A 115,343-nucleotide genomic window follows, 5' to 3' on the forward strand; every position below is an offset into this window, starting at 1 on the left:
TCAATCTGTATCCGGGCGTCGGCGGCGAGAGCACCCACATCGATCTGCAGGGCAACGGGAACCTGTACAGCACCGATGAATTGGCGGCACACCATGCCCGCTTCTTGATGTTCCTGCACGCGTTCCTGGCCGCCGGACCGGATGCGCCGCTGTGTACCGTCCAGGTCGTCTCCCCGCAGGAGCAGGATCGGCTGGTGCCCGCGCGTGGACCCGAGGCGGTCGCACCGCGCACCCTCCCCGAAATCATCGCGGCCGGTGCCGCACTAGACCCGGAGGCGGTAGCGCTGCGGAGCGGCGATACCAGCATGACCTACCGTCAGGTCGACGAGTACACCAACCGCCTCGCCCGCGTGCTGATCGCGGCGGGCGCCGGACCCGAACGCACCGTTGCGATTTCGATTCCGCGTTCGGTCGAATCCGTCCTCGCCACGCTCGCGGTGGCGAAATCCGGTGCGGCATTCGTCCCGATCGACCCGACCTATCCCGCCGACCGGATCGAGCATATGGTCGGCGACAGCGGGGTCGTCGCGGGCTTGACCGTGCACCCGGCGCGAAAGTCCTTGCCGGACCGCGTGAATTGGCTGCTGCTCGACGATGACGCGACCGCCGAAACGGTGGACGTGCAAGATTCTGCGGCGATCACCGATGTCGAACGCCGCGGGCCGGTACACCTGGATCAGATCGCCTATATCATCTACACCTCCGGATCGACGGGACTGCCCAAGGGTGTGCTGGTGTCGCATCGCGGCCTGGCGAATCTGGTCACCGGTTCCGGCGCCGGATTCGGTGTCAACGCCGATTCCGTAGTGGCACATGCGGTTTCGCCGAGTTTCGATATTTCCGTCGAGGAGATCCTGGTCACCCTCGCGGCAGGGGCGACGCTCGCCGTCGTGCCGCCATCGGCCTATGCGGGCGAGGAGATGGCCGAAGTTCTGCGCGCGCACCGGGTCACCCATCTCAATGTCACCCCGACGGTGGTGGGCTCACTGGACCCGGCGACGCTGCCGGATCTGCAGACGATCGTCGTCGGTGGTGACGCGTGTCCGCCGGAGCTGGTGACCACCTGGTCCGGGCGGACGCTGTTGAACGGCTACGGGCCCACCGAAACCACCGTCACCGTAACCTTGAGCGGGCCATTGCGCCCCGGCGGGCCGGTAACCATCGGCAGCATCGTTCGCGGCGTCACCGCTGTCGTGCTCGACCCGTGGTTGCGGCCGGTGGCCCGCGGCGTGGTCGGTGAGTTGTATCTGGCCGGCGCGGGCGTTGCGCGCGGCTACCACCAGCGCAACGGGCTGACCGCCAGCCGTTTCGTCGCCAACCCGTACGCGCCGGGTGAGCGGATGTACCGCACCGGCGATCTCGTACGGTGGACCGCGGACGACGAACTGGAGTACCAGGGCCGCAGCGACTTCCAGGTCAAGGTGCGCGGGTTCCGCATCGAACTCGGCGAGATCGATGCGGCGCTGCAACGACAGCCCGATGTCGACTTCGCACTCACCATCGGCGCCGAGACCCCCGCCGGAGCGACCGCACTGGTGTCCTACGTGCTCGGCAAGCCCGGCACCGAGATTCACCCCGAGGCGCTGAAAGCCGCTGCCGGTGAGACACTTCCGGCCTATATGATCCCCTCGGTCATCATGGTGCTCGACAGCATTCCGCTGACACCGCTCGGCAAGGTGGACCGCAGGGCCCTGCCCGCACCGGATTTCAGGGTCCGAGAACTTGTGAGCCGGGCGCCGTCGACGCCGCGCGAAGCGGCACTGGCCGACTTGTTCGCCGATGCCCTCGGACTCGAAACGGTCGGTGTCGACGACAGCTTCTTCGCACTCGGCGGTGACAGTATCGTCTCCATCCAGCTGGTCTCGCGTGCGAAGGCCGCCGGGATCGGCTTCAGTGCAAGAGATGTGTTCGAGCGCAAGACCGTTGCCGCGCTGGCCGCGATCGCGACCGACGTGCGCGCGCAGACGGTCACCGAACTGCCCGGTGGCGGGGTCGGCACCATCGAGCTCACGCCGATCGTGCACGCCATGGTGGAGCAGGGACCGACCTGGAACCGCTTCGGTCAGGCCGTCTTGATCGGTCTCCCGGAGGCCTTCGACCGCGACCAGCTCCGCGCCGCGGTCCAAGCGCTCATCGACCATCACGATGTGCTTCGCTCTACACTTCGGCACACCGAGCGAGGCTGGGAATGGATTGTCGCCGAGCCTGATTCGATAACTGCCGATGATTTGATCGAGGTAGTCGCGGCCGACGCGGACTCCGACGACAGCTACGAGCGCGAATTACAACAGGCGGCGGATCTGCTCGATCCCGAGGCGGGTGTCGTCACGCGCTTCGTGCTGATCGAGCGCGCGGGGGCCGATCCACTGTGCTGGCTGGTACTGCACCATCTGGTGACCGACGGCGTCTCCTGGCGAATCCTGTTGCCGGACCTAGCGATCGCGGCGGCGGGCGGCGCACTCGTGCCCGTCGGCACCTCCTTCCGGCGATGGGCATACGGTCAAGCCGAACAGGCGCCCGAGCGGGTGGCCGAACTGCCACTGTGGCAACAGATGCTGGCCACCCCGGATCCGGTCATCGGCTCGGCGGCACTGGATCCCACGGTCGACGTCGTCGCCACGATGGGCCAGTACCAGACCACCGTCGACCGGGATATCGCCAACACCGTACTGGCCACTCTGCCCGACCAATTCCATTGTGGCGCAGACGATGTGCTGCTCACCGGACTCGCTCTCGCGGTGAGCCGCTGGCGCGATCGCAATACCGCGCTGCTCACCCTGGAAGGCCACGGCCGCTCCGAGACGCTGCTGCCCGGCGCCGATATCGCCCGCACAGTCGGCTGGTTCACCAGCATCTACCCGCTGGCTATAGATGTGAGCGGCATCGATCTCGACGACGCGTTCGCCGGTGGCGGCGCGGCGGGCACCGCGATCAAGAAGGTCAAGGAACAGCTGCGCGCGGTGCCGGATAAGGGCATCGGCTACGGCATGCTGCGCTATCAGCATCCGGAGTCCGCCGGCGCCCTCGCGGACGCGCCGATCCCGCAGCTCAGCTTCAACTATCTCGGCCGTGCGCTCACCGGCGGGCAAGCGGGAGCGTGGCTACCACAGCGTTTCGCGGCGACGCACAACGAGTCGGCGCCGCTCGCCGCGGTCGTCGATATCAATGCCGTGCTCACCGATGTCGGCTTGGAGGTCACCTGGGCCTACGCCTCGCGGCTGCTCGACCAGGCGGATGTCGGTCAACTCGCCGAGCTGTGGTCGCAGGCGCTGCACGCGCTCGCGGTGCACGCCGGCTCGCCGGGCGCGGGCGGACGCACCCCGTCCGACTTCGAACTCGTCGCTGTGCCACAACAGCAGATCGAGAGCTGGGAACGCACCTACCCGAGCCTCGTCGATGTCTGGCCGCTTTCACCGCTGCAGTACGGTCTGCTTTTCCATGCGCTCTACGACACCGATACCGCCGACGACTACACCGTCCAATCACTGCTCACCCTGGCGGGCACCGTCGATGCCGCCCGCCTGCGCAGTGCGGCGCAGGTCTTGGTGGAGCGGCACGAGAACCTGCGCGTCGCCTTCGCCGAAACCGACGACGGTCCGCGCCAACTCGTTCTCGCCGATGGCGAAATCCGCTGGCACGATATCGATCTCACCGATATCGCCGACGCCGACGAACGCGACCGCGAACTCGACCGTCTCATCGCCCTCGATGCCCGTACCCGATTCGAACTCGACCGCCCACCGCTGATCCGCTTCACCCTCATCCGCACCGGGGCCGATATCTATCGGCTGGTCATGACCAATCACCATCTGGTGCTGGATGGCTGGTCGACGCCGCTGCTGGTGCGCGAGCTGCTAACGCTCTACGTCGCGAGGGGCGACACAGCCGTACTGCCGCCCGCGCACTCGTATCGAGAGTTCCTGGCGTGGCTCGATGAGCAGGACAACGAGGCCTCGATCGCAGCCTGGACGCAATCGCTGGCCGGCGTGGATACGCCGACGCGCGCGGTCCCGACGCTGGCCGGGATCGAATCGACCGAGGCCGGAATGATCACTCACGACCTGACCCGCGCCACGGTCGAGCGGCTGGAGGCCATCGCACGCGAATCCGGCGCGACGGTGAATACGATGGTGCAGGCCGCATGGGCAATGCTGCTCGCCATGTCGACCGGGCGCACGGATGTGGTGTTCGGCGGCACCGTATCCGGTAGGCCACCGGAGCTGCCCGGTGTCGAAGAGATGGTCGGATTGTTCATCAATACGCTCCCGGTACGGGTCCAGCTCGATCCCGCGGAGAAGGTCGCCGACCTACTGACCCGCCTCCAGGCCGAGCAGGCGCGCCTGCTGGACCACCAGCATGTGGGGCTGGCCGCCATCCACCGGGCCGTCGGCCTCGCCGAACTCTTCGACACGCTCACAGTATTCGAGTCGTATCCGATCGACCGGGAGGCGCTGTCGCAGGCGCTCGATATCGCGGGTATGCGGGTGCTCGATGTCGAAGGCACCGACGCGACGCCCTACCCGTTGGGCATCATGGTCATTCCGGTGCACGGCGAAGACGGGCACGACACGCTGCGCATCAACCTGAAATTCATGGCCGACCAGCTCGATCTCACGGCGGCACAACCACTGCTGGATCGCTTCGTCCGGCTGCTGACCCAAATCGCCGACAGCCCGAATGCCCTCGTCTCCCAACTGCAATACTGCGACGACGCCGAACTGGCCACACTGCTGCCGGTACGAGGCGCGGAATCGGTTCCGCCACAAACACTTCCGGACATCCTGTCGGCAGGCGCGCGCATCGATCCCGATGCCATCGCGATCACCGCGGGCGATCTCAGCATGAGCTATGGCGAGCTCGACGCCTGGTCCAACCGCTTCGCCCGGGTACTGCTCGGCCGCGGTGTCGGTCGGGAGATCTTCGTCATACTCGCACTCACCCGATCACTGGAATCCGTGGTGGCAGTCTGGGCGCTCGCCAAGTCCGGAGCGGCCTTCCTACCGCTGGATCCGAGCTATCCGGTGGAGCGGATCGAGCACATGCTCACCGATTCGAAGGCGCCGATCGGGGTGACCGTCACGGCGACTGGTGAAACATTGCCCGGCACCATCGACTGGCTGCTGCTCGACGACCTGAACACGATTCGACGGGTCATGCTCGTCTCGGACGCACCCATCACCGACGAAGAGCGCGGCGGCCCCATCAATATCGACCAGACCGCCTACCTGATCTACACCTCGGGCTCCACCGGTAAGCCCAAGGCGGTCCTGGTCAGCCATCGTGGCCTGACGAATATGGCGACCGCACAACAAGAGGCCCTCGAACTCGGTCCCTCTACCAGTTCGCTACAGGTCGCTTCGCCGAGTTTCGACGCATCGGTCATGGAGCTGCTGATGGCGCATTCGACGGGTGGCCGCTTGGTGGTAGCGCCACCGGATGTCTACGGCGGCAGCGATCTCGAACATCTGCTGCGCACCGAACGGGTCACCCATGCCGCGATCACGCCGTCGGCGCTGGCCACCATGGAACCGACCGATCTGCCCGACCTGCGGGTGCTCGGGATCGGGGGCGAGGCCGGCGCACCCGAACTGATCGACCGTTGGGCGGTCGGGCGGCGGATGGTGAATCTATACGGCCCCACCGAATTCAGCGTATGTGCGACCAATCCCGCCGAACTGCTGCCGGGGAAACTGGTCACCATCGGCGGCCCGATCCGCGGCGCGTCCAATCTGGTGCTCGATACCTGGCTGCGCCCGGTCCCAGTGGGCATCGCGGGTGAGCTGTACCTGGCCGGTCCGGCGCTGGCACGTGGTTACTTCAACCGGTTCGCGATGACCGCGGCGCGCTTCATCGCGAATCCGTATGGCGCGGCCGGGGAAAGGATGTATCGAACCGGCGATATGGTCCGATGGGTCACCGGCGCCGATGGCGAACTCGTGCTCGAGTATCTGGGCCGCAGCGACTTCCAGGTCAAGATCCGTGGTCTGCGGATCGAACTCGGCGAAATCGATGCCGTGCTCTCACGCGACGAACAGGTCGAATACGCGGTGACCATCGGCCTCACCGGACCGGCGGGCGCGACCGTGCTGGTCTCGTATGTCCTGCCGACCCCGGGCGCCGAACTCGATCCCGAGCGCCTACGGGAACAGGTGGCGGCCGAACTGCCCAGCTATATGGTGCCCGGATACCTGGTCGTGCTCGATAAGATTCCGCTGACCCCGGTCGGCAAACTGGATCGCAAAGCCCTTCCGGTGCCGGACTTCTCGGCCACCGACCGGCCGTATCTCGCGCCACGGACGCCGGTCGAACAGGCGGTCGCCGCGGTATTCGGCGAGGTGCTCGGCAACGAGCAGGTGAGCGTCGACCAGTCGTTCTTCGAACTCGGCGGCAATTCGCTCAGCGCGACCAAGGTTGTCGCCCGAATCAATTCGTCCCTCGGCTCCACCATCGCGCTGCGCGATCTGTTCGACGCGCCGACCGTTGCCCAACTGTCCGCACGGGTCATCCCGGCCACCGACGGCAAGCCTGGCCGGTTCGCGCTGGCACCGCGGATCCGTCCGGACCGAATTCCGTTGTCCCCGGCGCAGCAACGCATGTGGGTACTCAATCGGATGGATCCCACCTCGCCCGCCTACAACATCGCGATCGCCTTGCGACTCACCGGAAACCTCGATGTGGCGGCGATGCAATATGCGCTGGCCGATGTGGTCGAGCGGCACGAGAGTCTGCGCACCATCTACCCCGCCGACGCCGAGGGACCCCGGCAGGTGGTGATCAGCACCGCGGCGGCCGCGCCGGAGTTGACGGTGATCGCTGCCGAAGACACTGCCGCCCTGCGTCATCGGATCACCGCCTTGGCGGGCACCGGATTCGATATCACCAAGGAACCGCCGCTGCGGGTCGGCATCTTCCGCATCGCCGAGGGCACCGGTGCGGACGGCAAGGGTTTGGTGCCGGTGTCCTCCAGCCCCACCGTGGGCGTTTCGCCGGTGGCTTCGCATGCGTCGATGGACGTTTCGCCGGTGTCGTCGAGTCCGGTCCTGGCCCCGGCTCCAGTGGTGACCGAAGTGCCCTCGGTGCATGTCGTGGTCCTCGTGGTGCATCACATCAGCGCCGACGGCGCATCGATGGCGCCGTTGGCAGCCGATTTGGTCGCGGCGTACTCCGAACGGACCAGCGGGGCCGACACCTCCCGCGTGCCACTCACCGTGCAGTACGCCGACTTCGCACTGTGGCATCGAGAGTTGCTCGGTAACGAGGCGGATCCGGAATCGCTTGCGGCCCGGCAGACCCGGTATTGGACCGATGCCCTCACCGGTGCGCCGGATGTGTTGGAGCTGCCCGCCGATCGCCCGCGCCCCGCAGTGCAGTCGATGCGCAGCGCCGATGCCGATTTCACGCTGGACGCGCAATTGCACAGCGCCATAGTTGAATTCGCCGCCACCAACAATGTCAGCGTATTCATGGTCGTGCACGCCGCGCTCGCGGTGCTGCTGGCACGGCTCAGCGGTACCGACGATGTCGTGATCGGCACGCCCGTCGCGGGGCGTGGCGAGCAGGCCCTCGACGACCTCGTCGGCATGTTCGTCAATACGCTGGCCCTGCGCACGCCGGTCGATCAGGGGACTGGATTCCGGCAGTTCCTCGCGAGCGTGCGGTCCGCGGATCTGGATGCCTTCGGCAATACCGATGTGCCGTTCGAACGGCTCGTCCAGGTGCTCAATCCGACCAGATCGACCGCACACCATCCGATATTCCAGGTATCGCTGTCACTGCAGAATTTCGTGGAACCGGTCCTGGAACTGCCCGGATTGCGGTTCGAGGTGGAAGATTTCGATCGTGGTGCCTCACAATTCGATCTGACGCTCGATCTGCGTGAACGTTTCACCGCCGACGGCCCGGACGGCGTCGAGGGTGTATTGACATACGCGACGGACCTTTTCGACGAAGCCACCGTGGCGACCTTTGCCGATCGATGGCGTCGTGTGCTCGCCGCGATCGTCTCGGATATCGATATCCGCCTGGCCGATATCGATATCCTCGCCGAATCCGAACGCACCGAACTGGTTCCGGTACGCGGCACCGAAACCGCGGGGACCACGACGCTCACCCAGGCGCTCGCCGCATCCACCACGTCCTACCCGGACCGCCCAGCCCTGGTCGCCGACGGGCGGACAACGACCTACCGTGAGCTAGACGCCCAGTCGAACCGGTTGGCCCGGCTCCTGCTCGAGGTTGGCAGCGGCGCGGAAACCGTCGTGGCGCTGGGTCTGCCCCGCTCCGCCGAACTGCTGATCGGCATGTGGGCGGCCGCCAAGGCCGGTGCCGCCTTCCTGCCGGTCGATCCGAAACATCCGGTGGACCGGATCGATCACATGCTCACCGATTCGAGTGCCCGGGTCGGTCTCACCCTCACCGCCTACCGGCCGCTGCTGCCCGACAGCACCGAGTGGCTCGTGCTCGACGATGCCGAATCCATTGCGCGCCAACAGGCGACAAGTGACGCCGCTTTGTCATTGGGGTCGATCCGTCCGGACAACCCTGCTTGGATGATCTACACATCGGGTTCGACCGGAACACCCAAGGGCGTCTCCGTCTCCCATCGGGGTATCGCCGACCTCATTGCGGCACAACGAGAATCGCTCGGCGTAGACGAGAACTCGCGGGTACTGCAGGTCGCCTCACCGAGTTTCGACGCATCAGTTTTCGAGGCGCTGATGGCATTCGGCTCCGGCGGCGCATCGGTGGTCGCACCGCCGGAAGTCTTCGGTGGTAGCGCACTCGCCGAATTGATTGCCGCCGAACAGGTCACGCATATGGTTATCACTCCATCGGCGCTGGCCACCGTCGATCCCGCCGAGGTGTCGAGTGTGCGGGTGCTCGCGGTGGCGGGCGAGGCGGTCGGCGCCGAATTGGTCGAACGCTGGTGTGACGGCCGGACCATGCTGAATCTGTACGGTCCGACCGAATTCACCATCTGGGCAACGGGTTCCGCGCCGCTGGTCGCGAACGCACCGGTCACCATCGGTGCGCCCATTCGCGGTGCGGCCGCACTGGTCCTCGACGATCGGCTGCGTCCGGTGCCAGTCGGTGTCGCGGGTGAGCTATACCTCGCGGGCTCCGCACTGGCCCGCTGCTATCACGCCCGGCCGAGTCTGACCGCCGCGCGCTTCATCGCGAACCCCTACGGCGGTCCCGGCGAACTCATGTACCGCACCGGTGACCTGGTGCGCTGGATCCGGGCGACGGGACTGGAGCTGGAGTACATCGGCCGCACCGACTTCCAGGTCAAGGTGCGCGGTCAGCGCATCGAGTTGGGTGAGATCGACGCCGTTCTCGGCCGCGCGGACGGGGTCGACTTCGCCGTCACCCTCGGCGTTCCCGGGCCGACCGGAGCCACAGCGCTTGCGGCGTATCTCGTGCGCAAGTCCGGTGTCGAACTCGATACCGCCCGGGTGCGCGCGCTCGCCGCCGATACCCTGCCCGCGTATATGGTGCCCGCCGCCTTCGTGGTCATGGATGCCATCCCGCTCAATGCCGTGGGCAAACTCGACCGACGAGCATTGCCGGAACCGGAATTCGTCGTGGAGGAGACCGAATATCGCGCTGCGACGACTCCGACCGAGGAGATCCTGGCGCAGATCTACGCCGAGCTGCTCCATCGCGACAAGGTCGGCGTCGACGATTCGTTCTTCGCGCTCGGCGGTGACAGCATCATGGCGATCAAACTGGTCTCCCGCGCGAAAATGCACGGAATCCAGTGCACGCCGCTGCAGGTCTTCGAACATCGCACGGTGGCCGCATTGGCCGCTGTGGTGGCGGGGCCGGTCGCGCGGCTCGACGAACTGCCCGGTGGCGGTATCGGCGAGGTGCCGCTCACCCCGAACATGCGCGATCTGGTCGAGCGCGGGGGCGATATCGACCGCTGCGCGCAGTCCGTGGTGCTGCAACTTCCGGTCGGAATCGAGCGTGCACAGCTCGTCGCGACACTCGCCGCCGTGGTCGATCGGCACGACATACTGCGCTCGCGACTCTGGCCCGCGGAAGACGGCTGGAATTGGCAGATCGACGCGCCCGGCTCGGTCGACGTCGACGCACTGGTGCACCGCATCGAATTCGATGCCGCCGCCGACTCGCTCGATCTGCGTGAATACGCCGTCGCCGAGCTGAGTTCAGCGACAGACCGACTGTCTCCGGCGAGTGGCATTGTGCTGCAAGCTGTCTGGCTGGATCCGGTCGGTGATGCCGGGGCGAGAACGCGATCGGGCCGCCTGATCGTGGTGGTGCACCGCCTCGCCGTAGACAGTGCGTCGTGGCGAATTCTGGCGGCGGACTTGATCGCCGCGTGGGCGCAGGTATCGGTCGGGAACACACCCGTGCTCGCCGACGTCGGTACGTCGATGCGGCGGTGGGCGCATGCCCTCGTCGAGCAAGCGCGGACCGAGCGCCGCAGCGCCGAACTCGACTACTGGCGGGGCATGATCGACGGTCCCGATTCGCTGATCGGCGCTCGCGAGCTCGATCCGGCGATCGATCAGGCGCACACAACGCGCACGGTCGAATTCGAGGTATCCGAGGAGGTCACCACCGCACTGGTCACCACACTGCCGAAACTGTTCCAGGGCATGGTTACCGACGCCCTGCTTGCCACGCTGGTATTGGCGCTGGCGCGGTGGCGTGCAGGCGAACCGACGACCCTGCTGCGTTTGACGGGCAATGGCAGGCACGACGTGATCCCGGGTGCGGACCCGAGCCGCACACTCGGCTGGTTCACGAATAGCTACCCGGCGCGGCTGGATCTGTCCGCGATCGATATCGATGATGCCTGCGCGGGCGGTGCTGCGATGGGCGCGGCGATCCGCGCGATCAAACATCAACTACTCGCGATACCGGACCAGGGCATTGGATACGGGATGCTGCGTTACCTCAATCCAACCGCGGCAGAACAGCTTCCGTCTCGATCTCCAGGACGTGTCAGCTTCGAATACCTCGGTCGGCACTCGGAGGTCGATATTCCCGCCGGACTCGAAGGGCTCGGCTGGTCCCCCACCGATGAATTCGGCGATCTGCACGCCGATGCGGATCCCGAACTCCCGGTCGCGTCCGCACTCGAGATCAGCGCAGTCGTCATCGATGATCGGTTGCACGCGAGTCTCCGCTTCCCCGAAACACTTGTGGACCGCGCCGAGATCTTCGCGTTGGCTCGCCTCTGGCGCAAAATACTCTCTGCTACAGCCCATTTCGTGCACACCCCGGCAGCGCAGCGCGCCGCAGACGACGAATCGGCGACCATCGCCGCACAGGTGGCCGCACGCGAAACCGCCGCCGCACCAGGCGGACTCGGTCTGGACGTGCTGCTGCCGATCCGACTCGGCGGCACCGAGCCCGCACTGTTCTGCATCCACTCCTCGTCCGGAATGTCTTGGAGTTACCTCGGATTCGCGGAACGACTGCGGCCCGGCCGCCCGATCTATGGTCTACAGGCCCCGGAACTCAGCGGCCGCGAACCGGCGGCGCGTTCCATCGACGAATCCGCCGACCGGTACATCCGCGAAATCCGCGCCGTCCAGCCGACCGGACCGTACCATCTGCTCGGCTGGTCCTTCGGTGGCCTCATCGCGCACGCCATGGCGGCGAAGCTGCAGGCCGAGGGCGAAACCGTCGGTGTCGTGGCCCTTCTGGACACCGACCATGCCGACATCGACAGCGATACCATCGAACAGCTGTCCGCGGGCGCATTCGTCAATAGCTTCGGCGCGATCTTCGGCATCGACGACGTGCCCGCCGAGGCGAGTGCCAAGGAAGCCGCCGAACTCATCGAGGCCCGGCTCGGTGTGGAACTGATCGACGCCGAGATCATCGAGCGAATGGCGGCTTCCTACAACGCGTCCACCCGCACCCGCACCGGCTACCACCGCCCCGTCTACCAGGGCGACCTGCTCTATTTCAGCGCCACCGTGGATAGCTCCGATATCGTCGGGCCGGACGGTTGGCGGCCGTACGCCTCCGGCCGGGTGATCAACCACGATATCGAGCTCGCCCACAACGATCTGACCTCACCGCACGCACTCTCGATCATCGCGCCGGTACTCGATGAGCATCTCGCGGCAGCCCCATCGCCGCAACCGCGCACATGACCCGAATCGTTGTTCCCATCAGCGCAGGGCGCGGGTAGCGGTGGCATACCACCCGCTCGTAGGCTCTCGCTCACAGCTCGCTCCCAGCCCAGGCCCACATACCGCCTAGCCTGCGTCCATAGCGTCACGTCGACGGCAATCGATACGACGGAAGGACAACGCAGTGAGCGCACAGCCCGCGCACCACCGCGACGGCGACGTACACGAGCACGATCTCGGACTCGCCCACGATATGAAGGTGATGTCGCGTCGCCGCGCCCTGGTCTTCTTCGGCGCCGCTGGTGCGGCGACCGTGGCGGCGGGCTGCGCATCGGCGACGACCACCAGCACCGGCACGGTCGCTGCGGCACCGCAGGAGACCGCGGGCCCGTACCCGGGCGACGGCTCCAACGGGCCCAATGTGCTGATTCAATCCGGTGTGGTCCGATCCGACATCACCACCAGCTTCGGCTCGTATTCCGGTGTCGCACAAGGTGTTCCGATGACGCTGCGATTGAAGCTGCAGGACCTGACCAAGAACGGCGCGGCGGGCGCGGGTATGGCCGTCTACGTGTGGCATTGCGACCGCTCCGGCGAATACTCGCTCTACGGCAAGAGCATTACCGACCAGAACTACCTGCGCGGCGTGCAGGTCGCGGATGCCAATGGCGAAGTGAGCTTCACCTCGATCTTCCCCGCCTGCTACTCCGGTCGATGGCCGCATATCCACTTCGAGGTCTACGATTCGCTCAGCACCGCCGTCGCGGGCGATAACGCCCACCTCACCTCACAGATCGCACTGCCTCAGGACGTGTGCAGCACCGTCTTCGCCGCCGACTCCGGATACGCACAGAGCATCAGCAACCTTTCCCAGATCTCACTCGCCTCGGACAATGTCTTCGGTGACGGCTGGGATGCCGAACTGGCCACGGTCACCGGCACGCCGAGTTCGGGGATGACCGTTTCGATCACCATCGGAGTCGCAGAGAAATCGCAGAACACCCAGGCCGAGGGCACGCCGCCCGGACAGGGCGGTCCCGGCGGACAAGGCGGACCGGGCGGACCGCCGCCGCGCACCCGCTAGGCAACAACTCGGCCCCCGACCCGTACTCGACGGATCGGGGGCCGATTACGCGAAACCTATCGGACGACTGTGCTCTGCGCGCCGATCTGCCGCGCCAGCGCCCAGATCACCAGCACATCGAGCGCGATCATTACTAATGACCAGAACGGGTACATGGGCGCGAACAGGAAGTTGTCCAGGAGGCTGATCGAGGCCATCACGATACCCGCGAGATAACCCCAGGTCTGTCCGGTGACAATGCCGATGCCCGCGATAATGATCAGCACCGCGATCACCAGGTGGACCCAGCCCCAGGCCGAGACATTCACCTGGAAAACCTGATCCTCGGTCAAAACAAAGAAGTCACGCTTGGCGATGGCCGCTACGGCGGTGAGCAGATGCAGCGCGCCGGTGATCAGAATCAGTACGCCCGCGAAGATCGTCATGTCATTGAGCACGGGTCCGGTTTTGGTCGGGCCGGGACTGGTCATAACACACCCTCCTTGGCGAAACGCGTGGTAACCGACGGCCACAACGTAACCTTCGACGCGCCCGAAACGCCGCAGCGCGGCGGGTCACCTACTGAGACTGATCTCCGGCTCGGGTTCGGCCGCCACACGCGGCCGGGCCAGCGCACTCGGCCACCAGATCCGATCGCCGATATCCAGCGTCAGGGCGGTGACCAGGATCGAACGCACGATCACGGTGTCGAGCAGCACGCCGACGGCGATGACAATGCCCATTTCGGCGAAGGTCACCACCGGCATGGTCGCGAATACCGCGAATGTGCCTGCCAGGACCAGTCCGGCCGAGGTGATCACCCCGCCCGTTGCGGCCAAACCGATGAGTGCGCCCGCCTTGGTGCGATGCTTTACCGCCTCCTCGTGCACCCGCGACATCAGGAAGATGTTGTAGTCGATTCCGAGTGCCACCAGGAAGACGAATGTCAGCAGCGGCAGTCCGGCATCGGCGCCCTTGAAACCAGCCAGATCGAAGATCCAGCGGCTCAGCCCGAGCGCGGCAAAATAGGACAGCACCACCGTCGCCGTGAGCAGAATCGGCGCGAACACCGCGCGAAGCAGCACCATCAGGATCACCATCACGATGGCGAGCACCACCGGCACGATGACCCGATTGTCATGTGCCACAGCGCGTTTGATGTCCAGCACGACGGCCGTCTGCCCGCCGACCCTGGCCTGCGGATCCACCGCGTGCACAGCCGCACGCACCCGGTCGATGGTGGCCTCGGCGGCCCGGCTGTCCGGCGGATCCGTGAGCGTGCCCTCCAGATAGGCCAGATCGTCCTTGACGATCGGTCGCGACGGCGCCGTAATTCCGGGTGTCGATCCCAAGGCGCTGCCGACCGCACTGATGCGTGCGGACGAGGCGACGACCATCACCGGCTGACCTGTGCCCGCCTCGAAATGCCGTTCCAGCACTTCGGTTCCGGTGACTGCGGCGGATGAGCCGACGAAGGCATCCTTATTCGCGACGCCCTCGGCCTCCAACCCACTGACACCGAGTGCGAGTGCACCGAGTGCCAGTGCGGTGCCAATCCAGACGGTGCGCGGCCGCCGGGCAATGGCGAATCCGACACGCGCCCAAATACCGGATTCGGTCTCGTTGACGGTGCCGAAATTCGGATGCCGCGGCCAGAAGATCCACCGGCCGACGATCACCAGCAGCGCGGGCAGCAGGGTCAACATTGCCAGCAGCGCCACCGCGATCCCGATGGCACAGACTGGCCCGACGCCCTTGGTGGAGTTCATTTCCGCTACCAGCAGCGCCAGCATCGAGACGATCACGGTGCAACCGCTGGCCAGCACCGCCGGTCCGGCGCGGTGCAGCGCGACCGCCATCGCCTCATGTTTATCGGGATGGCGGCGCAGTTCCTCGCGATAGCGCGCAACCAGTAGCAGCGCATAGTCGGTGCCCGCGCCGAAGACCAGGACGGTGAGGATGGCCTGGCTCTGCGCGTTGACGGTCAGCCCCACCTTGGTCGCGCCGAATACGGCGGCCTGCGATATCACCAGCGCGAAACCGACCGTGAGCAGCGGAAACAGCCACAGCATCGGACCGTAGGTGATCAGCAGAATGATGATGACAACCGCGGCGGCCGAATACAGCAGCAAACCGTCGATCCCCTTGAACACCTCGCCGAATTCGGCCGCGTACCCGGCCGGTCCGGTGGCGTAGAAGGACAATCCGTCGGGTCGCTCCCCTGCCGCATCATTGATCGCAGCGACGACATTCGTCAGTCGGTTGAAGCCCTCGGATCCCATCGAGATCGGCACCAGAATCTCCAGCGCCTGACCATCGCCGGACTGGATCGGGCCGAGCACCTCATCGGACACCACATGCTCGACCTGCCGAAACCGCTTGGCATCGGCGCCGACCACAAGTCGATCGGCCTCGGCGATCCCGTCCCTGCGCTCGTACACCAGTACTACCGGAACCTGATCGCTATTGCCGAATTTCTCGGCCAGCTTGAATGCCTGGGTGGATTCGGCGCTGTCCGGCAGCCAGGTGACATTGTCGTTCTTCTGCGCGCCGGTGAGCTTTCCAGCGAAGGTGCCCAGTGCGAGCAGGGCGATGATCCAAACGCCGAGCACCACCCATTTGCTCCGGCGGCCACTCGGCACACGCGAGAGTCGGCCGAGCAGATCGGACATATCCGGATCGGTCGGTGCGGACATCTGGCCCTCTCGGTCGCCGCCACAGTCGGACCGATGCTACTGCCGGGCTCCGACACCCGCGAGCGAAAATGTGACACTGCGCCCACTTCGGTGCGGCCGAGGCTGCCAGGCGCACCAGCGGTTGTCACCGAGCAATTGCAGCAATCTCGGCGCCGACACCACAACCACGCATCCCCGGTGCACCGGGCCCGCGACGGGCCGGATGGCAAACGGCAGGCGACCACGATGACAGCGCCGGTATCGATGCACGGATTTCACATCGCGTGCCGCACAATGGGTGCCGCACGCGGTGGTCACCGGCGCATCTGCGCCATCGCGAAAGACGCCGCTGCGACACAAGGTGTTGTGCTGCACGGACTTGTCACCCCCAAGGAGTAGTGTTCAGGGCGTAGCAATTCCGTGACGGCAGCGTGCTCGGGAAGGGTGTGGAGGCAGGATGAAACTGATCGACCGGGTGTCGGCCATCAACTGGAATCGGGTGCCCGACGAGAAGGATGCCGAGGTCTGGGATCGCCTGACCGGCAACTTCTGGCTGCCCGAGAAGGTGCCGGTGTCCAATGACATTCCGTCCTGGAACACCCTCACCGCCGACGAGAAGCAACTGACCATGCGGGTCTTCACCGGCCTAACGCTGCTGGACACCATCCAGGGCACGGTCGGTGCGGTGAGCCTCATCCCGGACGCCGTGACACCGCATGAGGAGGCGGTGCTCACCAATATCGCGTTCATGGAGTCGGTGCATGCCAAGAGCTACAGCTCCATCTTCTCCACACTGTGCTCCACCCGCGAGATCGATGACGCGTTCCGCTGGTCGGAGGAGAACCGAAACCTGCAGCGCAAGGCCGAGATCGTGCTGGAGTACTACCGCGGCGACGATCCGCTCAAGCGCAAGGTGGCCTCCACCCTGCTGGAGAGCTTCCTGTTCTACTCCGGCTTCTACCTGCCGATGTACTGGTCCTCGCGGGCCAAGCTCACCAACACCGCCGACCTGATCCGCCTGATCATCCGCGACGAGGCGGTGCACGGCTACTACATCGGCTACAAGTACCAGAAGGGTCTGGAACTGCTCAGCCAGGCCGAGCGCGAAGACCTCAAGAACTACACCTTCGAGCTGCTCTTCGAGCTCTACGACAACGAGGTCGAATACACCCAGGACCTCTACGACGAGGTCGGCCTCACCGAGGACGTCAAGAAGTTCCTGCGCTACAACGCCAACAAGGCGCTGATGAACCTCGGCTACGAGGGCCTGTTCCCCAAGGACGAAACCGAAGTCAACCCGGCCATCCTCTCGGCCCTGTCCCCCAATGCCGACGAGAACCACGACTTCTTCTCCGGCTCCGGCTCCAGCTACGTCATCGGTAAGGCCGTCAATACCGAAGACGAAGACTGGGAGTTCTGAGCTACCGCAACGAAATCTGGCTCGGCCCCAGAGGAGCCGAGCCAGATTTCTTGGCATGAAACTACTTGTCGTCGTTGGGTTTCCGCAAAATCTGCAGAATCTGAGCAACGTCCGACTTGAGTGTGCCGACATCCGACTTCAGCGTGCCGACATCCGACTTGAGTGCGCCCACATCCGACTTCAGCGTGCCCACATCCGACTTGAGTGCGCCCACATCCGACTTCAGCGTGCCCACATCCGACTTGAGTACGCCGACATCCGACTTCAGCGTGCCCACATCCGACTTGAGTGTGCCGACATCCGACTTGAGTGTGCCGACATCCGACTTGAGTGTGCCCACATCCGACTCTATCGATGCCAGTCGTACATCCATCACGTCTTGACGCGAAGCCATATTTCCCATGTCGACATTCATCGAAATCAAGCGCGACGCGACCGAACGGCCATCCAGATCACCGATGCTGGTGCGGATGTCGCCCATGCTGGCGTGGATAGCAGCTAACTGCTCGTGGATTTGCGTCACCGTCACAGTATCCTGGGTGATCTGGTGATCGCGCCACAGTTCTAGTTCGCATACCCGTTGTTCAAGAGACTTCCCGCTGGTACTCATGGTCGAACCCTCCCCTTGGCCACTCGACATCGAAAGCATGTTCGACAATAGCGTTCGGCTCTGACAACTGCCAAGCTTCGGTCGGAATGCTTTTCCGACACACGGGAGACACGCGGACACGCACGTTCGAGAGACGGCAAGCCTTGTGCGTCAGGGCGATTCGCCTCAGATGCCGAGGACCAGTTTGGCGGTGGTGAAGTAGATGATCAGGCCGGTGGCGTCGACCAGGGTGGTGACCATCGGGGCCGAGACCACCGCCGGATCGATGCGGAATCGCTTGGCGAGCAATGGCATCGTGCCGCCGATGGTCGCGGCCCAGCCGCAGATGATGACCAACGTGATGCCGACGACCAGGGCGGTGCCCGGATCGACGAACAGCGCGCCGATGGCGATGCCCGCCGTGGCCAGCATGGTGCCGAGGACCAGGCCGACGCGGCATTCGCGCCAGATCACCTTGAACAGGTCGGAGCCGCGTACCTCACCCACGGCCAGCGCGCGCACACATGCGGTCGCCGCCTGGGCCCCCGCATTCCCGCCCGCGCCGATGAGCAGCGGTATGAACAATGCGAGGTGCGCCGCCTGCTGCAGGGTGCCCTCGAAGAAGTCGGTGACACTGACCGTCAGGGTGGCCGCGAACAGCAACAGCAGCAACCAGAGTGCGCGGTAGCGGGCCAGCTGGAACACTTTGGCCGCCATGTAGTGGCCCTCCCAGGGTGCGGAACCCGCCTGCTTGGCGACATCCTCACTGTCGGCGGCCTCGATGACCTCGACGGCGTCATCGATGGTGAGAAGTCCGACCAGCCGGTCCTCGCTGTCGACGACCGGCAGGTTGATGACATTGGTTTCGCGCATCAGCCGCGCCGCCTTCTCGGCGGAGTCGGTCGCGCGCACGAATGTCGGCTCGGTGACGACCAGATCCGACACCATGGCGTCGGGACGACTCAGTACCAGCTCGCGCAATTCGACAATGCCGGTGAGTCGGCGACCGGCGTCGACGACAGGCAGCGTGTACACCGTTTCGGCATTGATGCCCTTTATCCGCACGGTCTGCAAAGCATCCGGCACACTCAAATTCCGCGGCAGCGCAACGACTTCCGGCGTCATGTACAGCCCGACCGAACCCTCCGGATAGCCGAGCAATGAAGCGGTCATCCGGCGTTCACGCGCACTCAGTCCGGCCAGCACCTTCTTGGCGACCTTCGCCGGCGCCTCACGCAGCATCCTGGCGCGGTCGTCAGGATCCATGGCCTCGACCAGATCGCGGAAGCTCTGATCACGCAGACCCTCCAGGATCTGTTGCTGGTCAACGGGTTCGAGTTCCTCGAACACGGCGAGCGCCAGATCCTTGTCGAGCAGACGGAAGGCGATGCCCGCCTGGACGGCGTCCATGCGCGCGAGCTCGTCCGCTATGACATGCGGCTGCTGGTTGTCGAGCCAGTCGAGCGCGGCGGCGACACGATGGGTGTCCACGATGTCCTGCAGGGATGCGGACAGCGTCGGACGTGCTTCGATGAGATCGGTCTGCGACATGGGAGGTCCTCAGCACGCGGGCGAGTAAGCGAGTGAATCGAAAACGAAGTCACACCGCGGGCACCAACCCCTGGACCGACTACTGCAGGACGGTTTTACGAAGGGGCGGCGCCGCGCGGCCTTCGACTGGGAGGTTCGCTGCGCATCGCAACCCCACCTCCTCAATGCCGCCACAGGGCCGTCACCACTGCGGATTACTCGAAGGCGCCGCCCGGATCGGGCCGACCGCACAGCTTCCGGTTGAAGGATACATGCGCTGAGGCGGGTGTTCACACTCGAATCGCGTAAAGATCGACGATATCCCGCTCGGATATGACCGGACCCACATCCGGTGTCAGGCTGTCAGCGTGGCACCGACGGCGATCTCGACATCGGGCCAGGTGAGGGTGTGCTCGACCCAGTCCGGTATCGGCCCATCCTGTACGCCGAACAGATACAGATGCGGCACCAGATCGCGCAGGGCCTCATGCACCTGCATGCGGTCGTCGATCATGTGTGTGATCCCCAATTGCGCGCAGTGTTTCGCCTTATCCGACCGGGCCCGACAGAACCGCACATTGTCCTTCGGCACGCCCGTGCGGTCGTAGAACCCGTGGTGGTCCAGCCACTGCAGGGTGCGTTCTTGAACCCGTGGCCCGCATTTCGAGATGACCCAGGCCTGACCGTCGAACCGACGCACCAACCGGGCCAATACCTCGAACGCGTCTGCACTCGGCGGTGATGCCAGCGCCTGCTCGATACCCCCGGACAGAAATACGGTGTCCGCGGCGCCCGCCGCGAAGGCCGCGCCCTGGATGACCCGGCCGAAGTCGATGCCGAGTCGCTGTTGTCTTTCGTTGTTCATCGACCTTCAGCATTACCCGTACCGCGCCTGCCCCGCCAGCGATTTCCCGGTCGGGAGGTGATTCGACGCAGGCCGAGTCGAACTCTGCGCCAATCTTGGGAGGCCCGCGAGGATCGTTGCGGCTAGTTTTTGTGTAAACACACGAAGGAGAGATCTGTGCGCTTCGGCATCTTCATTCCACAGGGGTGGCGGCTGGATTTGGTCGATATCGACCCGGCGGCGCAGTGGGGGGTGATGCGCGATCTCGCCCAGCGGGCGGATGCCGGAGATACCTGGGAATCGCTATGGGTGTACGACCACTTCCACACGGTGCCGGTGCCGACCGAGGAGGCCACGCACGAGGCGTGGACGCTGATGGCGGCGTTCGCGGCCACCACATCACGCATTCGGCTGGGGCAGATGTGTACCGCGATCAGCTACCGCAATCCGGCATATCTGGCCAAGGTCGCCGCGACCACGGATCTGATCTCCGGCGGCCGGGTGGAGATGGGCATCGGCGGCGGCTGGTACGAACACGAGTGGCGCGCTTACGGTTACGGATTCCCGTCGGCGGGTGAGCGACTCGGGCGGCTCGACGAAGGCGTGCAGATCTTCCGCCAAGCCTGGACCGAGGGCAAGGCCACGCTGGACGGTAAGTACTACCAGGTCGACGGTGCGATAGTGCGGCCACTTCCGTTGCAGGAGGGCGGTATTCCGATCTGGGTCGCGGGTGGCGGTGAGAAGAAGACGCTGCGAATCGCGGCGAAGTACGCCCAGTACACCAACTTCAGCGGCGCACCCGAGGAATTCACGCACAAGTCCGAAATTCTGCGCGCGCACTGCGCCGAGGTCGGCACCGATTTCGATGCCATCGTGCGCTCCTCGAACTTCAACGCGGTCATCGGGTCAACGGAAGCCGAAGTCGAGCAACGCCTTTCGACCCTGCAAGCCCGCTTGGCCACGGTGATCAGCGACGACCGGGCCAAATCCTTCGTCGACGGTATGCTCCGCACCTCCCCCGCCGTCGGCACCCCGGAACAGATCACCGAGCGCCTGTCCGTCGTCCGCGAACTCGGCCTCGGCTACGCCATCTTCAACTTCCCCGAAGCCGCCTACGACACCAGCGGAATCGACCTCTTCGAACGCGAAATAGCCCCCGCCCTGCGGTAACCCGCTCGAGGTCCGCAGGCCGCTGCGCCTGCGGACCTCCCACCACTGGGACCGCTGACACAATGGTCGGCGATCAGCTCACGACACGATGACTCGGGAGATATCTGTGGTACATGGCAATCCGGGCCGCTACGCGGACGCGCCGATGCCGCCTCCGGCTGTGCAGTCGCGGTTCGAACACGACCCGAACGGGTCACTGCGCTCTGTCGAACCGGTACGCAAACCCCAAGCGACAAAATACGATTCGATGTCGTTGAACGCCGGTCGGCCGCGCCCCGACGGCACCATCGAAGAGCCGAGATGGTCGATGCTGATCGCCTTCGCCATCGATCTGCTGCTGCACGCAGCAATCGGCGGCGCCGTCTGGCTCACGATCACCGAATATTCCCCAGACCCCAAGCAGGCCATACCCTTGGCCGTAACCGCCGCCGTCGCAACATCTTTCGTACACCGCACATTCATCCAGCGCATAACCGGCACAACCCTCGGCAAAGCCTTCTTCGACCTGCGCCTGCGCTACCCCGATGGCACCTTCCCCACCCTCTGGCAATTGATCAAGCTCTGGTGTGTAGGCACCTTCACCGTCGTAGTAACTCCCCTCCAACTCTTCGGCTGAGCCTTACGATGACCGGGCGCAGGCCTGCGGCAACGGAATCCGTTGCCGCAGAGCCGCAAATCACAGCATGCAGGAGACGCAGCCCTCTACTTCGGTTCCCTCCAAAGCCATTTGGCGCAGGCGGATGTAGTAGAGGGTTTTGATGCCCTTGCGCCAGGCGTAGATCTGGGCGCGGTTGAGGTCGCGGGTGGTGGCGGTGTCTTTGAAGAAAAGGGTCAGCGACAGGCCCTGGTCCACGTGTTGGGTGGCGGCGGCGTAGGTGTCGACGATCTTCTCGTAGCCGATTTCGTAGGCGTCCTCGTAGTACTCGAGGTTGTCGTTGGTGAGGTAGGGGGCCGGGTAGTAGACGCGGCCGATCTTGCCTTCCTTGCGGATCTCGATCTTCGACGCCACCGGGTGAATCGAGCTGGTGGAATGGTTGATGTAGGAGATCGAGCCGGTCGGCGGGACGGCTTGCAGGTTCTGGTTGTAGATGCCGTGCTGCATGACCGAGGCCTTCAGCTCACGCCAATCGTCCTGGGTCGGAATGTGCACGCCCGCATCGGCGAACAGCTGCGCGATCCGTTCGGTCTTCGGCTCCCACACCTGATCGGTGTACTTGTCGAAGTACTCACCGGAGGCGTACTTGGATTCGGGGAAGCCGCCGAAGTAGGCACCGCGCTCCTTCGCGATCAGGTTCGAGGCCCGAATCGCGTGGTACACCACGGTATAGAAGTAGATGTTGGTGAAGTCGATCCCCTCTTCGGACCCGTAGCGCACCCGCTCGCGAGCCAGATACCCGTGCAGATTCATCTGACCGAGGCCGATCGCGTGGGATTCGTTGTTGCCCTGTTCGATCGAGGGCACCGAGTAGATGTGTGTCTGGTCCGATACCGCGGTCAGCGCCCGGATCGCCACCTCGATGGTCCGCGCGAAGTCGGGTGAATCCATCGTCTTGGCGATATTCAACGAGCCGAGGTTGCAGGAAATGTCCTTACCCACCTTGGCATAGGACAGGTCGTCGTTGAACAGCGACGGCGTCGATACCTGCAGGATCTCCGAGCACAGATTCGAGTGGGTGATCTTGCCCGCGATCGGATTGGCCCGGTTCACCGTGTCCTCGAACATGATGTACGGGTAACCGGATTCGAACTGCAGCTCGGCAATGGTCTGGAAGAACTCGCGCGCCTTGATCTTCGACTTGCGGATGCGCTTGTCGTCGACCATCTCGTAGTACTTCTCGGTGACATTGATATCGGCGAACGGCACGCCGTAGATGCGCTCCACGTCGTAGGGCGAGAAGAGGTACATATCCTCGTTCTTCTTCGCCAGCTCGAAGGTGATGTCCGGGATCACCACACCCAGCGACAGTGTCTTGATGCGGATCTTCTCGTCCGCGTTCTCCCGCTTGGTATCCAAGAACCGGTAGATGTCGGGGTGGTGCGCGTGCAAGTACACCGCGCCCGCACCCTGGCGAGCGCCCAGCTGGTTGGCGTAGGAGAACGAATCCTCGAGCAGCTTCATGATCGGGATGACACCCGAGCTCTGGTTCTCGATCTTCTTGATCGGCGCACCGTGCTCACGAATATTGGTGAGCAGCAGGGCAACTCCGCCGCCGCGCTTGGACAGCTGCAGCGCCGAGTTGATGGAGCGGCCGATCGACTCCATATTGTCCTCGATGCGCAGCAGGAAGCAGGACACCGGCTCACCGCGCTGCTTCTTACCCGAGTTGAGGAAGGTCGGGGTGGCCGGCTGAAAGCGCCCGTCGATGATCTCGTCGACCAGCTTGCTCGCGAGCACCTCGTCACCGGCCGCCAGCGTCAGCGCCACCATGCAAACCCGGTCCTCGAACCGCTCCAGGTAGCGCTTACCGTCGAAGGTCTTGAGCGTGTAGGAGGTGTAGTACTTGAACGCGCCGAGGAAGGTCGGGAACCGGAACTTCTTGGCGTAGGCCTGTTGGAACAGCGACTTGATGAACGCGCGGCTGTACTGGTCGAGAACCTCTGCCTCGTAATAGTTCTCGTCGACCAGGTAGTCCAGCTTCTCGTCCAGATTGTGGAAGAAGACGGTGTTCTGGTTGACGTGCTGCAGGAAGTACTGGTGCGCGGCCTCGCGGTCCTTGTCGAACTGGATCTTTCCGTCGGGGCCGTACAGGTTCAGCATCGCGTTGAGGGCGTGGTAGTCCATGACCTCGCCCGTCTCGGCGGTACGGACCGGAGGCTGCTCTAAGCGAGCTGTCTTGCCGGTCGGTGCTGTCGTTGCTGTTGCCAAAACAATCCCAATCCCTCGCGGACGCGCTCGACGTCCTCAGCGGTTCCCATGAGTTCGAAGCGATACAGGTAGGGCACCCCGCACTTGCGCGAGATCACCTCGCCCGCATAGCAATAGGTATCGCCGAAGTTCGTGTTGCCCGCCGCGACGACGCCGCGCAGCAGCGCACGGTTGTGCGGATCGTTGAGGAACTTGGCGACCTGCCGCGGCACGAAATCCCTATCGGATCTATTTCCCCCCAGTACGTGCCGACCGCCCCCGTAGGTGGGGACGATCAGCACGTATGGTTCGTCTACGCGCAGTGAGTCAGCGGTGTGCAGTGGTATGCGAGTCGCCGGGAGTCCCAGCTTCTCGACGAAGCGGTGCGTATTCTCCGAGGCACTGGAGAAGTAGACCAGCGCTGTCCCTGTAGACATGGCTACCTCCTCCCCCTTCCATCGGATACACCAGAAAGCTGGATGCGATCAGGCAGCCACGGTCGCGAGCGACTTGATGCGGTCGGGGCGGAAGCCGGACCAGTGGTCCTCACCGGCGACGACGACCGGCGCCTGCAGGTACCCCAGCGCCATGACGTAATCACGCGCATCGTCGTTCTCGGAGATGTCGATGACTTCGTAGTCCACCCCAGCCTTGTCGAGCGCCTTGTAGGTGGCATTGCACTGGACGCAAGCGGGCTTGGTGTACACGGTGATGGTCATTGATGTCCCTCTCTCCTATGCCTGATCCACAGCCTGTGATCCGTATGCTGACCGTTGCGAGCGACCTGCAAGAGTCGCTAGCGGCGCTTTGATCCGACTACGCTGCGCAAACTCCTGGATCCGTACCTGAAATCCCTGCTCAGCCGCTCGCGGCCGAAGCTGATCTCATCCCGTCTTCCAGTATCGAAGACACTACACCTAGTGGCCGACAGATTCATACAACACGACATGTTGCGAGTCACAAAGATGAAATTCCCAAGCGGTAAGTACCTGGACGCTCGATTCGCAACCCGACACAACAGTGGCGCAGATCACAATTTCGTACCGTAGCGCCCTTCCAGCAAACCTCTTTCGACGAACGAAAAGGGTCGCCCCCGTACTCCACGGATGGAGTCGGGGGCGACCCTGCCGGCGGGACCTCGACGCTTAGGCGGACACCAGTTCGCCGGTCGCCTGAACCAGTTCGTGCACGGTCGCGCCGAGCTGCGTCAGCGCCTCGGCATCCTCGCGCGGATGCGATGCGGCGAACCGCTCGCCGAATCCGGCGAAGTGCAGGTGGGCGGTCTCGACAACCCGGGCGCCCGCGACGCCGAGCGCCTTGACCACATCGCCGTGCGCCCACTTGGCCGCATTCGGGCTGATCGAACCACTGACCACGGCGACCGGCTGATCCTTGATCGCTCCGGCGCCGTACGGGCGCGAGGCCCAGTCGATGGCGTTCTTGAGCACGGCGGGAATGCTGCCGTTGTACTCGGGCGTCACCAGGAGCAGGCCATCGGATGCGGCGACCGCGTCGCGCAGCGCCTGTGCGGCGGCGGGTACGTAGCCGGGTACGTCGAGATCCTCGTTGTAGAAGGGGATATCACCGAGGCCGTCGTAGATGGAGATCTCGACGCCATCGGGCGCGGTCTGAGCCGCGGCCTCGGCGAGCCTGCGGTTGATCGAGGCGGCGCGAAGGCTGCCGACAAGGGTAAGGATCCGGGTCCGGGTCCCGGCTTCGCCGTCCGCCAAGGGCGCTGTGTTGTTGATTCGCTCGCTCATGGATGACTCCTGGTGTACTGAATGTGGTGTCCGGTCTTTTGCCTACACTAACCGGACCATGGTCCGATTCCATTCCCGGGAGAACCGCGAGAGGCCTGTGAGCTACAGCACATCCATGCCGGACGGAATGATGCCCGAGCGCCCGTTGCTCGGCATCGGTGCGCCCCTGCCCGGAAATCACGAACGCGCTGATGCCGCGCGCAACCGCCAGCTACTGCTGGACGCGGCGCAGGAGATCGTGCGCGAACAAGGTGTGGACAGCCTGACCATGGACGCACTCGCCAAGCGGGCGGGCGTCGGCAAGGGCACCGTCTTCCGACGGTTCGGCAGCAGGTCGGGGCTGTTGCGCGCGCTCCTGGACCACGCCGAGCGAAAGTTCCAGGAAGAGTTCATGTTCGGGCCACCACCGCTGGGACCGGGCGCCGCACCGGTGGAGCGATTGGTCGCCTTCGGCCGGGCCCGGCTACTCGATATAGAGGTCGCGGGCGAACTGCATCGCGCCGCGGAAATCGGCGAGGCGGGCGACCGTTTTACCGGCCCGCCCTACGGACTGCTGCGTGCGCACGTGACGATGCTGTTGCGGCAAGCGCGGATCGACGACGATGTGGTGTTGGTCGCCGATGGTCTGCTCGGCCTGCTCGGCGCCGCATTGGTGATGCATCAAATGCATGTCCTGGGTTACGACCGCTGTCGGATCGGCGATAACTGGGAGGCGTTCGTTCGACGGGTTGTCATCTCGGCGCGGCCAGTAGAGTGATGCGTCATGGGGAACCTGCGTGAACAGATCATCGCCGAGTTGGGCGTCCAATCGAATATCGAACCGAAGCTCGAGGTACGCCGTCGGGTCGATTTTCTCAAGGACTATCTGAACGCAAGTCCCGCACGAGGTTTCGTACTCGGCATCAGCGGTGGTCAGGACAGCGCGCTGGCCGGACGACTGTGCCAGCTCGCCGTCGAGGAACTGCGTGCGGACGGCGCGGATGCCGCCTTTATCGCGGTGCGACTGCCCTACGGCGTGCAGGCCGATGAGGCCGATGCGCGGATCGCGCTGCGGTTCATCCAGCCCGACCGCTCTGTGGTGGTGAATATCCGCCCCGGCGCCAATGCCGTTGCCGCCGAGGTGGCCTCGGCGCTGAGTTCATCCATCCCGTCTACTGCGCCGACTGCCGTCGCCCAGAAGGTGGACAAACTGCGCGATTTCGTGCGCGGCAATATCAAGGCCCGCGAACGCATGGTCATCCAGTACGCCATCGCCGGCCAGGAGAATATGCTCGTCGTCGGCACCGATCACGCAGCCGAGGCGGTCACCGGTTTCTTCACCAAATTCGGCGACGGCGGCGTCGACATCACGCCGCTCACCGGCCTCACCAAGCGCCAGGGCGCGGCGCTGCTGCAGGAACTCGGCGCACCATCGAGCATCTGGTCCAAGGTGCCGACCGCCGATCTCGAGGACGACCGCCCCGCCCTGCCGGACGAGGAGGCACTCGGCCTGCGCTACAGCGAGATCGATGACTACCTGGAGGGCAAGGACGTCACCGCCGAGGTCGCCGAGAAGCTCGAAACGATCTTCGTGAATACCCGGCACAAGCGCACCGTCCCGGTCACCCCGCTCGACACGTGGTGGCGCTGACTACTTCGGATTCGGAGTCTCCAGCAGCCTGCGGTGCAGTTCCTTGGTCATCTCATGAATGGCCCTGGTCAGCTCGGTATTGGTCTTGAGCTCCAACTCCTGCTCGTTGAAGTCGTGATCGGCCTTCATCTGTTGGAACTGGGCCTGCCGATTCTGGCCGATCATCACGAAGGTGGACAGGAATATCGCCTCCAGGGAGACGACCAGGGTCAGCGTCGGCCATGGACTCTGTTCGGCCCAAATCATCCAGATCGCGAAACCTATGGCGTGGATATAGACGAACCGCATAGACCCGGCGAACTTCGTGATCCAGTCCGCCACCCGCAGTTGCAGACTCTCGCCCCGCACCTGGTGGAACCGCACCACCACCGGGTGCTGCGCAAGTACCTGATTCGGGGGCTGGGGCATATCGACTCCTGATCCGGTCCGGCGCACTGCATTGGCGCAGATGCTAACCCGGTCGAGGAGCACCTAGTTGCCCACACACACCGTCAGCCACCGGCGAAGGGGGGTAGGACGTCGACTCGCGGAGTCAGCGCGACCGACGGGTCACGGGTGAGTTCGTCGCCGACGAGGTAGGCGCAGACGGCGAGCATCTTGTCGAGGTCGGGACCGTAGGACTCGGCGAGGGTGGTGCGCAGGTCGGCGATGGTGGCGTCGGCCGGAAAGTCCAGGGTTTCCCGGTCCTTGCCGACGGCGTCGGCGATCGCGGCGAAGTAGCGGATCTCAACCACCGATGGCTCCCATCGTGCGTTCCGGCGGGACGAAATCCTCGGCATCGATCCCGTGTCCCGCCCATTTGTTCCACATGGCGCCGCGCCAGATCGTCGCGATCTCATCGTCGTCCGCGCCCATCCGCAGCGCTTGGCGCACATCGAATTCCTGATCGCTGAACAGGCACGACCGCAGCATGCCGTCGGCGGTGAGCCGGGTCCGGTCGCAGGTGTCGCAGAATTTGCGGGTCACCGTCGCGATGATGCCGACCGCCGCCGGACCGCCGTCTACGAGCCACTTCTCCGCGGGGGCGGCGGGATCCGACCGTCCGACCTCGGTCAGGGTGAACCGAGTACCGAGCACCGCGAGCAATTCGGCCGCGGTCACCATATTGGCGCGGGCCCATTCGTGATCGGCGTCCAGCGGCATCTCCTCGATGAACCGCAGTTCACAGCCCTCGTCCAGACACCAGCGCAGCAAATCCGGCGCCCCGGCGAGGGTGTCGCGCATCAGTACGGCATTGATCTTCATGGGCGCCAATCCGGCATCTCTGGCCGCTCGGATGCCCGCGAAGACCGATTCGAGCCGATCGCGGCGGGTCAGGCGGGCGAAGCCGAGCCGATCCACGGTATCCAGCGAAACATTCACCCGGCTCAGCCCGGCGGCCGCGAGAGCGCGGGCCCGATGGGCGAGCCCGACGCCATTGGTCGTCATGGACAGCGGGACCTCGGGCACTCGCTCATGACAGCCCGCGATGATCCGCTCCAGATCGCGGCGCAGCAGCGGCTCACCGCCGGTGAACCTGACCTCGCGCACCCCCAACTCCCGCACCGCGAGCGTGACGAGTCGCACAATCTCCTCGACCGTGAGCAGTTCGTCCTGCGGAATCGCGGGCAGGCCCTCCTCGGGCATGCAGTAGGTACATCGCAGCGAACACTTCTCGGTGATCGATACGCGCAGATCGCGTGCGGTGCGCCCGAATCGATCAACCAGATACGGCGTATCGGGCCGTCCGTCGAGTGAGGGCAGCCTGGGCCGCACGGTAGGAATCCCCATCTCGACCAACGTCACCAGTCCATTATGACCGGTCCGGACGCTGTGCCCATGGGCGGACCGCACCATCTCGAGCTCACAGACTCCGAGTTCAACGGGTGAGCGTTCGTGCGATACGACAAGAGAACTCGCTACCGCTCGGCGATTAGGCTGACCATATGACCTCGCGTGCCGACACCTCCGGTGGCCACCGGCCCAGCCCGCCCGCCACCGCTCGGTCCGTCGACGCATACCGAGACACCATCGAGGCGCTGCTGCGCCCGCTGGCCGCCCGTGCGGTCGAATCCGTCCCGGTGCCCGCGGCGCTGGGCCGACAACTGGCCGACGATATCCACGCACCGGTCGACCTGCCGGTGTTCCGCAACTCGGCGATGGACGGATATGCGGTGCGTGCCGAATCGGTGGTGGTCACTCCGGTGACGCTGCCGCTGGTCGGTGTGGTCGCGGCGGGCGCTGCCGGACAGACGCCATTGCCGCACGGCACCGCGATGAAGGTGATGACCGGTGCGCCGATTCCGCCTGGCGCCGACTGTGTGGTGCCGGTAGAAGATGCGCACAGTGACGACGCGACGGTGACGGTCGAACAAGGCCGCACGGCGGGTGAGTTCGTGCGCGAACCGGGCACCGATGTGCGCACCGGCGAGCTGCTGGCCCGCGCGGGCACCACGCTGGCCCCCCGCCATATTGCCGCACTGGCAGCGGTCGGACTGCCGAATGTGCCGGTTTTCCAACCGATTCGGGCGGCGGTCATCACCACCGGTGACGAATTGGTCGCCGCCGGAACACCATTGCGTCCCGGTCAGATCTACAACTCCAACGGCATCGCCCTCGCGGCCGCGCTGCGCGCCAATGGCGTCAACGTCGTCTCGGTGGAGCACAGTACCGACAATCCGGCAAAGTTCCGCGCATTGCTCTCCGCCGCAACGAAATCCGCCGATATCGTCTTCACCTCCGGTGGGGTGTCCAAAGGCGATTTCGAGGTGGTCAAGGACGTATTGCAACCGCTGGGCGGCGAATTCGGCTCGGTCGCGGTGCAACCCGGTGGACCACAAGGGCTTACCGTCGTCAACGGCGTACCGGTGCTGAGTTTTCCCGGGAATCCGGTGAGCACCATGGTGTCGTTCGAGGTGTTCGCGCGGCCGATACTGCGTCACATCGCTGGCTTGCCCGAGGTGGAGATCTACGAGGTGCCGCTGCGCAATGCGGTGCGCTCCCCCGAGGGACGACGCCAATTCCTGCGCGGTCAACTGGTGCGCGAGGACGCCGCGGCGCCCGGATTACATCGCAGGCCGACTGCCGTCGAGGTCGCCTCCGGCCCGGGTTCGCATCTAATCGCGGGCATGGCCTGGGCGGATGTCCTGATCGATGTGCCCGCCGAGGTCACCTCGCTGCCGGTCGGCGCACCTGTGCGAGTGTGGTCATTATGAGCGAGTTGTCCCATGTCGATCAGGAAGGTCGCGCCCGCATGGTCGATGTGAGCGCGAAATCCGACACCACTCGGATCGCGGTCGCGGCCGGTGAGCTGCAAACCACCGCCGAGGTGGTCGCACTGGTCCGGGCCGACGATATGCCGAAGGCCGATGTGCTCCCGACCGCGCGGATCGCCGGTATCGCGGGTGCGAAGAAGACCTCCGAACTCATTCCGCTGTGCCATCAGTTGGCCTTGTCCTCGGTGAAGGTCGAATTCGGCTTCACCGAGGACAGCATCACGATCGAGGCGAGCGCGAAGACCAAGGGCCCCACCGGTGTCGAGATGGAAGCACTGACCGCCGTGGCGGTGGCCGGACTCACCCTGCACGACATGGTCAAGGCGGTCGACCCGGCCGCGACGCTCAATGGCGTCCGACTGCTCACCAAAGAGGGTGGCAAGCACGGACATTGGGAGCGGCCCGCGGAGCGGGAGTTCGTGGACATTCCCGCGCTTTCCGACGAACCAGAGCCCGACACGGAAGACGTTGCGCCGGAGGAGATCTCGGATTTCGATCAGCGCTCCGCCGTCGTCCTGGTCGCCTCCACCGGCGCCGCGTGCGGCACCCGGGTGGACACCACCGGTCCCGTTCTCGCGGAATGGCTTGGCGAACTCGGCTTCTCGGTGCGCGGCCCGCTGATCTACGCCGACGCCGAAATCGATATCGGCTTGGCCGATGCCCTGCGGTTCGGACCGTCGCTGGTGATCAGCACCGGCGGCACCGGCGCCTCGCCCACCGATGCGACACCCGAGGCGACGCTGGCCGTCCTGGATCGCGAATTGCCCGGTGTCGCCGAGGCGATTCGGCAACGCGGCACCGCGAAATTCCCACTTGCCGCGCTCAGTCGCGGGGTGGCCGGACTGGCGGGCCGATCGGTGGTGGTGAATCTGCCCGGCTCTCCCGGTGGGGTCAAAGACGGTATGGCGGTGCTCGAGCCGCTGCTGGATCATCTGCTCGCGCAAGTAGCCGGAGGCGGCAACCATGACAACAAGTGAATTCGCGACCGTACGCCTGGCCGGTATCAGCGATCAGCCACTCGATCCGGCGGCTGTCGAGGCGGCGGTGACCGGACCGGAACACGGCGCCGTTGTGGTTTTCACCGGCAAAGTGCGCAATCACGATGGCGGACAAGCGGTTTCCGCTTTGGAATATTCGGCGCATCCGGAAGCTGAACGGTTCCTGCGAAATTGCTGTTCGGAACTCGCCGAGCGCTCCGGACTCCCGGTCGCGGCCGTCCACCGAATCGGTCAGTTGACCATCGGCGATCTCGCGATCGTCGTCGCCGTCGCGGCCCCACACCGCGCCGAAGCCTTCACCACCTGTGCGGAATTGGTGGATCGGATCAAACACGAGGTGCCGATCTGGAAGCGCCAGCTCTTCGCCGACGGACTCTCGGAATGGGTGAACGCCTGCGGGTAAAGGCCCATTGCCTGTGCATAACCGGGACGTGAGCGCCTGCTGTTGTTACCCGAAACAACACTGTGACGCGAATTCAGTGACGATTCAATAGGCGCGGGATAGCGTTCTCCCCGGACAAGATACGTCGGTCCGCGGTAGAGGGGGCGCATTGGGAACCGATCAGGTACTGCTGCACAGATTCGTCATCTCGCAACTCACGGACGCCGGGCTGGATCGGGATCGGCTGATCCGCGAGACCGGCCTACCCGAATGGACCATGGTCGGCGAGGACGTCCACCTGCCGAGTCACACCTTCTCGCGACTGTGGGAACTGGGCGAACACGGGCTCGGTGATCCGAATGTCGCATTGCATGTGGCCAGCCGCTACAAACTCAACAGTCTCGGCCTCTACGACTATCTGTTCTCCACCGCGCCGACGCTCGGTGCGGGCCTGGCCACCTGTGGTCCCTACGTGGCCGCAGTGACCACCAATCATCGCTTCGACCTGGTCACCGAGAACGAGCACGAGGTCACGCTTTATCTGGACATGATCAATGGCGAGGGCCGCGGCCGCGACCTGACCCAGCTGTGGGGACTGACCGCGGTGCTCAGCCGCGCGCGACGCGTGGTCCGCGATCCGCTCATTCCGCTGCGGGTGATGCTGCGGCAGCAGGCACCGGACAAAATCGACACCTACGTCGAGGTGTTCGGCACGACCGCCATCGAATTCGACGCACCGGTCGATACCATGACCTTCCGCGCCGCCGATATGGAACTGCCGCTGACCACCAGCGATCCGGTACTGGCGACCGTACTGCGGCCGCTCGCCAACGCCCTGCCGCCACCGCCGCCCTTGGCGACCGCATGGCCGGATCGAGTGGCGGCCGCACTGGCCGAGACATTGGCCGAGGGTGCGGTATCGCTGGATCGGGTAGCACACCGGCTCGCCACCAGTCCGCGGACGCTGCAGCGTCGGCTGACGGAGGCGGGTACCACATGGCGGACGGAATTGGAGCGGGCTCGTGATGCCCGCCTCGCGCAGTCGAGCGCGAATGGCATCACGCTGAGCCGATCGCGCCAAGCCGAATTGCTCGGATATTCGGATGTGGGTTCGATGCGGCGGGCAGCCCGCCGTCGATCCATGACCCAGCTCATACACCGATCGGAACTACCGGCCTGATACGCCGCATCCCGTACCGTCACCCGTGCTCGGTCAGACCTTCAGGAAGGTCGCCGCGATCCGCCAGAAGGTCGAATCCTCGATGGCACGAAAATCCCAGCCATCGGCGATATCTCGGGTGGCGGCGACGATGGCGGGCACATCGAAATCATCGCGAGTCGCGGTGCCCTTGGCCTCCAACGCCGCGACCACGTACGCGGTGGCACTCTCCCAGGTCTCTGACACGGAACTCTCCAATCGGTCGTAGAGACAAATACGGTCGATCACGGTTCGTGGGTCGAACCGACACCGCACGCGCCACGTTCGCTCCGTTGCGCACATGCCGCGCGCGGCGGGGCAATACGTCAGTTCTATGTCCGTGCGATCGCCGCGCCAAGTACCGAACGCGCCAGCTTCTAGCGGAACGCGCCAACCTTTCGGGCATCAGTGCGGGGTATAGCGCCAGACGCCGAGCATGGCTTGCTGGTCCAGCGGTTCGGCGGCGGTGTGCACGGTATCGTGCAGCCGCGCCAAAGCCGCGTCGGCGGGCAGCCCCGCACCGATCAGCACCAATCGGGTCGTGCGCGATTCGCCGCGCGACCAGGAGTCCGGTTCGAAGACGATATGGCGACCGACCATGTGTAGCACGAACTTCCGACGCTCGGCGGCGACCCCGAAGGCGGCGAATCCCTTGGCGCGGAACAGTCCGGGCGGCGGATCCTCGAGGAATTCGACCAGGCGGCGCGGATCCAATTCCCGGTCGCTGGTGAAGGACACGCTGGTGTAGTCGTCGTGCAGATGCCGGTGCGGCCCGTAGCGACTGCTTGCAGGCCGCTCGACAAGATCGTCATGGTCGTGGTCGTGAAGCAGTTCGTCGAAACTCAATTGTTCGGCGACCCGCGGGATTTCACGCAGCGGCTCGTCGAACAACAGGCCCGGGTCGATGCGGCCATGGGTGGTCGCGTAAACCGGCGCCTGCCCGATCAGTTCGGCGATCTCCTGCCGCAACCCGTCCAGCCGCTCCGGCGACACTCGATCGGCTTTGTTGAGTACAACCAGATCCGCCAAGCGCAGATGGGTGGCGAGTTCCGGATGACGCTCGCGACTGTCCGGGAACTGCTCGACATCGACCACCTCGACCAAACCGCCGTAGCGGATGCGCGGGTTCTCGCTACCGACCACCATCCGAATCAGATTGCGCGGTTCAGCAAGTCCGCTGGCCTCGACCACGATCACGTCGATCTTGGCGCGCGGCTGCGCGAGCCTGGTGAACAAATCGTCGAGTTCGCCGACATCCACCGCGCAGCAGACGCATCCGTTGCCGAGTGACACCATCGCATCGACCTGGCCTGCCACCAGCATGGAATCGATATTGATGGCTCCGAAGTCGTTGACCACCACCCCGATCCGCGTACCCCGGTTGTTGCGCAGCAGATGGTTGAGCAGCGTCGTCTTCCCGGATCCGAGAAACCCGGCGACTATGAGAACAGGAATCCGCTGAGCCACCCGGCTGAGTCTATTGGCAGCGCCTTCGGCGCTGCGTGTTCGCGGCCCGTCTCGCGTCCGAACCTTCGAGCGACCTGCGAGCAGTCGCTGACGAAGTGTTCGATGGCCGCGCCTTCGGCGCGGATGCGAGACGGGCGGCGAACGTCGCTCGTAGGACTCGCTTCCGTGGTAGTTACGAATGCGGGCCACTCGCGACTTGTCCACAGTCCGGCGGCCGTGTTACTTCGTTGGACCGAGCAGGGTGCTGGCCAAGGTGTAGGCCAGGTTGATCAGCTCCGAGGTAATCACGGTGTTGTCCATGCCGAGGGACTTCGCCAACGGCAGCATCATTTGCATGATCGTGCCGACGAGGGCTGGCAGGGTGCCGGTCGTGCTCGGCGCGGTCTGGCCCGGCGAGACCTGGGAACCGGGTGTTTGACCCAAACCGGGTGACTGCGGGGTGTTGGGCGAGAGCCCGAACCCCTGCGACTGCGGGCTGTTGGGCGAGACCCCGAACCCCTGCGACTGCGGGCTGTTGGGCGAGACCCCGAACCCCTGCGACTGTGGTGTGCCTGCTTGCGGAGCACTGGGGGACTGCGCCGACCCCGGTGTCTGCGTGCCCGGCGAGTTCGGCAGCTCTGCGTAGCCCGGTGCCTGTGCATACCCTTGCGGCGGATTCAACGATGCGGGGGCGGTCGGCACCGTCCCCGCGGCATTCGGCACCGTTGCGGGTTCGGGGACGGCCGCAGCCTGTGCTCCACCAGGAACTGCGGCGGAATCCTGCGGAACCGACTGTTCCTGCGGTGTATTCGACAGCGGAGCCGAGGCCGGCCGATCGGTCGACCCGGTCTGCGCCGGAATCGTGCCGAGTGCCGTCGTCGCCTGCTGCTGCGCGCCGAGCAGGAAGCCGACCAGGCCGGTCGTTATGGCCAGGGCGTGCTTGACCTGCCCCTCCGGAGTCTCCAGCAGTGCGGCGTCTTCGACATTGGCGCCATTGCCCATCTCGATGAATACATCTGGCACGGTGGTCATTGCCGGACCTGCTACATCCGCACGGGTCTGCAGACCGTCCTGTGCGCCCGCATAATTCGCGGCCGGGAATCCGGCCTCCATATACGCGTCGCGCACCGCCTTGCTCGCCGCGAGACCGAGTCCGGACTGGACCTGATCGACCTTCGGATCCGGGATCGGCAGCTGCGGCACGATCAGATGGAAGCCGCGGTCCTGCGCCGGTGCGCCATCGGCGTGGATGCTCACCGCGACATCGGCGCCGGAGACATTGGCGGCCTGAGCGCGTTCGTCGACGCAGCCGCCCCATCCGGAGTCGTCCTGACGGCTGAGCACCACCTTGGCGCCCAGATCCTGTAGGGCGGCCCGAACCAGCTCGGCCACCTTCCAGTTGACGGTGTGCTCGGGCACGCCGTTGACGGTGGTCATGCCGGTGGTCTGGCAGTCCTTGGTGCCGCCGCGACCGTCGCCGACTTGCTTCGCCAAGTTCTCGGCGTGGTTGGGACCCTGATGACCCGGGTCGAGGAATATTGTCTTGCCTGCGAGTTTCACGGACATGTCCGGCGATGTCGGATCGGCGATCGCGGCGGGGGTCAGCCCCGAGAGCGTCACCACCACGGCGGCCGTGACGGCGCCGCATATACCGGTACTGATGATGCTTGGCTTCATGTGCGGTGTCGGTGCCCCGGGACGGAGCACCCCTCCCTTCCCACTAGTAACACCAAACCCAGTGGTTCACTCTGGCAACGCCAGCATCATCAAAGCAAGCTCCGTTATCAAAATGTTATCAGCGCATTCGAGCGTATTAGCGCTGATCAGACGACCAAAACTCGGGTCACACCGCCGTTAGACGGGGTTTGCCAACCGGATGCGGGCTCAAGCGCCTATCGGCAAGCGGCGCAAAGACCGCAGAGCGTAGTGCACCCGGGTCTTGACCGTGCCGACCGGAACTCCGAAGTCGTCGGCCACCTCTTGATAGGCCCGGTCCCGCAGGATCACCTCCACCACCGCCGCGCGCTGCGATTCGGGCAGCCGGGCGAGTAGATCGGCGACGAGCAGGCCGTCGACGAGACGCTCGGCGAAGTCCGGCTTCGCGAAGCGGACATCGCTGAGTTCGGTGATCTCATCCCAGCCGGTATCCGCGGGCCGGGCGGCGCGGGCGCGGGCGATATCGATCACGACGTTGCGTTCGATCGCGAGCAGCCAGGTGCGCACCGTGCCCTTGCGTTCATCGAACACTGAGCATGAGCGCCAGGCTCGCAGCAGCGTCTCCTGCACCGCGTGCTCGGCGAGGCCCGAATCGCCGAGTCCACGCATGGCGCGCCAATGTAGGAGCGCCCGGTCCGCGGCTAGCACGGCGGCGAGTCCATCGTCGGTACAGAGCCCAGCACATGCCATCCCGCAAGTCGACCGCCTGCCCACGACATCGACCACCGGACAAATACCACTCATACAACAGATATCGCGGGAATCCGGCCAAGTGGAATCACGCCCGACCGAAATCTGACGATTCCCCCGAAATCGACCACTGAGTCTGGTAGACCTTGGCCCCGGAGATACGGGGATCTCCGCAGGTCAGCCGCCAGTGGCGGCCAGAGCAATTCGAGGAGACAGCAGTATGCGTGCAAGCACGCTCGTGATCGCGGGGGCGATGGCGTCCACCGTGACACTGCTGGGCACCGGCACCGCGGCCGCCCAGCCCCGCAACACCATCACCGAGGACGGTGTCTATCTGGTCGGCGTCGATATCTTCCCCGGCGTCTGGGAGGGCCAAGGCACTCCCGACCCGGCCGTCGGCTGTGACTGGCGGCGGCTGCGCAAGGTCGAGGGCGATAACACCGATCAGCACTACATCATCAATAACGAGTTCACCAGGAACAGTCCGGTCCGCGCCGAGATCGCGCCGACCGATGTCGCCTTCAAGACCGTGAACTGCGGCGCTTGGCACATGCTGCCACCGAGCACCGGCTCATTCGGCGGCTGAGTCGAACCCCACGGGATATTGACTCGCGTTCAGTAACCGCTATGGTTCGCAACCATGACGCGGAGCAAGATCCTGATCACCGGCGCGAGCGCCGGACTCGGTGCGGCCATGGCGCGGGATTTCGCCGCAAAGAGCCGGAACTTGGCCCTGTGCGCCCGACGCCTGGATGCGCTCGAAGCCCTGCGCGACGAACTCACCGCCGCGCACCCGGGCATTACCGTCGCGGTCCGCGCGCTCGACGTCGATGACCATGCGGCCGTCCAACGGGTTTTCGCGGAACTGCGCGATGAACTCGGCGGACTGGATCGGGTGATCGTCAATGCGGGTATCGGCAAGGGCGCGCGGCTCGGTACCGGTCGCTCGGATGCCAATATCGCCACGGCTACCACAAATTTCGTGAGCGCCCTCGCCCAGACCGAGGCGGCACTGGAGATCTTTCGCGCTCAGAAGTCGGGTCACCTGGTGCTGGTGTCCTCGATGAGCGCGGTGCGCGGCCTGCCGGGCAAGAAGGCGGCCTACTCCGCGAGCAAGGCCGGACTTGCCGCCCTCGGCGAGGCACTCACGGTCGAATTCGCGACTTCACCGATCGCGGTGACCACGCTGCTGCCGGGTTTCATCGCCACCGATATGGCGGCGCAGGCCGGTGACGCGCGCATGGTCGCGCCACTGGCGAAGGGCGTGGCGTCGATGGTGCGGGCGATCGAGCGGGAGCGGATTCGCGCCTGCGTGCCGGGGTGGCCGTGGCGACTCATCGATGTGGTGCTGCCACATCTGCCGCGCGCGGTCGTTGCCCGCATGAGCTGAAGCCAGTCGACGCGACAGCGATCGGCTCCGTCGACTTCCTGACGGACGCCGGGCACCGCACTCGCGCCGAATAGTTGGCACCACAGCGGCATTCGCGGCTGGAACCCGCCAGAACTCGGCGCGCGGGATTGCTGGACTGGAGCACATGTCCACAGTCCTTGCGCCCTCCCCCACCGTCGCCCGGCCGCCGCTGATCCGGTGGCTCGCCGTCGTCGCGGTCATGCTCGGCATCTTCTCGATCGTGACCACCGAGATTCTGCCGATCGGCCTGCTGACCTCGATTGGAGCCGATTTCACGATCTCCGATGGCATGGCTGGGCTGATGATGACCCTGCCCGGACTGCTGGCCGCGATCGCCGCGCCCATGGTGACCGTCGCGGCCGCCCGGATCGATCGCCGATTGCTGCTGTGCGGCTGCACGCTATTGCTGGTGATCGCCAATGCGGTGGCCGCAAGCGCACCTGAGTTCTGGGTGGTGCTGGCTTCGCGCGTACTGATCGGGATCACCATCGGCGGCTACTGGTCGATCGCGGCCGGACTGGCCGGACGATTGGTGCCGGCGGAGTCGGTGCACCGGGCGACGGCGGTGATTTTCTCCTCCGTCCCACTCGGCTCGGTGCTCGGCGTGCCCGTGGGCACCTTCGTCGGGAATATCGCGGGCTGGCGGGCCGCGTTCGTGGTTTTGGGCGTGCTGTCCGGGGTGGTGCTGGTGATGCTCGCGGTCGCATTGCCCGCGCTGCCCGCCGAGCAGGTTCTTCGCCTGACCACACTGCGCGTCGGTCTAGGCCGCGCGGAAGTCCGAACCGCTTTGCTCGCAACGTTTTTCGTGGTGATCGCGCAGTTCGGCAGCTACACCTACGTCACGCCGTTCCTGGAGCAGGTCACCGACGTGAGCGCTGCCACGATCACGGTGCTGCTGCTGATCTACGGTGTGGCGGGCATTGCCGGGAACTTCCTCGGCGGCACTCTGCTCGGTCGTCCCCGCCTCGCGCTCGGCTTCGCGGCGAGTGCGATGGCGGCCGCGATGCTACTGCTGCCGACGCTTGGTCGCTGGGAGTTCGGTGCGGTGGCACTGCTCATCGTCTGGGGTATCGGATACGGCGGTGTGCCGGTGGTACTGCAGACCTGGTTCGCCGTAGCGCAGCCCGATGCCCCCGAGGTGGCGTCGGTGCTGTTCACCGCCTCGTTCCAGGCGACCTTCTGTGTCGGTGCGCTGGTCGGCGGGGTGATCGTGGATCGGACCTCACCCGGGACGGTGCTGGTCTGCGGCGGCGCGACGGTGCTGCTCGTACTGCTCATTACCTCTGGAGTAATCGACGCACGGCGGGTGGATCGGGCAAGCTGACTCCATGATCGATGAAGTGGGCACCAAGCTCTTTCACCAGTCCATGCCGTTCACCGAGCGCCTCGGGGTCGAGGTGCTCGAACACGGTGTCGCATTGGTGCGCAGTCGGATCGCGTGGGACGAGTCGCTGTGCACGCTGGGCGGGGTAATGCACGGTGGGGTGCTGATGTCGCTTGCCGATGGGACCGCCGCGGTGTGTGCGTTCCTGAATCTGCCGGAGGGCAAGCAGGGGACCACGACGGTGGAGTCCAAGACGAATTTCCTGCGGGCCGTGCGTTCCGGCTATGCGACCGCGACGGCACGACCGCTACACGCGGGCCGGTCTTTCATCGTGGTGGAAACCGAAATCCACGATGACGCAGACAAACTCGTCGCCAAGGTCACACAGACCCAGGCCGTACTCTGACGCCGAGCCCGAGGCTCACTTCACCGCCGGAGCCTCGAGGCTCACTTCACCATTGTGAACTGCATGACATCGAGGTGCCCGCTGCGGAAGTACTGGGCACATCCGGTGAGGTACTCGAGGTATCTGGCATAGACCTCCTCCGAGGCGATCCGCACCGCCTCATCGTGATGGTCCACCAGCGCGTCGGCCCACTGATCCAGCGTGCGCGCGTAATGCAGGCGCAGCGGCTGGATCTGTTCGGTGCCGAGTCCGGCCTGCCCGGCCAAGCGAGTGACCTCGGCGGGCTGGGGCAGCTGTCCGCCGGGGAAGATCTCGCGCTTCATGAAGATGTGGAAAAGCGCGGCCTCCCGGGTCACCGGAATATTCATGCGACGCAGGTCGTTGAGGGTATGGCCGATGATCGTATGCAGCAGCATCCGGCCGTCGGGCGGGAGCATGCGGCTGCAGCACTCGAAGAACGCCGGATACCGCTCGCGGCGGAAATGTTCGAACGCACCGATGCTCACAATCCGGTCCGCTCCCCCGTCGAACTCCTCCCAGCCCTGCAGCCGAATCTCGACGCCTGCCACACCGCGCCGATCGATCTGCGAGCGGACGTGCTCGTACTGATTGCGGCTCAAGGTGAGACCGACGACCTTCACCCCGTAGCGCTCGACCGCACGGAACATCGTCGCACCCCAACCGCATCCGATATCGAGCAGGGTCATCCCGGGCCGCAGATCCAATTTGCCGAGCGCGAGATCGATCTTGGCGAGTTGGGCCTGCTCGAGGGTCATATCGTCGCGCTCGAAGTAGGCGCAACTGTAGGTCATCGACGGGTCGAGGAATAGCCGGTAGAAGTCGTCGGAGACGTCGTAGTGCGATTGGACTTGCCGGTAGAACGGTTCGAACTCGGCCATTGCAGCTCCTACCTTCCGTCGGTCTGGCCGGATATGGATTGATACGAGACACGCCGCCGAGCCGTTCGCATGGTCGGCTACCGATACGAAAATGTGGCCTGTTCCGGTTGCCATAGTCGGGCTGTAACCGTTGCGCAACAGCCGTTCGACGATGTACCCTCGGCCTTGTCCTTGTGGATGTTGGTATCCCGGCCGATCAGCGCCGGACCCCCACAAGATCTCTCAATTCCCCGATCACGATGGTAGTCCACCTCGTTCCCGGAGCCTAGAGGGCATTTCACCGCAGCGACCCCGATCGCCGCTGCCTCATACGGCCGCTCGCCGTACCCACGCAAAGGAAAACCATGAAAGACAACGCATTTCCCGTACCACAAGACGGGGATACGGCGGCCGAGACCGCTGCGCACCCCCTCCGATCCGTCAGTGGCATCCTCGATATCACCGACAACCGCGCCGCCACCCTCCGGGTCGACGGCTACCTCCCCAGCCCGCATGACGTGCACGTGCCACCTCGGCTCATTCGCGAATTCGGTTTGCGCCGTGGCGATTTCATCGTCGGCATCGCCGAACCCGCGCACAGCGGCAAACTCGACCCGTTGACCCGCATCGAATCGGTCAACGGACAGGACCCCAAGCGGGCCCCGGCCAGGCCCAATTTCGAGAATCTCGTTCCCATCTATCCCAATGAGCGGTTGCGGCTGGAAACCGAACCGCATGCCATGACCACCCGGGTCACCGACTTGGTCATGCCCATCGGCAAAGGTCAGCGCGCACTCGTCGTCGCACCGCCGAAGGCGGGCAAAACCTCTGTGCTGCAAGCGATCGCGCACGGAATCGCGAAGAACCACCCGGAGTGCGAACTAATGCTCGTACTGGTCGGTGAGCGCCCCGAGGAGGTTACGGATCTGGCCAGGTCGGTTCCCGCCGATGTCGCAGCCGCCACCTTCGATCAAACCCCGCGTGAGCAGATCGCATTGGCCGAACTCGCCATCGAACATGCCAAGCGCCTGGCCGAAATGGGCCGAGATGTCGTCGTGCTGCTCGACTCGCTGACTCGCCTCGCCCGCGCCTACAACAACGCTGCCCCGTCCTCCGGACGTGTACTCTCCGGCGGCGTCGATGCAGCCGCACTCGCGCCGCCGAAGAAATTTCTCGGCGCCGCACGCAATTTCGAGAACGGCGGCTCGCTCACCATTATCGCCACCGCGCTGGTGGAGACCGGTTCGCTGGCCGACACCGTGATCTTCGAGGAGTACAAGGGCACCGGCAATGCCGAGGTGAAACTGGATCGCGCGACCGCGAGCCGCCGGGTCTTCCCGGCCATCGATATCGCACGCTCCAGCACCCGCAAGGACGAATTGCTGCTCACCCCGGATGAATTGGCGGCGACGCACCTGTTGCGGCGCACCCTCGCCGCAGTGGACGGTCAGCAGAGCATCGACCTGCTGCTGGAGGGTCTGCGTCAGGCTCCGACCAATGCCGAGTTCCTGGCCCAACTCGGTGCCAAGCGGCACTGATCCGCCTGACACGTCTCCATTAAGGCTCCTTTAAGGCCCTGTCAAGTTCTCCGAGGAATATTCATTACAGCCCGATCGGGCCTGTCTTCGGAGGGGGAGACAGGGCCGGTCGGGCTCTCGTCGTATTCGATTCGGTCTCAGGCCAATTCGGTGGCGAACAGTTCGGCGGTCCGCTGCCACGAATCCTGAGCGGCGGCTTCGTCGTACGGTTCCCGGCCAGGGAAGAAGAAGGCGTGCTTCGCACCCGGGAAGACCACCGATTCGTGCCGCACACCGGCCTGATTCAAGGCCGCCTCGACTTGTTCGCGCTGTTCGGCATCGATGACGTGATCGAGTTCGGCGAAGAAGAGCAGCATCCGCACATCCCCCTTGGCGATGTTCTCGGTCGCGGCCAGCAACGGCTCCGGCCTGCTCAGGGCGGTGCCCGCGGTGGTCAGCCAGCCCGGGTAGAAGATCGCTGCGGCATCCAGTTCCAGTCGGGTGGCCGCGAAGTAAGCAAGGTGGCCGCCGAGGCTGAAGCCGAGCACACCGGTCTTATCGGTGGCGCCACCGTGCTCGCGGGCGTAGGCGATGGCGGCCCGGAAGTCGGCCTCGACACCGTCGCGGGTCAGCTCGCCGAGCAGGCCGAAGGCACGCGTCCGGTTCTCATCGGTCTCGGCCAGTCCCGCGGCCGTTTCCGGACCCGAGCGGTGATAGACGTTCACCACGAAGGCCACGTAGCCGAGTTCAGCGACCCGATCGACGATCCGGCGCGCGTCCTCGGTGAGTCCCCACAGCTCGGCGCCGACCAGCACGGCGGGAAAAGTGCCGTCACCTTCCGGACGGGCCAGATAGCCGGTCAGCGGTGAGCCGTCCACATCGAGGTCGAACTGCCGAGAAACGATCTTGTAGGTCATGGATACAGCCTATGGCCGTGCGTGGTGTGCGGCACCTGATGCAAACTTCAACGCACCGCCGTCTTCGGCCAGACGCGGGCCAGGCCGAGCAGATGCCGGAGTTCGGCGTCGAAATCGTGTGCGGTTATGGCCAGCCGGGAGCTGGATCCGACGGTGGCGGGGAGTTCGCCTGCCTTTCTGGCGCGTACGGCGTGTGCCAAGCGGTGAGCGTAATCGGTTATCTCCCAGTCCGATTCGACCTGATGCTGCGGTTTCGCGGTCTCGGCGGGAAGGTATGAGCCGAGGTGCAGCAGTGCATCGCGGATTTCAACGGTCATGCGGAACAGTCGGGTGACCGAATCCGCCCCGTGTCGTGCGTCGGCGGGCAGCACGATCTCCGGGACCGCCGCGGTGAGGTCGCGCCACAGCGGCCGCAGTCGGCGACAGATTCGAGCGTCGCGATCCCAACCGGCCAGCGAGAGTAGCGCGCTGAGCAAAGGGATGGCGAGCAGGGTCACGTTGAGGGTCACGCAGAGCACGAAATCGAGTTCTCCACGCGGCAAATGCGGACCGAGGGCGGGTCGCCCCGTCAGCAACTGCGCGGTGGAAAGTGCCTGACTACTCAAGACGAAGCCGCCGCTGATGCCCAGAATCCAGCAGACCACCTGCATCTTGGCGCTGAGGTCGCCCAAGCGCAGCTCGTGGATGCCCGAGAGCAGGAAAACGACCATACTGACCGCAAGCGGTGCGGCATAGGCGATCCCGAAGATCGCCGCGGGCCCGTGTGCGCTCAGATCGACCGGTCGTCCGTTGTCCTGTGCCATCATTCCGGCGAGCAACATGACGACAGTGGCCGCCGCGGCGACGAAACCGCACCGACGCAGCCGCCGCCACACCACTGTCGAATCGGTCTCGGCGAGAATATATCGGGCTATGACAAACAGGTGCATGGTTGTCATTACCACGCATCCCAGCGCGAGGACGTAGACCGGACTGGTGACACTCGCCTGGGCGCATCGGTAGCACAGCAGGGCGGCGATGCTCCAGAGCAGGTTGCTATTGATGAGCTGATCGATGATCGTGTCCCGCAACAACATCAGCCGACCCAGCGTGATGATGCCGACGTAGCCGAGGACCAGCCAGCCGAGTGTCGCGGGAATCAGTGATGCCATCGATACCCTCCTCGGCCGCGGAACTCGTGCCTGTCGGAGGATACAGCTGCGAACTCCCACGCCATCGCGCTGCGGACCGCTGGCCTCGGCACGAGTCAGGCCGAGCAACTGTCGCAGGTCGGTATCCAAATCTAGGGATGTCGCTATCAAGGGATGTCGCAGTGCTGCCGATCAAGCCGCAACACACGATGCGTATCACTACACCAGCAGCCCGTGCGGCTCCGACACAAAGAAGCGTCGACACACCGGAATCCGATGTGCCGACGGTGGTTTAGAGGTCAGCCGAGCAGGACGAGCGCGCCTGCCCCGAGGAAGATGAACTGCACGATGGTGCGTAGCGGCAGCGGCATGGTCTTGATGCCGATATCCGCCCGTGCCGCACGGATATTCGCCGGGAACATCACGATCAGCAGCAGGATCAGGCCCGCGGCCGCCAGTTTGGCGATGGGCGGAATCAAAAGGCCGATCGCGCCGCCGATTTCGAGCAGGCCGGTGAAGCTCACCCAGGCCGCCGGATTGGGCAACCGCGGCGGAACCATGGCGATCAGTGCGCCGCGCTTCGGCTCGACGAAGTGCGCGCTCGAGGTGAGGGCGAACATCGCGGCCAGTCCGAGTGCGGCGGCGTGTGGCCAGGAGTCGAGCCAACCGAGGTTGCCGAGCCAGCCGATGAACCGCGCGAGTCCGGCGATGACGATGAGTACAACCAGCGGTGCCATCAGAGTCTCCTGTGGGTCGAACACCTAATCTTGACAGTGACTAGATTAGGGTTTCGGCCGGGAACTTGTCAATGACTAGATTTTCGGCGACCATCGAGACATGGCGAAGAGCGGCTACCACCACGGCGATCTGCGGGCCACCATCCTGGCCGCGGCCGCCGACCAGATCGCGATCGATGGCATCGACGCGATATCCCTGCGTGGGCTGGCGCGCCGCGCCGATGTCTCGCACGCGGCCCCCGCGCACCACTTCGGTGATCGCGCCGGACTACTGACCGCGCTCGCCATCGAAGGTTTCGATCTGCTCGCCGAACAGCTGACCGCGGCCGGACCGGACTTTCGCGAGGTCGCGGTCGCCTACACCCGCTTCGCCCGCGAACATCCGGGCCATTTCGATGTGATGTTCCGACGCGAGCTCCTGCACGCCGACGACGAGCGCCTGGTCGCCGCCCGCACCGCGGCAGGTGCGGCGCTGCGTTCCGGGGTCTCGCTCATGCAACCCGACAACACCGTCGAGCAGCAACAAGCCATCCGCCTCGCCGCCTGGTCGCTGGTCCACGGCTTCGCGGCACTATGGCGCGACGGGGCACTACAGGATGCGGCGGATAGCTCCGATCCGGAAACCCTGGCCCGCCGGATGATCGCCACCGTCCACTTCGAATGACCACCCGTTCGCCTTGGCCGTAAATTCTCAGGCATGGATATCCACGCCTACCCCACCGAGGCGAACTTCCCGGTGGATCTCCCCGAGGCACAACGCCTCGCCGACCACTACCTGCCCACCGAGGACGGCATCAGCAACCTGCTCACCGAATTCGAGGTGGGCTTCACCGTCGTCGCCATCTTCCCGCCACCACCGGGCATCGACCCACACAAACCCCCACTCCCCCCGGCCATCGGCGGTTCGGTCTGCGTCATCGACAAACCCACCGGCGCCATCTCCTACTGGCCCACCTACCCCACCGCCGTAGTCGCCGAACAGTACACGCAGGCAATGCAATCCGGCCGCCTGATCATCGAGGACAGCTGGCCAGACGAGGACGACGCCGCTGAGGGCGACTGAGGTATACCCCGACCCGGGTCAGATCCGCTCGGACCGCCCGAACAGGTCGGCAACCTTCTAGCGCTGCACGCGCAGGCGGGAATTCAACTCCGGATGCTGGCCAACCTGTGTGCGTTCCGGGATGCGGTGACCGCAAGCTCACTCGGCTTCAGTGGGATTCGGCTGGGGAGGGCGCAGCCGCGGGTCAGGTGAGGTGGGTGGCGATGGTGGTGTGATCGGTATCGGCGGCTGGGAGTTGTAGTACCAGAAGGAGATCCGGGTTTTCTGCGAGGCGGAGTTGGAATAGTTCGAAGTTCACCGGGCCCGCTTCGGGGTGGTCGATGCCGATGGTGGCGGCGCGGAAGTCTTGGACCGGGTATTCCGACCACCAGGTGCGGAATTCGGGGCTGGCCTCGGTCAGTGCGCCAACGATGGCAGTGAGGCGGGGGTCGTCGGGGCGGCGGCCGACCAGGGCACGGAATTGGCTGAGGACCGCGCGGGCCGCAGGCTCCCAGTTGCGCATGGCGGCGCGGTTCTCCTTGTGGGTGAACATCATCCAGAGCAGGTTGCGGTGATCCGGGTCGAATTCGGCGGGGTCGAGGCGCAGGCGTGTGTAGGCCTCGTTCCAGACCACGAAATCGAAGTGCCCGTCGTGGATTACCGCAGGACTCGGCATCATCGAATCGACCAGACGCTGTAGGCGCGATATCGCCTCTCCAGGCTGAGGCGCGGCGACCGGATCGGCGAGACCGGCGAGGCGGCGCAGATGGCGGTGCCGTCCGTCATCGAGACGCAATGCCCTGGCCAGCGCGTCGACCACCTGCGGACTCGCCGCGATCTTGCGGCCCTGTTCGAGCCACGTGTACCAAGTGAGACTTACCCCGGCCAACTCAGCAACCTCTTCGCGACGCAGGCCCGGGGTGCGCCGACGCCCCGGGATCAGATCCCCGGGCAGACCGACATCGGTGGGCTGCAACCGGGAGCGGTGCGCCTTGAGAAAGTCGGCGAGTTCGGCGCGATGCTTGTCGGTCATCGAGATCCCTTGTGGGTTGCACGTTTGCCGAGTTGGACACTCGGAGTGTGTAACCGACATCTCACCCCGGCGAGTTCGGCGACTTCTTCACGACGCAGGCCGGGCGTGCGCCGTCGGCCCGGTTCCAGATCCGGCAGCATCCCGACATCGGTCGGCCGCAGCCGGGAGCGTTGCGCACGCAGGAATGCGGCAAGTTCGGCGCGGTCGTTATCTGTCATCACATGCCCTCTGTGGGTAGCAGTATCGGTAACAGGACCGCGCCACCGCCCGTCTCTAGCGTCGAGTGCAACAGGAGATCGAGAAACGATCACCCAGCACAAGGAGTTTGGCATGACAGGCAGCAAGGGACCGGTTCTCGTCATCGGCGCGACCGGACAGCAGGGCCGGGCGACCACGGGACAACTGCTCGAACGCGGTTGGGAAGTCCACGCATTCGTGCGTGATCTGACCTCGCCCGCAGCCAGCGCATTGCGCGAAAGCGGTGCGAACCTCATCGAAGGCGATCTGGACGACACCGCGTCGGTGCGAGCGGCCATGGACGGCACCTACGGCATCTTCCTGATGCTGACCATGATGACTGGCGTGCACATCACCGCCGAGGGCATTGCGGCCGAACAACGGCGGGGCAAGGCGGTGGCCGAGATCGCCGCCGAGTCCGGCATCGAGCATTTGGTATACAGCTCGCTCAAGGGTGCGGGCGAGAATTCAGGTGTCGAGTACTACGCGGCAAAGGAAGCGATCGAAGCACACATCAAAGCACTCGACCTTCCGGCCACCGTATTGCGTCCGGTCTTCTTCATGGACAATTTCAACGCGTTCAACCGTCCGGTGCTCGACGCGGACGGGCTCGTACTGAATCTCGCTGTGCGTGCGGATATTCCGGTATCACTGATCTCGGTACACGATATCGGCGCCTTCGCCGCCATCGCCTTCGACCGGCCGACGGACTTCCTCGGCCGCACGGTCCCCATTGCAGGCGACCGGCTGACTCCACCGCAGATCGCCGAAACATTCGGCCGGACAGCGGGATTGCCCGCGCGCAGTTTCCAGGTGCCGGTCGAACAGGTCCGCGCATTCGACGAGCAGGTGGGCAAGATGTTCGGCTATTTCAACGAGCGGCCGGACGAGCCGCTCGATCTCGCGGCGTTGCGGTCGGAGCACCCGGAGCTGATGGATCTGGCGACCTGGCTGCGGGCGACGAACTGGAAGCCGTGAAAATGGCTGCGCGCGTGTGGATATCGAGCACACTGCACAGGAAAGTGCATGCAGGCAATGCAATCCGGCCGCCTCGTCATCGAGGACACCTGGCCGGAAGATGACGGTGCCGAAGGCCAGGGCAGGTGGGCGCTGATGGCGGTTGCCCGAACTTCGGCGAGGTGGCGTCAAAGTTTCGTTGCGAGGCAACGGATCACGGTTCCCACCGTCCGATGAGCGGCCGCGCGCGACACTGGTCGGGCACACACCGGCCGGGTCTCGCATGACCGATCGCACCCTTGGAGACACAATGAACGAGTCCGTCATTCAGCTGCCGACCGCTGGCGAGCCAATGTTCGAGACGTTCGAGCGAATCCGCCGGCGCGGTCCGGTCGTTCCGATCGAATTGGCTGGCAACGTCGCGGCCTGGGTCGCGGTGAGCTACCAGGCAGTCGGTGAGATCCTCGCCGGTGACGGCACATTGTTCAGCAAGAATGCGCGAAACTGCCCGGCGCTGCACGACGGTACGATTCCCGCGGATTGGCCGATGCGAGCCTTTACCGACATCGATCACATGCTCAACCTCGACGGCGCCGAACATCGGAGGCTGCGAAAGACGATCGGCCAGGCGTTCACCCCGGGCCGGGTCGCCACCCTCGAACCTCGGATCCGGCGAATCATCACCGAACTCATCGATGACATTCCCGATCCCACCGCCGAGGTCGACCTCGTCGCCAACGTCACCATGCCGTTCCCCGTGCGGGTCATCTGCGAACTGTTCGGGGTACCGACATCCGATCAACGGCAATTCCGCGGCTGGGCGACCACGATCATGTCGCATCTGAGCACCGGCGAGGAGATTCAGGCCGCGATGGGTGCCATGGTCGGCTACCTCACCGAGTTGCTGAACAGTAAGCGCCGACGTCCCGGCGACGATCTGACCTCTGCCCTGCTGCAGGCCAATGCCGACAACGGTTTGACCGACAAGGAGCTGGTCGACATGTTGTGGCTGGTCATCATGGCCGGACATGAGACCTCGGTGCATCTGCTCGGCAATGCGATGGTCACACTGTGTACCCACTCCGAGCAGCTGGCCAAGGCTCGGGCCGAGGACCGGTGGGAGGATGTCGTCGAAGAAATGCTGCGTTTCCGCTCCCCGGTGGGCAACATGTTCAACCGGTATGCGCTACAGGACGTTACGATCGACGGCGTCGATATTCCCGCCGGGGCCATTGTGGGATGGTACGGCGGCGTCGGGCGGGATCCGAGTCATTACCCGAGCGCGGATAACTTCGACATAGACCACGATCACCGAGACCAGCTGGCGTTCGGCCGGGGACCGCATTTCTGTCTCGGTGCGCCGTTGGCCAGACTGGAGGGCCGTACGGCATTGTCCGCCCTGTTCAACCGGTTCCCGCGCTTGCGCCTGGCCTGCGACCCCGCCGCCATTCCCTATAGCCCGCAATTCATCACCTGCGGGCCGCTCGCCCTACCGATGGTTCTCGACCCCCGCGGGTAGCGCCGGGAGTCGCCGGTGGCACCGATGCGGTTTCAGCGAGGTGCCACGACCTGGAAGCCGTGAAATCGGCTGCGCGCCTAAGGGTCTACGAGATGTCGGCAAGGTCGAGAACGGAGCTGGGGTAGGTGATGCCATCAGGAATGGGGGCGTCGGGCTGATGCATCAGAAGATCGCACTTGCGCCGGGCGATGACCCACGATCCGTTCTGCTGAATCAATCGGTCACGGTATAGCGTTCGTGAGCGATTGATGAGTTTCGGTCGATCGCGCATCGTCCACTCGACGAACCCGTAACAAGTCGCCCAGATACCGTCGGCGTCCACACCCACGACGTGATTGGTCATGGCGTGCTGGATCCATGTGCAGTCGTCGTGAAAGGGCACGAAAAACTCCAACCACTGCTCGATCCCCGCGAACGGCATGCCCGGATACTCCGCGACAACGTCGGGGGTGAACAACGCCCGAAAGAGATCCCAGTCGCGCGTGTCGATCGCAAGCGCATATCCGTTCTGCAATCGCATCGCTTCGATAGCGATGTCGGCCAGCTCGCTGCTCGTCATCTCAGCCTCTCCTGGTGCTCGAGTAGTCCCCCGAACAAGATCAGGTGGAATCCATGGCGGCATCGCCCGAGAAGCCGCCGCCACCAGTTCCACCTGATCTTGTTCCCAATCCGGGCATATCATTACACTCTTATTGACGAGATTGGGGGGCGAGGTAGGGGCGTTCGGATGGAAGCCTCGGGTAGGTGCCGGTGCCGCAGAGGTCGACGGTGACGGCGTCGACGTAATGCTGCGCCTGGTGCTCACGTACGAAGATCAGCCGCGGTGAGGCAGGCGGCGAAGTCGAATCGGGCGCCATGCAGGAATACACTCAGATGCACATCGGGCTCTCCTGGGTGTCGAGATATGTTCTCGCTCATGCGTTTTCGTTGTCAGCGACGTTGATCGACGCACTCGGAGGAACAAGCCAGCGACGTACACAGCTGTCTTGCATGAGTCGGTGTTACGAACCGTCATCGGGTCACGGAAAGTGATGGCGGCACAACTGCGGAACCCTGCGAACCTGAGCAGTCATCCGAATGTAGGCATACGGGTGCTTCCGTTCCGGGCTGGGCTGCCGGTTGGACTGTCGACCGGCCCGTTCCTGATCTTGGATTTCGATGTGGATCGGAAGGGCAAGCCCGAGGAGCCCAGCCCCGTCTACGTGGAGAGTTTCAGGGGCATCTTCCTGGAGCGACCAGCGGATCTGGACAGGTACCGTGAGGCGTATGGGGTCCTCCGGCGCGAGGCGCTCGATGCCCGACCAAGCCGAGACCTATTACGTGAAGTTCGAACGTGGGCGTTGCTCGGCTATGGCGCCCGCAAACTCGCCCCGCTATTCGCCCGTCCGATCGCTTGGCGCGTACGAGGTGAACCAGATAATGCTGGCGACCATCGACCTCGCCCCAAGTGGTTCAAGAGTAGCCACAGTGGCGGGGGCCAGGATTGCATAGAGGTGGCGCATCTGGACAGCGGCATGGTCGGCGTACGGGACTCCAGGAACCCGACCGGCCCGGCACTGGTGTTCACTCCTGGCGAGTGGGATGCCTTCACCGCTGGCGTCAATGATGGCGAGTTCGATCGGCCATAGGTCATGTCTCACGTCTCTGCCCCCACCACTCGCCTACGAACGGCAGCGACTTGCCAATCCATTTAGGCTGCAAGGCAAATCATTGCCAAGTGTAGAGGGTGAGACCGATGACGAACCTCGTCTTGGTGCTGGCGGTCCTGGACATTGCGTTGATGACGATATTGATCATCGTCTACCGCATCCCTCGCCTATCGCGCAGCTTGCAGACCATGCCTGTGGTGCAACGCTATTGGCGTCCGAACTGGCCAGAGCTCAGAGGAATGATCCCGCTGCTGCTCCTAGTCCTGGTGGGTGTGTTGTGGGGGCTCATAAGCCTGCTGTGATCTCGTCGCCGGTCCAGTATCAACGGTGCCTAGCATCGAAAGCGCCGTAGTCGGCGTGCGGGATGTTCCGCGGCTGCGCTCGCTTGTTCAGGTGCGCCCTAGCCGAGTCCCCGGTAGCAGGCCTTCTTGCTGTCTGCATGAGTGAAATCGGCTGCACGCGTGGCAATATCGAGGACACCGCGCAGCCACGGCGTGTAGGAGTCGGCTGCCGCCGCGATGTCTTCGAGCAGGTCGATGGGGTCGGCCCAGATGCATTCGGAGACCTCGGCCGGGTCGGGGTGCGGCAGGTCGCCGGATATGACACCGACCAGCACGTGGTCCCATTCGTGCTCCACCTGATCGCCGCGTGGGTCGGCGGCCCGATAGCGGTAGATGCCCGCCTCGGTCAGCTCCGTGACGGTCAGGTTCAGTTCCTCCATCAGCCGGATCGATGCGGCGGCGATCACGTCCTGGCCGGGGGCGGGATGGCCGCAGCAGGAGTTCGAAAGCCGTTGCGGAAAACGAGTTTTGACCGCAGCGCGACGCTGCAGCAAGATCCGCCCGGACGCGTCGTACAGCAGTACCGAGAAGGCGCGGTGCAGCTGCCCGGGCGGGCGGTGTGCCTCGGCAACGGAACGTGCTCCGATCGCTCGGCCGTGCTCATCGACCAGTTCGACGAGAAGAGCCTCACGGTCGGAGCGAATCTCGGTGGTCATAACGATCGTGGCTCCATGGTCTCTCGTGATTCGCTCACCGTTGGCAGAACACGGCGGCCGCGGGTACGACGGCCGCCCAGGCAACAAGCGCGACCATGTATACGAACAGTTTCGCCTGCGATCGGACGAGCGGCATAGCGTCCTCCACAGGCTTACCCCAGGTGCCGAGCTGGGTCCGGCCCAGATAGCCGATAACGATCAGCACGCCAACGGCATACACGATCAATGTCCAGGTGAATCCCACCATGGCGACGACGGACCCCGCCACGAGTGCGGCGCCGACGGTGACCCGCGTCATCGACTCGAACAGCGAGACACGCAGACCCAGCGCCACCACCGAGGTCCGGAATCCGTGCTCGGTGTCTTCCGGAATGTCCTCGGCGGTGTTCGCGACGAAAACTCCGGTGGTCGTCAGCCCCAAGCCGAGAATGGCGATGAGCGCGGGCATTTCGATCGGCCGGTCGTACAACCGGAGCACGACGACGCCCGGAAAGACCATGGTCATGATGTAGGTCCAGGGGATCTGCCAGAATCCGGCCGCCTTGAAATGCCATGGCGGCAGCGAATATTCGAGCAGCAACAGTGTTCCGACCGGAATGATCAGCAGCAGATCGAAATGTCCGGTCGCCACCGCGAGGTAGACGCCCGCGACACCGATGCCGGCGGTGGTGAGGTAGATCTGCCAGGCCACGAATCGCACGCCGAGATCTCGAACGATGCGGGAGAACTTGGATTTGTATTCGACGTCCACCCAGCGATCGGCCAGGCAATTGGCGACGTGCAACAGTTGAATGGCGGCGGCCAGCATCACCGCGGCCACGATCATCGGCGCTGACCAGATCTCGGCTGCGGTGTGCGCACTGAACAGGACATCGGCCACCATGACCGCACCGGACATCGGCGCGATTTCCGGCCGGGTCAGCCACAGCGCGTAGTCGATCTTCGTGCGCAGCGGCAGCGGTCGCCCCTCTTCGCCGGGGCCCGCGGTGAAAATGCGGTGTAACCGTGCACGCAACGAGGCTTCCCCGCCGCTGACCGTGGTGGACATCAGGCGTGCTCCTGCTGTGCATGTCGACGTGCGCGGGCGATACTGCGACGGAAGAACGGCCGGGACAGATCCTCCGGGAGATTGGCCCACCGCATGAAAAACGTGGTCAGCGGATCCACCGTGATGTGATGGCGGCCTCGCTCCAGCCCGCGTACCGCCGCTTCGCCGACCTTGTCGGCGGGCATCGGCTTGATCGAACCGGTAATCGCCTTGGTTTCAGCCGGTTTGCGCAGATTCTCCCTGGCGAGTCCGGGAGTGTCGGTGTCGGCCGGGTACAGCACCGATACCGTCACCCCGTCGGGCTCGACCTCGTAGCGCAGGCACAGCCCGAGCTGACGCACGCTGGCCTTGGTCGGGCCGTAGCTCGAATATCCGGGGATGCCGAGGAAAGCCGCCGTCGAACTGGTCAGCAGAACATGCCCTTCGCCACGTTCGACCATGCCGGGCAGTACACACCGAATGGCATTGACCGAACCCAGATAGTTCGCATCACTCTGGATACCGAACTCGTCGCTGTCGACATCGAGGAAGAGTCCGGGCAGGGTGAGGCCCGCGCAGCAGGCGATCACCGCACAGGCTCCGTTGCGTTCCTCCAGTTCTTTCACGGCGACCGCCAGCCCCGATCGGTCGGTGACATCGGCGCTGCGCCAGTCGGCTCCGATCCGCTCGGCGGTGGCGCGCAGCGGCGCCTCCCGCCGAGCGATGACCGAGACGCGCGCGCCGCGCATGGCGAACGCGGCGGCCACGGCGGCCCCGATACCGTCGGAGCCGCCGGTGACGATCACATGCTTATCCGTCCAGCGCACAGTCATTTTCAACTCCCGCCGGGTACGGCCAGCTCACCGAGACGGTCACGCCAGGCGTGATAGCTGGTGGCCGTGCCGTCCTCCGGTATGCCGACGAACGCCTTATCGATCAGGGCCGCGGCCTCGTCGATGGTGCGACCGGTGTAGGTCCGCACCGCGACCTCGGTGTGCGGGGTGGCACTGTCGGCCTGCTGCCGGATCTTCGCGACCATGGTCGAGCCCGCCGCCAACTGCTGATGGAATTGCGGCACCAGGGACCGGATAGCTTCCAGGTCGGCGACTTCCACACCACCTGCGAAGGTGGTCGCGATGCCGATGCCGTTCCACAGGTCGGCATGCCTGCTCGGGTCGAACTCCGCGATCCGCGATGCGACGCCGTCGACCGATCCGCCGCTGATGAACCAGAGTGCGCGTCCGATGCCCTGATCAGAAGCCCGTTTCAACGGTGCGGTATCTCCCATCCAGGACGGATACCGCTCGTCGACGTGCTGGCGGTTGATGTATTTCTCGGTGCGGAAGAAGGCGTTGTAGAAGCCGTATCCGTCGATCGCGAGCCAGCGGTACACCGGATGCTTCGGAAAGACCTTCTTCCAAATCGGTTTCGGAATCTTGCCCATCGCCAGACCAACGCCGACATACATGGTCAGGTCGTGCTTGGCCGCGGGGCCGGTGAACAGGTCCGCGGCGCGATGGCTGAACGGGGTGATCGAATCGACGGCGGCCAGACCCGTTGCGGCGCCTTCGAATGCGAAGCCCTGGTACTGCTCGGGCAGCTGTTGGATCTGCTCGATCAACTCCGCGTTGTTCTTACTACATACGGCGACGTGGATGCTGGTGGACAGGTGGGTGGCGACCCGCTCCAGTTCGGCGGCGGTCGCCGGACTCGGCGTCGCAAAGCCGGGCCGTTTCAGTGGTTCCTGCTCGATATCGGTGCCGAGCAGGGTGGAGCGAAGTGGTCCGATCAGTGATGGCATATGACCTCGATTCTGTTGCGGTGGTGTTGGTTCCGGGTTGTCAGGACCGAGCCGGTTCTTTCTCCGGGGCAACAGCCGCCGGTTCATCCGACTCAGCCACCACCAGCTCACCCGACTCAGCTGTCACCGGCTCACCCGACTCAGCTGTCACCGGTACTTCCGACTCAGCCGCCACCAGCTCACCCGACTCAACCGTCGCCGGCTCACCCGACTCAACCGTCGCCGGCTCACCCGACTCAGCTGTCACCGGTACTTCCGATTCACCTGCCGTCGGTTCATCCGACTCAGCCGCCACCGGCTCACCCAACTCGACCGTCGCCGGCTCACCCAACTCAACCGCCGCCAGTTCACCCAACTCAACCGCCGCCAGTTCACCCGACTCCGCTGTCACCGGTACTTCCGACTCAGCCGCCGACTCACCCGACCCAACCGCCGCCAGTTCACCCGACTCAGCTGTCACCGGTACTTCCGACTCACCTGCCGCCGACTCACCCGACCCAACCGCCGCCAGTTCATCCGGCTTCGGTTCCGCCTCCTGGACGTCCACCACCACGACGCTCGCGCGCTTGGCCAGCCACTCCCGAATATTCCGGCTCCACCAGAACAGTCCGCGACTCGCGCAGACGATCACCAGGGCGAAGAACAAGCCGAACGAGACGTGCAGGGCCATCAGCACGCCGTACATCAGGCCGACCGAGGCACCGAAGATGATCTGATCGCGCTTGGCGAACGGTGTCGTCGCCGGGTCGGTGATCATGTAGTTGGTGTAGAGCACGAAGGCGATACCGGTCATCGGCAGCAGCGCCGCGATGATCGAGATGTTGTGGTCCAGCAGACCGCGCACCACCGCCTGCAGCACATACGCACCGAGCCAGGCCATGATCATTGGTGTCTTCTTGGTCAGCTTGGCGTTGAGCATGGTGCCCGCGCCGAGCAGAGCGAGCACGATCAGCGCGTCGGCCGGACCCGAGACGTTCTCGACGAAGTGATACGGACCGACAACGGCGATCGTCGGGAAGACCAGCAGCGCGACCACGATCCCGAAGTTCGACGGGTTCATGAAGTGCTTGACCTTGCCGTTGACCTTGGCCCGCAGCACCCATTTCGTGCCGACCGCGACCGTGATGCCGAACATGATCGGCAGGAATTGGTCCGCCGCGTACATCAGGAAATTGAAGGCCACACCGGTGATGTGCGCGGGCAGCAGGAAGACGATCAGACCGCGAAGTCCGTTGCCCCGGTAGCCCGCCGGGCGGCGATAGGCCCATGCCGCCAGCGTTTCCAGGATCATCTCCACCGCGTACGCGGTGCCCGCGCTGAGGAACGGCCACAGCCACGGCTGCTCGAATCCGAGCCACAGGAATCCCAGAATATTGAAGATCGTCAGCGAGGCCGCGAAGTTGCGCAGCGCGAGATAGCGCGGGTCACGCCCTTCGATATTGACGCCCAACCACTTTCGCCGCCAGGCCTGCGCCGGTGACGGCGGGGGCTCGGGCGCGGAGCCGTTGGTGTTTTCGATGACGGCTGTTCCGTTCGAATGTGTACCGTTTCCTTGAACACTCACTGGTGCACCTCCCGGGCATCGGAGTCGAGAACGAGGGTGTGTTGCCCCGGTTGCAGCTGCAGCTGCTGGGTGCGCACGGCGCCGTGGTTATCGCGCCACGCGAGTTGTACCGACACTGCGGTAGTGGGAGCGATATCGCCGAGTCCGACGTGGATATCGGTGGACCGCTTACCCGCGTGCCCGCTGCCGCCGTCGACCTGTGCCACATGGGTTTTGCCGTCCGGCATCGTCACCGTGACTTCGGCGCCGAGGGCCGGAGACCCGAGCACGGGCTTGCCCGCGACCGTCGTCTCGCCGGAGGCAGCGGTGGTCGGCGGAGTGAGCAGCCGCAGGCCGAGGTACTGCCCGGGATGCGGTGCGTCATTGCGGTAGAAGACCGGCGCTTCCCACTGCCTGGCGACCGCGAAGCTGAGGTTACCGGTACCGGTCGAGTCTCCGACCGCGATGCCGCGGGTGGGTGTCGCCGCGAAGGTGTCGAGGGCGGGCGAGATATTGGTGAACTTGCCGTTGTCGTCCTGGGCGAAGAAACCGATGCGGTTATTGCCCGCCAGGTCGGATTCCTCGGTGAACTTCGGCCAGGCCCACGGGTACTTGCTGAAATCGTCGTTCATCGTGGCCATTTCCTGCACCTGCGGCCACCGGGTGCTCGAACCCTTGAACATGCCGTTGGACTGCACGATCTGCGGTCGGCCGCTGTTGTCGAAATCGGCGACCTTGGTGTCCCAGCACCAGCCGTCCCAGGCGATACCCTTTTCCACGGCCTGGTTCTTGAACGGTGCGATGCCCGACTCCAGTTGCGCCGCAGCTTGTTTCGGATCGACTGCGGTGTTGTAGAAGGCGAGGTTGGCCTCGACGATGCCCCATCGCTGCGCGATATTGCTGACGAACAGATCGGGCATGCCGTCACCGTCGAGATCGGCGAAGTCCGCGCCCATACCCTTGAACGAATCATGGCCGAGCACAAAGGACTTCGGGTCGGTCGGGCCGCGCTCACCTTCGGCGAGGCCGAAACCGATGTGACCCGGTGTCGACCTGTTCACGAATAGGCGATCCGGACCCATATCGTTGGCGACATACAGCTCCGGCAGTTGGTCGCCGGTGAGGTCCTGGGTGGCCGACGCCAGCGTCCAGCCGTTCGCCTTCCCCTCCGGGAGCGCATCGACCACCTCGCGGTACACCGCGGTCGGCTCGGCGCCGCCGGTGCCCTGCTGGAAGGTGAGGATGCGGTCGGTCCCGGCATTGGTCGCTTTGGAGAAGGATTCGTTCAGGGTCAGGCTGTGCTGACCGTCCGGACCGATGAAATCGCTGTCCGGGAAATAGTTTCCGAGGTAGACGTCCGGGTTGCCGTCACCGTCGAAGTCGGCGACGGAGGCGGCCAGGGTGAACCAGCGCGCGCCCTGGTAGCTGCCGTCCGGGGTGGTCGGCGGCTGCACCATTTCCACCGGCCGGAATGCCTTGTTGTCCAGGTGCTTGGCACCGGCGCGCGGCAGGTACAGGACCGGGGTGCGTCCGCCGTAGTACACCATCAGACCGATGCGGCCGGAGTGGTCGAAATCGCCTGGGACACAGCCGGTCGGGGCCATCCGGTCGTCGGTCGGCAGCGGTGCCGGATCGAGCACGAAGGGTGCGTAGCGGCTGGTGTCGCTGTCCGGCGTCGGCGTCACGATGACAGTGTCGGATCGGGAATCGACCAGGCACAGATCATCGGCGCGGCCGTTGCCATCGATATCGTTGATCGCCGCCGCCGAGTTGACCGAGGACATCCAGGCGACGACATGCTCATACCGTGGCTCGATATGCCGGATCTTGCGCTCGGGCAGCCCCGGCGGCAGCGCGATCGGCATCTCGGTGAAATGGAACCGGCTCGCCAGCGGGCTGCTCGGATCGGTCTCGACCGGGGCGATCATGGCCGAGTGGGCCGGTACGAACAGCACCGCCATCAGCGTCAATGATGCCAATGGCACCAACGCTTTTCGCAGCAGAGAAGAACTGACCGACAATTTCACGAGTGGTGACTCTCTTCCGTGGTGAGACCGTCGAACACCGACCGCAGGGTGTCCAACGCATGATCGAGCTGCGCCTCGGTATGACGGCAGTTGATGAAGAACCGCAAGCGCGCCTCGCCCTCGGGGACCACCGGATGCCCGATGGCGTTGGCCATCACATTGCGCTCCAGCAGTTCCATCGATGCGCGCACCGCGGGTTCGTTCGCGCCGGTGATGATCGGGGTAATCGGTGTGGCCTGGCCGTTGCCGGTGTCGAAGCCGAGTTCGCGGGCCCGGCGGTGGAAGTACTCGGCGTTGCGGCGCAGTGCCGCCACGCGTTGCGGCTCGTCGTGTAGGACGGCGAGGCCCTCCAGTGCCGCCGCCGCCGCGGACGGTGCGGGTGAGGCCGTGTACATGCTCAGACCGGCGGCGGAGTATTTGAACCCTTCGACGAGTTCGCGATTGGCCGCCAGGTAGCCGCCGACGCTGCCCAGCGCCTTCGACAGTGTGCCCATCCAGACATCGACGGCATCGCCGGGCAGATCGAACAGCTCACGCGCGCCGAGCCCACGCTCGCCGAGAACACCGAAGGAATGCGCTTCGTCGATCATGATCGAGCAGTCGTATTTCCGCGCCACCTCGATGATTTCGGGCAGCCGGACCACATCGCCGTCCATGCTGTACACGCCCTCGATCAGCACGAGGGCCCGATCGAAGCTGCGCCGGGACATCGCCAGAATCGCGTCCAGCGATTCGGGATCGTTGTGCCGGAAGGTGACTCGCTTGCAGCCCGCCCATTCGGTGCCGGAGACGATGCTGTTATGGATCAGTGAGTCGCAGACCGCGATATCGCGCCTCCCGAGCAGGAAGGCGACCGCCGCCGCATTGGTGAGGAAGCCGCTCGCCGTCACGATGGCGGCCTCGGTGTCGTAGATCCGCGCGAGCTCGCGTTCCAACTCCCCGTAGAGCGGTAACTCCCCCGCGACCATCCGGACGGCGGCCGCGGATGTCCCGTAGCGCCCGATCGCGGCGATGGCGGCGGCATGCACGCGCGGCTCGGCGGCCAGATCCAGATAGCCGAAACTGCTGAAATTCAGCATGTCACGGTCCGCGAAGCTGGTCACCGCCCCGCTGATGCCGTCGTGCGGCAGGTAGTACGGATTGAGCACACCGGCCTCGCGGGTCCAGGCGTCGAAAGCGGCGAACTTTTCATTGGCTTCGAGCACACCCGGATGATCACGGAAGGAGGTCTGCAGGCTCGGGCCGCGAGCGGTCCGCACATCGGCCGCACCGCGGTCGGGTCCCGCCGCCGTCGCAGTGGTCGCGCCATTGCCCGCATCGTGCTTGGCCATCAGAGCACGGGCGAGCGCACGGGGATCGATGCTCTCAGTTGTCATGCAGTAGTCCTCACGCTGCTGTCGGTTCGGTACTTGCTTCTTCGTGCGCGATCTGAGCGGCGATCTTGACGCCGAGGCCCGCCAGCGAGAGCCCGGCCCCGATGGACAGGACCGACATCTTGACGCCGAGGCTTTTCACCACGCGCGCACCGAATTCCATGGCCATCAGCGAATCCAGCCCCAACTCCATGGTCGGAGTGGCCAGGTCCACGGTGTCCGCATCGACGCCGAGTACGACCGCGAGTTGTTCGGCGAGCAGACAGGCGACCACCTCGCCGCGAAATTCCGGGTCCAGCGCCAGGATTTCGGCGCGCAGGGCGCTTGTACCCGCCGCGCCACCGCCCGCGGCGGTGACCAGTTCGACGAAACGAGGCGCGCGAGCCGAAGAACGATGCGCGAGTGCCCACTGCGCCCAGTCGATATCGAGCAGGGCGAGCTGGGTGATGTCGAACCGCAGACATTCCCGCAACAGCAGGGTCGCGAAATCCATATCCAGCGAGCCGTATCCGGTCATTTCGGCATAGCGGGACACTGCGCGGGAGTCGGCCATACCGCCGTCGCCGCGCATGAATCCCCAGTCCACAGATAGCGCCGGCCTGCCCTGTGCGCGCCGCGCCCAGGCGAGTGCATCGAGCGCGGAATTGGCTGACGCATAACCCAATTGGGGTGAGAGCCCGGCAATGCCGCTGGCCGAGGAGTAGAGCACGAATAGGTCGAGCTCGACGCCTGCGGCGGTGGTGGCTCTATCGAGATTGGTCGCGCCGATCACCTTCGGATCGAAGATCTCGCGCAGGGATTCGGTGGTGACCTCAGGAATCTCGGTGTTGTTGACCACGCCCGCGGCATGGATCACACCGCGCAACGGTGCACCGCTTGCCTGAATGCGCGCGACGAGGTCGGCGACCGCGTCGTAGTCGGCGACGTCGACGCATTCCTCGCGCACGTCGATTCCTTCGTTCGTGAACCGCGCCAACTGTTCTCGCGCCGTGTCGGTGGACGCGCCATTGCGACCGACGAGCACCAGGTGCCGTACTCCGGCACGCACCAGCTGACGTGCGGTGGCCAGGCCGAAGGCACCGAAGCCGCCGGTCACCAGATAGCTTGCGGCGGGGTCGAATTCGAATTCGCCGGGGATGTGGCGCACCGCCGGATGTGCTTCGCGCAGATCGAGCACCACCCGGCCGATCTGGGCGGAGCGCGCCACAGTTTCGAATGCCGCGGTCAGCTCGTGCAATGCGAACGGTCTGTTCGGCAATGCGGTGTACTCGCCGTGGAACATCGCGTCCACCACGCGCCGGGCCGCCCGGCGGACCTGCTCGGGTCGCCGGGCCAGGATCCGGTCGATATCGACGGCGAAGAAGGCCAGATTCCGGTCGAAGGGGCGCAGGTCGATAGTGCCCGAGCCGTAGATATCGGCCTTGCCGATATCCACGATGCGGCCGAACTCGCCCGCCACCCGGAAGTTCTGCTGCAGGATCTCGCCGGGCGCGGAACTGTAGACGACGTCGACGCCCGCACCGTCGGTCAGGCGCAGCACCTCGTCGACGAAACCGATCGACCGCGAACCCAGCACCTCATGTGCGCCGAGCGCCCGCACCTGGGCGCGCCGCTCCTCGGTGCCGGCGGTGGCGATCACCCGCGCTCCCATCCGCAGCGCGACCTGAACGGCGGCCATGCCCATACCGCCCGCCGCGCCGTGGATCAGCACCGTTTCGCCCGGCTGCACCCGAGCCAGTTCACCGAGCCCGATTTCGGCGGTGAACAGCGGCATTACCGAGGTGCAGTGCAGCGGGTCGAAGGTGCCGGGCGGGAAGATATCCATCCGAGTTGTCGCGCCGGTGTCGGGGCGAATCGTCACATAGCGCTGGACGATTCCGGGTGCCACGACCGAAATCTCATCTCCCGGTGCGATATCGGTGATATCGCCGCCGACGCGGGTCACGACGCCGTAGCCGTCCATGCCGATCTCGGTGCCGAAAAATGTTCCGTCCAGCTCTTTTTCGGTGAGTACACCCAGCACCTTGAGGGTGTCCTTATAGTTCAGGCCGACCGCTTGCATCCGGATTTCGACCTCGTCCGGTCCCGGTGCGATCCGCTCGCAGGTGCGCAGGGCGAGTTCCGGCAGCAGGCGCGAACGTGGAATATCGAGACGGAAGGACTGCTCGGGATCGGTGAGCGGTCGCGGCACATCCCAGCCGGCCAACCGGTCGGTGAGGGTCTGCCGCCAGCGGATCGTCCAGCGCGCGCCCGCGCGCAGCGCCACCTCGTCGGTGGTGGTGTCGGTGTAGATCTGCTCGAGGATGTCGGCCGCCGCGGAGGCGGGTTCGGTATCGACCAGCCGCCACTGTCCGGCCGGAAGTTCGTTGAGCAGTTCGCGGCGCGCGCCGGTCAGGGCCGAATGCTCGAGCCGGGCGAACCGGTCGATCGGCAGGCACAGCGCGTGTTCGGTGACCACGACCGCGTGGATCACGACAGGCAGTTCGTCCGACAGCAGGGCCTTGAGCGCCTGCGCGACCTGTGCGAGCCCGTACACATTGCGCATGCCGTCGAGTTCTGCCCCGGCGACGACAACCAATCGCAGGCACTCGACCTCGGGCCGGGCGTGTGCGGTCCGCAGCAGCTCGAGCAGCTGTTCGGTGTCGGCCGCCGAGGCATGCTCGCCAACCGTGACCACTTCGGCCCGGATGCGCATATTGGCGATTTCCTTGGCCCGCTGGGAGATTTCCGCACCGAGGTTGACGACGAGCAGGAACTCTTCGTCACCGGGCAGGTCTTGCGGTGCCGGTTCCGCGGTGTCCGTCACGATCTCCCACACCGGCTCGTAGAACAGCCGGTCGAGCTGCTCGTAGAGCGACGACCGCGGGGTGAGCGCGCGGAATTGCACCCCTGACATGGTCAGTGCGACATCGCCGCTCGCGGACGCGATGCGGATATCGGCGCGCAGTGGATCATCGGATACGCGGGTGAGGACCACGACCGGATCGGCCGGCATCGGCCCGGTCCACCGGATCCCTTTGATAGCGGACGGCACAACCACATCGGCGTCGTCCTCGGAATCTGCCTGTGTGGCAGCTGTTCTCGCGTACAAAGCGGCGAAGCACTGGAGTGCCGAATCGACTATCGCCGGGTGGGCAAGGTGCCGGTGCCCCGTGGTTACCGACGAATCGAGATGTGCGACAACGCTATCCGTGCCAACCCAGACCTCGCTCAACAACCGGAAAGCAGGGCCGTAGCGAAGTCCGTGCTCGGCCATGCTCTCGTACAGCTCGTCGACGGCGACTTCGACAGCGTCCGCCTGCGGCGCGGTAGCGACGGTGGTGGCGTCGGCATCCGCCTCGATGAGACGTCCATGCGCGTTGAGTGTCCATCCCCCACCGCTAGCGGGTCGGGACTGGATGGTGAACCGGCGGGTGCTCTCTTCCACGCCGATCCGGACGACCGGCACATCGTGCTCGTCGATGACCAGTGGGCTGATGAATTCGACGGATTCCAGCCCGAACGACTCCCGGCCGGTGCGTAACGCGATGGCGCTCATGGCGGTGTCCAGGTAGGCCGCACCCGGCAGCACCACGGCACCGGCCACGACATGATCACGCAACCACGGCAGGTTCGAAACCGACAGTTGCACTTCCCATTCCGTGGCCACCGACGCGGTGCGATCGCCGAGCATCGCGAATCCGTTCGGTGTGCCGATCCGATCCAGCTCCGTTTCCGGCTCCTGGGTCCATACGTACCGGCGCTGCCACGGATAGCGCGGTAGGTCGACATGCCCGGCGCCCGGATCGATCGCGCCGGGCAGGCGGTCACCGTCCAGCGCGCCCGCTCGGTACAACTCGCCGATCGCGGCCAGTGTGTTCTCGCGGTCGTCGCCGCCACGGGTGAGCGTGCTGATGGCGGCACCGGTAACGCCCTGCTGTACAAGGATTTCCCGAATGCTTCCGCTCAATACCGGGTGCGGGCCGACTTCCAGGAAGACTCGGTGTCCGGCATTGAGCAGTTCGCCGATCGCGTCCGCGAACCGGACCTGGTCGCGGACATTGTGAGCCCAGTAATCCGGACCCCAATCCTGTTGTGTCGCTTGCCTACCGGTGACCGTCGAGTAGACCGGGATGGTGGTATCACCCGGTGCGAGCGCCGCCAGTGCGGTTCGCAGATCATCGAGGATCGGGTCCATCAGATGGCTGTGGTACGGGACTTCGACCCGCAGCGCCTTGGCGAAAACACCGTCGGCAGTGAGACGTTCGCCGAGGGCGGCCAATACCTGGCGGTCCCCGGCCAGGGTCACCGCCGACGGGCTGTTCACCGCGGCGATACACACGCCGTCGACGTCCGTCAGCAGTTCGCGCGCTTCGGCCTCGGCCAGCCCGACCGCCAGCATGCCGCCGGTCCCCGCCGTTGTGGCCTGCAGTCGGGACCGGTGGTAGCTGACCGTGACCGCCTCGGCCAGCGATAGCGCACCGGACACGTAGGCGGCCGTCACCTCGCCGACGCTGTGTCCCACCGTGACGGCGGGTCGAATGCCGAACTCGGCGAGTTCGGCCGTCAGCGCGGCCTGAAGCAGGAAGTTGGCCGGTTGCGCGATCTCGGTGCGTGAGATCCGGGACTCCGCCTCGTCGCGGCCCATCTCCTCGAGGATCGACCAGCCCGCGAGTTCGGTGAATTTCCCATCGATTTCGCGCGCTAATTCGGCTGCCGGGCCTTGCCCCGCGAGCAGGTCGCGGCCCATGGCCCACCACTGCGGTCCCATACCGCTGTAGACGAATACCGGGTCGGTGTGTCCTTCCGCGATGGCACGAGCGGGCGGTTGACCACCGCCAGCGGCGAATTCGGCCAGCTGGGAACGCAATTCGCCGATTTCGCGGTAGCGGAAGGCGGTTCGCAACGGGTGATGCGCGCGGCGCACCCAGGCTGCCTCGGTCAGGACGTCGAGCGGTTCGGTGTCAGCCGCGGCCAACAGCCCCGCTGCGAGCGTGCGCAGCGCTGGTTCGCTGCGCGCCGACAGCGGTAGGATCGGCACGCTGTTCTGCCGCATTGTGGTTGCATCGGAACGGGTTTCGTCGGGCGCGGGCCCGATGAGTGCGTGCGCGTTGGTGCCGCCGTAGCCGAAGCTATTGACCGCCACCAGCGGCCGGAGCAGCGGTTCGGCCGTCATCGGCACCCGCAGCCGCAGTTCGTCGAACGGGATCTCGGGATTGAGCTGGTCCAGCCGGGCCTGCGGCGCGATCGTCCGGTGGTGAACGGTCAACGCGGCCTTGATGACTCCGGCCACGCCCGCCGCCGCCTCGGTATGACCGATATTGTTCTTGACCGATCCGACCGGCAGCGGCTCGGTCCGGCCATCGATCGCGCCATACACCTTGCCGAGGGCCGTCATCTCCGCCGGATCGCCGACCGGTGTCCCGGTGCCGTGCGCCTCGACGTAGCCGATCTCATGTGGCGCGATGCCTGCGCTGGTGTGCACGCGCCGGGCAAGTGCTTCCTGCGCTTCGGGATTGGGGACCGGGATGGCCAAGGTGCGGCCGTCCTGGTTCACGCCGCTGCCGCGGACAACAGCATAGATACGGTCACCGTCGCGCACCGCGGCCTCGAGCGGCTTGAGGATCACCACACCCGCACCCTCGCCGCGGCCGTAGCCGTCGGCGGCGGCGTCGAACGATTTGCAGCGACCGTCCACAGACAGGAATCGGCCCTTGCACATGGAGATGAAGGTTTCCGGCTGCAGCATGGCATTGGCGCCGCCGACGATGGCGGCGCTACATTCGCCGAGCGCCAGCGATTGGACGGCCTGGTGCAGTGCCACCAGCGACGACGAGCAGGCGGTGTCGATGGTCATGGTCGGACCGTGCAGGTCGAGCAGGAATGCGATGCGCGCCGAGAGCAGGGTGTGCGAGGAGCTTGTCGGGGTATGACTGTTGATCGCGGAGCGGACCACGTTGCGGCCCACCGCATTGTCGTTCATGAAGCCGCCGACGAAGACGCCGACATCGCGGCCGGCGATCCGCCCGGCCATCCCGCTATCGTCGAGCGCCTCCCATGCGACCTCGAGCAGCAGCCGCTGCTGTGGATCCATGATCGAGGCCTCGCGCTGGGAGATGCCGAAGAAGTCGGCGTCGAACTCCCACAGCGATTGGGTCAGGAATCCGCCGCCGCGGGTGTACATCCGGCCGGGCGCATCCGGATCCGGATCGTAGAACTTGTCCAGGCTCCAGCGATCCGGCGGCACCTCGACGATGCCGTCGCCCTTGCCGATCACGAAATCCCAAAAGGCACCCGGACCATCGATCCCACCCGGAAATCGACAGCCGATACCGACGATTGCTGCATCGGACATTGCGCAGTCCTCGATTTCTACCCTGAGCATTGAACGGTAGGCAGCATACTTTCGATATTCGATCGGCAGCGCAAAATGACTGAAACCTGTTGCAACCACGGCCGATTGTGGTCCACATCGTGAAATTACGGTGTTATCGGACAGGCCATGACATTGTTATTGCCGAGGCGGACACTGTTATACGTCGGAGCACCTGCCAGCCGACTCGAATAATAACAATGTCATGGGCTCGAATTACATTGTTATTCGAACCCATGACATTGTTATCCAAGTACGGTGGCGGCCATGAACTCTGGTGAATTCGCCCTCGACCCGGCCGCCGAGCCCATCGAGGACACCGACTGGCTGCGCGAGTTCGTCGAGCGCTATATCGCCGGTTGGAACACCGGCGACGGCGACGCGGTAGCAGCCTGCGTCACCGAGGACACCCGCTGGCTCGACCCGTCCGAGGGCGAGCTGATCATCGGCCGCGCCGGGGTCGCGAAGTTCGTGCACGACACCAAACGCGCATTTCCGGATGTCAACTACACCACCGTCTTCGAGCCGGTCGTCACCTCGGACGCGCTGGCGGCAATCGTGCCTTGGCGAATGACGGGCACCCACCTCGGCATGATCGACCCGCCCGGATTCGCTGGCACCAATAAGAAATTCGACCTGTTCGTGGTCGACATCTGGCAGTTCCGCTCCGGACTCATCTGGCGCAGCAAGGCCACCTGGGATCTGAACGAGCTACTGCTGCAACTCGAATTGCTGCCCAAGCGCAACGGTTTCGCCGAGCGCGCAATGGCCCGCGCCCAGCGCCTCGCGGTCAAACTGCGTGGCTGATCAGGTGTGCGGACCGGTCAGCGCGGTGACCTGTTCGAGGGCGCGCGCCACCGACCGCTCGATTGTCGCGCGTTCGGCGCCCATGCCGATCAGAATGTTGACGATCGAGGGCAACAGCACCTCCGACACACCCTGGTCGCCATACAGGCCAGCCATATCCAACTGGATGAACCCGTACAGCCCGGTCCAGAACTGTGCCGCGGCCGAGCGCTCGTTCGTGCTGTGCAACAGATTCGCCTCCAGTGCCCGCCGGGTCGCGCGCACCACGAAATCGAAGCTCTCCGAGAAGTTCTCGAAGTCAGAATCGCTGCTATCGGCCAGCACATTGCCGCGGTGCACCTTGACCTCCGCCTTCGGTGACTCGGTGGCGAACATCAGCCGGAACAGCTCGGGTTTACGCAGCGCCTCATCGCGAAAGATGAAGCCGAGCACAAGGATTTCGGCGATCGGATCGTCGGTGATCTCGCATTCGTCCAGCCGCGCGACCAATTGCGCGAAACCTTCCGAGCCGACCGCCTGGATCAAGCCGGGCATACCGCTGAAGTTGGAATAGATCGCCATGGTCGAGACCCCGCATATCCGCGCCACGCGACGCACGGTCAACGAGGCGAGTCCTTCGGTCGAGATGAGTTGGACTGTGGCCGCTATCAGGCGATTGCGCATCGAGCCGGTTAGTGCGGGTTCCAACGCTGTTGCAGTGTCGATCATTACCTCACCTAGCAGTGCTTGTGCTTGCTATGCCGCCGCGACGCCCAACTCGTCGGCGGTGATCTGTTCCAGTGGCTTGCGCCGGGTCTCGACGATGAACCCGACGGCCACCACCGCCGCGATCGCGATCGGCGCCGCGCTGATGAGCGCGGTCACCGCGATCGACGGCGTGGCGACTGCGAGCACCACCAGCGCGACGACCAGCACACCGCCCGCCTTGGTCATCGCCGCCGCGACACCGCTGCCGCGGGACCGGATCCGAGTCGGGTAAACCTCCGCGCCGTAGGCCACGATGACCGCGACTACCGAACTGGAACCCCAGATCGGCACCACGAGAAGGGCATACAGCAGAGTGGTGTTCTCGGCGACGTGATCGCCGAGGATTACGAACCCGCCGAGCGCGACGGCGAGCAGCGCGCTGAGCGTGATCAGCGTCCATTTGGTGGAGCGGTGGTAGCAGTAGGCGACCAGGAAGTTGAGCGGGAAGCCGATCAGCGCGGAGTCACGCAGGATCTTGTCGGCGGTGACGCCGGTGAAGCCCAGGCTGCGCAGATTCGTCGGCAGCCAGAGCTGGAAGCCGTAGGTGACCAGTCCGACCCCGAGTCCCAAAAGAGCTAGCACGATGGTCATTCCGGCGAAGGGGCGGCGCAGCAACTGACCGAACCCGCCCTGCAGATCATCCTCGGCGGCGAATTCCGGCTGCTCGACCGCGATGACCTCGGCATTGTAGGTGCGCAGCACCTCTTCGGCTTCGCGGTGCCTGCCGATGGCCATCAGGAACCGCGGCGACTCCGGAATCCAGCGGACCAGCAGCACCAGCAGCAGTCCGGTGGGCAAGCCGATCAGCCACAGGCTGCGCCAGCCGTAGGTCTCGCCGATCGTCGACGACAGCCAGCTGGTGATGACGTAGGCACCGGCGATATCGCCGCCGATCAGCACCAGCAGCCAACCGCGGTGGCGCGCCGGGATGGTCTCCGAGAGGAGCGTGAAGGCGATCGGCAGCATGCCGCCCGCGCTCAGGCCCATGATGAAGCACATCGCGACATTCAGCTCGAAGGTGGGCATGGCACCGCAGATCGCGGTTCCCACGAAGAAGATTCCGGCCAGCAGGATCGCCGCCTTGCGCCCGATGCGGTCGCCGAGCCAGCCCCACAGGAACGACCCGAGCACCGTGCCGGTGAGACCGGATAGTGGCAGCAGTGCCACCGGTAGCGCGTCCAGGTGCGGACTCGCCGGTGTGCGCAGGTGGTACTCCGCGCCGACACCCGGAACGACGAAGGCCAGGGTTGTCGGCTTCATCACGTCGATGGTGATCGCGGCGGCCATGATCAGCAGTAGCACCACATGCACCCGGTTGATCGGCGCGTCGTCGAGTGCTCGCACCCGCAGCCCGGCCACCGTATCGTGCACCGCGCGCCGCGGAAACAGACCGTAAGTTGTGACGCCCAAACCGATCACGATCAGGATCATCCCGGTGATCATGGCGCCGTCCATGGGCATGCCCACCAACCGATAGCCCATATCGCGGGCCATGACATACATCGGAAGGTGCAGGGCGGTGCCGAGCACCGTCAACACCAGACCGAACCAGAAAGCTCCCGTACGCCGACGGTTGATCGGATCCTCCGATCGATGCGCGATATCGACGGCGCTCAACAGACATCACCGAACCCTGATCAGCCCCCCGTACACCAGTTACCGATCGGTATTACACACGAGTTCTGTGCCGGTGTGGGCTTTTTAATCTGTTCGGCATCAACAAGTTCGGGACGCGGCGGAGTTACCTATGAGAATGGTTACGACCGCAGTCGGGAGGGTAACCTGCTGCGCCTATATCACAAAACCTTCCCACTGGTGGAAATATGGCCGAGGTCGACTATTATTCGACGCCCAAGTGCCTGATGGATTCGCCACCCTTCGTGTGATGCAGGCGGCCGAAACGACTGTCGAGGAGGTTCGCCATAGCGTCGGCGGCGCCGGTATAAGCCTCTTCGACCGAAGCCGCGCGATGGGTTACCGCGACCGGAGGCTGACCGGATATCCGGGCCTCCAATACGCACTGCTTATCATCCGGGCCGCCCTTATCGGCGTTCAGATCGGTCAGGTGGACTTCCAGTCGGGTGAGTTGCTCACCGAAGCGATCGAGTGTCGAGGAGAGCGTCGATTCCACGCGCTCGGCCAGCGACGCGCCGCCGTGGATATTGCTGCCGGTGTTGACCTGAATCTGCACGAGCGTCTCCAATCCGATAGGTGTTCGCCCACGGTCACCGACCCGCAGAGCGCGAACTCGGCAATCCGTCAGCAATGCCGACACTACTCGCGTCGGTGCGTGCCCAGCAGATTCCCGAGTTCAGACCGGCTGCGCCGCGATCGGCGGCTTCAGCACCTGAGCGTCGGGAACAACGGTGCCGCGCAACGAGGTTCCCGCGGTCTCGCGCAGGAACGACCAGGCGACGAGTCCGATCAGGCTGGCGCCGACCATATACGCGGCCGGGAACAGCGACCAGCCGGTCGATTCGATCGCGGCCTCGTTGACCAGTGGAGCGGTGCCGCCGAATGCGGCGGTGGAGATGTTGTAGCCGAGGGCGAAACCCGCATAGCGCACATGTGTCGGGAAGATCGCCGGGAAGGTCGAGCTGATGGTCGCCAGCTGCGGCACGTACAGCAGGCCGAGCACGATGAATCCGGTAATGGCCCAACCGGTTCCCTGCCCCATCAGCCAGTACATGGGCAGCGCGAGTACCGCGAGTCCGACCAGCGAGACCAGCCACAGCGGACGGCGGCCGACCCGGTCGGACAGCCTGCCGAAGAACGGCAGCACGATCATCATCACCAACTGCCCGATCAGCATCATGGCGGTGGTGGTCGATTCGCCGACGCCGATGGTGTTCTGCAGGTAGGTCGGTTGATAGGTGAGCAGGGTGTAGTTCACCACGTTCAGGGCGACCACCAGGCCGATCAGCGTCAGGGTTTCGCGGCGATAGGTGGTCAGCACCTCCCATACGCCGCCCGGCGGGTGCGGTTTATCGGCCACCTCGGCGAAGACCGGCGACTCGTCCAGATGTGAGCGCAGATACCAGCCGATCAGGCCGAGCGGCACCGCGAACAGAAACGGCAGACGCCAACCCCAGTCGTGCATCGCATCCGAACCGAAGATGAGCTGGCACAGCAGCACGACCGACGAGCCGCCGACGAATCCGCCGAGGGTGCCGAATTCCAGGAAGCTGCCGAGGAATCCGCGCCTGCGGTCATTGGCGCATTCCGCCAGATATGTTGCGGCACCGCCATATTCGCCGCCGGTCGAGAAGCCTTGCACCACCCGCAGGGCGATGAGCAGAACCGGCGCGAACCAACCGATCTGAGCATGGGTCGGGAGCAGACCGATGCATCCAGTCGCACCCGCCATCAACAGAATTGTGGTGGCCAGCACGACTTTTCGGCCGAGTCGGTCGCCGAGCGGTCCCCAGACCATGCCGCCCAGCGGGCGCAGCAGGAAGGAGATGGCGAAGCCGAGCATGGTGCCGAGGGTGCCGAGTTCACCCGGGAAGAATGCGTCAGTGAGGTAGGTGGCGGTCGCGGCGTAGACGCCGTAGTCGAACCATTCGGTGGCATTGCCCATCGCGGACGCGGCGACCGATCGGCGTAGCGTTTTCTTCTCCGATTCGCGATCCGTCACCTGCGCCTCCTCACCAGCCCCGGTCACGGGCCTCGATTCGTTCGACCGGCCCGATCCGATTTTTCCGAGTTCAAGCACGGAATTAACCGGTACCCACGTTCCAAACTGGGCAAACAAGCGGCGGGCCCGCCGAGGTGGCGACGGGCCCGCCGCCACCTGCGGAATCGATGGCAAATGTGAGCATGGTCACACTTGCGTTTTTGGGCAACGAATGCTGTTCGTTGCCAGCCCTTCTGGGGCATAGCGAACCCAGCATCTTCCGCGAGCGGACCAACTCGCCTTCCGCACCCGGATGACGCGCCCCTCATCCTCGCGAGCGAGGCCGATTCACAACGAGCGCGCGTCGATCATCCAGATCTGAATTCCGGACGGCCTGGCATTCTCACCGATCCGATCGATCAACCGGACCAGATCGGCGACATCGTCATTCTTGGCAAGCAATTCGATGCGCAGCCCCGCCTCGACATCGGTGACGAATTCTTGGCCCCGATAGCGTTCGACTCGACTGGCCCGGTCGTCCACCCGGTAGACCTGGCACACCACCATCCGCCGCACGCCGAACATGGCCAGCGCCTGCTTGATGTGGTCGAAGAGGGCGGCGGGCAAAACCAACGTGATGAGCTTCGCATCGACGCCGTCACCTGGGCTCATCGGGTCATCGATGCCGTACCCGACACTGCCCTGGAGATGGATGGTGGCATTCACGTGGCCGCCTGGTTCCCGGGCGCCTCACCCGATGGTTTGTCCGGCGCCGGCTTGGGCAGGGCGGGCGCAGCGGGGAACGTCCCCACATGGGCGGAGACCAGGGTCCAGTCCGGATAGTCCGCTTCTTCGCGGGCCGCGACATCACCGGTCTCCAATACATGGTCCGGCATGCGCAGACTCATGGACAACCCAAGATCTTCAGGATTACAAAGGATCTCACGGCGCGAGCATCGTCGCGACACTGCGCGTGGCATCCTCCGCGAGCGCGGCGTTCACCGGCGCATGGTGACTGAGCAGTCGGTACCACATAGCACCGAAGACGAAATCGACGACGAGATCCAGCGGGACCGACGCAGTCAGCGTTCCGGCGTCGACACCGCGCTGGAGCAGTGCGCGCAGTGTCGCTCGTCGCGGGCCGATCACGGTGTCCTGCAATCGTTTGGACAGGGCTGGATCGCGCTGTGCGTCGGCCATCAGACCGACCAGCGCCTGACCCGTCACTTTCTGGGCGAGTTCGAACGTGGCCGTGAGCAGGCGCTCGACCGCGACGAGCACATCCACCGATTCGTCCGAAACCCGCAGCGCCGCATGCTCTTCGGCCAATCCGATCAGCGCCTCGATCAGAATCGAGGCCTTATCCGGCCACCAGCGGTACACCGTCTGCCGCCCGACGCCGGCCCCGTCCGCGATGGCCTTGATGGTCAGGTCTTGGTAGCCGTCCCGCTCGCAGAGCTGCAGCGCCGTGTGCAGGATCGCGCGCCTGGCGTCCTCGCTGCGGGGTCGACCGCGGGTTCCTGTCATGCGCATCACTTTACAAGACACTGTGCCTCGAATATATTAACGAGGCACGGTGGTTCGAAAATCATCGTGATTCGAACTTCAGGAGGATCTTGTGAACAACAAAGTCGTCATCGTTGGCGGAACCTCTGGAATCGGCCTGGCGACCGCTCGCCGACTCGCCGCGCACGGCGCGCAGGTCGTCATCGCCGGACGCAACGAAGAACGACTCGCCGCCGCACTTGCCGACCTCGGCCCGCAGGTCACCGGCAAGGTCGTGGATGCGCGTGCCGAAAATGAATTGGCACAGCTGTTTTCGGAGGTCGGACCGGTCGACCATGTGGTAGTTACCGTGACCGGACCGTCCGGCACCACCCCGTTCCGCGAACTCGGCCTGGACCATCTGCAGGCCCACGTCTCCGGCAAACTTGTGCCGCACGTCGCCACCATTCAGGCGGCGCTGCCGCACCTCGCGCAGGACGGATCCATCACACTGGTCTCCGCCGCATCCGCGGGCGGCGCCATGCCGACAACCGCCGCACTGGCCGCCGTCAATGCCGGTGTCGAGGCCATCGTCCCCGTGCTCGCGGTCGAACTGGCACCCGTCCGCGTGAACGCCGTATCCCCGGGTGTGATCGACACCGAATGGTGGAGTTTTCTCCCCGAGGATGCCCGCGCCGAGGTGTTCGCCGGAATCGCGGCGCAGACTCCGGTCGGCCGGATCGGCAGCGCGGACGATATCGCCAAGGCCATCGAATTCCTCACCGACAACACCTTCACCACCGGCGTGGTGGTTCGGGTGGACGGCGGCGCACGCCTGGGCTCCCCCAAATAATCCACCTCACCCGGCCTTTCGTCACGAACGTGTTCGCGTGACGAAAAGCCGGGGTGTGGTGAATCAGTAAGCGATGAACAGAATTTCATCCCGGGAATAGTCGTGCCCCGGGTGGTTCGCGGCCAGATGCGCTTTGGTCTTCTCGACCAGGTCGTCCTCATCCGTCCCGACGATCTGTTCGCCGCAGGGGCAGTTCAGATTTCGCTTCATCAGCGGTCCTTCCTTCTCCCCGTCAGTCTAAGCACGCGCCGCACGCACGAGCCGATGCATACCCTATCCGGGCCAAGCTCGGCACCGTCGGATTCTGCCATCCCATTCGGCGCCCGGGTTGTAGCTGCAAGCCCTGTCGTGTAATTCGGCCGAGACGGGCACGCCTGATTCGTCCGTCGCGCCGCGTCGATCGACGGCGGCCGATACCGGACGAAACGGCCCATCACGGCCCGAACATAATCCGGCGGCCTCGAACTCGGCACCGCGCTCGAAAGGGCGCAGAATGGGAGCAGGAGGTCATGATGCAACTGCTAAAGGGCCTGCTCGGCGTGGTGTTGGGGATCGTGACAGCCGTGCTCGGCACGGTAGTCGGGATCCTCGCGGCCGTGGTCTGGCTCGTCGGCGCGGTGCTGTGCGTGACGGTGCTCCTCATTCCGTTGGGGCTCCCTGTCATGCGGCTCGCCCGCCGCCTGTTCACGCTCGCTGGGCAGCTGATGCACCTTCCCTGAAGACCGTCCTGGGCTCTTCGACGTCGGACGCGCCGCCGAATTTCCGCGTGCCACCACAGGCATCGGCGCACCTGCCGACCACCTACCGCAGCGGCACCGGCCACGACAGGCATTGCCAGGGGCATGCCATCCCATTCAACGAGAAACGGCTCGGCGTGCGCAACGGGAGTTCCACACAGCCGAGCCTGGGCCGCGATGGCGGCAGTCGAATATGCCGGCTCGACCGTGAGACGCACACGTCGACCTATTCGGTGTCCTGCGCGGACTGCTTCGCCCACCCCTGGCTGGTAATGGCGTAGAAGATGGCGATGAGCAGGTAGAGGATGAGGGCGACGACGGGCCAGAAGAGGCCTACGGCTATGCAGAGGGCGTAGATGAGGATGCCAGGGTAGGCGCGGGTGGTTTCGCGGCGGGCGAAGGCTGCGTCGTAGCCGGGTTCGAAGAGTTCGGGATGGTGCACCAGGCGCCACCACAAGGGGGCCCAGGGGATGGTCATCATGACGCCCGCGATCCCGTAGACGGCGGCGGCCGCGGCGGCGTCGCGATGTTCGCCGTGAACCACGTATTCGGCGAGAAGGCCAGTGGGGAAAGGCAACACGGAGACGCCGAGCAGCAGCATCAGGTTCCACCAACGGATCACGTGATCGAGATGGTGGAGGCGACCGAAGAAGCTGTGGTGGTTCATCCAGATGATGCCGATGGTGAGGAATGAAGCCAGATATGCCACATACGACGGCCAGATGTGGCCGAGCGCTTCGAGCAGGTGGCCCGGTTCGTGCTCGGGCACCCGAATCTCGAGGATCAGCAGGGTGATCGCGATGGCCATCACGCCATCGCTGAATGCCTCCACCCGGGCGGTGCCCGATAAATGCGCGCTCGGGAACTGCCCTTCGTCGACCATATGTGCAGGGTAACGCTGTGGCGTTACCCATGCCCTTGCTATCGCTGTGAGCGTAGCGCCGTTATGATCCGGCGCTACGCGTACTCAATTCCCTTGATCCGGCTGCGGATACGATCCCGGTCCGCTGCCGTCGCTGCGGCTGAACACCGGGCGAAAATCGGCACCGCCGGTGTCGGTTTGGACGGACGGCTCCGGCGACAGGGCGTCGTGGCTGAACAACCCGGGCGATCGCCCATCTTCCGTACTCATCTCACGAGCCTCCCTCTGATCGGCGACGTATGGCGGACCCTGGCTCGCTGCTCAGCGGTCCGCCCGGATCAACCGTACCTTTACAACGGTGTGACGTACGCGCCGGAGATGCCACCGTCCACCAGGAACTGCGATGCGGTGATGAACGAGGAGTCGTCGCTGGCCAGAAATGCGACGGCCGCGGCGATTTCCTCCGGCTCGGCGAAGCGCCCGACGGGGATGTGCACCAGGCGGCGCGCGGCGCGTTCGGGGTCCTTCGCGAACAGCTCCTGCAGCAGCGGCGTATTCACCGGTCCGGGACACAGCGCGTTGACCCGAATACCGTTGCGCGCGAACTGCACTCCGAGTTCACGACTCATCGCCAGCACACCGCCCTTGGATGCGGTGTAGGAGATCTGCGAGGTCGCCGCACCCATGACCGCGACGAACGACGCGGTATTGATCACCGAGCCCTTCCCCCGCTCCAGCATGTGATTGATGGCGTACTTGCTGCACAGATACACCGAGGTCAGATTGACCTCCTGCACCCGACGCCAGGCCTCGATGCCGGTGGTCAGGATCGAATCGTCTTCCGGCGGTGAGATTCCGGCATTGTTGAAGGCGATATCGAGTCCGCCGTAGGTGTCGACGGCGGTCTGGAACATGGCCTCGACCTGAGCCTCGTCGGTGACGTCCACCTTCACGAACAGGCCCCCCGCTGCACTGGCCGCGGCCTGTCCCGCGGCGGCATCGACATCGGCGACGACGACCTTGGCGCCTTCGGCCGCGAAACGGCGCACCGTGGCGAGGCCGATACCGCTCCCACCACCGGTGACGACGGCGACTCGATCCTGTAAGCGCTGCAACACATCTCCTTAACTAGGTGGCGATGAAGACGTTCTTGGTCTCGGTAAAGGCAAGTGCTGCATCGGGTCCGAGTTCGCGCCCGAGGCCGGACTGTTTGAATCCGCCGAACGGCGTCCAATACCGCACCGAGGAATGCGAATTCACCGACAGATTCCCGGCCTCCACACCACGCGACACCCGCAGCGCCCGGCCGACATCATTGGTCCAGATGGAGCCGGACAGACCGTATTCGGTGTCATTGGCAATGCGAAGGGCATCGGCCTCGTCTTCGAACGGCACCACTGCGACCACCGGCCCGAAGACCTCCTCGGTGAGCACCCGATCCGATGGCGCGTCGGGGAGCACAACCGTTGGCGGATACCAGAATCCGGGACCGTCGGGCTGCGTGCCGGTGAATGCGACCTTGGTGGACGGCTCGACGAACGAAGCCACCCGGTCCCGATGCGCGGCCGAAATCAACGGCCCCATTTCGGTGGACTCATCGCCCGGATCACCCACCCGAACGCCACGAACCGCCGGTTCCAACAACGCCAAGAATCTGTCGAAAACACTGCGCTGCACCAGAATTCGCGATCGCGCACAGCAATCCTGTCCGGCATTGTCGAAAACACCGTAGGGCGCGGTCGCGGCCGCACGCTCCAAATCGGCATCGGCGAAAACGATATTCGCGCTCTTACCACCGAGTTCGAGCGTCACCCGCTTCACCTGACGCGCACATCCGGCCATGATCTCCTTGCCCACCTCGGTGGACCCGGTGAAGACCACCTTCCGCACGGCCGGATGGGTCACGAACCGCTGACCCACCACCGCCCCTTTTCCGGGCAGCACCTGGAAAACCCCTTCCGGCACACCCGCTTCGAGCGCGAGCTCACCCAACCGGATAGCGGTCAGCGGCGTCAGCTCCGCGGGCTTGAGCACCACGGTATTCCCTGCGGCCAGCGCAGGCCCGAACCCCCATGCCGCGATCGGCATCGGGAAGTTCCACGGCACGATCACCCCGACCACGCCGAGCGGTTCGTGGAAGGTGATGTCCACCCCGCCCGCGACCGGAATCTGGTTGCCCAGCAGACGTTCCGGAATCCCCGCCGCGAAATGCAATACATCGCGGACATTGCCCGCCTCCCAGCGTGCATTGCCGATGGTGTGTCCGGCATTGGCGACCTCCAGCTGGGCCAGCTGCTCGAGATTCGCATCGACAGCCTCGGCGAATCGACGCAGCAGCCGAGCACGATCCCCCGGCGCGACCGCGCGCCAATCGGCACCGGCACGCTGCGCCCGCTCGATGGCCGCATCGGCCTCGGCCGCACTCAGCAGCTCGAGCGTCGTGACGACCTGCTCGGTCGCCGGGTTGACCACCTGCGTTGTCGTCACGAATTACGTTCCTTTCGATAGGTGGCCGCCGCCTCGACCAGTGCTCGCATCAGCCGCGTATCGGTCGCGTCCGCCTCCGGATGCCACTGCACACCCACCAGGAACGGACCGTCGGTCGCCTCCGCCGCTTCGATCGTGCCGTCCGAAGCATGTGCGGTCGCGACCAGGCCATCGGCGAGGACGGCGACTGCTTGGTGATGGTGGCAATTCACCTTCACCTCCGGTCCGGCGATCGTGGCGACCAGGCTGTCGGGCACGGTCGTGACCCGGTTCGGGTGAAAACCGCCCGGCGTACCGGAATGGTCGTCGTGGCCGAGCAGATCCGGCAGGTGCTGGATCAACGTGCCGCCGAAGGCGACATTGACCAGTTGCAGGCCGCGACAGATCGCGAGGGTCGGCAGACCGGCCGCGCGCGCCAGGGCGAACAGCTCGAATTCGGAATCGTCGCGGTCGGCGCGGAGTGGGCCGAGGGCCGCATCCGGCGGCGCACCGTAGCGGGCCGGATCGATATCGGCACCGCCGGTCAGCACCAGCCCGTCGAGTCGATCCACCAGCTCCGCGCGCGCCACGCCGGTGGGCGGCAGCAGCACCGGTATACCGCCCGCGCGCTCGACCAGCTGCAGGTAATTGTGCGGCAGTACCGCACTCGGGACATCCCAGGCGCCGAACCGGGCCTGTTCCAGGTAGGTCGGCAGGCCGATGATCGGACGGATCTGCTCAGAGCCGCTCGAAACCACGGATTCGCTCCCAATCGGTGACCGCGGCGTCGAAGGCGTCCAGCTCGACCTGTGCCGCATTCCGGTAATGGTCCACCACGTCGTCGCCGAACGCTGTTCGTGCCACCTTGCTCTCGCCGAACAATTGCGCCGCTTCCCGCAGCGTACGCGGCACCCGCGGGCGCTGGGACCGGTAGGCATTGCCATGGAACTCCGGCTCGAGCGGGAGCGCGTGCTCGATACCGTGCAATCCGGCGGCAATTGTCGCGGCGACGGCCAGATACGGATTCACGTCGCCGCCCGGGATCCGGTTCTCCATCCGCAGGGACAGATCCTGGCCCACCACGCGCAGCGCACAGGTCCGGTTGTCGCGTCCCCAGGCCAGTGCGGTCGGGGCGAAACTTCCTGACACGAATCGCTTGTAGGAGTTGATATTCGGAGCGAGCAGATAGGTGAACTCACGCAGGCAGTCCAGTTGTCCGGCGAGGAAATGCCGCATTAGTGCGGAGGTGCCGTGCGGGCCGTCACCGGCGAATACCGCGGCCCCCGAATCGGCGCGCAGGCTTATATGGATGTGGCACGAATTGCCTTCGCGCTCATTGTATTTCGCCATGAAGCTGAGACTGCGCCGCTCCTGGGCGGCGATCTCCTTGGCGCCATTCTTGTAGATGCTGTGGTTGTCGCAGGTCACCAGCGCCTCGTCATAGCGGAAGGCGATTTCGTGCTGGCCCGGATTGCATTCACCCTTGGCCGATTCGACATACAGTCCCGCACCGGCCATTTCATTGCGAATGCGACGCAATAGCGGCTCGATGCGTGCGGTCCCGAGCATCGAGTAGTCGACGTTGTACTGGTTCGCGGGCCGCAGATCGCGATAGCCGCAGTTCCACGCGTCCTCGTAGCTGTCGTCGAAGACCAGGAACTCGAGTTCGGTCCCGACATAAGCCCGCAGCCCACGCTCGGCCAGCCGCGCCAATTGCGCCCGCAATATCTGCCGCGGCGAAACCGTGACCGCCTGACGTGCGGGTTCCACATGCTCCACATCGCACAGCACCAGCGCGGTTCCCGGCTGCCACGGCACCAGCCGCAGGGTGCTCAGATCCGGCCGCAGTACGAAGTCGCCATAGCCGGTTTCCCAGGAGGAGATCGCATACCCGTCGACTGTGGCCATATCGACATCCACCGCGAGCAGATAGTTGCACGCCTCGGTCGCGTGCCCGATCACCTCGTCCAGAAAAAACCTTGCCGCACAACGCTTTCCCTGCAATCGGCCCTGCATATCGGTCATTGCCACCAGCACCGTGTCGATCTCCCCGGCCTCGACGAGCGCCCGCAACTGCACTAGCTCCAGCATCCCCGTACGCATCGATAACCCCTCTCGGCAGCAACCTTGCCAACGCTAGAGCAAAAGGGTCGAGCGCGTGCCCCGACACACAAAACCCAATGGTCGGTTGGTGTTGAATGGCCTGGTGGACGACCCGAGCTTCGATCCGTCACACCACCCGGTGCCGACACCGCCGCGCCGGCGAGCGCTGCTTTTCAGGTCTTCGCAAACGGGTTGGCGGTGGCCGGTGGCGGCGCGGTCCGCGCTCGCATTCGGATTGCCCGCGCTGATCGTGCTCGCGGCGGGTCAACGGCAGCAGGCATTGATCGTCGCGCTGGGTGCCTTCGCCGTTCTCTACGGCGAGGCGCGCGCCTACCGAATGCGTTGGCGGATAGTGCTGATCGCGGGTGCGGGCTTTCTCACGACAGCGGCGCTAGGTGCGGTGATCGGCGATTCGGGGCAGGCGGGGACGGCCGGAATCGTCGGTGTGGCGGCACTTTCCGTGGTGGCGCTGGTCGCGAGCTATGTCATGGTCGCGACGCGGGCCGGACCGCCGGGCATGTTCTTCTTCGTGCTGGTCTGCGCGGTGGCAACGCGGATGGCCGTCGCCGGTGTTTCGGTGCCGGTAATCGTGGGATATACCGCGCTCGGCGTGCTGAGTTCGGTGCTGGTTTCGATGAGTCCGATGCTGCGCGATGCGCGTGCGCCGGAAAGGGCGGCGATGACATCGGCCTTGCGTGCCGTCGATACCTATATCGAATACCGGAAGGGCGGGCAGCCGTCCGCCGCCGAGCGGCACGCGGCGGGTGCGGCGCTACATTCGGCGTGGGCCACGGTTCATGATGCGGGTCTGCCTGCCCGCGAACCGGATTCGGAGATCGTCCGGACGCTGCTGGCCGCACATCGCCAGTTCATCGGGATATCGGACTCCGCACCGGACGTACTCGACGCGCCGGTACCGATGACCCGTCCGACCGTCGGTCAGCGACTGCGGCGCTCCCTGACCATCCGCTCGCATGCGGCGACCACGGCGCTGCGCACGCTGGCCGCCGCCGTGATCGCGGGTGGCCTCAGTGTGCTGTTGGATCTCGGCCGACCGGACTGGGCCGTGATCACCGGCGTCCTGGTGCTGAACTTGGGGCCGGATCGCATTGTCGGCACCGTGCGCGCATTGCATCGCGTCGGCGGCACAGTCGTCGGGCTGATCGTGTTCGCGACGCTGCACGCGCTAGCACCGTCGGGCGTGGTCCTCGTGCTGGTTCTCATGACGCTGATGTTCCTGACAGATCTGTTCGTGGTGCGCAACTACGGGATCGCCGTCGTCTTCATTACGCCGTTGGCGTTGCTGATCGGCGGTGCGCTGGTCGGGCCGACACTGGTTCCCATCCGGGATCGCTTTATCGAGACGCTGGTCGGCGCGCTGGTCGCGGTCGCGGCGATGTGGGTGATCGTGCCACGTGCACATCGGCACGACCTGCGATGGAACGAATCCAGGGTGCTGCGGGTGGCCGCGGACCTGGTCGAGACGCTGCGCACGAAGCCACCGGCCGATCCGGCCGCCATGCGTTTGCGTCGCGATCTACAGTTCGAACTCGTCGGCAATCACCTCAGCGGTGTCGCCGCATATCGCGATGAACCGGCGTGGGCCCGGGCGCAGTGGTCTCGACATGTGGAGATCGGGCGGATCGGGTACGACCTGCTCGCGCGGTGTTGGCTGACACCGGCGAAACAACTGCTCACCCATCCCGATGAGCTGGCCGGACAGATCGCCCGGATGAACGGCACCGAGCCAACCAACACGTCGCGCAGCTGAAGCAGCGCTACCCGTTCCGGCTGCACGACGAGGCGGCGGTGCAGTTGACCCGCTGTCGCGACCTGCGGGTCCATTTCGGAATACCCACGGGCACTCCAGATCCCAGCCGCACTCTCGGCCAACCGACATCCGTCGATTCGGATCAGATGGAACGACCTCCCCCTATCCACCCCTATCGGCAGTCATGCACGATGGCTACAACTCCGGCGCAGCATCATCGGACCGAATTCGGCACGCGCTCGCTGATCTGCACAATCGATGAACCGCCGGCGGCCACCTGGCCATTCGCACACATCGGGCAACTCGCCGAAGCCACCCCGAGAGCGGATTTCGGACATGCCATCAATGGCAAGGTGATCGAACATGAAGACGATCCTGATTACGGGGGCCACCTCGGGCATCGGTCTCGAAGCCGCGCAACAGCTCGCCGCAGGGGGCGATCGGCTGGTGTTGGTCGGCCGGAATCCGCAGAAGCTCGCCGACAGTGCGGAATTGGTACGGGCCGCGGGGGCGGGGGCCGTCGATGCGCTGGAATGCGATATGGCATCGCAGTCGTCGGTGCGCCAACTCGCCAAGGCGGTCGAAGCCACCTACGACCGCATCGATGTACTGGCCAATAATGCGGGCGGCTACCACCCGACGCGCACCGAAACCGAGGACGGTATCGAGGCGACCTTCGCCACCAACCATCTCGGCGGATTCCTGCTCACCGAACTGCTCATCGATCTGCTGGTGCACAGCGCCCCCGCGCGCATTCTGTTCACCTCCTCGGTGATGCATTACGGCGCGACCCTCGATTTCGACGATCTCGGGTTCCGCGAGGGCTATTCGGGCGAAAAGGCCTACAGCCGGTCCAAATTGGCCAATGTGCTCTACACCCGCGCACTGGCCGATCGGCTGGCGGGCACCGGCGTAACGGTCAATGCCTTCCATCCCGGCGCGGTCGCGACCGGTATCTGGAACTCGCTGCCGTGGTTCGGGCAACCGATCATCGCGCTCGGCAAGCGGCTGTTTTTCATCACCGCGGCCGAGGGCGCCGCCGCACTCACCTTCCTCGCGACCGATCCGAGCGTCGCGGAGGTGACCGGCGCCTATTTCCGCAAGACCCGCGAGCGCGAACCGTCGCGGTTGGCCCGCGACGATGCGCGTGCCCGCCAATTGTGCGAGGTGAGCGCAAGTTTGGTCGGGCTGCCCGGATAAGGCGATCCACGACAGCGCCGTCGAAACTCCTGGCAACACAGGGAAATCACGCGACACAGAAAGCAGGGGTAATGCTGCGCACGCGTTTCGAGTCCATCGGCTCGTACACACCATCCACCGTCCGTTCCACCGAGGAGATCATCGCCGGACTTGCGGTACCGAGATCCCTTGATCTGGAACGGATTACCGGTATCAAGAATCGTCGGGTCTACGACTCCAGCGACGAGGGCTACGAATCCTCCTTCGATCTGGCGCTGCGCGCCATCGAGGACTGCCTGGCGCACTCCGACTACGCCCCCGATGAGATCGACGTAGTCATCTCGGCCTCCATCACCCGCACCCGCGGCAAGGAAATCTTCTGCTACGCACCGTCTTTCGCGGTCATGCTGGGCAAGGAGATCGGCACGACGAAGGCTCGGCACTTCGACGTGTCGAATGCCTGCGCGGGCATGATGACCGGGGTGCTGGTGCTGGATCGGATGATCAAGGCCGGCGTGGTGCGCAATGGACTGGTGGTCAGCGGCGAACAGATCACCCCGATCGCCGAGACGGCGGCGCGCGAGATCAACAAACCATACGACCCGCAGTTCGCCGCGCTGACCGTCGGCGATGCGGCGGTCGCGGTGATGCTCGACGATCGCGGTGACGACGACGACGAAATCCACTACGTCGAACTGATGACCTCCGCCGACGGCGCCGAACACTGCATCGGCATGCCCAGCGACCAGGCCCCCGGAATCGCGCTCTACACCGATAACCGCGCGATGCAGAACGAGGGCCGCTATCTGCAGGCCATCAACCGCATGTCCACGTTTCTCGAGGAGACCGGGCGCACCTGGGAGAGCGAGAAGTTCGACTACTGGATCCACCACCAATTCAGCGCACCCGCCATCGAGTACATCTCGCACCTAACCGAACGCCACTTCGGCACCCCGATGCCCCAGGCCCTGAATGTGCTGCACGACTTCGGCAATACCGCGTCGACCTCGCATTTTGTGGTCCTGCACGAATATCTCGCGCAGCAGAAGATCCCCAAAGGCTCCAAGGTGCTGATGATTCCGGAGGCATCCGGAATCGTCTCCGGGCACCTAGCCGCCACCATCTCCCGTCTGGAGGCCTGAGCCATGCCGACCACCATCCTCGCGGCAGCCATCAATGCCGATCTCGATACCGGCAGCTATTTCGAACTGGCGCCCCGCGCGGCCGCCTCCTGCCTGGAACAGGCCGGCATCACCCCCGAGCAGGTCGGAATGCTGATCAATGCCGGAGTCTTCCGCGATCAGAACATCTGCGAACCCGCGGTGTCCGCGCTGATCCAGAAGCGAATCGGCATCGGCCTCGAATACGCGCCCGGCCGGGTGCCCGCCTTCTCTTTCGATCTGATGAACGGCGGGACCGGCCTACTACACGCGATCGCGACCGCCGAATGTTTCCTGGTCAGCGGCGAAGTGTCGTATGCGTTGCTGGTCGCCGGTGATACGCATCCGTCGACCGAACGTCATGTCGACGGTTTCCCCTACAGCACCAGCGCCGCCGCGATCCTGCTCGGAACATCGAACACCACAGGCGGATTCGGTGCACTACACACCACCGACACCGCCGGGCCCGCCGATCCGATCGCCTGGGTAGCGATGGGCGCGGTGGGTGCGAACGGCCGCTCGGCCATGATCACCAAGGCCGGTGCCGACGATCTGGTCGAATTGGCCGCGGTGGCGGTGCGCGACTGCCTGAGGGCCGAAGGATTGGACGCCACCGATTTCGCCGAGGGCCGCGCGGTGCTACTCGCGCCAACCTGGACCCTCGCCTTCCGTGCCCGTCTGGCGTCTGCACTCGGGTTCACGTCGGAAGCGATCGTCGGGATCGATCCCTCGGTGGACAATCCGTACTCCGCGGCTCCGGTGCACGCGTATGTGAGCGCGCGCAACAGCGGCGCCCTCGCCGCGGCACGCACGGTGCTGTTCCTGGCCGCCGATGACACCTCGGCCGCCTGTCTGGCCTACCGCCAGCAAGTACTCGCGCACGCCGGGAGTCGATGACACGAAAGGCATTGAAACACCTCATATTACGTAGGTGTCATCAGTCGACGTGACAGGATCGGGCGGGCGAATTAACCTGTGTTCACCGGCTGGATCATCGGGCGCGTGGACGCGTCCTTCCCGCTGCGACGATGCCGCATCCTCAGTGCACCCGAGCTGCTCGTTTTCGATGGTGCTCTCCCACAGTCGGGCTCACCACCTCGACGAAGGGCCTTGCGAGAATGTGTCAGCCTGTCCCGCCACACAGCGACCCCCTAGCGCACCGCGACCACTGGGCCGACTTCGCCAAATCCCGGGTCGGTCAGGCCATGGCCGTGCTCGGCACCGCGAGCACGGTCGGCCTGGTCGCCGAGCTGCTGGAGGTGGACGAGGCCGCGGTGCGGACCGTCGTTCGACAACTCGCCGAAACCGCGCGCTTCGAACATGCGGAGGTCGGTGCGCGGATTCTGCGCAATACCCCCGACGAGGTCCGGCGGAAATTGCACAGTCGGGCGGCGGAACTGCTGCACCATCGGGGTTTTCCGGCGAGCACCGTCGCCGACCATCTGGTCGACGCCGGTGCCGCCGGTTACCCGTGGGCGGTCGAGGTACTGCGCACCGCCGCCGAGGACGCGATCACCAGTGATCAGATCGAACCTGCGGTCGATCGGTTGGAGTTGGCCTATCGCGCCACCCGGGACGTGGGCGAACGGGCCATCATCGCGATCCGGCTGGTCTGCCTGGAATGGCGGATCAACCCGTCGACTCGTTCGCGCCAGTTCACCCGGTTGAAGGCGGCGCTGCGCGCGGGTCGGGTGCCGCACCACGAATTGCCGGCCGCCGTCATGTATCTGCTGTGGCACGGGCAGGTGCAACAGGCCGATCACGCACTCGGTCAGCTCAACAGCGGTAAGCCGGATGAGGCGACGCCGGAGATCGACTTCTTGCGCGCCTGGTTGCGCTACTCCTATCCCCCACACGTCCAACGTCACCCGCGACTGTTCGCGGCCCCAGCCCGGCCGTCCAAGGTGTGCGCCGACCAGTATTCACCGCATCGACACGGCGCAGATCTACTCACCGGCTTATTCACCCATCGGCTCGACGAGATCGCCACGCTCGCACAGCGATTGCTCACCAGTCACCGCCTCACCTCGACCACCATCGAAACCCTGGTCGCGGCCGTGCACTGCCTCATCTACAGCAATCGGCTCGATACCGCCGCGGCCTGGTGCGAATCGTTACTCGCCGAGGCCGATGCCCGCCGCGCCCCGACCTGGCAGTCGATCTTCGCCGGGCTGCGCGCGGAAACCATGCTGCGCAAGGGCAATATTCGCGATGCGATCAGCGATGCGGCGCTGGCGCTGAACTATGTGCCCGCCGAACACCTCGGACTCTGGATCGGCACGCCGATCGCCACGATGGTGCACGCGCTGACGATCTCGGGTCGTCATGCCGAGGCCGCGACTCAACTCGAAAGGCCGGTGCCCCGAACCATTTTCGAATCCCGCTTCGGACTGCCGTATCTGCAGGCACACGGCCACCATCACCTCGCGGTCGGACGCGCCGACGAGGCATTGCGCAGTTTCCGCCGCTGCGGCTATCTCATGGACCGCTGGAATATGGATTTTCCCTGGCTGGTGCCGTGGCGCAATGACATTGCGGCCGCCCATCTCGCACTCGGCGAGCACCGGCAGGCACAGGAATTCGCGACCAGACATATCGAGCTGCTCGGGGCCGCGGACCGGCACCGCTCCGGTGGCGTCGCACTCCGGCTGCTCGCCGGCACCAGCGATCGCTATCAGGCCTTCCGCTTGCTGCGCGAGTCGGCCGCGATCGCCCGGACCGGCGGTGACGATGTCGAATTGGCCACGGCCCTCGGCGAACTCGGCAAGGCACACCGCGCCGTCGGCGATCATGAGCGATCCCGCGCACTGCTCCGCGATGCGGCACGCATCGCCCAAACCTGCGGCGCCGAGGTTCTGCTGCACGATCTGCTCGACGGCAAACCGCAAACCGTGACGCCGACCCAACCGATGCCCGCACTGCGCCGGATTCCGGGCGGGCTCGCCACGCTGAGTCCCGCCGAGCGCCGGGTGGCGGAATTGGCGGCCCGCGGCAAGGCCAATCGCGAGATCGCCGATAAGCTCACCATCACCACCAGCACCGTCGAACAACATCTCACCCGCGTCTATCGAAAACTCGGGGTGGCTCGGCGCAGTGAGCTGTACTTTGTCCTATCGATCGGTCCGGCTGATACCGCGGTCTCGGCCACCGGGTAGCGGCCTACGATGCCGCCACGAGTGTGTGCCCGTCTCGCCGAGACTCCGCCTTGGCGACGGTTACCGGCGCGAGCAGCCCGGCGGCGAGCAGGATCAGCCCCGCGACATACCAGCCCGCGACCCCGATCCCGATGCACAACCAGGTCAGTAAGGCCGGGCCGAACGCATCGGCCAACCGCAGACCGGTGCCGAATACGCCGAGGTATTCACCGACGGCCGCTGGCGGCGCCAAGGCATTCGAGACCTCGAACCCGCCTGCCGTCTGCCACAATTCACCGACGCTCAAGACCGCCGCACCACTAGCGAGAGTGAGCACCGCGAGCCAGCCCGACTGGCCTTCGGCCGCCGCCAGCACAATGCAGGCCAGCAGGAATGCCCATCCGGCGCGCCGTAGCGCGGCACCGCCCGCGCGAGCGGTCGCGACGTTGCGGCTCGCACGGACCTGGAAGAACACCACGATGAAGATATTGAGCATGTCGATCGCGGCGATCGACCAGCGCGGAGCCGTCGTCGCACCGATGATCCACAGCGGAATCGCGACCGACTGAATCCGGTACTGCAGCGACAACACCCCATCCAATAAGGTGAGCGCCAGATACGGCCGATCACGCAACACCGCCCAGCGCTGTCCACCCGCCTCGGATTCCACCGCAACCGGCCCCAATACGGGTAGCCGCCCGACCAGTAGCGCGGCCCCGGCGACGCAACCAGCACCGATGACAATGGCCGCGTGATAGAAATTCGCCGAATCCCACTGCACGGCCACCGCGGAAAGGCCGATGCCGATGGCTATGCCCACATTCAGAATCGAGCGGATATAGGCCCGGAATTCGTTGGCCCGTTCGGTGACCACACGGGTGATGATCGTCGAGATCATCAGCTGCACACAGGTCTGCGCGGCGGCCGTGGCCGGTATGACGATCAGATACCAGGCGAATTCACCGACGGTGAGAAAGCCCAGGGTGCCGCACGCCGCGAGGATCAGACTGACCCGCAGCACACCCAGCGGGCCGCGTCGATCCGACAGCTTCCCGGCCAGTATCGAGACGACGATGGACACGGCTCCCGCGACGCTGAGGCCGATACCGACCCGCATCGGCGAAATATGCACGATCCGTGTGAAGTAGAGGACGACGGTGGACAGATAGATACCGCTGAAAACGGCGGATGCCGCCGCGATCAGCGTCAATACACGCTGCGTGCCGACCGGCGGCAGGGCAGCAGAGAACCGCGACACGATCCCTTCCCGCGACTCAGGCGACGGCCGCGTCGACAGCCGGATCGTAGGCCACGCAATCCATCCGGAAACCCGCCGCGGTGCGTCGCAGCGAGTCGATGACCTCCACCGTGGATTTGCCACGGAAGCGGAAGGCGGCACCGATATCGGCATAGCCGAACGTCTGAGTGATGGTGGTCCCCGGCTGCGGGACCGAGACGTGGTATGGCGAATGCTGCTGCGGTACGTGCAGCTGGACGTCCACCACGGTGCACGGTGGGGTCACCGGCGGATGGATCAGCAACTCACCGACCACCGATTCGTCGGTAAGCGGATCGGCGGCCGGAATCCGGCCCAGTTGGATATCCACGGCTGCACCGAGCAGGTCGTAGCCGTGCACCTCCCGCCACATATGCGTGGTTTCCCCACCCGAGGCCCGCGCGGCCACTTCGAGGAATTGGATACGCGGTGCGGCACCGTCACGACCGAGGAAGAATTCGAGGTGGAAGACCGTCGGTACATCGGCGCTGAGCGCGGTGAGCACGGCCTCGGTGAAGCTCGTGAGCGGGTCGACCAATTCCGGCTCGTCGATCTCGACGTAACCGAGAGTTGTTCCACCATTGGCGAATTCGAGACAAGTGCCGAGGTATTGCGAAGCCCGCCACGGGCCGAGCTCGGTACCGGTCCACACGCCGTCGACGGCGCCGACCTCATCCGGACAGAAACGTTGTACGAGAAAAGGTTCCGAGCTCAGGTCGGGCAATGCCGCGCAATCATCGATGGAATTCAGCCGGATGATGTCCTTGCTACCGCCACCGAGACGGGGTTTGACTATGAGCGGAAAGCCGTGCACCGCAGCGAAGTCCGTAATCGACTCGACATCGCCGACATGGGTGAAGGCGGGAGTCGGCACACCCGCGGTGGCGACCGTCACCCCCATCACCAGTTTATCGCGAAACGGGAGCACGTAGTCCGGACGGTCACCGGCGATACCGAATTCCCTCCGTAATTCTGCCGCAGTCAGCAAATCGAATTCGTGCAGCGCGACAATGCGCTCCGGCGCGCCGAATCGAGCCGCCAGCGCGTGCACGGCCTCGGGCACGCTCGTCATATCCTCGAGTAATTCGACGGCGGCGGCCGCATGCCGCGGTATTCCGTCGATCAGATCCTTCGCGCAAACGTAGGTGACGGCATTGGCATGGTGGTCGATTCGCTCTAGGTAGGGGACATCGACGCCGCGAACTCTATGAATCACGGTCACATGTGGGGGCACTGGTTCCTCCGCTGACAACAGTCTCGATAGATCCACTGAGGACCCGTACCGTCGAGAGTGGATCATTCTCTCCGACAACGGAATTGTGCGCCGCGCCCATCGGTGGCGCCTGTTCGGAGACGGCTATTTAAGATCCCTTAACAGAGAGCTCGGGGCCGCCGCGGGCGGCGCGGTTACCGATCTATCGGCAACCACGGGCTACATTCGATCTCACTCATCCGAGTTCTGGACAATTCCGCTGGACGAAGGAAGTGAGTGGGTCGCCGTGGTAATGAACGAGGGATCACCGACCAGTCGCGAAGCGTTGGTCGAACTGGATGTCTTTCCACCGGAGCAACACCGCCGCTGGACCGTTCTGCTGCGGCTGCTGTTGGCCATACCCCAGCTGATCGTGCTCTGGTTCCTGAGCATCGCCGCCTTCGTGGTGATCGTCTGCGGCTGGTTCGGTGCGCTGGTGCTCGGTCGATTGCCCGACTGGTGCGGTGAATTCCTGCGCGGATATTACGGCTACACCGTGCGGGTGCACGGGTATGTCATGTTGCTGGTCGACGACTACCCGCCGTTCGCGTGGAGCGCACCAGATTATCCGATTCGCCTGCTGTTCCCCGCACCCACGCCGTTGAACCGACTCGCGGTGCTGTTCCGACTCATTCTGGCCTTCCCGATCCTGGTGCTGTCGGGCTGGTTCACCACCGGATGGGGGATCATCTCGTTCATTCTGTGGCTGATCGTCCTGATCACCGGACGGATGCCGAGCGCGATCTTCGAGGCCACTGCGGCGGTGCTGCGCACCGAAATGCGGGTGTCCGCCTACGCGTACCTGCTGACCCCGACATACCTGAAAGGCGCTTTCGGCGATAAGCGGGCGGCGCCATCCGGTCCGATATATACCGGATCGCCGAGCGGTCCGATGGGAGGTGCTGGTCGGGTGACGGGTGGGCCGGAACCGGCTGCGCAGTCGCCGACCCGCCCGCTTGTGCTCTCCGGCGGCGGCCGGACACTGCTGATCGTCATGCTCATCGTCGGCATTCTCGGCAGCTTCGGCGAAACCTCCGCGGGCTGGGGCAATGACGATGACAACGACACGGATGCGATCTCCAGTTCACAGCTCGCCCGGCGGGTCGCCATCGACTTCACCGACCAGACCGGGCACACCCCGCAGCACGTGCATTGCCCCGATTCCCTCGACGCCGATATCGGCGCGACGGAGGTCTGCACGGTGACCGATAACGGCATGGAGTTGCGTGCCCTGGTGACTGTCGACGCGATCACCGACGGGGCGGCGCACTTCCGCACCGTCATCGAGCACTGAAAAGCTAACTCTGCCTGCGGGCCCGGGCCCGGCGCTTGCCCTCGTGCATCGCCTGGACCCGGGCCACCGGGATGGTGTGGCCCTCCTCGATGAGATCGGCGGGCAAGGCCTGCGGCGCGGGCATCTCCCGCGCCCACGGATCCCGATCGCCCAACTGCTTCGGTGCGGTGCGCACGGTGAAATCACCCGGGCTGACATCGGCGAGCTGGGCCCATTCGATCGGGAAGGACACCGGTACCCCCGAACGCACGCGCGGACTGTAGGCCGCGACCACTGTCGCACCGCCCGCGCGCGTCGAATCGAGAAAGACCTTCCCCGCACGGTCCTCGCGGATGAATGCGGTGGTGGCCAGATCAGGATCGATGCGTTCGGCCCGCGCCGCGATCGCCCGGGTGGCGGCGGCGACATCCTCGATCGCGATTCGCGGCTGGAGCGGTACGAAGATGTGCACGCCCTTGGCGCCGCTGGTTTTCACCGCGCCCGCGAGTCCGTCATCCGACAGCGCCTGCCGGATCAGCTCGGCTGCCAGCACGACCTGCCGGAAGGCGCCGTCCTCGGGCGGATCGAGATCCAGGATCAGATGCGTCGGGCCCGCGGCGTGATCGGCCAGCAGCAGCGTCGGGTGATATTCGACCGCGCGCTGATTGCCGAACCACACCAGCGTGCGCACATCATCGCAGAGGGCGTAGGTCACTTCGCGTTTGGAGGTCTCGGCCCACACCGTCACCCGGCGCACCCATTCCGGCGTGTATTTCGGCAGATTCTTCTGCATGAACGGTTCCTGCCCCGGCCGGATGCGCACCACCGAAAGCGGACGGTCACGCAATTGCCCGACCAGCCGATCCCCGACGAATTCGAGATAGTCGATCAGATCCCGCTTCGTCGCATCGGCACCGTCGAACAGCGGTGCGTCGAGATTGGTCAGCTTGACACCCGCACGAACCTCTTCCCCGCTCATCGGCCAACCATGCACCGCCGCTCGGGGCACGGTCAACCTTCGACGCTCGCGCGTCGCGGACCGTCTGCTCGCGAGGCTTGCCCATTCCGGACGTCTCCGTGTCGCGAACGCTGATCCGTGTGACTGAAATGGCGTCAGCTCTGTCCAGATCGGCGTCCGAGTTGGGACAGACGACGAGTTGTTCGCTGGACCGATTCTCCTCGCCAACATCAGGATTCGGCCGCGCGGGGGTAGCCGAAGACGATGAAGGCGATGGCACAGGCCGCCGCGGAGGTCAGCAATGACCAGCCGATGCCCGGGGTGACGAGTGCACCCATGATTGCGACGCCGAGGGTCGCGCCGACTTGGCGGACGGCGTTGAGAAGGCCACCGACCGCGCCCGTGGTCCCCGGTGGTGCCGCATTGACAATGGCAGTGACCAGCGCTGGAAGGGCAAAGGCGACACCGAATCCCGAAAACAGTAGGCCGAACGCCAGCACCGGATAGCCGAGGCCCGCGAATACTGCCGCGGCCAGCACGACACCGCCCGCTGTCAGCAGGGCGAGTCCGGTCAGGATCGGGCGACGCGGTCCGATGCGGGCCACGAGTTTGCCCGCGAGCGGCGGGATGACGGCGAACGGCACGGTCAGCGGCAGGAAGGCGAGCCCGGTCTGCAGCGGATTCAGCTGTCGCTGCAACAGCAACGGCAGGACGAACAGCGCACCGGTGAGCGCGAAATTCACCGCGGCACCCACCAGCAGCCCCGCCCGCACTCGGCCCGCGCGCAACAGTTCCCGATTCAATACCGGTGCGGCACTGCGTCGTTCGAGAAATGCGAAAATACTTCCAGCGAGCACCGCGCCGCCGAGCGACCACGCCGTATGCCCCCACGACTGCGCGCCCGCCGCGATCAGCGCATCGGTGCACAGCGCCAGGGCGAGGGCCGCGGTCAACTGCGCACCCCAGTCGATGCGGCGATCACCGCGCGCGCAGGTCACCGCGGATCCGATGCTAAGCCCCAACGCGACCACCGCAATGGGAACATTGACCACGAATATCGACCGCCAACCGGCCAGGCCGACCAGTGCACCACCAACGATCGGCCCCGCGGCGACCGCAGCGCCACTGATCGCCGCCCACGTCGAAATCGCCCGCGCGCGTCGACCCGGATCCGTATAGAGCTGAGTGATCATCACCATCGATGCGGGCACACACGCCGCCGCCGCGACGCCCAACAGCACCCGCAGCGCGACCAGCACCCACAGGTTCGGCGCGAAGGCACTCAGCAGCGAGACCAGACCGAAAGCCGCTGTGCCGAAACGGAATACCCGATGCGCGCCATGGCGATCGGCAACGGCGCCCGCCGAGAGCAGCAGGGCGGCGAAGGCGACGGTATAGCCGGTGGTCGCCCATTGCAGTCCGGCGACCGAGGTGTGCAGGGACGCCGCCAGATCCGGCTCGGCGACCGAAAGCACCGTCATATCCAACAGCACCATGAAGTACCCGAGGGATATCCCCAGCAGGGCTCTGGTTGATGCGGACGTACTCGCCCGCGATTGCAGAATGCTCATCCGGTGCAACAGCTCCTCGGTTCGGTGATGACGCGATCGACTCTCGTTGGACGGGCACGTCGGCTCCACCGGCCGCGGCGCATACCGCGTTCGGAATATCCGAATGCTGCGGCGGTGTTGGCCAGGCCATGGAGTTACGTCAGCTGCGGACCTTCGAGGCCGTCGTGCGCCACCGCACGGTCACCGAGGCCGCGGTCGCACTCGAGCTCGCGCCGTCATCGGTGTCCCAGCAGATCCGCACACTCGAAACCGCGCTCGGGGTGACACTTTTCGTGCGCGATCCCAAGGGCATGCGGCTCACGCCCGCGGGTCAGCGGCTCACCGGATGGGCGCGGCGACTGCTCGAACAGGCCGAACAGGCGGTGCGCGACGTACGGGAGGAACGGCCCGTCCTGCGACTCGGCGCATTGGAAACCCTCGCGGGTGCGTATGTTCCGCAGGTGCTGGCGCGGCTGGCCGAGCGGCGGCCCGATATCGAGGTCGAGGTGCGCTCGGATCGGGCCCGCGACGGCCTACTCGCCGATGTGGTCGGCGGTGATCTCGATGCGGCACTGCTGCTGGATTCCGGTGGCGCCGTTGGCGATCTGGGTTTCCCGGCGCCCACCGAACCGCTGGCCTTCCTCGACCTTGATCGGGTGCCGCTCGCCCTGGTCGCCGCGCCGACGCATCCGCTGACGGCGCGGTCCGGCTTGACGCCCGCCGACCTCATCGATGAGCGGCTGCTGGTCAATGTGCCCGAATGCTCGTTCTGGATGGCGGGTGAAAAGGTGCTCGGCTCGGGTCCGCGGCGCGTCAAGGCCGGTGCGGTTCCGGTCATGCGGGCCTGGACCGAACACGGACTCGGCATATCCCTGCTGCCGGAATTCGCGGTCGCCGACGGACTCGCGCACGGCACGCTGGTTCGGTTGGACTTTCCGGTGCCCGATCTGAGTCTGCGGCTGGTGTGGCGGGCGGATCAGGAATCGCTGCCCGAGATGCGCGAGGTCCTCTACGCGGCCGCGCGGCCATGATTGCGCCGTTCCCGGCAAACCGGCCGCAATACCCGCGGCAATGATTAGGCTGCGAAGAAGACGCAGGTCCCGACCTCGTAGGTCAACCGAGAGGAGTCAGGCGATGAGCGCGCAGCGGTTGGCGACCACGCACTTGGCACTACACGGCGATCTGACCGGCATCCTCGGCAAACACCTCATCTACGCCTACGAGAACGGCTGGAAATACGAGTTGTACGTGCGCGATGCGCAGACGATCGAATCGCGAAGTCTGATGGGGCCGATGTTCGGGCGCTGGTCCAAGAATCAGGCGGCGAAGCTGGTCCAACTGAACGACGATATGTACAAAATCGCCTGGGTGGAGGCGACCGGAACCACCACCGTACTCATCGTTTGGCTCGGTGACCGTCGGGTGCACACCACCATCTCCTATCCGCAGTGGATGCTCGACTATCCCGACTGCACCCTTACCCGCTACGAGGAGAATCTCGACGCGATCATCGCCGAGCGCGACCGAGGACCGACCTACCCGCTGACCCTGGTCTCCGCATCCGGGCGCATCACCTTCCTGGAATCCCGGGATCTCGACGACGACACCGTGATCGACTGTCCGCCGCACAAACTTCCGCCGGGGTACGCCACGCGCACCAACTGAGCGTGTCAGGCGAGGTACACCGGAAATGCGGCCAGGTCGAAGTCGTCGGCATGCTGCCGTGCACCGCGGTATGGCTGATTCACCCGCAATCGGATGGGTACCGCTGTGCCCAGGAGGTATGCGCATGACTCGTCCCGTGCCACCGAATCCGAGCCCCATCCCGCCGACGCCGATTCCAGAGCCGGTGCCACCGACACCGATCCCGGATCCGGTACCACCGAAACCCGGCCCCGAACCGGTGCCCGGGCCCGAACCGTATCCGGAGCCGGAACCGATACCCGGTCCGGCGCCGCAACCGATTCCGCCGAGGCCTGGTCCCGACTCGGTGCCCGGTCCTGAACCGGTACCCGGCCCCTCACCGGATCCGATACCGCCGGTGCCCGGCCCCGTTCCGCACCCCGAGCCGGTACCACCACCGGACCCCGGCCCGACACCCGAGCCACCGATCCCCGATCCACGGCCGAGTCCTGATCCGATGCGACCGCCACCGATCCCGAATCCTGGCGGTCCGGTAGATCCGATGGATCCGGCGCTGCCGGACCCCCGGTAGCGCTCGGATCAGCGCGGCGACCGCTTTGGGTGCGGCCAACCATTCACGAATAGTGTTACGCACCAAGGTTTTTCGCCTACACTCGCAGTATGCCGTGACGCCGTGGCCATCGATGCCCGCGCCACGGCACAATGCGACCGCCCGTGGCAGATGCTGGTATTGGGTGACGATAATGGCGCGGTCGACACCGAACAGATTCTTGGCCCGCTCGCATGTAGCCCGGGTCGACAGCCCTGCGCCATCGCAGCGCACAACCGCCGGATCGATGCCGTGGTCGGCGAGATACTTTGTCATCGAAGCGATTTCGTCACCGGAAGTGCCCGCCGCATCACCGGACACCAGGATCTCGCGCACTTTTCCGGCCCGCAGCAGTTCGATCGCGACATCGAGTCGTCCACGCATATAGGCCATCGGCGCACCGTCGGGTCCGACCTTCGCGCCCGGCACGATCACCACCGGAGCCGACGGCGCGGCCGCGGCCATGGACCGATATCCGGCCGAGACCAGCCACAATCGGACATTGGCACCCGCGACGACCACCGCCGCTGACGCGACCAGACCGACACCCATCCGAAGCACTGTCTTCCGGTCGGTTATGAGCTGCACCCGCCCGACGATACTGGCGGGGCACTAGGCGATGCGCACCCCGCTGTCGAGATCACCGTCGAGCAATGCAATGCCCAAGGTGGTCGCCTGATGCCGCATCGCATTGCGGTGCCGCCAGCTCTCGATCAGCCCGGCCTCGCGCAATATCGATGCGTGTTCGCTCGCCGTCGCGGGTGAAATACCCAGTCGGCGAGCGAGTTCGGTCGTTGTGCAGCCCTCGGCGATCTCCTGGAGGGCGGCGGCGCGCGTCCGGCCGAGTAGTGCGCTCAGCGCCTCGTTGGTCGCGCGGGGACCCCAGGCCGTGGCGAAATCGGCGATATCACGTAGCACCGGAACCACCAGCGTCATCGGCGCGTCCTTATCGATGGTGGACTTCAGCAGCTTCGGTCCGGGCCAGATGAACAGCGAGGGAATGATGCTCAGGCCGCGCCCGTCGAGATGTTCGTCGTTGCATTCCATCGGGGTGAGCACCTCGAGCGCGGGCGCGCGCCACCGCGCGAAGGGTGCCAGTCCGGCGAAGAACCGTTCGACGCCCTCGGTCGCGATGCTGCGCGCCATCCGCTCGGCCGCCACCTCCAGATACGACTGCACATGCGCCCACCGACCGGCGAATGCCACCGCATGGAATGCCTCGACGGCGAGCGCGACATCGTGGCAGGCGGCGCTGTCGCGGTCGGACAGATGCCGCGTCCACGCGGGCAGCGGGTGGTCGGTCAGTGCCCGCCGGCGGCCTGCGTGCTCCACCTCGCGGCGGAGTTCGTCACGGGAGGCCAGATGCAATGCCTCGATCCCCGCCGATATCGACCGCGCACCACGGGTCGGTGTGATCAGGTCGACGAAGTGGTGCACGCCGGGGAAGATATCCGCGAGCACGCCGAAGTTGTCCGGCATCGCGCGCCGCACCTGCCCGCGCCAGCCGCTGTACAACGTCGCGTCGGTGCGTTGCACCACCCGGGTGGCCAGCATTGTTTCGCCCATCGCGCCGAGCGGCGCCCCGATCCGGATGCGCGTCAGATCCTCGGGTGTGCAGTAGATCCGCTTCATACGCTGCCCCGCATCGTGGTACCGAGGCACCTCACGGTACCCGCGATCACCGCGGTCCTCGCAGCATTACCGCGAGGACCGGATCCATGCTCAGGATTTGATCGGTGGCCGACTGCGTGGCCGTCCAACGAAACCAGCTCGGTCGCCACCGTTTCCGCCAACCGGTCACGCTCGGCCATCCCAGCATCAGGCCTACCGGCCGCGCCAATACATCGTTCACCATCGTCGACTCCTGAATCCGCACTGTTCAGCAGCCTAGGAATCGGCAGGCCGGACCCCCACCATGTTTCGGCCGTGGCCTAAACACCGCCGAGCACGGAGACATCACCAATCGTCAACTTGTTATAGCCGATGGGCATGGCAGCTCGAATTGTGGGCAGCCGGTCTAGGTGAACAGCACTCGAACCTCGCCGTGGCGACATCGAATCGCGATCGGTTTGCTCATCACCGCCTGGGCGGCAGGGTGCGGCTCCTCGCAGGAGAGCGCCGCACCCACGTGGTCCGGCCCCACGCCGATATCCGCGGTCACCATCACCATCGGACACGAGAACTACAGCGGCACACCCCCGATTGCACCGGGTGCGGCGCTCACGGTGGTCAACCACGATTCGGTGAAACACAGCATCACCAGCAAACGCCCGGGCCTGTTCGATCACGAGATCGGCCCGGGCCAGACCATCACCTTCACCGCGCCCGATGAAGTCGGCTCGCACCCCTTCTACTGCCGGTATCACGCGAACATGGAGGGCGCTTTGAGCGTGCGGAGGTCCATTTCGCCGTGACGCCGCCTACACGCAGTACTGGCAGGTCCCACTGGCAGGCAGCTGGATGAAGCACTGTTCGCACACCGGCGCGCGGACAGGCTCCGGCTTGGCCTCCTGCGCGGCGGTGCTCGCGGAGCGGCGGCCCGCGACCTTCGGCGTGAGCGGCGGGGCGGTCGGCTCGGCGGGCATGGCGGCACCATGATGCTCGTAGCACTGCCACCTGGCGTAGGAGGCGTGCAGCTCGAGGTCCTTCGGAATCGGCAACCCGGCCAGTTCCAGCACGTACTTGTAGGTGTCGCCGACGGTGTGGTTCGCCTGCACGCACAGCGAAGTCAGCGGTGGCTCGCCCGCATTGTGGCAACGCCGCGCGACCTTGCGCAGAATCGCCTCCATCCACGTCCGCGTCGGCGCACCCGTATGCACCCCGGACGTTTCCTGCACCCGCTCGGCCAACTCATCCACAGTGATGAAGTTCCCGTACCCCGTGGCGACCTCGGACAGCTCCGCATGTGCCGCAAAGGCCCATGCCACCGTCGCCTCCCGCAACGTCACCGGGACGCCGTCACCTGCCCGCCATGCCCCCGCCGTCGTGGATACCGAACTCTTGATCACCCGCTCAAGTTATCGCGCCGCCCCACGGCCCGCCGAATGCCCCCACATTCCGGCCCCTGATCAAGATCACCATGCATGGCTCTGCACACACGATGATCTTGTTACTAGCTTTCTAGAATGCTAGCATCGGTGTGTGGGTGACGAGGATGTGAAGCAGTTCAACGTGTATTTGCCGGTGGGATTGATCAAGCAGGTCAAGTTCCGGGCCATCGAGTCCGGGATGTCACTGTCGGCATTGGTCGCGGAGGCGCTGCGCGGATACCTCGACGACACCCACGATCAGCAACCGTGAGCGCGACAAGGAGAGACGATATGACGACGCAGGGTATCGAAGGCGTATTCGTCGAGACGCACAATTGGGGCAAGTCGGCGCGGTTCTTTCAGGCGCTCGGCTTCGAACCCGAATTCACCACCGACCACAACTCCGGACTGTTCCGCAATGGCGACGGTCCCTATGTATTCATCGCCGAGGTCCCACGCAGCCAGACCCCCCAGACACAACTCGTGCTGACGGTGACCGAACCGGATGCGTTCCGACCGAGCAGTGACGTCGAGGTGGTCACGCCGTTCGAGGAAACCCATTACGGGACAAAGGAAATGACGGTGCGCGACCCGGACGGACGGGTGTGGAGTCTGCAGGTCGGAAAGGTCGGCTGATGCAACAGGTCATCGGCCCCGAGAGCACGGCGGAGCGCGTGGCACTGTGGCGGGCTTTGCACGTCGAGATCGATCCGGCGCCGCATGTACTCGAAGACGAGATCGGGCTTCGGCTCATCGACCCCGACGCCGGATGGCGCGCCCGAGGGGATATGGATCCCGAGACGACGAGCCTGTCGCGCGCGTGCGTCGTGGCGCGCGCCCGATTCGTCGAGGATCTGGTGGTCGAGCAGGCGGCGCGCGGCGTCGACCAATACGTCATCCTCGGCGCCGGACTCGACACCTTCGCCCAGCGTCGACCCGAAATCGCTTCCGGCCTAACCGTATTCGAGGTCGATCAGCCGGGCCCACAGGCATGGAAACGGCAGCGGTTGGACGAACTCGGGTTCGGAATTCCGAAGTGGCTGCGGCTGGTTCCGGTCGATTTCGAGGCCGAATCCTGGTGGGACCGACTCACCTCGGCGGGCTTCGACCCGTCCCGTCGCGCGGTGGTCGCCGAAACCGGCGTCTCCATGTACCTCACACGCGAAGCGAATATTCAGACACTACAGCGGATCTCGGCCCTCGCACCCGGCTCCACCTTGGCCATGACCTTCCAACTGCCGCTGGACCTACTGGATGCGGAGGAACGCGCGATACGCCAGGCCGTGGAGAATGCCGCACGCGCAAGTGGAGTGCCATTCCTCAGCCTCTTCAGTCCCGATGAACTGATCGAGCTGGCCGAGGCAGCGGGTTTCGCATCGGCGCAACACATTTCGACGTCCATCCTGACCCAGCGCTACTTCGCCGACCGAACCGACGGCCTGCGTCCCCCGAGCGCGGAGCAGTTCCTGGTAGCGACGACTTAACAACCCCGGCATCGCGCATTCCGAAGCGGCCGAACCGATTCCGTGGAAACTCGCCATCGCCTACAGTGCCCGGCGCACCCCGTCCAATGCGGCGCGCACCGTCATCGACGCCTACGTCATCGCACCTGAACGCTGGATACGCCCCACCGGAACGCACCGTGATGGAAGTACCGCCCCGTCGCGTTCGACAGCAACCACAATGCTGATTCCCAGCTCACGCCCAGGTTTGCGTGCGAAGTTCTCCGGTAGCTGCTGGCGGGTTGAGGATGAGGTTTGATGAGGGTGATCGATGGCGTCGGCCGGTGGTCGGCCGGTATCAGCGTCGGGTTGGCGGTGCTGATGCTCGGAGGTGGGTTCGCGCAGGCGGACACGGTGGTGCCGCTGCCCGACGGCGAGCAAGCCTTGACGACCGCAACGGGTATTCCGGTGGATCTGACCAGGACCGGTGAGACCGCGATCATCTCCCAGTCCCTCGCCGCCAATGGCATGTCACGCACAGCGCAGCTGTCGGCGACCGCGTACGCGACGGCTCCGGGCGCGACAGCAGGCAGTTTGGAGACCGGCTATCTGATCGGCTGCCAGGCAGATCTGTCCGGCGGGCTGTCACTCGGCGGTGATGTCTACCTATCGCCCGGCTCGGTATCGCCGGAATTGACTCCGAGTATCAAACTGTTGCCCGGCGGCGTCGCCGTGGTGAAGTTCGGCACGAAGAAGCTCGACCCCGCGGCGGGTGCCGTCGGTATCGCCTACCGCAATCGCGGTGTCCAGCTGAGCGGGTGCGGCGGATACGCGCAGGCGCGCGCGTTCAGCTCCCTGACCGTGACCAACGACCAAGGGTCGGCCGAAGTGACTTTGTACGGCGACCCGTTCAGCGTCGGATGAGCGGCGTAATGCGATCGAATGAGAGGAACAGCGCGATGCGCCGTTCAGTCGGCGCCGCAATCATGACGTGCGCAGTCCTGCCCCTGGCACTGGTGACATCCGGTGCGGCACAAGCCGATACCTCCGTACCCCTGCCCGATGGCCACGACCAGTTCATCACTCGCGATGGCCTTGTCGTCGCGGTCGACCGCACTGGTGAACATGCGACGATCTCCGGGTCGATGGCCGCGAGCCCACTCTCCCGCAATGCGTGGGTTTCCGGTGTGACCTCGGTGCACATCACCGCACCCGCCGATATCACGGTCACCGGCGGTCGGATCGAGACCGGTTACCTCGTCGGCTGCCAGGTCGATCTCGGCAGTGGCACGCACGCGGACGGCAGCGGCGATACGCCGCCGCCGCAACCGAAAACCGACGCGCCCGCAGGTACCGACAACGGCGACGGTGGTGGCGGCGGGGGCAATGGCGGCATCACCGCCGGCGGGTACGCCGGTGGCACCGCAGGCGACTCAGGGATCTCGCCCTATGCCGACCCCTCCCTGAGCGTCCAGTTGAAGCCCGGCAAGGTAGCCACCAAGGAAATCGAGGACTACACCTTCACCGGCACATCGGGCATAACCCAGTACGTGGACCACACACTGTCGGTAGAAGGTTGCGCCGGCGCCGCCGAAGCTCGCGCCTACACCACGGTCACCGTGCACGACAATGTCATGGACGACTCCGAAACCCTATGGGGCCAACCCTTCGGCCTCGGCTGACATCATCGCGCGAGATTCACCGAAGCCAGTGTCGTGGATGCCAGCACTGTTCTGCGCGAACGGTCTTGGGGCGCAGGGAAGAACTGGTACCGTCGCACGGCATGACCAGCACCCACAACTGGGGGTATTGATGCGTTCGATCCGGTCCGTCACCGCTTTCTCTCTCTCCGCGATTACCGCAGCCGCCGTAATCGCCTCGGCCGCACCGGCTTCCGCTGACTCGAGCGGCGGCAAGTTCGCGACGATCTACGCACTGACCAACGGCCCGTGCGTCGCGATAGTCGACTCGTCGGTCAACGGCAATGCCTACCCGGGCATGGCCGCGTTCACCGTGTCCGCCCAGATGATCGGCGTCGGCCCCTGCTCGCTCGACATCACCCTGAACTACCGCAACGTCGACACCGGCGAAACCGGCAGCTTCACCGCACATGCCAATGGCCCCGGCTATTGGGGCAACAGCGGCTACTCAGCCTTGTTCAGCCCCGGCCACGACAATTTCGTCGGCAGCGTCACCCTCAGCGCGGCCCACTTCCCGGAGTCGGGCCAAGTCCAGTTCACCAATCACCCGTACCAGGGGTAGCGGGAGCCGTTCCGGACTTTCGGCGTCCGGCCGCTGAAGCCGGTATCGGTGAGTTTCCTTCCGGCCGAGGTCATCTCGAACATCCGATGGTCGCTGTCGACATGGGGATGACGACCATCCGCTACAACCAGGTGTCTGACGGCTGCTGCGGCGGCAACATTGGGCAACGCCAGAAGGCTGCCCAGCGCCAGTCGGCACAGTGGCGACAGAATGACATCGAACAGCAGAAATGACCCGGTACGACAAAATCCGGCCGGCCAGCTGGTCAGGGAGGGTGCGGGGTTTTCACCCTGGGGTGGGTGTCGCGCGATCCGTTCACAGACGAGGCTGGTTCGTGTATCGGCGCGCGATGGGTGAGATCTGCCGCTTCGTCGGTCGCAGCCTTGCCAAGAATCTTCGCCGCCGGCGCTCGTCCTGAATAGTCACCATAGGTGGCGATCGTTTTGACCCCTGGGACAACATCTCCCGCCCTGGGTGGCGGCACAGCACCGCTGGTCGGCGCCGATTCCATTCCGGTTGCACGACCGGGCGGTCCGCTGCGCGACGCGATTGCGCGCACAGTTCCTTGTCGAACGCCTGCCCGTCCGCCGTGAATGAGACCGACAGCTGAATACCCCCGTGGGTGGACTTCTTTCAGTCTCTGCGGGCCAGCAGTCGATAGCAGTTACTCCCGCTTCCATCGCGCAGCGCCGCCTTGATCGCCTGGTCGACAACCCCGCCTGCGAGGATGACCGGCGCTCCCACTATCCAGGTCCCAACGCGCCGCAGCCGACGGAAACGGGTCGCGGCGAACGGTGACCACGTAGACAGGTCCGGCATGAGCGTGGCGACTCGGAAGAGAGCGGATCCGCTGAAGTCCAAAGGCATCTGAGCTTGTGCACGTTGTTCGGCCACGGAAGTGAAACCCCGTGCGGCCAAAGCCGTTCGGAGGTTGGCGAGCGGGAAGAGGTGCTGGTGCTGCGGCTGCGACCAGCCCGGCCAGTACCGCCCGAGCAGCCGCGCCAGCGGCCACTCGGGGTCGGGAACCTCGATGAGCAGGTAGCCACCGGGCGGCAACACCCGCGCCGCGGCATCGAGCTCGGCGAAGGGTTCGCGCGTGTGCTCCAAGTAGTGGTGCATGCTGACCACGTCGTAGCGCCCAGCCAACTCCTCTGCCAGCTCGGGAAAGAACCCGCGAAAGCCGCGACAGACCCAGCCGCGCTGCTGCGCACGCTCGATATTCACGCTCATGTCCAGCCCATCGAAGACCGTCTCCGGCCACACCTCGCGAGCGGCATTGCAGAAGTGGGCCTGCCCCGTGCCGACATCCAGCCAGCGCTCGGGTGTGGTGAACGGAGCCAACATCACCGCCCGATCCCGATAGACCGGCGCCGTCACCGTAAAGCTGAAATCCGCCATCGCCGCACCGGAACCGTCGAAAAAGTCGCGGTAGTAGAACTCCAAGCCGGCCACAGACAGCCGCGGATTCTGGAAAACATGGCCACACTCCAGGCACTTGTCCAGCCGAAAGATTCCGGGCTTACGCTGACTGAAGTCCGGCGATTCGACCCATTTCCTCAGCACATGACCGCCACACCACGGGCAGGTCTCTCGACGTGTCTCGAAGAATCGCGCCGTGCCGAACGCGAGATCCCGCGCGTAACGTTGCCTGGCAGCGGCGGCCCCTGCGCGCTCCCGCTCCTGTTCCGGCGAGCGCCACTTGCCCGAGGTCGTCCTGATCCAGGTGTAGGGCTCACGCACTGGCCGCAGCCAAGCCCATGCGAGGTCCCGGGGACGGAGCGGGCCACCGGCCACGACGAGATAGGGCTGGACACAGTACATCAGTACCGCCGCAGCACCCCAGCCACGATGGGCGCAGAACCCGGCAGCCAGTAGCGCGTATCGAACCACGAGGGGGGCCAACGCCCACACCCCAGGAAATCCGGTGGCTTCCAGAGCGGCTCGCCGCTTGCCGAGGTCGACATCAACCGCCGCGAGGTGGGCTGCCACCACCAGATCCGAGTCCGAGGGGGCGCATCGTTTTGCCTCGGCGGTGAACTCGGTGATCTCCACCGGATCCAGGTCGGCGATCTTGTTGAACTTCGCTCGCTCCAGAACCGCGGGCTGGACTGCCAGGGCATGCGCTGCACCGCGTCCGGGACGCAACCGTGCGCTGCGGTAGGTTGCGGGATCCACTACGCGGGCCAGATCCAGCGCGGCTTCGACAGGCAGGTCCGCTGGCACGAGATCAAGCACCGCCACCCCGTGTTTGCGTGCATAAGCGGCCGCCGAGCGCTGGACGGCGTCGTCCAGAGCGACTCCTTCCGCAGTAACGAAACGCAGCCCCTCGCCGACCGGCTCGTCAGCCGGCGCTAAGGTCCGCAACGCGGATAACCGGCGGCGCAGCCGCCACCCGTTGCACATCAGCCCACCGGTAACCAGCAACGGCAACACTGTGCGCAGTCGCGGGCGGCTCATACCAATTTCTCCAGGCAGTCGGCCGCGGCCACGGACCCACCGGCGGCCGCGAAGGAGGCTTGCACCCGTAACGCCGCCCGGCGGTACGACGGATCGTCCAGGACCGTCAATATCGCCTCGCACAGCTCGGCGGCCCGCACCCGGCCGAACTTCACCCTGATCCCGGCCCCAGCGGCCTCGACCTGCCCCGCGACGACCGGGTTGTCATCGCGGATCGGGGCTACCACCAGCGGCACGCCAAAAGCGAGGGCCTCGCAGGTCGTGGTATGCCCGGCGTGACACACCACGACATCGAGATGTGGCAGCAGTTCCAGATAGGGCACGAAGTCGCGCACCAGCACGTCCGCCTTGGACGAGTCGATCGCCCCTGGTGGGGCGACCACTATCAGCTGGATTCGATCCGTCACGGATTCCACCGCCTCGATCGCCGTGGAAAGAAAGCGCTGCCCTACGTCGCCGGCGACGGTCCCGAGCGTTAGAAACACATGTTGGCGGGCAGGGTCGAGGCGATCCCAGGGGAAGTCACCGCCACGCGGATAGATCGAGGGTCCGACAAACCGGTAGTGGCCGGGGAACCGCTCGAGCGGGCCGACGAGCGCCGCCGTCGTGAAGGCGAGCACTAGGTGCTCGGAGAAGCGCAGGTCACCCGCCTCGGAAGTGTCCACACCCAGACCATCGAATCGGCGCATAAAGCCGTTCACGCGCTCGGTGACCCAGGCCTGCAGTTTGGGCCCAGGGGCGTCGACCAGCTCAGCGGACATGATCGCCAAGGTCGCCCATGGCAGGCGACGGGCGTGGGCGACGAGCGCGCCGGCGAGGGTGTGCTGATCCACAGCCACCACGTCGGGGCAGAAGTCATCAACCGCGGCCTCGACACCCGGCACCATCGAGGTGGCGAGCGGGATCAGAAACTCCTCCCACAGGAACCGGAACGCCGCAGGCCCACGCATCCCGCGGCGACGACTCTGCATCGACTCCCCCCACTGCCGCGACCCCACCGGTTCGGGGGATCCGCTGTCCGGGTAACCCACCTCGATCGCGCGGGCCCCCGGCGGCAGCATGGGGCTGATGTGTTCGAGGTGGCCGACCCAGGCGACGTCGTGGCCGCGAGCGACCAACTCCGCGCCGACCGCCGCAGTCGGGTGGACGTGGGCGGCGAGCGGAGGCACAACGAACAGAAACCGACTCACGGGGCACCTTCTTCCGCCGCTGGGGGTATTTCGGCCGGACCGTGCCCTTCGTCCATCCGGGCGAGCACTCGGTAGGCATCGCCGCGACCCGTATGGCGGGTCACTCCGTCGAGGATCTGGTCGGCCACGAAGCCGACGACGACCAGCGGCGAGCCCGCTAGCCAAATGCCGGCCTGCCAGAGTCGACGCGGGAGCGTCGCAGAGGATTGTGACCATGGATAGTCCACCTGCGGCATGAGATCCCGCAGGAACAGCCCGACGGCGAGAGTGAGGCCGACGCCCATGTGCGCTCGGCCGTGCTCCTCGGCGACGGTCGTGAACCCCCGTTCGGCCAAGGTCCGCTCGAGGTTCGCGACCGGGAACATGTGCAGGTGTTGCGGCTGGAACCAGGGCAGCCAGTACCGTCCGAGGAGCCGAGCCAATGGCCACTCGGGATCGGGCACCTCGATCAGGAGGTAGCCGCCGGGCCGCAGTATTCGGGCCGCCGCATCCAGCTCGGCCAATGGCTCGCGCGTGTGCTCCAAGTAGTGGTGCATGCTCACTACGTCGTACCGACCCGCCAACTGCTCGATCAGCTCGGGGAACTGTCCCCGGTAGCCCCGCGAGACCCAACCCCGCCGCTCAGCCTCCTCGATGCTGTTCGACATATCCAGCCCATCGAACAGCGTTTGAGGCCAGACCACGCGGGCGGCGGCGCAGAAGTGGCCGTGGCCGGTGCCGACATCCAACCACGACTTGGGCGTGGTGAACGGCGCGAGCATCGTGGCCCGAGCCTGATAAACGCCCCTCGGATAGGGGTGCTCGAAGGCCGCCTCTTGCAACTCCGCGCCGAGGCCGTCGTAAAAATCGCGGTAGTAGAACTCCAGCCCAGCTGCGGTCAGCCTCGGGTTCTGGAAGATGTGCCCGCATTGCCGGCACTGCTCCAGGGTGAACCGTCCCGGCTTGTGCTGAAGGAGATCGGGCGTGGCCACCCGGACCGACAGGTCGGTCCCGCCGCACCAGGGACAGCTGATCCGGCGGGATTCGAAGAATCGCTCGATCCCGGCAGCTAGCTCGGCGGCGTACACCGGCCGGCGATCGGCTGCCAGCGCGCGTCTGGCCATGGCCTGGGGCGCGGGACCTCGCAGAGCACGCCACCATCGCCGCGGAGCAAGTACCGAACGCACCAGTACCGCACGGTGCAGATCGGGTGGGGCAAGGGGGTGGTGCCGGCCTGCGAAAACAAGGTAGGGCTGGAGACAGAACATTGCGGCGGCAATCAAGCCCCGGGCCGGATTTACCAGAACGCTCAGAGCCAAAGCGGCGTACTGAACACCCGGCAGTGCCAAGCGGACCTGGTGCTCGAACGGGAAGAGCACCCGCAGGAGTGCGCGGCCCTTGTCGGTCCGTTCGGGCAGCGCCCGCAGACCCGGCGCAACCACTACCTCGGTTGAGTCATAGGCCTGCCGTTTCAGGAGAATCGTGATCCGGGCCAGCTCGGTCAGCTCCAGCTCATCGAACTGCGCAACGCCCGCACGTTGGAGAACAGCCCGGTCGGCGAGAATCGCGTGATGGGCCCCTCGCCCCAGCGCGAACGCGTCGCCCCGGAAAGTAGCTGGGTTGATCCGCCGTCCCAAGTCCATCGCCAGGTCAACCGACAGATTCGCCGGAACCAGGTCGACGACGTCCAACCCGTGCAAGCGCGCGAAGGCGCTCGCGGCCCGCCTGGTGGCCTCGTCCAGCTCCACACCTGTTGCGGTGAGGAAACTGTGGCCATCCGCAACTGGTTCCGTGGCCGGCTCCAGCACGGCCAGGCGGCGCAGGCGCCGGCGAAGCCGGACACCGTTGACGAGAACTCCGGTCGCGAACAGCGGGGGAAACATATCGGCCCAACGCCTTCGACCCCTTACGAGCGAATTCATGTCGGGTGCCCCTTCCAGTGTTACCTCAGGCGACGCGCCGCGCGCGTCGTGCGGTGGCGGTGGATAGCGACCGCGGTGGCGGCCGGCCCCACCGGCGAAATGCGTGCGCTACCGCCGATCGGACCGCGCCGACCTGCTCGATAGGCACCAGCGCGATCACCGGGAGGCCGGTTTCCTCGATGACCATGCGGGCACCGAGCGCCCCCGCCTCCAGCACGGCAGCCACCACCAGGTCCTGCTCAGGACTGCTCCACCCCGCATGCCGAAGGACGTCGTGTGCAGCGGTGAGCAGCGGTCCAAGGCCTCGCACGTCACCGGCGCGCAGCAGCGCTCCCGCCTGATCAGGCAGGCTGCGGCCACCGGCGTCGATCCGGGTCATCGCGGCGAAATCGCCCTCACCGAGGTGTCGGCGCACTCGGGTATCGACAATCAGCAGCCGAAGCCCCGCATCCCTCAACTCCAAAGTGAGGCGGTCCAGCGAGCCGCCGCGGCTGTCGCAGGCGAGCGCCTCACCACCGCCCAACAGCAGCGACGCGGCCACCAGTCCCGGCGCTGCGACGGCAACCGAGAATGCGTGGAGCCCGTCGCTGACCAGGTCGATCAGATCGGTGTCGGAAATTTCGAGTCCACACAGGTCGCGCAGGGCAAGTCCAGTCGCGCACGCCGCCGCCACCGGCACCGCCGGTCCGCTGCCGCGCGGAAGGTCGGTCTGGACGGTGATCGCCGCACCGCCCAGCGAATACCCGGACTCGCGAAATGCCCACACGACGGCCAGTGGTTCGACCGCCCAGTCCGGACCCGATGCGACCCCGCGGCCGGGCGAGTAGCTCGCGAAGTCCACCGAGGCCCGCTCGGCCAACCGGCTGAGCGATCGCAATTCGACGGTGTCGCCATCTCGTGGTTCGACGGCCACGATCGCACCCCACTCGGTCGCGGTCGCAACTGACCCGCCATTGTCGCTCAGCAAAGGGACAGCACCTGGCGCCTGCCAGATCCCGGCAGGATTCCGACCGTGGAGTTTCTGGTAGAAGTGCGCAACGAGCCGCAGGTCGAGGGCCGCATCCAGCTGCGAAACCAAGTCAGCCATGGTTACCTCCATGCCGCGCCTGGGCAAGCGAACGGTCCGCCAACTTCGCCAAGTGATCGGCCGCCGCCACGGCGCCACCGGCCGCTTCGAACGACGCCTGTACCTGCCGGGCAGCCGACCGGTAGGCCGGGTTGTCGAGCACCGCGCGGATGGCCTCGCGAAGCTCCGGCGTCCGCACATGTGCGAACCTCACCTGGACCCCCGCACCGGCGCACTCGATCTGTGCGGCGACGACGGGCTGGTCATCGCGGATCGGTGCAACGACCACTGGCAGGCCGTGCGCCAGTGCCTCGCAGACCGTGTTGTGACCACCGTGGCAGACGACGGCGTCAACCTTGGCGAGCAGCGACAACTGGGGTACGTACTCCCGAACCAAGACGTGCGGCGGGACCGAGCCGATCAGCGCCGGCGGAGCCGCGATGATCAGCTGCAATCGGTCCGCTTCATCGGCGACCGCGTCTACCAGCGTGCGGAAGAAGCGCCCGCCGGCTCCGGCATTCAGCGTGCCCAGCGACGCCAACACCGTGCGGCGCACCGGATCGAGCCAGTCCCAGGGGAAGGCCACATCCCGCAGCGTGGTGTTCAGAACCGGTCCCGGGAAGACGAAGTGTCCGGGAATACCGTCGCGTCGGCCGATCAGCGCCGTGGTCGAGTAGATCATGACCAGGTAGTCCGACCAGCGGAGATCAACTGGGTCGGTGACGCCGTGAGCGCGCTGGAAAGCTGCCATGCACTCGATCACCCACGACTCGACCTTGGGCATAGCGGCGAGCGGCCGGGTCAGCTCGGATGAGGTGGTCACCGAGGTCGCCCACGGCAACCCGGCCCGGCGTGCGGCTAGCGCACCCGAAAGCGCCTGCTGATCGGACACGATGACGTCCGGGACGAACGTGTCGATCGCGGCACCGACCGCGGGCAGCATCACGTGTCCGAGTGGAATCAAGAACTCTTCCCAGAAGAACTTGAGCTCCGCGATACCACGCAGTCGCAGCCAGCGCTCATGGAAGGCGCGCAGCCGTTCCTCGGATACCGCGTCCGCGACCGGGAAAATCCGGGTACCCGCCGGCAGCAGCGGTTCGAGGGCTACCCGGTGGCCGACCCAGGCCACTTCGTGGCCGCGTTCGGCAAGTTCTACCGAGATGGCCGCCGTTGGGTTGATATGCCCGGCCAGCGGCGGGACGACGAAGAGGAAGCGGCTCATCGTTGTGCACCCGCGTGCGAACCCAGCCAGGACACCACTACCTCGCCCAGCGGGTCGGACGCCTCCCGTAACAGAGTGTGGGCCAGCCCAGGCAACACCTTCACCGTGCAATCCGGGACCTGACCGGCCAGCTCGCGTGCAGCGCCGATCATGTCGGAACGCTCGCCGAACACCGCCAACACCGGACAGCTGATTTCGCCCAGCCGGACCGGGTCGACCACCGGCGCGGCGGCGAGGTCCTCGATCAGTGTCGTCTCGTTGAGCAGCGCGTTGATGCCGATGGCTTGCCTAGCCAACTTGCGCCATCCCACGGCGGCGCACTGTTCGCCGATCCGTTCGTGCTCATATTGCAGGCCAGCAACACTGAGCGTGTTGATCATGCGTTCCAGCCACTCACCGACGATCTCGCCGGCGAATCCGGCATCGATCAGTACCAGACCCGCTACGCGGTCGGGCCGAGCCAGCGCCGCATGCCCGGCGAGAATTCCGCCGTAGCTGTTGCCGATCAGGACAACCGGATCGTGGATATCCAGGGCGTCGAGGATCGCAAACAAATCCGCCACGGCGTCTTCGAGGCGATAGCCTTCCGGGGGCCGCTCCGACAGGCCCTGACCACGCTGGTCGTAAAGGATCACCTCGACGCCGGCCTTGGCAACCGGGTCAGCAAGTGTGTAGTAGAAGCTCGACAGGTCGTCGACGGCGAGCCCGTGCAGGCATACGGCCGTGTGATCGCCCGGGGTGTGCCGACGCCCCGCCGCCGATGCCACCCGCTGCACATGGAAGCGCACGCCGTTCGCGAAAGCCTCAGCCATCGGGCACCTCCAGGAAGCTGACCAGTAGATCAGCCAGTGGTCGCTTGGCCGCGACCTGCAGATCATGGCCGCCGGGCAGAACCCGCAAGAACATTCCCGGGCTACCTTGGGCGATTCCCTCGGCCGCCGCGCGGTACGGCGACTCGGCCCCCACGACCATCAGCGTCGGAATTTGGGCTAGTTCTCGCAGGCCGACGCCGGACAGCGGGGGTTCGGCCTCCAGCTCGGACAGGATCGATGTCTCCTCGATCAACCGACACAAAGCAAGTCCGGCCCGGTTCTGCCCGCCGGGGCGCGGCGATGCAGCACGTGCTTGCTCACGTGTCAGGCGGCTTTCATCACGTGTCCACCAGGGACGTGCGCCGTCCGCGAGCGGCGGATCGACGAGTGCCATTCGGGTGACGCGGTCGGGCTGGGCAAGCGCGAAGCGCACCGCGACGATCGCTCCGAAGCTATGGCCGACGATGGCGAACCGGTCCAGGTCCTCGGTCAGCGCGGCGAGGTCCCGCGCCATCTGGTTGGAGCCGTAGCCGGACTGCGTGCGCTCGCTCAGGCCATGGCCGCGCCAGTCGATAAGCCGGATTCGAGTTCGGGCGGCAAGGGCCGGAGCCACAGTCAGATACCAGGAGGCAAGGCTTGCGGTGAACAACCCATGCAGCATCACCACCCGCGGTCCCGACGACCCCAGCTCCACCGTGTGGAACCGTGCCCCACGTGCGGTCACGAACGCCATCAGTCGATCACCTCAGAGGGGCGCGCGAGGCACCCCTCGATATGGGAGACCAGGCGGCCGATGTCCATCGCCATGATCTCGTCGATGTCCATGTCGGCGACGAACTCGACGAAGTTGACCTGCTCGCCGTAGCGCTGCTCGAGCTTGCCCCCCAGCGCCACGAACTCGATGCTCTCCATCGCGAGGTCTTCGCTGAATGTCGTGGACGGGCTGATCTCGACATCCAGCAGGAAGTCCGCGCCGATCACTTCGGTGAGCATGCTGACCACTTCGTCGAAGACCCGGTGGTCGGTGCCATCGGCTGTCATAGCTGTCCCTCTCCTTCTTCCGAAGCCGGGTCTGTCCACGCCACGACGAATGCCGCATCCGCCTGTCCGACGAGGGTGGTCCGAACCCGCCAAACCGAGTGATCGGGGGACCTGAGGGTCACGGTGAGAACGGCGTCAGGCCCGCCGGTTGGGGTCGAGTCGGTGACCACGAGGTCGTCTGGGCATGTGGGCGGTCCCAGTGCCTCGACGACCGCCTGTTTGGCCGCGGAGAACGCGGTTGCCGACGTTGCTGGATCACCATCGCCGCGTTCGGTAAGCGCCTGAACGCCGATCCCGATGGGGCCTGTCCCGGCGAGTGCGACCCCGAGACCGGGTGTGCGCCCGCGGCAGTTGGTGTTCGCGATCGAGACCCGCAGGTCACGAGGGACCCGACCGCCGCTAACGTGCGGCGAGCCGGCCTCGCCGTCGACTACTGCGAGTTCACATGGATACATGGAACTGCCGCCGCGCGCCCACAGCCAGTTGCGCACGGCATCCTTGGCGGCGATCCGGCCGAGGAGCCAGCGCCGCTGCTCCATCGGATCGAGTCGGGTGTATTCGGCACGCTCGGCGGAACAGAGGTAACTACGCATGGCCAGCTCACGCGACCCGCTGTCCGGCCACCGTTCCTTGACCAAACACCAGCCGCCGGTTTGCATCTCGCCGACACCGCGGGACTCCGGTGCGAATTTCATCGGCCAGGTGACCTCGTCGCTGGCGAATCGATGGTCGGTCCAGCCCTCGATCCGGGCCCACAGCCGGCCCGAACTGTCGACGAGCTCGGAGTCGGCGCGGACTTGCTGGGCCGTGACCTCGCGGATCCAGACCATCTGGGTCAGCAGTTCTCCGACTTCGGGGTACGGACCGTACATATGAATCGCCGCGAAGCCCACGGGGAAAACTGTCTTGTCGGCGTCCAGGCTGATCTGCGCCCAATGCCCGATGAGTTGGCCCGCCGCATCGAGCAGCGCGCCCCGCGTCGGCAGGTTCACCAAAACGCCGCGATGGCCGTTTTCGGCGCTGCACAGGATATCGGCGACGCCGGCGAAACGTGGGCCATGGAAGGCCCAGTGTTCGGTGTACAACTCGGCCCCGTCGACCACAGGCGGGCGCTCACCGGTGAGCGGCTCGCAGCTCGGCGCCGGCGGCTCCAGGGGCTCTGCGGCGAGGAGGACCGTACCGCTCGAATGACCCTCGATCGTCACGGCGACTCGGTCGACGCCATCGGTCCCCCGGCCCTGTGCGACTGCCCGGATCGTCGCGGTCGTCGGCGGCGCCACGGACAGCCAGCGCAGGGCGCGGACGTTCGCCCACCCGATCACTGCGCGGCCGGGAATCAGGTCGCGAGCCGCGTCAGCCATCACCTCGAGCATCACCGTCAGGGGAACCACAGGGAAACCGTCGGAGGGGTCCGGCCAACCGGGAGGCACGGGCCGCAGCGAGTGGTCCAAGAGCTCGGGCATCCGCTCCAGCGAGAACACCTGGGTAGTGGTCGCTTTCACCTCGGTCACGGCATCGCCTGCGGAGGTGACCGGCACAGCCGGGACGCCGCTGGCTCTCCAGGCGTCGACAACCGCCTGGGCATCCGAAGTTACCTCGGTAACCAGGGCGTCCAGCTCAACGAGAACGGGGTGACCGGTGGCTCGTGCACCGGCCGACCGTTCGGACGAAGTAGTGAGCGGCTGGAGGGCTCCGTCAAAGCGGATCAGCGGGTTGCCCAAATCGAGTCGCATCGTTGTGACCTGCGGCCCTGCGGGCGGCGGGGTGCCGGGCAGCCGCTCGAACCGCGGTGAAAGTCCGGCCACCCACAGAGCGGCAGCAACCCTGCGGAGCTGGTCGAGCCCGCCACGCTTCGCAACGTCCGCGGACACGACCAGGTGCTCCTGGCCACGCAGCGTGTCCTCGATGAATCCGGGCAGGCTGCCCGGCCCGACCTGGACGAAGGCCACCACCTCTCGGGCATGCAAGCGCTCGATCAGTTGCCGGAACCGAACCGGCTCGATGAGATGCCGGATGACCAGCGCCCGGATCTCATCGGCGGCATCCGGGAAGGGTTCGAGGGAGGTGGCCGACCACACCGGAATATGGGGCCGTCCCAACGGGAGGCGGCGCAACGCCTCGTGCGCGGGCCCTAGGAAAGGCTCGATCATCGGCGAGTGGAATCCGGTACGGACCGGCACCATCTGGGCCAACACACCGACTCCGCGGAGTCGAATGATCGCAGCGTCGATGCGGTCCGGTCGGCCGCAGATGACC

102 protein-coding genes and 2 pseudogenes (2 of these 104 cut by a window edge) are annotated in these 115,343 nt (G+C 65.4%); 44 read left to right on the top strand and 60 right to left on the bottom strand.

The annotated features are described in order from the left end of the window. Both ACIBI6_RS13710 and ACIBI6_RS13715 read left to right on the top strand, forming a co-directional pair. Positions 1-12,137 carry the 3' portion of an amino acid adenylation domain-containing protein gene (locus ACIBI6_RS13710; protein WP_396956310.1) on the top strand. 1,171 nt of this gene lie to the left of the window's left edge, so only the last 12,137 of its 13,308 coding nucleotides appear in the window; its start codon lies off the left edge, out of view; its stop codon occupies positions 12,135-12,137. A gap of 163 nt (positions 12,138-12,300) precedes the next feature. Then, positions 12,301-13,200, top strand: a complete 900-nt coding sequence (locus ACIBI6_RS13715; protein ID WP_396956311.1) for a dioxygenase — start codon at positions 12,301-12,303, stop codon at positions 13,198-13,200. A gap of 56 nt (positions 13,201-13,256) precedes the next feature. Here ACIBI6_RS13715 and ACIBI6_RS13720 read toward each other — a convergent pair whose 3' ends face one another. Both ACIBI6_RS13720 and ACIBI6_RS13725 read right to left on the bottom strand, forming a co-directional pair. Next, positions 13,257-13,670: a hypothetical protein gene (locus ACIBI6_RS13720; RefSeq protein WP_396956313.1), complete on the bottom strand. Its 414-nt coding sequence runs from the start codon at positions 13,668-13,670 to the stop codon at positions 13,257-13,259. A gap of 84 nt (positions 13,671-13,754) precedes the next feature. Beyond that, positions 13,755-15,875, bottom strand: a complete 2,121-nt coding sequence (locus ACIBI6_RS13725; protein ID WP_396956315.1) for an MMPL family transporter — start codon at positions 15,873-15,875, stop codon at positions 13,755-13,757. A gap of 225 nt (positions 15,876-16,100) precedes the next feature. Here ACIBI6_RS13725 and ACIBI6_RS13730 point away from each other — a divergent pair, with 225 nt between their 5' ends. Together ACIBI6_RS13730 and nrdF are read left to right on the top strand one after the other, a co-directional pair. Next, positions 16,101-16,253 (top strand): hypothetical protein, encoded by a 153-nt coding sequence (locus tag ACIBI6_RS13730; protein WP_364344672.1) that lies wholly within the window; start codon positions 16,101-16,103, stop codon positions 16,251-16,253. A 58-nt stretch (positions 16,254-16,311) separates the two neighbouring features. Beyond that, positions 16,312-17,274 (top strand): class 1b ribonucleoside-diphosphate reductase subunit beta, encoded by a 963-nt coding sequence (gene nrdF, locus ACIBI6_RS13735; RefSeq protein ID WP_364344675.1) that lies wholly within the window; start codon positions 16,312-16,314, stop codon positions 17,272-17,274. A gap of 61 nt (positions 17,275-17,335) precedes the next feature. Here nrdF and ACIBI6_RS13740 read toward each other — a convergent pair whose 3' ends face one another. From ACIBI6_RS13740 to ACIBI6_RS13750, 3 genes are all read right to left on the bottom strand, one after another. Beyond that, positions 17,336-17,884: a hypothetical protein gene (locus tag ACIBI6_RS13740; protein WP_396956317.1), complete on the bottom strand. Its 549-nt coding sequence runs from the start codon at positions 17,882-17,884 to the stop codon at positions 17,336-17,338. A 165-nt stretch (positions 17,885-18,049) separates the two neighbouring features. Next, on the bottom strand, positions 18,050-19,414 hold the full coding sequence (mgtE, locus tag ACIBI6_RS13745) for a magnesium transporter (protein WP_396956318.1): 1,365 nt from the start codon (positions 19,412-19,414) through the stop codon (positions 18,050-18,052). 334 nt (positions 19,415-19,748) lie between these two features. After that, positions 19,749-20,258 (bottom strand): hypothetical protein, encoded by a 510-nt coding sequence (locus ACIBI6_RS13750; RefSeq protein ID WP_364344684.1) that lies wholly within the window; start codon positions 20,256-20,258, stop codon positions 19,749-19,751. 156 nt (positions 20,259-20,414) lie between these two features. Here ACIBI6_RS13750 and ACIBI6_RS13755 point away from each other — a divergent pair, with 156 nt between their 5' ends. Beyond that, complete coding sequence (locus ACIBI6_RS13755) at positions 20,415-21,407, top strand: LLM class F420-dependent oxidoreductase (protein WP_396956319.1); 993 nt, start codon at positions 20,415-20,417, stop codon at positions 21,405-21,407. 247 nt (positions 21,408-21,654) lie between these two features. After that, positions 21,655-22,023 (top strand): RDD family protein, encoded by a 369-nt coding sequence (locus tag ACIBI6_RS13760; RefSeq protein ID WP_364344696.1) that lies wholly within the window; start codon positions 21,655-21,657, stop codon positions 22,021-22,023. Between the two features lie 60 nt (positions 22,024-22,083). On the opposite strand, the gene nrdE is transcribed toward ACIBI6_RS13760, so the two are convergent. The 4 genes from nrdE to ACIBI6_RS13780 form a co-directional block, all read right to left on the bottom strand. Further along, on the bottom strand, positions 22,084-24,189 hold the full coding sequence (nrdE, locus tag ACIBI6_RS13765) for a class 1b ribonucleoside-diphosphate reductase subunit alpha (protein WP_364344699.1): 2,106 nt from the start codon (positions 24,187-24,189) through the stop codon (positions 22,084-22,086). A 38-nt stretch (positions 24,190-24,227) separates the two neighbouring features. Continuing rightward, a complete protein-coding gene (gene nrdI, locus ACIBI6_RS13770) occupies positions 24,228-24,689 on the bottom strand; it encodes a class Ib ribonucleoside-diphosphate reductase assembly flavoprotein NrdI (protein ID WP_364344702.1) in 462 nt (153 codons plus the stop codon). 48 nt (positions 24,690-24,737) lie between these two features. Continuing rightward, positions 24,738-24,971: a glutaredoxin-like protein NrdH gene (gene nrdH / locus ACIBI6_RS13775; protein WP_062985026.1), complete on the bottom strand. Its 234-nt coding sequence runs from the start codon at positions 24,969-24,971 to the stop codon at positions 24,738-24,740. 426 nt (positions 24,972-25,397) lie between these two features. After that, positions 25,398-26,012: an NAD(P)H-dependent oxidoreductase gene (locus ACIBI6_RS13780; protein ID WP_396956321.1), complete on the bottom strand. Its 615-nt coding sequence runs from the start codon at positions 26,010-26,012 to the stop codon at positions 25,398-25,400. A gap of 115 nt (positions 26,013-26,127) precedes the next feature. Between ACIBI6_RS13780 and ACIBI6_RS13785 the strand changes: the two genes are divergently transcribed. Next, positions 26,128-26,769: a helix-turn-helix domain-containing protein gene (locus ACIBI6_RS13785; RefSeq protein WP_364344709.1), complete on the top strand. Its 642-nt coding sequence runs from the start codon at positions 26,128-26,130 to the stop codon at positions 26,767-26,769. A 6-nt stretch (positions 26,770-26,775) separates the two neighbouring features. Further along, positions 26,776-27,642 (top strand): ammonia-dependent NAD(+) synthetase, encoded by an 867-nt coding sequence (nadE, locus tag ACIBI6_RS13790; RefSeq protein WP_364344712.1) that lies wholly within the window; start codon positions 26,776-26,778, stop codon positions 27,640-27,642. On the opposite strand, the gene ACIBI6_RS13795 is transcribed toward nadE, so the two are convergent. From ACIBI6_RS13795 to moaA, 3 genes are all read right to left on the bottom strand, one after another. Beyond that, entirely contained in the window at positions 27,643-28,050 is a 408-nt protein-coding gene (locus ACIBI6_RS13795) for a DUF1003 domain-containing protein (protein WP_364344715.1), read from the bottom strand. Between the two features lie 83 nt (positions 28,051-28,133). Further along, complete coding sequence (locus ACIBI6_RS13800; protein ID WP_364344718.1) at positions 28,134-28,376, bottom strand: MoaD/ThiS family protein; 243 nt, start codon at positions 28,374-28,376, stop codon at positions 28,134-28,136. Then, the gene (gene moaA, locus ACIBI6_RS13805) at positions 28,369-29,412 is read right to left on the bottom strand and encodes a GTP 3',8-cyclase MoaA (RefSeq protein WP_396956498.1); all 1,044 of its coding nucleotides are present in this window, start codon (positions 29,410-29,412) and stop codon (positions 28,369-28,371) included. The genes ACIBI6_RS13800 and moaA overlap by 8 nt, the downstream gene beginning before the upstream one ends. Before the next feature lie 155 nt (positions 29,413-29,567). Between moaA and glp the strand changes: the two genes are divergently transcribed. The 4 genes from glp to ACIBI6_RS13825 all read left to right on the top strand — a co-directional run bounded on the left by glp (position 29,568) and on the right by ACIBI6_RS13825 (position 33,456). Next, positions 29,568-30,836: a gephyrin-like molybdotransferase Glp gene (glp, locus tag ACIBI6_RS13810; RefSeq protein ID WP_364344724.1), complete on the top strand. Its 1,269-nt coding sequence runs from the start codon at positions 29,568-29,570 to the stop codon at positions 30,834-30,836. Beyond that, on the top strand, positions 30,833-31,873 hold the full coding sequence (gene moaCB / locus ACIBI6_RS13815) for a bifunctional molybdenum cofactor biosynthesis protein MoaC/MoaB (RefSeq protein ID WP_396956322.1): 1,041 nt from the start codon (positions 30,833-30,835) through the stop codon (positions 31,871-31,873). Before glp ends, moaCB begins: the two co-directional genes overlap by 4 nt. After that, complete coding sequence (locus tag ACIBI6_RS13820) at positions 31,860-32,297, top strand: molybdenum cofactor biosynthesis protein MoaE (RefSeq protein ID WP_396956323.1); 438 nt, start codon at positions 31,860-31,862, stop codon at positions 32,295-32,297. Before moaCB ends, ACIBI6_RS13820 begins: the two co-directional genes overlap by 14 nt. Positions 32,298-32,445: 148 nt before the next feature. After that, entirely contained in the window at positions 32,446-33,456 is a 1,011-nt protein-coding gene (locus tag ACIBI6_RS13825; protein ID WP_396956324.1) for an AraC family transcriptional regulator ligand-binding domain-containing protein, read from the top strand. Between the two features lie 33 nt (positions 33,457-33,489). On the opposite strand, the gene ACIBI6_RS13830 is transcribed toward ACIBI6_RS13825, so the two are convergent. The 4 genes from ACIBI6_RS13830 to ACIBI6_RS13845 form a co-directional block, all read right to left on the bottom strand. Then, the gene (locus tag ACIBI6_RS13830; protein ID WP_364344737.1) at positions 33,490-33,681 is read right to left on the bottom strand and encodes a hypothetical protein; all 192 of its coding nucleotides are present in this window, start codon (positions 33,679-33,681) and stop codon (positions 33,490-33,492) included. Between the two features lie 198 nt (positions 33,682-33,879). Next, the gene (locus ACIBI6_RS13835; protein WP_364344740.1) at positions 33,880-34,941 is read right to left on the bottom strand and encodes a CobW family GTP-binding protein; all 1,062 of its coding nucleotides are present in this window, start codon (positions 34,939-34,941) and stop codon (positions 33,880-33,882) included. A 219-nt stretch (positions 34,942-35,160) separates the two neighbouring features. Further along, entirely contained in the window at positions 35,161-36,597 is a 1,437-nt protein-coding gene (locus ACIBI6_RS13840; RefSeq protein ID WP_396956326.1) for an N-acetylmuramoyl-L-alanine amidase, read from the bottom strand. A gap of 207 nt (positions 36,598-36,804) precedes the next feature. After that, the gene (locus tag ACIBI6_RS13845) at positions 36,805-37,380 is read right to left on the bottom strand and encodes a sigma-70 family RNA polymerase sigma factor (protein ID WP_364344746.1); all 576 of its coding nucleotides are present in this window, start codon (positions 37,378-37,380) and stop codon (positions 36,805-36,807) included. Positions 37,381-37,546: 166 nt separating this feature from the next. Between ACIBI6_RS13845 and ACIBI6_RS13850 the strand changes: the two genes are divergently transcribed. From ACIBI6_RS13850 to ACIBI6_RS13865, 4 genes are all read left to right on the top strand, one after another. After that, complete coding sequence (locus ACIBI6_RS13850; protein WP_364344749.1) at positions 37,547-37,912, top strand: hypothetical protein; 366 nt, start codon at positions 37,547-37,549, stop codon at positions 37,910-37,912. 54 nt (positions 37,913-37,966) lie between these two features. Continuing rightward, the gene (locus tag ACIBI6_RS13855) at positions 37,967-38,716 is read left to right on the top strand and encodes an SDR family oxidoreductase (protein ID WP_396956328.1); all 750 of its coding nucleotides are present in this window, start codon (positions 37,967-37,969) and stop codon (positions 38,714-38,716) included. Positions 38,717-38,861: 145 nt separating this feature from the next. Beyond that, the gene (locus ACIBI6_RS13860) at positions 38,862-40,061 is read left to right on the top strand and encodes an MFS transporter (RefSeq protein WP_396956330.1); all 1,200 of its coding nucleotides are present in this window, start codon (positions 38,862-38,864) and stop codon (positions 40,059-40,061) included. Between the two features lie 4 nt (positions 40,062-40,065). Continuing rightward, positions 40,066-40,467: a PaaI family thioesterase gene (locus ACIBI6_RS13865; RefSeq protein WP_396956332.1), complete on the top strand. Its 402-nt coding sequence runs from the start codon at positions 40,066-40,068 to the stop codon at positions 40,465-40,467. Positions 40,468-40,508: 41 nt separating this feature from the next. Here ACIBI6_RS13865 and ACIBI6_RS13870 read toward each other — a convergent pair whose 3' ends face one another. Continuing rightward, entirely contained in the window at positions 40,509-41,366 is an 858-nt protein-coding gene (locus ACIBI6_RS13870; RefSeq protein WP_396956334.1) for a cyclopropane mycolic acid synthase family methyltransferase, read from the bottom strand. Positions 41,367-41,776: 410 nt separating this feature from the next. Here ACIBI6_RS13870 and ACIBI6_RS13875 point away from each other — a divergent pair. Then, positions 41,777-42,883 (top strand): annotated as a pseudogene (locus ACIBI6_RS13875) (transcription termination factor Rho, short form); the annotation flags it as partial. A gap of 137 nt (positions 42,884-43,020) precedes the next feature. On the opposite strand, the gene ACIBI6_RS13880 reads toward ACIBI6_RS13875, so the two are convergent. The 3 genes from ACIBI6_RS13880 to ACIBI6_RS13890 all read right to left on the bottom strand — a co-directional run bounded on the left by ACIBI6_RS13880 (position 43,021) and on the right by ACIBI6_RS13890 (position 45,646). Beyond that, a complete protein-coding gene (locus tag ACIBI6_RS13880) occupies positions 43,021-43,779 on the bottom strand; it encodes a dienelactone hydrolase family protein (RefSeq protein WP_396956338.1) in 759 nt (252 codons plus the stop codon). 47 nt (positions 43,780-43,826) lie between these two features. After that, complete coding sequence (locus tag ACIBI6_RS13885; protein WP_364344767.1) at positions 43,827-44,930, bottom strand: MAB_1171c family putative transporter; 1,104 nt, start codon at positions 44,928-44,930, stop codon at positions 43,827-43,829. 278 nt (positions 44,931-45,208) lie between these two features. Continuing rightward, the gene (locus ACIBI6_RS13890) at positions 45,209-45,646 is read right to left on the bottom strand and encodes a DoxX family protein (RefSeq protein ID WP_364344770.1); all 438 of its coding nucleotides are present in this window, start codon (positions 45,644-45,646) and stop codon (positions 45,209-45,211) included. Positions 45,647-45,746: 100 nt separating this feature from the next. Between ACIBI6_RS13890 and ACIBI6_RS13895 the strand changes: the two genes are divergently transcribed. The 3 genes from ACIBI6_RS13895 to ACIBI6_RS13905 are packed head-to-tail and all read left to right on the top strand — an operon-like array spanning position 45,747 to position 46,901. After that, positions 45,747-46,310: a TetR-like C-terminal domain-containing protein gene (locus ACIBI6_RS13895; protein WP_364344773.1), complete on the top strand. Its 564-nt coding sequence runs from the start codon at positions 45,747-45,749 to the stop codon at positions 46,308-46,310. Between the two features lie 33 nt (positions 46,311-46,343). Then, on the top strand, positions 46,344-46,709 hold the full coding sequence (locus tag ACIBI6_RS13900; RefSeq protein ID WP_396956341.1) for a hypothetical protein: 366 nt from the start codon (positions 46,344-46,346) through the stop codon (positions 46,707-46,709). Between the two features lie 3 nt (positions 46,710-46,712). After that, a complete protein-coding gene (locus ACIBI6_RS13905) occupies positions 46,713-46,901 on the top strand; it encodes a DUF6886 family protein (RefSeq protein ID WP_396956499.1) in 189 nt (62 codons plus the stop codon). Here the strand turns inward: ACIBI6_RS13905 and ACIBI6_RS13910 are convergent. Both ACIBI6_RS13910 and ACIBI6_RS13915 read right to left on the bottom strand, forming a co-directional pair. After that, a complete protein-coding gene (locus ACIBI6_RS13910; RefSeq protein ID WP_364344779.1) occupies positions 46,894-47,721 on the bottom strand; it encodes a helix-turn-helix transcriptional regulator in 828 nt (275 codons plus the stop codon). The genes ACIBI6_RS13905 and ACIBI6_RS13910 overlap by 8 nt on opposite strands. After that, positions 47,718-47,939, bottom strand: coding sequence for a hypothetical protein (locus ACIBI6_RS13915; RefSeq protein ID WP_396956343.1), 222 nt, complete (start codon positions 47,937-47,939; stop codon positions 47,718-47,720). Before ACIBI6_RS13915 ends, ACIBI6_RS13910 begins: the two co-directional genes overlap by 4 nt. Before the next feature lie 112 nt (positions 47,940-48,051). Here ACIBI6_RS13915 and ACIBI6_RS13920 point away from each other — a divergent pair, with 112 nt between their 5' ends. Together ACIBI6_RS13920 and ACIBI6_RS13925 are read left to right on the top strand one after the other, a co-directional pair. Further along, a complete protein-coding gene (locus tag ACIBI6_RS13920) occupies positions 48,052-48,936 on the top strand; it encodes an NmrA/HSCARG family protein (protein ID WP_364344782.1) in 885 nt (294 codons plus the stop codon). Between the two features lie 289 nt (positions 48,937-49,225). Beyond that, the gene (locus ACIBI6_RS13925) at positions 49,226-50,434 is read left to right on the top strand and encodes a cytochrome P450 (protein ID WP_364344785.1); all 1,209 of its coding nucleotides are present in this window, start codon (positions 49,226-49,228) and stop codon (positions 50,432-50,434) included. A gap of 85 nt (positions 50,435-50,519) precedes the next feature. Here ACIBI6_RS13925 and ACIBI6_RS13930 read toward each other — a convergent pair whose 3' ends face one another. After that, positions 50,520-50,993: a nuclear transport factor 2 family protein gene (locus ACIBI6_RS13930; RefSeq protein WP_396956346.1), complete on the bottom strand. Its 474-nt coding sequence runs from the start codon at positions 50,991-50,993 to the stop codon at positions 50,520-50,522. A 343-nt stretch (positions 50,994-51,336) separates the two neighbouring features. Here ACIBI6_RS13930 and ACIBI6_RS13935 point away from each other — a divergent pair. The 3 genes and pseudogenes from ACIBI6_RS13935 to ACIBI6_RS13945 form a co-directional block, all read left to right on the top strand. Then, positions 51,337-51,747 (top strand): annotated as a pseudogene (locus ACIBI6_RS13935) (DUF5753 domain-containing protein); the annotation flags it as partial. Between the two features lie 75 nt (positions 51,748-51,822). After that, positions 51,823-52,062, top strand: a complete 240-nt coding sequence (locus ACIBI6_RS13940; protein WP_396956500.1) for a DUF397 domain-containing protein — start codon at positions 51,823-51,825, stop codon at positions 52,060-52,062. A 107-nt stretch (positions 52,063-52,169) separates the two neighbouring features. Then, the gene (locus ACIBI6_RS13945; protein WP_327101356.1) at positions 52,170-52,385 is read left to right on the top strand and encodes a hypothetical protein; all 216 of its coding nucleotides are present in this window, start codon (positions 52,170-52,172) and stop codon (positions 52,383-52,385) included. A gap of 98 nt (positions 52,386-52,483) precedes the next feature. Here ACIBI6_RS13945 and idi read toward each other — a convergent pair whose 3' ends face one another. From idi to ACIBI6_RS13985, 8 genes are all read right to left on the bottom strand, one after another. Next, positions 52,484-53,080: an isopentenyl-diphosphate Delta-isomerase gene (gene idi, locus ACIBI6_RS13950; RefSeq protein ID WP_364344794.1), complete on the bottom strand. Its 597-nt coding sequence runs from the start codon at positions 53,078-53,080 to the stop codon at positions 52,484-52,486. Between the two features lie 34 nt (positions 53,081-53,114). After that, positions 53,115-54,128, bottom strand: a complete 1,014-nt coding sequence (locus tag ACIBI6_RS13955; RefSeq protein WP_364344797.1) for a UbiA family prenyltransferase — start codon at positions 54,126-54,128, stop codon at positions 53,115-53,117. Further along, positions 54,128-54,940, bottom strand: a complete 813-nt coding sequence (locus tag ACIBI6_RS13960; RefSeq protein ID WP_364344800.1) for an SDR family oxidoreductase — start codon at positions 54,938-54,940, stop codon at positions 54,128-54,130. Before ACIBI6_RS13960 ends, ACIBI6_RS13955 begins: the two co-directional genes overlap by 1 nt. 2 nt (positions 54,941-54,942) lie before the next feature. After that, positions 54,943-55,908 (bottom strand): DUF1702 family protein, encoded by a 966-nt coding sequence (locus ACIBI6_RS13965; RefSeq protein WP_364344803.1) that lies wholly within the window; start codon positions 55,906-55,908, stop codon positions 54,943-54,945. A 40-nt stretch (positions 55,909-55,948) separates the two neighbouring features. After that, positions 55,949-57,472 (bottom strand): hypothetical protein, encoded by a 1,524-nt coding sequence (locus tag ACIBI6_RS13970; protein ID WP_396956350.1) that lies wholly within the window; start codon positions 57,470-57,472, stop codon positions 55,949-55,951. Then, positions 57,469-59,412, bottom strand: coding sequence for a CRTAC1 family protein (locus ACIBI6_RS13975; protein ID WP_396956352.1), 1,944 nt, complete (start codon positions 59,410-59,412; stop codon positions 57,469-57,471). Before ACIBI6_RS13975 ends, ACIBI6_RS13970 begins: the two co-directional genes overlap by 4 nt. 62 nt (positions 59,413-59,474) lie before the next feature. Further along, a complete protein-coding gene (locus ACIBI6_RS13980; RefSeq protein WP_396956354.1) occupies positions 59,475-60,854 on the bottom strand; it encodes an aminotransferase class I/II-fold pyridoxal phosphate-dependent enzyme in 1,380 nt (459 codons plus the stop codon). Positions 60,855-60,864: 10 nt separating this feature from the next. Further along, positions 60,865-67,185 (bottom strand): SDR family NAD(P)-dependent oxidoreductase, encoded by a 6,321-nt coding sequence (locus ACIBI6_RS13985; RefSeq protein ID WP_396956356.1) that lies wholly within the window; start codon positions 67,183-67,185, stop codon positions 60,865-60,867. A 285-nt stretch (positions 67,186-67,470) separates the two neighbouring features. Between ACIBI6_RS13985 and ACIBI6_RS13990 the strand changes: the two genes are divergently transcribed. Further along, the gene (locus ACIBI6_RS13990; protein WP_364344818.1) at positions 67,471-68,010 is read left to right on the top strand and encodes a nuclear transport factor 2 family protein; all 540 of its coding nucleotides are present in this window, start codon (positions 67,471-67,473) and stop codon (positions 68,008-68,010) included. Here ACIBI6_RS13990 and ACIBI6_RS13995 read toward each other — a convergent pair whose 3' ends face one another. The 7 genes from ACIBI6_RS13995 to ACIBI6_RS14025 form a co-directional block, all read right to left on the bottom strand. Continuing rightward, complete coding sequence (locus ACIBI6_RS13995; RefSeq protein WP_364344821.1) at positions 68,011-68,718, bottom strand: TetR/AcrR family transcriptional regulator; 708 nt, start codon at positions 68,716-68,718, stop codon at positions 68,011-68,013. It lies immediately after the preceding gene. Positions 68,719-68,745: 27 nt separating this feature from the next. Then, the gene (locus ACIBI6_RS14000; RefSeq protein ID WP_396956359.1) at positions 68,746-70,374 is read right to left on the bottom strand and encodes an MFS transporter; all 1,629 of its coding nucleotides are present in this window, start codon (positions 70,372-70,374) and stop codon (positions 68,746-68,748) included. 223 nt (positions 70,375-70,597) lie between these two features. After that, the gene (locus tag ACIBI6_RS14005; protein ID WP_364344827.1) at positions 70,598-70,948 is read right to left on the bottom strand and encodes an HPF/RaiA family ribosome-associated protein; all 351 of its coding nucleotides are present in this window, start codon (positions 70,946-70,948) and stop codon (positions 70,598-70,600) included. A gap of 120 nt (positions 70,949-71,068) precedes the next feature. Next, positions 71,069-72,337, bottom strand: a complete 1,269-nt coding sequence (locus ACIBI6_RS14010) for an MFS transporter (protein WP_364345206.1) — start codon at positions 72,335-72,337, stop codon at positions 71,069-71,071. Between the two features lie 384 nt (positions 72,338-72,721). Beyond that, positions 72,722-73,099: a P-II family nitrogen regulator gene (locus ACIBI6_RS14015; protein WP_364344830.1), complete on the bottom strand. Its 378-nt coding sequence runs from the start codon at positions 73,097-73,099 to the stop codon at positions 72,722-72,724. Further along, positions 73,096-73,281 (bottom strand): hypothetical protein, encoded by a 186-nt coding sequence (locus tag ACIBI6_RS14020; protein WP_364344833.1) that lies wholly within the window; start codon positions 73,279-73,281, stop codon positions 73,096-73,098. The genes ACIBI6_RS14015 and ACIBI6_RS14020 overlap by 4 nt, the downstream gene beginning before the upstream one ends. 34 nt (positions 73,282-73,315) lie before the next feature. Then, positions 73,316-73,900, bottom strand: a complete 585-nt coding sequence (locus ACIBI6_RS14025) for a TetR/AcrR family transcriptional regulator (RefSeq protein ID WP_396956362.1) — start codon at positions 73,898-73,900, stop codon at positions 73,316-73,318. Between the two features lie 91 nt (positions 73,901-73,991). Between ACIBI6_RS14025 and ACIBI6_RS14030 the strand changes: the two genes are divergently transcribed. Beyond that, positions 73,992-74,711: an SDR family oxidoreductase gene (locus tag ACIBI6_RS14030; protein WP_364344839.1), complete on the top strand. Its 720-nt coding sequence runs from the start codon at positions 73,992-73,994 to the stop codon at positions 74,709-74,711. Positions 74,712-74,774: 63 nt separating this feature from the next. Here the strand turns inward: ACIBI6_RS14030 and ACIBI6_RS14035 are convergent, their stop codons facing one another. After that, positions 74,775-74,921 (bottom strand): DUF1059 domain-containing protein, encoded by a 147-nt coding sequence (locus ACIBI6_RS14035; RefSeq protein ID WP_063813334.1) that lies wholly within the window; start codon positions 74,919-74,921, stop codon positions 74,775-74,777. Between the two features lie 302 nt (positions 74,922-75,223). On the opposite strand from ACIBI6_RS14035, the gene ACIBI6_RS14040 reads away from it, so the two are divergent. After that, positions 75,224-75,430 carry a hypothetical protein gene (locus ACIBI6_RS14040; protein WP_364344843.1) on the top strand — a complete coding sequence of 69 codons (207 nt, stop codon included), beginning with the start codon at positions 75,224-75,226 and terminating at the stop codon, positions 75,428-75,430. 244 nt (positions 75,431-75,674) lie between these two features. Here ACIBI6_RS14040 and ACIBI6_RS14045 read toward each other — a convergent pair whose 3' ends face one another. From ACIBI6_RS14045 to ACIBI6_RS14065, 5 genes are all read right to left on the bottom strand, one after another. Continuing rightward, a complete protein-coding gene (locus ACIBI6_RS14045) occupies positions 75,675-76,331 on the bottom strand; it encodes a TMEM175 family protein (RefSeq protein WP_364344846.1) in 657 nt (218 codons plus the stop codon). Positions 76,332-76,660: 329 nt separating this feature from the next. Next, entirely contained in the window at positions 76,661-77,428 is a 768-nt protein-coding gene (locus ACIBI6_RS14050; protein ID WP_364344849.1) for a 3-oxoacyl-ACP reductase, read from the bottom strand. A gap of 10 nt (positions 77,429-77,438) precedes the next feature. Further along, entirely contained in the window at positions 77,439-78,797 is a 1,359-nt protein-coding gene (locus tag ACIBI6_RS14055; protein WP_364344852.1) for an aldehyde dehydrogenase family protein, read from the bottom strand. Continuing rightward, on the bottom strand, positions 78,794-79,534 hold the full coding sequence (locus ACIBI6_RS14060; protein ID WP_364344855.1) for a gamma-glutamyl-gamma-aminobutyrate hydrolase family protein: 741 nt from the start codon (positions 79,532-79,534) through the stop codon (positions 78,794-78,796). Before ACIBI6_RS14060 ends, ACIBI6_RS14055 begins: the two co-directional genes overlap by 4 nt. Continuing rightward, entirely contained in the window at positions 79,515-80,879 is a 1,365-nt protein-coding gene (locus ACIBI6_RS14065; protein WP_396956367.1) for a glutamine synthetase family protein, read from the bottom strand. Before ACIBI6_RS14065 ends, ACIBI6_RS14060 begins: the two co-directional genes overlap by 20 nt. A 205-nt stretch (positions 80,880-81,084) precedes the next feature. Here ACIBI6_RS14065 and ACIBI6_RS14070 point away from each other — a divergent pair, with 205 nt between their 5' ends. The 5 genes from ACIBI6_RS14070 (at position 81,085) to ACIBI6_RS14090 (ending at position 88,144) form a co-directional block, all read left to right on the top strand. Continuing rightward, positions 81,085-82,650, top strand: a complete 1,566-nt coding sequence (locus ACIBI6_RS14070) for an FUSC family protein (RefSeq protein WP_396956369.1) — start codon at positions 81,085-81,087, stop codon at positions 82,648-82,650. 363 nt (positions 82,651-83,013) lie between these two features. Beyond that, positions 83,014-83,850, top strand: coding sequence for an SDR family oxidoreductase (locus ACIBI6_RS14075; protein ID WP_364344873.1), 837 nt, complete (start codon positions 83,014-83,016; stop codon positions 83,848-83,850). A 71-nt stretch (positions 83,851-83,921) separates the two neighbouring features. Next, positions 83,922-84,971, top strand: coding sequence for a 3-oxoacyl-ACP synthase III family protein (locus ACIBI6_RS14080; protein WP_396956372.1), 1,050 nt, complete (start codon positions 83,922-83,924; stop codon positions 84,969-84,971). 3 nt (positions 84,972-84,974) lie between these two features. Continuing rightward, complete coding sequence (locus ACIBI6_RS14085; RefSeq protein ID WP_396956374.1) at positions 84,975-85,886, top strand: hypothetical protein; 912 nt, start codon at positions 84,975-84,977, stop codon at positions 85,884-85,886. Between the two features lie 221 nt (positions 85,887-86,107). After that, positions 86,108-88,144, top strand: a complete 2,037-nt coding sequence (locus tag ACIBI6_RS14090) for a LuxR C-terminal-related transcriptional regulator (RefSeq protein ID WP_396956376.1) — start codon at positions 86,108-86,110, stop codon at positions 88,142-88,144. A gap of 4 nt (positions 88,145-88,148) precedes the next feature. On the opposite strand, the gene ACIBI6_RS14095 is transcribed toward ACIBI6_RS14090, so the two are convergent. Together ACIBI6_RS14095 and ACIBI6_RS14100 are read right to left on the bottom strand one after the other, a co-directional pair. Continuing rightward, the gene (locus tag ACIBI6_RS14095) at positions 88,149-89,381 is read right to left on the bottom strand and encodes an MFS transporter (protein ID WP_396956378.1); all 1,233 of its coding nucleotides are present in this window, start codon (positions 89,379-89,381) and stop codon (positions 88,149-88,151) included. A 16-nt stretch (positions 89,382-89,397) separates the two neighbouring features. Beyond that, complete coding sequence (locus ACIBI6_RS14100) at positions 89,398-90,615, bottom strand: acetyl-CoA carboxylase biotin carboxylase subunit family protein (RefSeq protein ID WP_396956380.1); 1,218 nt, start codon at positions 90,613-90,615, stop codon at positions 89,398-89,400. A gap of 289 nt (positions 90,616-90,904) precedes the next feature. Here ACIBI6_RS14100 and ACIBI6_RS14105 point away from each other — a divergent pair, with 289 nt between their 5' ends. Next, positions 90,905-91,945: a DUF4389 domain-containing protein gene (locus tag ACIBI6_RS14105; RefSeq protein WP_364344891.1), complete on the top strand. Its 1,041-nt coding sequence runs from the start codon at positions 90,905-90,907 to the stop codon at positions 91,943-91,945. Positions 91,946-91,949: 4 nt separating this feature from the next. Here the strand turns inward: ACIBI6_RS14105 and ligD are convergent, their stop codons facing one another. Continuing rightward, entirely contained in the window at positions 91,950-92,903 is a 954-nt protein-coding gene (gene ligD, locus ACIBI6_RS14110; RefSeq protein WP_396956382.1) for a non-homologous end-joining DNA ligase, read from the bottom strand. A gap of 209 nt (positions 92,904-93,112) precedes the next feature. Next, positions 93,113-94,453 (bottom strand): MFS transporter, encoded by a 1,341-nt coding sequence (locus ACIBI6_RS14115; RefSeq protein WP_396956384.1) that lies wholly within the window; start codon positions 94,451-94,453, stop codon positions 93,113-93,115. Positions 94,454-94,581: 128 nt separating this feature from the next. Here ACIBI6_RS14115 and ACIBI6_RS14120 point away from each other — a divergent pair, with 128 nt between their 5' ends. Both ACIBI6_RS14120 and ACIBI6_RS14125 read left to right on the top strand, forming a co-directional pair. Next, positions 94,582-95,463 carry a LysR family transcriptional regulator gene (locus ACIBI6_RS14120; RefSeq protein ID WP_364344900.1) on the top strand — a complete coding sequence of 294 codons (882 nt, stop codon included), beginning with the start codon at positions 94,582-94,584 and terminating at the stop codon, positions 95,461-95,463. Positions 95,464-95,566: 103 nt separating this feature from the next. Continuing rightward, a complete protein-coding gene (locus ACIBI6_RS14125) occupies positions 95,567-96,097 on the top strand; it encodes a phenolic acid decarboxylase (RefSeq protein WP_364344903.1) in 531 nt (176 codons plus the stop codon). Between the two features lie 355 nt (positions 96,098-96,452). On the opposite strand, the gene ACIBI6_RS14130 is transcribed toward ACIBI6_RS14125, so the two are convergent. Next, the gene (locus tag ACIBI6_RS14130; protein WP_396956387.1) at positions 96,453-97,253 is read right to left on the bottom strand and encodes a vancomycin high temperature exclusion protein; all 801 of its coding nucleotides are present in this window, start codon (positions 97,251-97,253) and stop codon (positions 96,453-96,455) included. 24 nt (positions 97,254-97,277) lie between these two features. Next, on the bottom strand, positions 97,278-98,297 hold the full coding sequence (locus ACIBI6_RS14135; RefSeq protein ID WP_396956389.1) for an ArsR/SmtB family transcription factor: 1,020 nt from the start codon (positions 98,295-98,297) through the stop codon (positions 97,278-97,280). Between the two features lie 389 nt (positions 98,298-98,686). Between ACIBI6_RS14135 and ACIBI6_RS14140 the strand changes: the two genes are divergently transcribed. Continuing rightward, positions 98,687-99,079 (top strand): cupredoxin domain-containing protein, encoded by a 393-nt coding sequence (locus ACIBI6_RS14140; RefSeq protein WP_396956391.1) that lies wholly within the window; start codon positions 98,687-98,689, stop codon positions 99,077-99,079. A 6-nt stretch (positions 99,080-99,085) separates the two neighbouring features. On the opposite strand, the gene ACIBI6_RS14145 is transcribed toward ACIBI6_RS14140, so the two are convergent. Beyond that, positions 99,086-99,673: a hypothetical protein gene (locus ACIBI6_RS14145; RefSeq protein ID WP_364344918.1), complete on the bottom strand. Its 588-nt coding sequence runs from the start codon at positions 99,671-99,673 to the stop codon at positions 99,086-99,088. Between the two features lie 133 nt (positions 99,674-99,806). On the opposite strand from ACIBI6_RS14145, the gene ACIBI6_RS14150 reads away from it, so the two are divergent. The 7 genes from ACIBI6_RS14150 (at position 99,807) to ACIBI6_RS14180 (ending at position 103,631) form a co-directional block, all read left to right on the top strand. Further along, positions 99,807-99,965, top strand: a complete 159-nt coding sequence (locus tag ACIBI6_RS14150) for a ribbon-helix-helix protein, CopG family (RefSeq protein ID WP_062985155.1) — start codon at positions 99,807-99,809, stop codon at positions 99,963-99,965. A gap of 20 nt (positions 99,966-99,985) precedes the next feature. Beyond that, positions 99,986-100,330, top strand: coding sequence for a VOC family protein (locus ACIBI6_RS14155; RefSeq protein ID WP_364344922.1), 345 nt, complete (start codon positions 99,986-99,988; stop codon positions 100,328-100,330). After that, a complete protein-coding gene (locus ACIBI6_RS14160) occupies positions 100,330-101,178 on the top strand; it encodes a class I SAM-dependent methyltransferase (RefSeq protein WP_396956394.1) in 849 nt (282 codons plus the stop codon). The genes ACIBI6_RS14155 and ACIBI6_RS14160 overlap by 1 nt, the downstream gene beginning before the upstream one ends. 276 nt (positions 101,179-101,454) lie before the next feature. After that, entirely contained in the window at positions 101,455-102,060 is a 606-nt protein-coding gene (locus ACIBI6_RS14165) for an MspA family porin (RefSeq protein ID WP_364344925.1), read from the top strand. Between the two features lie 35 nt (positions 102,061-102,095). Continuing rightward, a complete protein-coding gene (locus tag ACIBI6_RS14170) occupies positions 102,096-102,818 on the top strand; it encodes an MspA family porin (RefSeq protein ID WP_396956396.1) in 723 nt (240 codons plus the stop codon). A gap of 130 nt (positions 102,819-102,948) precedes the next feature. Next, positions 102,949-103,398, top strand: a complete 450-nt coding sequence (locus tag ACIBI6_RS14175) for a hypothetical protein (protein WP_396956398.1) — start codon at positions 102,949-102,951, stop codon at positions 103,396-103,398. A gap of 86 nt (positions 103,399-103,484) precedes the next feature. Beyond that, the gene (locus ACIBI6_RS14180) at positions 103,485-103,631 is read left to right on the top strand and encodes a hypothetical protein (RefSeq protein ID WP_396956400.1); all 147 of its coding nucleotides are present in this window, start codon (positions 103,485-103,487) and stop codon (positions 103,629-103,631) included. 400 nt (positions 103,632-104,031) lie between these two features. On the opposite strand, the gene ACIBI6_RS14185 is transcribed toward ACIBI6_RS14180, so the two are convergent. The 9 genes from ACIBI6_RS14185 to ACIBI6_RS14225 form a co-directional block, all read right to left on the bottom strand. Continuing rightward, complete coding sequence (locus ACIBI6_RS14185; protein ID WP_396956402.1) at positions 104,032-105,855, bottom strand: class I SAM-dependent methyltransferase; 1,824 nt, start codon at positions 105,853-105,855, stop codon at positions 104,032-104,034. Beyond that, positions 105,852-107,045 carry a nucleotide disphospho-sugar-binding domain-containing protein gene (locus ACIBI6_RS14190; RefSeq protein ID WP_364344937.1) on the bottom strand — a complete coding sequence of 398 codons (1,194 nt, stop codon included), beginning with the start codon at positions 107,043-107,045 and terminating at the stop codon, positions 105,852-105,854. The genes ACIBI6_RS14185 and ACIBI6_RS14190 overlap by 4 nt, the downstream gene beginning before the upstream one ends. After that, positions 107,042-108,907: a class I SAM-dependent methyltransferase gene (locus tag ACIBI6_RS14195; protein ID WP_364344940.1), complete on the bottom strand. Its 1,866-nt coding sequence runs from the start codon at positions 108,905-108,907 to the stop codon at positions 107,042-107,044. Before ACIBI6_RS14195 ends, ACIBI6_RS14190 begins: the two co-directional genes overlap by 4 nt. Before the next feature lie 64 nt (positions 108,908-108,971). Continuing rightward, positions 108,972-110,033 carry a hypothetical protein gene (locus ACIBI6_RS14200; RefSeq protein ID WP_396956405.1) on the bottom strand — a complete coding sequence of 354 codons (1,062 nt, stop codon included), beginning with the start codon at positions 110,031-110,033 and terminating at the stop codon, positions 108,972-108,974. Next, positions 110,026-111,234, bottom strand: a complete 1,209-nt coding sequence (locus ACIBI6_RS14205; RefSeq protein WP_364344946.1) for a nucleotide disphospho-sugar-binding domain-containing protein — start codon at positions 111,232-111,234, stop codon at positions 110,026-110,028. Before ACIBI6_RS14205 ends, ACIBI6_RS14200 begins: the two co-directional genes overlap by 8 nt. Then, positions 111,231-112,001 (bottom strand): alpha/beta fold hydrolase, encoded by a 771-nt coding sequence (locus ACIBI6_RS14210; protein WP_396956407.1) that lies wholly within the window; start codon positions 111,999-112,001, stop codon positions 111,231-111,233. Before ACIBI6_RS14210 ends, ACIBI6_RS14205 begins: the two co-directional genes overlap by 4 nt. A gap of 37 nt (positions 112,002-112,038) precedes the next feature. After that, positions 112,039-112,779, bottom strand: coding sequence for an alpha/beta hydrolase (locus tag ACIBI6_RS14215; RefSeq protein ID WP_364344952.1), 741 nt, complete (start codon positions 112,777-112,779; stop codon positions 112,039-112,041). Further along, complete coding sequence (locus ACIBI6_RS14220) at positions 112,779-113,087, bottom strand: acyl carrier protein (RefSeq protein ID WP_364344955.1); 309 nt, start codon at positions 113,085-113,087, stop codon at positions 112,779-112,781. Before ACIBI6_RS14220 ends, ACIBI6_RS14215 begins: the two co-directional genes overlap by 1 nt. Next, positions 113,084-115,343, bottom strand: the 3' portion of a protein-coding gene (locus ACIBI6_RS14225) for a beta-ketoacyl synthase N-terminal-like domain-containing protein (RefSeq protein ID WP_396956408.1). The gene runs 2,177 nt beyond the window's last position; 2,260 of the gene's 4,437 nt are visible here — the last part of the coding sequence; its start codon lies beyond the right edge, outside the window; it ends in the stop codon at positions 113,084-113,086. The genes ACIBI6_RS14220 and ACIBI6_RS14225 overlap by 4 nt, the downstream gene beginning before the upstream one ends.

This window comes from Nocardia sp. NPDC050412 (genome assembly GCF_044458825.1).
In the GTDB taxonomy this organism is placed as follows: domain Bacteria; phylum Actinomycetota; class Actinomycetes; order Mycobacteriales; family Mycobacteriaceae; genus Nocardia.

Excerpts from the sequence above, each read along its gene's own strand:
- ACIBI6_RS13720 (WP_396956313.1), bottom strand. The coding sequence starts at position 13,670 with ATGACCAGTCCCGGCCCGACCAAAACCGGACCCGTGCTCAATGACATG.
- ACIBI6_RS13725 (WP_396956315.1), bottom strand. The coding sequence starts at position 15,875 with ATGTCCGCACCGACCGATCCGGATATGTCCGATCTGCTCGGCCGACTC.
- ACIBI6_RS13730 (WP_364344672.1), top strand. The coding sequence starts at position 16,101 with ATGACAGCGCCGGTATCGATGCACGGATTTCACATCGCGTGCCGCACA.
- nrdF (WP_364344675.1), top strand. The coding sequence starts at position 16,312 with ATGAAACTGATCGACCGGGTGTCGGCCATCAACTGGAATCGGGTGCCC.
- ACIBI6_RS13740 (WP_396956317.1), bottom strand. The coding sequence starts at position 17,884 with ATGAGTACCAGCGGGAAGTCTCTTGAACAACGGGTATGCGAACTAGAA.
- mgtE (WP_396956318.1), bottom strand. The coding sequence starts at position 19,414 with ATGTCGCAGACCGATCTCATCGAAGCACGTCCGACGCTGTCCGCATCC.
- ACIBI6_RS13750 (WP_364344684.1), bottom strand. The coding sequence starts at position 20,258 with ATGAACAACGAAAGACAACAGCGACTCGGCATCGACTTCGGCCGGGTC.
- ACIBI6_RS13760 (WP_364344696.1), top strand. The coding sequence starts at position 21,655 with ATGTCGTTGAACGCCGGTCGGCCGCGCCCCGACGGCACCATCGAAGAG.
- nrdE (WP_364344699.1), bottom strand. The coding sequence starts at position 24,189 with ATGGACTACCACGCCCTCAACGCGATGCTGAACCTGTACGGCCCCGAC.
- nrdI (WP_364344702.1), bottom strand. The coding sequence starts at position 24,689 with ATGTCTACAGGGACAGCGCTGGTCTACTTCTCCAGTGCCTCGGAGAAT.
- nrdH (WP_062985026.1), bottom strand. The coding sequence starts at position 24,971 with ATGACCATCACCGTGTACACCAAGCCCGCTTGCGTCCAGTGCAATGCC.
- ACIBI6_RS13780 (WP_396956321.1), bottom strand. The coding sequence starts at position 26,012 with ATGAGCGAGCGAATCAACAACACAGCGCCCTTGGCGGACGGCGAAGCC.
- ACIBI6_RS13785 (WP_364344709.1), top strand. The coding sequence starts at position 26,128 with ATGCCGGACGGAATGATGCCCGAGCGCCCGTTGCTCGGCATCGGTGCG.
- nadE (WP_364344712.1), top strand. The coding sequence starts at position 26,776 with ATGGGGAACCTGCGTGAACAGATCATCGCCGAGTTGGGCGTCCAATCG.
- ACIBI6_RS13795 (WP_364344715.1), bottom strand. The coding sequence starts at position 28,050 with ATGCCCCAGCCCCCGAATCAGGTACTTGCGCAGCACCCGGTGGTGGTG.
- moaA (WP_396956498.1), bottom strand. The coding sequence starts at position 29,412 with ATGGGGATTCCTACCGTGCGGCCCAGGCTGCCCTCACTCGACGGACGG.
- glp (WP_364344724.1), top strand. The coding sequence starts at position 29,568 with ATGACCTCGCGTGCCGACACCTCCGGTGGCCACCGGCCCAGCCCGCCC.
- moaCB (WP_396956322.1), top strand. The coding sequence starts at position 30,833 with ATGAGCGAGTTGTCCCATGTCGATCAGGAAGGTCGCGCCCGCATGGTC.
- ACIBI6_RS13820 (WP_396956323.1), top strand. The coding sequence starts at position 31,860 with ATGACAACAAGTGAATTCGCGACCGTACGCCTGGCCGGTATCAGCGAT.
- ACIBI6_RS13840 (WP_396956326.1), bottom strand. The coding sequence starts at position 36,597 with ATGAAGCCAAGCATCATCAGTACCGGTATATGCGGCGCCGTCACGGCC.
- ACIBI6_RS13845 (WP_364344746.1), bottom strand. The coding sequence starts at position 37,380 with ATGAGTGGTATTTGTCCGGTGGTCGATGTCGTGGGCAGGCGGTCGACT.
- ACIBI6_RS13850 (WP_364344749.1), top strand. The coding sequence starts at position 37,547 with ATGCGTGCAAGCACGCTCGTGATCGCGGGGGCGATGGCGTCCACCGTG.
- ACIBI6_RS13855 (WP_396956328.1), top strand. The coding sequence starts at position 37,967 with ATGACGCGGAGCAAGATCCTGATCACCGGCGCGAGCGCCGGACTCGGT.
- ACIBI6_RS13860 (WP_396956330.1), top strand. The coding sequence starts at position 38,862 with ATGTCCACAGTCCTTGCGCCCTCCCCCACCGTCGCCCGGCCGCCGCTG.
- ACIBI6_RS13865 (WP_396956332.1), top strand. The coding sequence starts at position 40,066 with ATGATCGATGAAGTGGGCACCAAGCTCTTTCACCAGTCCATGCCGTTC.
- ACIBI6_RS13870 (WP_396956334.1), bottom strand. The coding sequence starts at position 41,366 with ATGGCCGAGTTCGAACCGTTCTACCGGCAAGTCCAATCGCACTACGAC.
- ACIBI6_RS13880 (WP_396956338.1), bottom strand. The coding sequence starts at position 43,779 with ATGACCTACAAGATCGTTTCTCGGCAGTTCGACCTCGATGTGGACGGC.
- ACIBI6_RS13885 (WP_364344767.1), bottom strand. The coding sequence starts at position 44,930 with ATGGCATCACTGATTCCCGCGACACTCGGCTGGCTGGTCCTCGGCTAC.
- ACIBI6_RS13890 (WP_364344770.1), bottom strand. The coding sequence starts at position 45,646 with ATGGCACCGCTGGTTGTACTCATCGTCATCGCCGGACTCGCGCGGTTC.
- ACIBI6_RS13895 (WP_364344773.1), top strand. The coding sequence starts at position 45,747 with ATGGCGAAGAGCGGCTACCACCACGGCGATCTGCGGGCCACCATCCTG.
- ACIBI6_RS13900 (WP_396956341.1), top strand. The coding sequence starts at position 46,344 with ATGGATATCCACGCCTACCCCACCGAGGCGAACTTCCCGGTGGATCTC.
- ACIBI6_RS13910 (WP_364344779.1), bottom strand. The coding sequence starts at position 47,721 with ATGACCGACAAGCATCGCGCCGAACTCGCCGACTTTCTCAAGGCGCAC.
- ACIBI6_RS13915 (WP_396956343.1), bottom strand. The coding sequence starts at position 47,939 with ATGACAGATAACGACCGCGCCGAACTTGCCGCATTCCTGCGTGCGCAA.
- ACIBI6_RS13920 (WP_364344782.1), top strand. The coding sequence starts at position 48,052 with ATGACAGGCAGCAAGGGACCGGTTCTCGTCATCGGCGCGACCGGACAG.
- ACIBI6_RS13925 (WP_364344785.1), top strand. The coding sequence starts at position 49,226 with ATGAACGAGTCCGTCATTCAGCTGCCGACCGCTGGCGAGCCAATGTTC.
- ACIBI6_RS13930 (WP_396956346.1), bottom strand. The coding sequence starts at position 50,993 with ATGACGAGCAGCGAGCTGGCCGACATCGCTATCGAAGCGATGCGATTG.
- ACIBI6_RS13945 (WP_327101356.1), top strand. The coding sequence starts at position 52,170 with ATGACGAACCTCGTCTTGGTGCTGGCGGTCCTGGACATTGCGTTGATG.
- idi (WP_364344794.1), bottom strand. The coding sequence starts at position 53,080 with ATGACCACCGAGATTCGCTCCGACCGTGAGGCTCTTCTCGTCGAACTG.
- ACIBI6_RS13955 (WP_364344797.1), bottom strand. The coding sequence starts at position 54,128 with ATGTCCACCACGGTCAGCGGCGGGGAAGCCTCGTTGCGTGCACGGTTA.
- ACIBI6_RS13960 (WP_364344800.1), bottom strand. The coding sequence starts at position 54,940 with ATGACTGTGCGCTGGACGGATAAGCATGTGATCGTCACCGGCGGCTCC.
- ACIBI6_RS13965 (WP_364344803.1), bottom strand. The coding sequence starts at position 55,908 with ATGCCATCACTGATCGGACCACTTCGCTCCACCCTGCTCGGCACCGAT.
- ACIBI6_RS13975 (WP_396956352.1), bottom strand. The coding sequence starts at position 59,412 with ATGGCGGTGCTGTTCGTACCGGCCCACTCGGCCATGATCGCCCCGGTC.
- ACIBI6_RS13980 (WP_396956354.1), bottom strand. The coding sequence starts at position 60,854 with ATGACAACTGAGAGCATCGATCCCCGTGCGCTCGCCCGTGCTCTGATG.
- ACIBI6_RS13985 (WP_396956356.1), bottom strand. The coding sequence starts at position 67,185 with ATGTCCGATGCAGCAATCGTCGGTATCGGCTGTCGATTTCCGGGTGGG.
- ACIBI6_RS13990 (WP_364344818.1), top strand. The coding sequence starts at position 67,471 with ATGAACTCTGGTGAATTCGCCCTCGACCCGGCCGCCGAGCCCATCGAG.
- ACIBI6_RS13995 (WP_364344821.1), bottom strand. The coding sequence starts at position 68,718 with ATGATCGACACTGCAACAGCGTTGGAACCCGCACTAACCGGCTCGATG.
- ACIBI6_RS14010 (WP_364345206.1), bottom strand. The coding sequence starts at position 72,337 with ATGGGCAATGCCACCGAATGGTTCGACTACGGCGTCTACGCCGCGACC.
- ACIBI6_RS14020 (WP_364344833.1), bottom strand. The coding sequence starts at position 73,281 with ATGAGTCTGCGCATGCCGGACCATGTATTGGAGACCGGTGATGTCGCG.
- ACIBI6_RS14025 (WP_396956362.1), bottom strand. The coding sequence starts at position 73,900 with ATGACAGGAACCCGCGGTCGACCCCGCAGCGAGGACGCCAGGCGCGCG.
- ACIBI6_RS14035 (WP_063813334.1), bottom strand. The coding sequence starts at position 74,921 with ATGAAGCGAAATCTGAACTGCCCCTGCGGCGAACAGATCGTCGGGACG.
- ACIBI6_RS14040 (WP_364344843.1), top strand. The coding sequence starts at position 75,224 with ATGCAACTGCTAAAGGGCCTGCTCGGCGTGGTGTTGGGGATCGTGACA.
- ACIBI6_RS14045 (WP_364344846.1), bottom strand. The coding sequence starts at position 76,331 with ATGGTCGACGAAGGGCAGTTCCCGAGCGCGCATTTATCGGGCACCGCC.
- ACIBI6_RS14065 (WP_396956367.1), bottom strand. The coding sequence starts at position 80,879 with ATGCGTACGGGGATGCTGGAGCTAGTGCAGTTGCGGGCGCTCGTCGAG.
- ACIBI6_RS14075 (WP_364344873.1), top strand. The coding sequence starts at position 83,014 with ATGAAGACGATCCTGATTACGGGGGCCACCTCGGGCATCGGTCTCGAA.
- ACIBI6_RS14080 (WP_396956372.1), top strand. The coding sequence starts at position 83,922 with ATGCTGCGCACGCGTTTCGAGTCCATCGGCTCGTACACACCATCCACC.
- ACIBI6_RS14085 (WP_396956374.1), top strand. The coding sequence starts at position 84,975 with ATGCCGACCACCATCCTCGCGGCAGCCATCAATGCCGATCTCGATACC.
- ACIBI6_RS14090 (WP_396956376.1), top strand. The coding sequence starts at position 86,108 with ATGTGTCAGCCTGTCCCGCCACACAGCGACCCCCTAGCGCACCGCGAC.
- ACIBI6_RS14105 (WP_364344891.1), top strand. The coding sequence starts at position 90,905 with ATGAACGAGGGATCACCGACCAGTCGCGAAGCGTTGGTCGAACTGGAT.
- ligD (WP_396956382.1), bottom strand. The coding sequence starts at position 92,903 with ATGAGCGGGGAAGAGGTTCGTGCGGGTGTCAAGCTGACCAATCTCGAC.
- ACIBI6_RS14115 (WP_396956384.1), bottom strand. The coding sequence starts at position 94,453 with ATGAGCATTCTGCAATCGCGGGCGAGTACGTCCGCATCAACCAGAGCC.
- ACIBI6_RS14120 (WP_364344900.1), top strand. The coding sequence starts at position 94,582 with ATGGAGTTACGTCAGCTGCGGACCTTCGAGGCCGTCGTGCGCCACCGC.
- ACIBI6_RS14125 (WP_364344903.1), top strand. The coding sequence starts at position 95,567 with ATGAGCGCGCAGCGGTTGGCGACCACGCACTTGGCACTACACGGCGAT.
- ACIBI6_RS14135 (WP_396956389.1), bottom strand. The coding sequence starts at position 98,297 with ATGAAGCGGATCTACTGCACACCCGAGGATCTGACGCGCATCCGGATC.
- ACIBI6_RS14155 (WP_364344922.1), top strand. The coding sequence starts at position 99,986 with ATGACGACGCAGGGTATCGAAGGCGTATTCGTCGAGACGCACAATTGG.
- ACIBI6_RS14160 (WP_396956394.1), top strand. The coding sequence starts at position 100,330 with ATGCAACAGGTCATCGGCCCCGAGAGCACGGCGGAGCGCGTGGCACTG.
- ACIBI6_RS14165 (WP_364344925.1), top strand. The coding sequence starts at position 101,455 with ATGAGGGTGATCGATGGCGTCGGCCGGTGGTCGGCCGGTATCAGCGTC.
- ACIBI6_RS14170 (WP_396956396.1), top strand. The coding sequence starts at position 102,096 with ATGCGCCGTTCAGTCGGCGCCGCAATCATGACGTGCGCAGTCCTGCCC.
- ACIBI6_RS14175 (WP_396956398.1), top strand. The coding sequence starts at position 102,949 with ATGCGTTCGATCCGGTCCGTCACCGCTTTCTCTCTCTCCGCGATTACC.
- ACIBI6_RS14180 (WP_396956400.1), top strand. The coding sequence starts at position 103,485 with ATGGTCGCTGTCGACATGGGGATGACGACCATCCGCTACAACCAGGTG.
- ACIBI6_RS14185 (WP_396956402.1), bottom strand. The coding sequence starts at position 105,855 with ATGAGCCGCCCGCGACTGCGCACAGTGTTGCCGTTGCTGGTTACCGGT.
- ACIBI6_RS14195 (WP_364344940.1), bottom strand. The coding sequence starts at position 108,907 with ATGTTTCCCCCGCTGTTCGCGACCGGAGTTCTCGTCAACGGTGTCCGG.
- ACIBI6_RS14200 (WP_396956405.1), bottom strand. The coding sequence starts at position 110,033 with ATGGCTGACTTGGTTTCGCAGCTGGATGCGGCCCTCGACCTGCGGCTC.
- ACIBI6_RS14205 (WP_364344946.1), bottom strand. The coding sequence starts at position 111,234 with ATGAGCCGCTTCCTCTTCGTCGTCCCGCCGCTGGCCGGGCATATCAAC.
- ACIBI6_RS14215 (WP_364344952.1), bottom strand. The coding sequence starts at position 112,779 with ATGGCGTTCGTGACCGCACGTGGGGCACGGTTCCACACGGTGGAGCTG.
- ACIBI6_RS14220 (WP_364344955.1), bottom strand. The coding sequence starts at position 113,087 with ATGACAGCCGATGGCACCGACCACCGGGTCTTCGACGAAGTGGTCAGC.